Genomic DNA, 115343 nt, shown 5'->3' with positions numbered 1-115343 from the left:
TGCCCTTCTTCCGGAATTCGTCGGCGTATCCGAGGTTGAGGAAGTCCCAGTCGATGCTGATCGGGGTCTGGCCCTTCGCGATCGTGGCCGCTGAGGATTGGACCGGGATGAAGTTGCCGTTCTTGCTGAGCTCGGCGAAGAAGTCGATACCGGGCTGGATGTCGTCGAAGGAACCCCCGTTCGCCAGGGCCGCCGCATACACCCCGGCGAAGGCGGAGCCGGACTTGGTGGGGTCGCCGTTGAGCGCGACCTGGCCCTTGTACTCGGGCTTGCGCAGATCGGCGAAGGTCGATGGACAGGTCTTGACGCGGTTGGCGTCACAGCCGATCGAGATGTAGCCGCCGTAGTTGTTGTACCAGCGGGCGTGTGGGTCCTTCTGGTGCTTGGGAATCTGGTCGTACGCGGCGACCTTGTACGGTGCGAGCAGGCCCTGCCGGGCCGCCGACTGCGCGAACGAGCCCCCCACGTCGATCACGTCGGGGGCGCGGCCCTCGCCCCTGTGCTCCTTCAAGGCGTTGATCTCGCTCTGGCTGGTGCCTTCCGGGTTCTCCACCGTGACCTTGATCCCGTACTTCTTCTCGAAGCCGTCGATCAGTGCGCCGTAGTTCGCCCAGTCTCTCGGGAGCGCGATCGTGTTGAGCGCACCCTCTTTCTTCGCTGCTGTGGTCAGTGCTGCCATGCCGCCGGCGTCCGCTGCGGACGTGGCCACCGCAGGTGCCCTAGGCGCGGCGGTGGGCTTGTCTCCGCAGCCACCGAGGGGAGCCGCCGCGAGAGCCAGGCAGGCGGCGACGGAAGCTGTTCGGAGACGGGGTGTGGGCACAAAGGCTCCATAACGGGCGGTCGCGTACTGATCGAGGCCAGCGTACTTTCGGCGGCCTCGGCAGCGCAGTCCCAGACGGTAGTGTCCGCTGTCTTCCCTGCGGCTGTCGTACCGGCGCGGGCTCAGAACCCCTCGTCGTCCCACCCGGCCAGGAGTGCCTCCCCGAGATCCATCGCGGGCGCTGCGGCCCCGTCCTGGAGGGCCTGCTCACTCCAGATGATCTTGCCGCGGGCGGTGTAGCGGGTGCCCCAGCGCTCGGCGAACTGCGCGACGAGGAACAGGCCGCGCCCGCCCTCGTCGGTGGCCTCGGCCCGGCGCAGGTGCGGGGAGGTGCTGGATCCGTCGGAGACTTCGCAGATCAGGCTGCGGTCGTACAGCAGCCTCACCCGGATGGGCTCGGTGCCGTAGCGGATGGCGTTGGTGATCAGCTCGCTGAGGATGAGTTCCGTGGTGAAGGCGATGTCCTCCAGGCCCCAGTCCGCCAGTCGGCGGGCGCAGGCGCTGCGCACCACGGACACGGCCGCAGGGTCGGGGGGCACGTCCCACTCGGCGATCCGCGCGGGATCCAGTCGGCGGGTGCGGGCCACCAGCAGCGCGACGTCGTCGCCGGGCTTGGCGGGCAGCATCGCGTCGATCACCACGGTGCAGGTCTCCTCCGGGGTACGGACAGGCCCGGCCAAGGCAGCGCGCAGCGCTGCCAGGCCCGCGTCCGGATCGCGGTCGCGGCTCTCGATCAGCCCGTCCGTGAACAGCGCCAGCCGAGACCCCTCGGGCAGGGTGACCGTCATGGTCTCCATGGGCATGCCCGCGCCCAGGCCCAGCGGCGGGGAGACGGGTACCTCGGGGAAGGACACGGTTCCGTCGGGAAGGACCAGAGCGGGGCCGGGATGCCCCGCGGTGGCGGCCGTCACCTGCCCCGAGACGGGGTCGTAGACGGCACACAGGCAGGTGGCCCCGGTGATCCCCTGCCACTCCTGCTCGTCGGTGTCGATGTGGGCGACCAGCTCGTCCAGGTGGCTCAGGAGCTCGTCCGGAGGAAGGTCGAGGGTGGAGAAGTTGTACACGGCCGTGCGCAGGCGGCCCATGGTGGCGGCGGCGTGAAGACCGTGACCGACGACGTCACCGACCACTAGGGCCACTCGGGCGCCGGGCAGCGGGATGACATCGAACCAGTCGCCGCCCACCCCGGCCTGGGCGGCCAGATAGCGGTGCGCGACCTCGACGGCGGACTGCTCCGGTACGCCCCGGGGCAGCAGGCTGCGCTGCAGGGTGACGGCCATGGCGTGCTCGCGTGTGTAGCGGCGGGCATTGTCGACGGACAGTGCCGCCCGGGCCGTCAGCTCCTCGGCGAAGGACACGTCCTCCTCGTCGAACGGCGGGGAGTCCTGCCCCCGCCAGTAGCTGGCCATGCCCAGCACCACGCCCCGGGCCTGCAGGGGCACGGAGATCAGGGAGTGGATGCCGCGGTCCAGGATCCGCACGGCGTTGGCCGGGTCCTGGTCCCGCCAGCGGTGAGTGACACGCAGGTCCGCCTCCAGGACCGCATGGCCGCTGGTCAGCCCGGCGGCCATGGGACTGGTGGGAACGAACCGGATCAGCTTGCCGACGGAGTACAGGGGATGGTCGCCCTGAAGGCCGACAGCGGCGGTGCGGCGCATCTCGGTGCTTGCTTCGGGCGGCTCCTCGCCGCGCAGCACGCGGTCCAGCAGGTCGACCGTGACCACGTCGGCGAACCGCGGCGCCGCCACCTCCGCCAGCTCCTCCGCGGTGCGCTCCACGTTCAGCGTCGTTCCGACCTGCACCCCCGCGTCGTAGAGCAACTTCAGCCGTTCACGGGCCACCTCGGCCCTGCCGGAGAGTGCCCGCAGCTCCGTGGTGTCCCGCAGCGTGATGACGGTCCCGGCCTGCCCGTAGGGGGCGGTGGGACGGATGTTCACCGCCAGCAGCCGATCGGCTGCCATGTGCACCTCGTCGGTCGCGGAACGGCCCGATGCGATCGGATCGGCGATCCCCTCCGCCAGACCCAGGTCCGTGACGGGGCGCCCTTCCGCGTCCACCGGCAGATCCAGCAGCCGCCGCGCCTCGTCATTGGCCAGTAGCAGCCGTCCGCCGCCGCCGACGATCAGCACGCCCTCCCGCACCGCGTGCAGCACCGCGTCGTGGTGCTCGTACATCCTCGTCATCTCGGCCGGTCCCAGGCCATGGGTCCGGCGCAGCAGCCGACGGCTCACCAGAGCCGTGCCGCCCGCGGACAGGGCGAGCACCACGGCTGCGCTGCCGAGGACGACCGGCAGCTGCCGGTTCACCATGTTATAGACGTTCTGGACGGTGACCGGGGAGGAGACGATGGCGATGACGGCGCCGCGGGAATCCTTGACGGGGACCACCGAGACCACGGACTGGCCGAGGGACCCTTCGAACGTCTCGGTGAAGGACTTGCCGGCCGCCGCCTTGGAGAAGGGGCCGACGACGCGTTTCCCGATCTGGTCCGGGTCGCTGTGGGCGACGGTGACCCCGTCGAGCGTGTACACGTTGATGCCGTCGACCCCGGCGATCTTCCGGGCCTTCTCGGCGCTCGGCTGTAGCACCGCGCTCGGATGGGGGCTGCGCAGGGCCGCGACGATCCCCGGAGACTCCGCGAACGTTCCGGCGGCGGCGAGCGTACGGTTCCGGGCGTCCAGCATGGCCGCGCTCCTGGCCTGCACCACGAGGGCCGCCACCGCAGCGACTACGAGAAGCACCACGACGGTCAGCTGCAGGAGGAACACCTCGCCGGCCACGCTGCGCACGCTCAGCAGCGAGGACAGACGCTGCGGCTGCCGCGCCCTTCCCTTGGGGGGCTGGGAGTGCACCTGATGCTCCTGGTGGTGTCCTGAGCGAGGACGCCGAGGGGGAGACGAAGAGCTCGTGGTCGAGCCGAGCAGCCAACGCCGGAAAGGTCCCAGGAGGTTGCTCATAGTCCATTCTCTAACCTCTACGGGCCGTCGGCAGCGGGAAGCAGAGCGAGGGTGGGGCGCGACGTGTCGGCGGCGCGGGCGGGATCCGGGCCACCGTAACGCCAATGCGGCACGGATCCGGTTGTCCCGGGCCGGAGGCCGATCGCGTCCTGCCGTGGATCGCCAGGCAGATTTCAGGGCCGGGTGCTCTGCATCCATCCCCCACGCGCACCGCTCTCGGTCGCTCACGCCCAGTAGCGACGGTCGGCTGACGGAGGCTTCCGCCGCCCGTGACGTCCGTCGAGACCCCGGAGCGCCGCATCTGCAACATGCCCGCTTCGGCGTAATCGGCCCCTTGGGCCGGTTGGCGGTCTCACGCTGCGCGGGTTGATCACCGTCCTGCGAGAGCCCCGCCCCCGGCGCGGCCGGGCCGGAGGAGGTCAGGTGGTCAGCCCGCCTGCCGCAAGACGATCACTCATGTCGCTCACCAGCTCCTTGCCCGAACGGTCCACTGTGGTGAGCAGCTTTTCGAAAGCCCGGAGGCGACGGAACGTCTCGGCATACACCGCCTGCTTCTCCCGAGGAAGCTGGAGCACCTGGAGGCGTCGGATGTCGACCCTGGACGAACTGGAGGCATGGGTGCCTGCCTGGCGCCCATTGGCCGGCGCGCACAGACAGCCTGCGAGGAAGTGGGCTTCCAGCTTCTCCGCATCAACCTGCAGGATGTAGAGTTGAGGGCCCAGCGCCATCGGCGGTCCTTCGTGGACCCACGCCTTGAAGGCCCGAGCCACTCCGGCGACCACGACGTCGCCCTCCTCCGCGATGGCCGGGGCCGACCCGGTGGGTACCACTGCGCTGGGAGTGCCGTCGTGCAGAAGATCGACGATGGTGAGGAGCGGAACGGTGGCCCCGCGAGCCGTTGTGGCCGAGTCCAGTGGCTGCTGGCCGGCGCGCAGTGTCAGCGCCCCGGCTTTGACGAGGTCCCCCACCGTCGTCGTGGTCTGTGACGCCCCGGCCTCGAGGTCGAGTGCGGACAGACGCCGCGCATGATCGGCCAGATCGGCAAGCACTGACCCGAACTCGTCCCACTTGCCGGCGAGTTCCTTACTGGTCGGCTCGGCCGTCGCCTGGGTGTAGCGCCCCGGAGTGACATCCACCTCGTCGTCGAGAAGGTCAAGCAGGGGCACACGGACGGCGCCCTGCGGCAGCTCCTGGTCCGTCTGGTCGAGGGTCGCCATCGCGGTGAGCACGAACGAACCGAGGCCGTCCCAGTCCGGGCTGGGTTCGCGCGTTCCCGACCTCGCGAAACGTGTGCCGTCGACCAGGAGGGCGTCCTGGATCGGGGGAGCGGCCACAAGGCCGTCCGACGCCGCACGGAGGATCCACAACTGTAGTGACACGCTGCGCGGTTGTGCGCTGCCGGGAGGCAGGGAGACGACCGCGCGGAGCGCTCCGGTGCGCAGCAGCGAGCCGCGGATACGACGGCCCGCCTTACGTGACGCGACAGCCGGCGGAAGGACGACCACGGCAGCCCCACCCGGCTTGAGGTGGGAGAGGAGGTCCTGCACCCAGGCCAGTTCGGGCTCGGTGCGAGGGGGCAGGCCGTGCGTCCAGCGCTGGTCGGTGGCGAGGTCCTCGTAGCCCCAGTCGCGTTCGTTGAAGGGGGGGTTGCACAGCGCGATGTCGGCCTTCGCTCCGGCGAAGGGGTCGTCCCGCAGTGCGTCGGCGGTGGTGATCCGGGTCTGGATGTCGTGGTCCTCAGTAAGGAATTCGAGCCGGCCGACCGTCAACGCGGCCAGCGCCGGGTCCCTTTCGCACGCGAGAATCTTCAGCCCAGGGCCGTCGTACTCCTGCACGGCCGCTGCGGCCAGGTGTCCGGTACCGCAGGCCGGATCGAGGAGGGTCAGTCCGCCCTGTGCCCGACCGAGGCGGACGGCGAGGGCGATCCGGGCCATCAGCGCGGCGAGTTGAGGCGGCGTGGTACTGAGCTGTCGCACATGGGTTTCCAGCCATCGTTGCAGCAGGAACTCGAAGGTCTCGCGCGGTCCCTCTTCCCGTCCCACCTTCGCCGCTTGGGCCACCAGGTCGCGGGCTTGCGCGGAGAGCTCGGGATGGGCGATCCGCGCCTTGGGGGATCGCATCCGGCGAGCCGCTTCGGCGATGGCGAGCCCCGACTCGTTCCGGCTGCCGAGAGCCTCGAAACGCGGCCAGAGGAGCTCCCGGCCGCCGATGTCCCCCAGCTTGCCGTTGTCCCGCAGCCACTGCTCGACCTCTGCCAGTGAGAACTGCGGACTGACATCGGTGCCCCCGATCCGGGCGGGGAAGGAGTCGTGGCGGCGGCGCCAGTTGCTCACTGCAGCTCGCCCGACGCCGGCGATCCGGGCGATCTCGGCCAGGCTGACGGGGACGGCGTCATGGGCATTCATGGTTCAGTCTCCGAGGTACTTGGCGGCTGGGCTGGTCGGCGTTCCCAGCGGCCGTTCATGCGAGGAAGGCTACTACCCTCATTGACTTTGTTCACAGAGTGTACGTTCCATCTTGACTGTGCAGAGAATGTGGAGGTCGGCGAACATGTGGAGTCCGGTGCCGGGAATGGTGATCCACGACCGCTATCGGCTGGAGTCCGTGCTGGGTCGCGGAGTGATGGGGCACGTGTGGCAGGGACGCGACCTGCCTCTTGACCGGCCCGTCGCGGTGAAGACCGTCGCCACGGAACTGCTGGCCGTGGCGAGCAGCCGAGACGCCGCACTCACACGGTTCGGCAGGGAGACGCGGGCGGCTGCGCGCCTCGACCACGCGAACGTCGCCACGGTCTTCGACGCGTCGATCACGGACGACGCGTGCTGGCTGGTGATGGAACTGATCGACGGCACGACGCTCGAGTACCTCTTCGACCAGCAGGAGGACGGCCGGTTCGACGTCCCCACCGCTACCGCCGTTGCCGCCCAACTGTGCGCGGGTTTGTCGGCGGTCCACGCGGCCGGCCTGGTGCACCGCGACCTGAAGACGCAGAACGTCATGGTCCGCCGCGACGGTGTCGTGAAGATCCTCGACTTCGGCTTGGTCAAGCTGCTCAGCGACACCGATCCGCGCCTGACGACGACAGGCGAGGGCGTCGGCAACCTCATCTGCGCCTCTCCCGAACTCCTGGCCGGCCGCGACCGGCTCGACGGCCGCAGCGACCTGTACGCCGTGGGCTGCCTGCTGCACCACATGCTCACAGGCGAGACACCCTTCCCCACGGATCAGCCGGCGCTCCTGGCCTCCCACCATCTGGCCTCGCCTCCACCCCGCATCGCCGATGCAGGGGTGCGTGTGCCAGGGGATCTGCAGGACCTGATCACGGCACTGCTGGCCAAGCGGCCGGACGACCGTCCCGCCTCGGCCGCCGAGGTCTACGCCGGCCTGGCGCCCCACCTGCCGGTGCCGGAGCCCGGGTTGGCTGTCAGGCAGACTCCGCCCGAGGATCCGCGCCGTCCCTTCCTGGTCCCCCAGGGGCCGGTCCCCCTGTGAGCGACAGGGCCACCGGGTTCCAGGGGGTTCTGATCGTTGCGGCCCGCACTTTCTTGGTCACGTGCGGCACAGGCGTCTCGTGACCGGTGACACAATGGCCCCGTCGGCCGGGGTGTCGTGACGCTCCCGGCTGCAGGGGGCGGCGGGCGCGGCGGGTGCCGGAACTGGGGGCGGGGCGCGATGGGGCGGAGCCTTGGACGGTACGAGCTGACGCACGAGCTGGGCCGGGGCGGGATGGGCGTCGTCTGGGCGGCCCACGACCGCGACCACGACCGCGACGTCGCCGTCAAACTCCTCGCGACCCGCGGCCGTGGTGCGGAACTGAGCGCGTTAGAGCGCCGATTCCTGCGCGAGATCCGCCTGACGGGTCGCTTGCGGCACCCAGGCGTCCCAGCCGTCCACGACCACGGCAACCACGAGGGCGAGCTGTTCCTGGTCATGGATCTCGTCCCGGGCCGCACCCTGGACGCCGTACTCAAGAACGACGGCGCTCTGGGCGTCGAGCAGGCGGCGGACGTGGCCCGCCGCACGTCCGAGGTGCTGTCCTACGCCCACGGTCAGGGTGTCGTGCATCGCGACCTGAAGCCGTCGAACCTGATGCTGACTCCCGACGGGGAGATCAAGGTCCTGGACTTCGGGGTCGCCGCGGCTCTGGAACCCCAGCCCGGCGAGACCCGTTTCACCGCCTCCAACGCCACTCCCGGCACGGTCGTCTACATGGCGCCCGAACAGGCTGTCGGCCGGACCGTGCCCGCGAGCGACCTCTACTCGCTGGGCTGCGTCCTGTACGAACTACTCACCGGTGAGCCCCCCTTCACCGACGCCAGCCCGTTCATGCTGTACCACCGGCACGCCAACGACCCCGTCCCGCCGCTCGCGGAGCGATGCCCCGGCGTGCCGGACGGCCTGCGGACGCTGGTCGAGCGGCTGCTGGAGAAGCAGCCGGAGGATCGGCCGGCCTCCGCCGAGGAGGTGGCCGCCCTGCTCGCCGCCTGGGCGCCCCGGCCGGCTCACGCTACCGGCACCACGTCCGCTCACCCCCGGCTGGCCGAGCTGGCCGCCCTGCGCCGGGCGGGTCGCCCGGCCCGCGCCCTGGAGGAGTACCGCGAGCTGATGGCCGTCCGCGGCCTCGACGGCGCGGGCATGCTCGCCGCCCGAGCGGGAGCCGCCCTGTGCGCGGGAGCACTCGGCCGCACCCGTGAGGCCCTGGACGGGCTGAAGTCCGTCCTCGCCGAACAGCGCAGCCTGCTCGGGCCCGGCCACCCCGCCGTGCTGGACACCCGCTACGAGATCGCCGTCCTGCTGATCCGTACCGGGGAACGGCAGGCCGCCGAGGAACTGTTGCGCCGCCTGGCCGATGAGGAGGAGACGGTCCTGCCCGAGTCCGACGCCGGGCACGGCCGGAGCCGGAAGCTGTTGGAGCGGCTGCGCCGCATGGGATGAGGAACCCCGGTGCGCCGGTCGCGTGTGAGCTCTGCTCACAGGCAATAGATCATGCTAGCCTGCCGTCTCGTCGTTCCGGAGGGGAGACAGGACACGGGAAACTGTCTACGGGCGACGGCAGTTGAACACCGAGGGGAACAGCGCCCATGACGCCAGCAGCTCTGCGCGATACCGAGCGGACGGGGGCGCAGCCGCTCCCCGAAGAGGGGAATCTGGTCGAGGTGCGCGGCCAGTCCTGGGTGGTCGCCCGCGTCGAGCCGTCCCCGGCCGCCCTCGACAGCGAGGAGAACCGGCGCCTCGCGACCCTGGTCCACCTCCAGTCCGTGGCCGACGGCCGCTTCGGCGACACCCTCTCCGTGATCTGGGAGGTCGAGCCCGGGCGCCGCGTCCTGCCCGCCGGCTCCCTGCCCGACGCCTCCACGGGCTCCTACGACTCCCCGAACCGCCTCGCCGCGTTCCTCGACGCCGTCCGCTGGTCCGCCGTCGCCTCCGCCGACGGCAGGACCCTCCAGGCCCCGTTCCGCTCCGGCGTCGCCGTCGAGCCGTACCAGCTGGAGCCGGTCTCCCGGGCGGTCGGCGCGCCCCGCGTCAACCTCCTCCTCGCCGACGACGTCGGCCTCGGCAAGACCATCGAGGCCGGCCTCGTCGTGCAGGAACTGATGTTGCGCGGCCGGGCTCGCCGCACCATGGTCGTCTGCCCGGCCGGCCTCACCCTCAAATGGCGCGACGAGATGGTCGAGAAATTCGGCCTGGAGTTCACCATCGTCGACTCCGAGCACTGCGCCCGCCTGCGCCGCACCCACGGCACCGCCGCCAACCCCTTCCGGGTGCACCCGCTGACGATCGTCTCCCTGCCCTGGCTGCGCGGCCAGAAGGCCCAGCGCCTCCTCGACGAGGTCATCGGCGCCCCCGAGGAGAGCCCCGACGGCGAGCACAAGCGCTTCTTCGACCTGCTGGTCCTGGACGAGGCGCACCATGTCGCGCCCGCCGCGCCCAAGCAGGTGTACGCGGTCGACTCCCAGCAGACCAAGCTGATCCGGCGCCTCGTCCCGCACTTCGAGCACCGCCTTTTCCTCTCCGCCACCCCGCACAACGGCTACCCGGAGTCGTACACGGCGCTCCTCGAACTCATCGACGACCAACGCTTCGCACGCGGCGTCGACCCGGACAAGGAAGCCCTCAGGGACACCGTCGTGCGACGCCTGAAGTCGACGGTCACCAACGCCGACGGCACGCCCCGTTTCCGCACCCGCAGGACCCTCGAACTCTCCGTCGACTACACCCCGCAGGAACGCGAGATCCACCACCTGCTCGGTTCCTTCGCCGAGTTACGGCGCAGGAAGCTGACCCCGAAGGCCCGTGGCGGCCGCCGCGCCGCCGACCTGGTGACCCTGCTGCTGAAGAAGCGGCTTTTCTCCTCCCCGGCGGCCTTCCTCCACACCGTGCAGGTCTACCTCTCCCACCTGGAGGACACCGGCCCCGCGCGCGGCCGTACGGCGGCGGCCGAAGTCCCCGAGTGGCTGGAGGAGTTCGCCGACCTCGTCGCCGACCTCGACGACACGGGTCTGGTCGACGCCGAGGACGACGCCCTGACCCGCTCCACCTCGCTCACCCCGGCGGAGGACGGCCAGGAACTGGACCTGCTCCAGGAGATGGAGCGCTGGGCCCTCACCCACGAAGCCGCGCCCGATTCCAAGGCCGAGGCGCTGATCGCCGAACTCAAGGCCGTCTGCCGGCCCGACGGCAAGAAGTGGACCAACGAACGGGTCGTGGTCTTCACCGAATACCGCGACACCCAGAAGTGGCTCCACGACCTCCTCCAGCAGGAGGAACTCACCGACGGGGGCCGCGTCGAACGCCTGCACGGAGGCCTGTCCGCCGAGGAGCGCGAGCGCATCCGCCTCGGCTTCCAGACCGAGCCGTCCCGCCCGGAGGGCAAGGTCCGCATCCTCCTGGCCACCGACGCCGCCGGCGAGGGCATCGACCTCCAGAACCACTGCCACCGCCTGATCAACTACGACATACCCTTCAACCCCAACAAGCTCGAGCAGCGAATAGGCCGCATCGACCGTTGGGGTCAGAAGAGGGACCCGGAGATCTACCACTTCATAGGCTCCGGATGGCAGCAGGCCCAGGCGGGTTCCTACGAGGCCGATCTGGAGTTCCTCTCCCGCGTCGCCAAGAAGGTCGCGCGCATGGAGCACGACCTCGGCTCCGTCAACGCCGTCCTCGCCGACGCCGTACAGCGTCGTATGACCGGCGACACCGCACCGGTCGACGTCGAGAACGCCAAGCCCAAGCCGATCAAGGGCCGTCGCACGGGCGGCGAGGTCGCGCCGGAGCAGAACGTCACCGCGCAGACGAAGCGGCTCGCCGACCAGTACGACGAGACGGTGAGGGCCCTCGGCCTCACGCCGGGCAACGTCAAGCGCGTCGTGGACACCGCGCTGGCGCTGGACAACCAGCCCCCGCTGCTGCCGTCCGCGCTTCGGGCGGAGGACTTCGAGCCGGGCGACCTCTTCGACGTGCAGCCCCTGTCCGGCAGCTGGGAGCGGGCCACCCGCGGCCTCGCCCACAAGCTTCGCGAGGGCGAGCAGCGCCCGCTCACCTTCTCCCCGGCCGTCGCCGCGCAGGCCAAGGACGACGTGGTCCTCGCCCACCTCAAGCACCCCCTCGTGGCTCTCTCCACGCGCCTGCTGACCGCCGCCGTGTGGAACGCAGACTCGATCGGCCTCCACCGCGTCACCGCCGTCGTCTCCGACGACCCGGCCGTGACCACGACCCTCGTCTCCGCGTACGCCAGGTACGTCCTCGTCGGCGCCGACGGGACCCGCCTGCACGAGGAAGTGCTTTATGCGGGCGGCTGGTTCGGTGACACCGGCCGTTTCCGCCGCTGGGAGTCGGTGGGCGAACAGGGCCGGGCCCTCTCCCGGGCGCTCACCGAGGGCGTCGAGGCGGCCCCGCACCTGCGCAAGGAACTCACCGAGGCCTGGCCGAGGCTCCGCGATCCCCTCTACAAGTCCCTGGAGGCCCGCGCCGGTGAACTCGGCCGCCAGCTGGAGAGCAAGCTCGCCGACCGCCGGGCGGAGGAGGAACGCCGCATCACCGCGACCCTCGACCGCTTCGAGGCCACCCTGCGCGCCAAGCTCAAGGAGGAGGGCGACGGCGAGGGCGAACAGCTCGCGCTGCTGTCCACCCACGAGCTGACCGGACACGAGCGCCGCCAGTTCGAGGACGACCGCCGCCGCTGGGACGACCGCTTGAAGGGCCTCCCCGCCGAACGCGAACGCGAACTCGCCGCCATCGCCGCCCGCTACCGCGAGCCCGGCTCCCACCTCTTCCCCGCCGCCGTCGTCTTCGTGATCCCCGCAAAGGAAGCCCGCCGATGAGCCCCCGCCGCCCCGTGAGCTCCGGAGTAGCCGCCGCCAAGGCCCAGGCCGCCGACGGCCGCCGGCAGCACCAGGAGTGGCTCGACCTCACCGAGGTCTCCGGCCCCTTCCTGACGATGCCCGTCCTGCTGCGCGCCTGGCCCCAGCTGGACGCCCTGGAGAAGGACGAGCGCGCCCGCCTCCGCGCCCGCCACGCCGACTGGCAGACCGACACGATGGCGGGCCGCGACGAATGGGTGGCGTACGTCCTGACCCGCCTCCTGGGCTGGAACGACGCCTTGACCCTCCGCGTGGGCGAGTCGGAACACCACGGTCTGGACCGCCTCACGCTGCGCGTCGCGGAGCACAACACCGAGGTCTGCCCCGACTTCGCCCTGGTCGACCCGGGGACCGATCTGGCGACCGAGCCCAGCGCCGAGACCGCCGCCAAGCGGGTGCGGCTGCTCGGCATGACGGTTCCGGCCGGCACCGCGCCCACCGCCCGCGCGGGAGGCGGCGGCGACTGGGCGGCGGCGCCGGCCGACCGCCTCGCCCGTCTGCTGCGTCACCACGGGGTGCCGCTCGGTCTGGTGACGGACGGCCGCTGGTGGTGCCTGGTCTGGGCGCCGCTCGGTGGCGTCACGACCACGGCCCTCTTCGACTCCATCGGCTGGAACGAGGCGGCGGAGCGGAACGTCGTCCGTGCGTTCGTGTCGTTGCTGCGGCGCCGCCGCTTCTTCGAATACGACGAGCCCGAGACGCTGGTGGGGCTGCTCAGGGAAAGCCTCGCGGCGGGCGAGGACGTCACCGAGGCGCTGGGCGTCCAGGTCCGGCAGGCCGTGGAACTCCTCGTCGACGCCATAGGCCGAGCCGACGTGCGGGCCGTCGAGCACGGCGCACCGGGCCTGCACGCGTCCGGCGTCGGCGCGGACGAGGTCTATCGGGGCGCGGTCGCCGTGATGATGCGCATCGTCTTCCTCCTGTTCGCGGAGGAGCGGGGCCTGCTCCCGGCGGACAACGAGGTGTACGCGCGCTCGTACTCCGCCCGCTTCCTGCGCGACGAGCTGAAGGCGCGCGCGGACGAGGAGGGCGAGACATCACTGGAGCACACCACGTCGGCGTGGCACCGCCTCATAGCGCTGTTCCATGCCGTGTACGGGGGAGTGGACCACCCGGGCTCCGGCTTCCACCTGCCCGCGTACGACGGCTCCATCTTCGACCCCGACACGTACCCCTGGCTGGAGCGCACCACCCCGCTGCTCCCGATAGACGACCGCACGGTGCTCCACATGCTCCAGGCGGTCCAGGAGGTCCGCGTCGGCAGGGGCAAGTACCGCGAGGTCCGCACGCTCAGCTTCCGCGCGCTGGACGTCGAGCAGATCGGCTACGTGTACGAGGGCCTGCTGTCCTACGACGGCCGCCGGGCCACCGAGCACATGGTGGGCCTCATCGGCCCCGAGGGCCTGGAACACGAGGTGCCGCTGCGGGAACTGGAGGCGCTGGCGGCGAAGGCCGGCGGTTCCGTGAAGACCCTTGCGAAGTCCGTCCACGAGAAGTGGAAGGACCCCAAGCCCCCGGCGACGGCTGGCCAGTTGGAGAAGAAGCTGGCCCCGCTCGGCACGGATGCGGCGGCCGAGGCACGGCGCCGCCTGAACGCGGTGACGAAGGACCCGGCCCTGACGGACCGGCTCCTGCCCTTCGTCGGCATCCTCCGCGACGACCTGCGGGGCCTGCCGACGGTCATCCCGAACGGCGCGCTGTACGTCACCGAGTCCTCCCTGCGGAAGAACACGGGCACGCACTACACGCCCCGCTTCCTGGCGGAGGAGGTCGTGCTGCACGCACTGGAGCCGCTGGTGTACGAGCCGGGCCCGCTTCAGACGGCGGACACGGGGGAGTGGCGACTGAAGTCGGAGAAGCAGATCCTCGACCTGAAGGTCGCGGACATCGCGATGGGCTCGGCGGCGTTCCTGGTGGCCGCCTGCCGTTACCTGGGCGACCGCCTGATCGAGGCGTGGGAGTCCGAGGGCCGCGCGGACGCGATGGCGTACCGGGCCGGGCGGGCCGTGGACGCGGTGACGGCGGCGGACGCGGAGCAGGACCCGGTGGTCGTCGAGGCGCGGCGCCAGATCATCGAGCACTGCCTGTACGGGGTCGACATCAACCCCATGGCCGTGGAGATGGCGAAGCTGTCGCTGTGGCTGGTCTCGATGGACCCGGGGCGGCCGTTCACGTTCCTGGACGACCGGTTGGTGGCGGGGGACTCGCTGTTGGGCGTGCACGACATGGAGCAGATCCAGTCGGTGCACATGAAGCCGGGGCAGCAGACCGACGTCCTGGCCGAGCAGGCCCGGCAGTTAGTGGACCAGCTGACACGGGAGCGGCTGGCGATTACGGCCATCAAGGGAGTCGACCTGCCCGCGCTTCAGCAGAAGCGGGAGCGGCTGGAGGAGGTCAACCGGCACTCGCGGCGCCTGCGGCTGGTGGGCGACCTGATCGCGGGGGCGGCGATTGCCACGTGTGCTTCGGGGCGGGTGCCCTGGTACGAGCAGGAGGGCGGGGAGCGGGTCCGGGACCTGTTCCCTCGGGCCGCGTGGATCGTGCAGCGGATCATGGAGGACGGGGTCAAGGACGACTCCGAGGTGGTGCGGGCGGCTCGGGAAACGGCGGAGGAGTGGCTGGGGGCTGAGCTGCCAGAGGGGGCCTTGGAGCGGCGGCCTGTGCATTGGCCGTTGGTGTTTCCGGAGGTATTCACCAAGCGTGGCGGCTTCGATGCGATTGTGGGAAATCCGCCGTTCTTGGGTGGTCAGTCGCTGACTGGCGCACTGGGCGAGGCGTACCGGGAATATGTCGTGGATTATGTCGCCGCAAAGATGCGAGGAAGTGCTGACCTTGTCACGTATTTCGCGCTTCGTGCACACTCTATCTTGAATGGCGCAGGGCATGCCGGTCTTATTGCCACAGGGTCACTCTCTTTGGGTGTGAATCGAAAGGTTGGCCTTGATCGGATTGTTGCGTCGGGTGTCACGATTCGAAGGGCTATCCCCAGTGCCTTGTGGCCGACGAAATCGGCGGCGCTGAAATATTGCGCGGTTTGGACATCTGCTGACCGTTTGGAGAGGTCCGCCAAGCGGGCTATTAACGGATGTGCCGTGTCGAATGGGATCACGACGTCTCTAAATCCAGGTACGCGTGAGAGTTCCTGGGCTGAGCCGCTGAAGCGCAATGCTGACGTCGCGTTCCAGGGCTCCATTGTTTTGGGTCTCGGGTTCACGCTATCCAAGCGGGAGGCGGTCTCTTTGATCTCCGCGGACGAGAAGTATAGGCGCATCCTCTCCCTGTATCTAAACGGCCAAGATGTAAATAATGACCCTCGGCACGACTCGGATCGATGGATCATTAATTTCTACGACTGGTCGGAAGCACGTGCGCGCGGCTATGGCGAAGCCTTTGAAAAAGTTCGAGAAGATGTGATGCCCGAGCGCCTTACTCAAACTTTCAGTCAGTCGGCCAGAGAAAAGTGGTGGCAGTATGAGCGGCGCCGGCCTGAGCTTTACGATAGGTTGGGTTCGCTTGACACCTGCATCGTCTTGCCTAGGAACAGCGACCGCATCATCCCTGTTTCGCTTCCTGCGCGTGCCGTTTTCTCGGAGAAGCTGGTTGTTTTTGCTACTGACGACTTGGCGTTGCTGGCCATGTTGTCTAGCGCGCCGCATTTCTGGTGGGCTATTGACAGAGGGGTCACGCAGCCAAAGGTCCCCAATTATAGTCCCACTGATGTTTTCGACAACCTAGTCCTTCCTGTACTCACGGAGCGTCTCCGGCGTGCTGGTGCTCGTCTGGATTCCTACCGACATAATCTGATGATTGCCCGCAATGTTGGGCTTAATGCTACCTATAAGCTGTTGCATAGTCCTGACTGTCAGGATGAAGGCATCATCGAGCTTCGCCGTATCCACGAGGAGATCGACAGTGCCACGATCGAGGCGTATGGCTGGCACGACCTCCTAGACGATTCAGGGAAACGCCTGCCCGCCGATACGACCCATGAGACTTTCCCCCTCGGCCACGGCTTCCACGAGACCGACCAGGGCACCCGCTACACCATCGGACTCCTCGCCCGAACCGAGATCATCGACCGTCTGCGCCAGCTGAACCACCAGGCGTACGCCGACGAGGTACACCTCGGGCTACACAAGGGCATGACGGAGAAGAAGGCGCGAGAGAAGCACCCTGACCTGCCCCCGCCGTCGCCCGAAGCCATCCGGAAGCGCAAGGAGCAGCTTGCCGCGCGAGGTGGGTCGGATTTCGGTGAGGGCGCTGAGGGCGCCCTGTTCTGAGCCGTCGGCATAGCAACGGGCTCGCTCCCGTCACCCCACGTGACGGGAGCGAGCCCGTTGCTCCGCTCAGAAGCCGTACTCGGCCCTACTCCACCGCGAGCGCCACGAACGCCGCCCACTCGTCCCGGCCGACCCGCAGCACCGGCCCGCCACCCACGGCCTTCGAGTCCCGCACGTACACGGCGTCCAGGCCGGCAGCCACCTCTACGCAGTCGCCGCCGCCCGATCCGCTGTAGCTGCTCTTGAACCAGCGCAGCCCGCTCACGTTCTCGGATACCTGATCCACGCTCATGTCTCTCCCACCAGCCGTTCGATGAGCCGCGCAGACTCGACGCCGTTCAGAGCCTGTGATCGCAGCTTGCCATATCGCAACCCAAAGGCGCTGACCTCTGCGGGATCATGCACGACGCACCCGACTTCCTGAGACTCGATGTAACCGAGGTGCTGGTGTTCCTTGGTCTCCAGCACCACGAACGGCCCGTTCAGGCCGGAGTGGAACCCGCACGCGGCAGGCATGACCTGGACCTCCACGCTTCGCAACGCACCTACCTCCAATAGGTGTTGCCACTGTCCGCGCATGACCTCCGTGTCGCCCACCGGATTCCGCAGTGCGTCCTCCGCGAGGATGAAGGACAACTCGGCGAGTGGCACCCGCGTCAGCAGCTTCTGCCGACTCAGCCGCGCTTCCGTGTGCTGGTCGATGATCTCCGCGCTCAGCGGCGGGCAGTGCCCGGCGAACAGAACCCGCGCGTACGCCTCCGTCTGCAACAGCCCTGGCACCAGTAGCGGATCATAGGAGAAGCGGCTCAACGCCTCCGCCTCAAAGAGCGCGAAGTTCCTGAAGAACCTCGGCAACTTCGCCCGATCCACCTCCCCCTGGAGCGCCTCAAGAACCCCGCCCGCCTCCAGCACCCGCTCCGCCGCCACCGTGAACGCCGCCTTCGCCGGCCGCCGCCCCTGCTCGACCGAGGCCACCTGCTCCAGCGAGTAGCCGATCGCGTCGCCGAGTTGCTGTTGGTTCAGCCCGGCCCGCTTGCGCAGGTACTGCAACAGCACCCCGTACGCCGACCACACGCCCGGCACATCGGGCCCCTCATCCTTGGTCTTCGCGCCCCGCCCCGTCCGCGTGTCGCGTACGTCCCGTACCGCCCTCACAGTCCCACGCCCTTCCCATCCTGTTCCGCGCCCCGCCCACGGCCGCGCTCGCCACCGGCCCCCTGTCCAACGCGACGCGCGGGAACCGGGACACGCGCCCGTCCCGTACAACGCCCGTACAAGTCCCCGTACAACCAACCCCACAGTCGCCCGCCCCCTCCGTACGACGAGGGCGACGTACGGCCGTCGTACCTGGTCAGCGGGCCATCCAGTCCACCAAGCTGACATCGTGACCCACTATCAGCTGACCGGCGAGGCGAGGCCGGCTCTCACTCCCGCCCGCCAAATGACCCTGCGCTTCAGCGGCACCAGGCGCGGTGCTCGCCTCGCCCGCCAACTTGCCGTGCAGCAGTTCGCCGAGTGGACCGGCCTCCCGTACGACTCTGACCCCGCCCGTACCGTCGCGCTCGTCACCGCCGAGCTGGCGTCGAACGCCATCCGCCACGGCAGCCTCCCCGGCCGGGACTTCAGGCTGGCGCTCCTGGTCCTGCCCGACCACTTCCGTATCGAGGTGACGGACACCCGCCCCGAACGGCTCCCACCGCCCGTGCCCCCGCAGCCCGCCGACGAGACCTCGGGCCGCGGGCTGCTCATCGTCCAGGCCTACGCCGACCGTTGGGGACACACGGCTCGCGACGCGTACACCAAGACGGTCTGGGCGGAGGTGCGGCTCTGCCCCACGGTCTCGTGACGCCGGCCCACCCCTCGTCCCGGACAGGCCCGGCGTGAAGCCGCCGCAACGCCGACGAGGGGGAGGACCGTCAGTGATCGGCGTAGTGCTCCGCCAGCTTCTGGATCTCCCTGGTCCACAGCACCACGTCGTCGCCCGGCCGCTTGTACGGTGCGCGCCGGGCCAGTTTGAAGAAGCCGCCGGACGGCCACCTGCTGTCCTTCAGCACCACGAGTGCCGACAGCAGGGGCAGCGATCCGTCCGGGCTCTCCCGGACGGAGGCGTCCTCCAACAGGTAGGGCATGGGACCCTCGTGGGCGGGGACGTGATGACCGAGCCGTGCCAGTTCGCCGCTCAGATCACCGTACGGGATGGGCGCCGCGCCCTGGCGCGCCCGCGAACGCAGGATCTCGATCACGGCGTCCAGAGCCTGCTCGTACTCCAGCGTGCCCTTCTGCATGTGCCCTCCCGGCCTCGGATCCGACGACTGTCGAACCTATGCCACTGGCGGTGCGCGCGCTGTTCGAATGCCCGAAGTGAACAGGCGTTCCCTTGTGAACTGAGTGCATGGGTCCCATACTGATGGCGATCAACCGCCGCTCGCCCTCTCGGCGGGCAGGCGCGCATGGCCGGGGGGAGTGCGTGAACGGGTGGGCGCGGCCAGGCAGCGTGTGCGCTTCCAGTGCCGCAGCGATGGCACCGGCTGCCGGACGCCACGGCACGACAGGCCCCCAACGACGCGCCGGCTCGAACACGTCCCGAATGATGAGGAAGTGGTGTCGGCCCGGACGCCGACTCCACGTCGGCGCAGCGAAAACGCGCCCTGACCCTGTCCGGGCCGGCACCCCCGCTCTCCCGTCATCGGAGACCTCGGCCGTGCCCGGCGATCGCCGCACGCGCCCCGACTACCTACAACTGCGACAAGCGACTTCAGGAGCGGGCGATGGACAGCGAGATCCAGCTGATCAGTGACGATGACGGGCTGATGGTCATCGGGAACGCGGCTGACGTCGACCGCTTCCTTATCTCTGAGGGACTGTCGTCGTCGAAGGACCTCGGACCGCAATGGCTCACGTCCGTCTTCGGTGCCGGGGCCGCGGTCGCGCAGGCAGGTTCGGAGTTCGCCGCGGAATCCGGTCGCTGGGTGAAGCTGACTCCTAAGTCGGCGCAGCTCGTCAAGAAGTACGGACTGAGGGGAGGCTCGAAGACTGGTTTCGGAACGGGTGTGGTGAAGGGGCAGAAGGGCCAGATCAGGGGATTCGTGGAGTTCGTGAAGGGACCCCGATCGTTCCTGACCAACCCAGCGGCCCTCGCCAACGCCGCGAAGCTCATGTCGCAGGTTGCGATGCAGCAGAGCATGGACGAGATCACCGACTATCTCGCCACGATCGACGCGAAGGTCGACGACGTGTTGCGCGCCCAGAAGGACACGGTGCTGTCCCGCATGATCGGAGTGGGCCTGGTCATCGACGAGACCATGACCATCCGCGAGAGGAGGGGCAGGGTCGACGAGACCATGTGGTCGAAGGTGCAGGACGGGCCGACGGCGATCGCGGAGACCCAGGTGTACGCCTTGCGTCAACTCGACGCGATCGCAGAAAAGATGGAGCGGCAGTCCAAGATCGGTGATCTCGTCGCGACGGTCAGGGAAGCCGAGTCCCCGGTTCGGGAGTGGCTCGCCGTTCTGGCTCGCTGCTTCCAACTGCAGGACGCGATCACCGTGCTCGAACTCGACCGGGTGCTGGACGCGTCCCCGGAGGAGCTGGACGGTCATCGCCTCGGACTGAAGGCCGCCCGGCAGGACCGGCAGGAACTCATAGCGCGGAGCACCGAGCGACTGGTGGGCCGGATGGATGCGGTTGCCGGCACGGCCAACGCGAAGGTGCTGCTGCACCCGGCCAAGTCGCCGGCTGTGGTCCAGTCGAGCAACCATATGGCGATCGGCGTCCATGACTTCCACGAGCGGCTCGGGATCGAGTCCGGTCGCCGGTCGTCGGAGGCGAGACGATGGGCGGAAGCGGCCACCGAGGTGAGGGACAAGGCGCTTGAGACAGGCGCGAAGGGCGTCGATGCCGCCAGAAGACACGGCAAGGTGACCCTCGACCGGGCCGGTTCGATCAAGGACAGACTCGCCGGCGGGATCGCCGAGCGAGCGCGCCGGCGGCGCGGGGGCGGGACGGGGAATACCGAGTGAGCGCAGGTAGTCGTCCACGCTCCGCCCCGCGGGATCGACGCCAAGACGTTCGTCCGCGCGGGCTTCGAGGGTGTGGGGTGCGACCCGATCAGCCGAGAAATGTGCCCGCCCCTACCGCCGCACGGCACGTTTGGGGCTCGTCGGCATCCACTCGACTCACCGGACAGCGCGTGGTCTTCCAGTGACTTTCGCGTGAGACATGAGGGGGCGCGCAGATGGTTTCGGCCGCGACCGAAGAGGACAACCGCAAGGTACAGACCGCCGTCATGGGCGGGGCACATGGGCATCGGCCCGTCTTCCTTCCCTACGAGAAAGAAGCTGCTCAGCGTCTCCGGCAGAGGCACGGGGCTGACGCGTTCAGCTGCGGTGTCCTCCTGGGAGGGTGCGGCCAGGTACTGACCCTGCGTGCCTGCGGTGACAGGAAATCCCATTTCGCCCACCGCCCGCCCGTACGGTGCCGACGTACCGCCGTGGGGGAGAACAGCGCGGACCACCTGTACATCGGAGAGGCCCTCGTCCACTGGCTCCGGGGGCAGAGACAGCCGAACGTCACGGTCGCGTACGTCCGGCAGGCCCACGCCCGCAGCGACTCGATCGAGATCCGGTTCGGCCCGAAGGGGAGGCGCCGCCTCCTGCACGTACAGATGGTCCGCCGCTCCTTCTCCGAGTGGAAGGACGACAGAAGGAGACTCGAAGCCGCGTCCGGCAAGTACTCGACGATGCGCACGTACGGCCCGGAGAGCGAACTCTCCCCCTACGAGGTACAGGCTGCCGGATACGCACTGCGCTTCAGGTGCGAGACCCGTGAGGGCACGCGTGAGGTGTCGATCGGTACACAGTCGCCTGAACACAAGGTCGAGTGGACGACCCTTGGACGGTGCAGCCTCAGCGACCAGGGACTCGTAACGCCGTCGCTCGAAGCGGCTCCGGGGGGCGACGTCCTGCGCCTGAAGGGTGCAAAAGACCTGGCGACGCCGCGTAAACCGGTCGCGTCGGAGGCGGCGGCAGCCACAGGCCGGACAGCAGCGCCGCAGCACGGGGGAACCGGGGCGCCGGTGCCTCGGCCACGGCGACGGGCGACCGAACGTGGCGAGTTGCCCGGCTGGGAAGAGCAGCCGACGGCCACTGTTTCCCCCTCGCACGAGGCGGCCGAGGCCGCACCCGATCGGCCTGTCGATCCCCGGGTGAAGGCGGCACGGGCAGGGCTCCCGCCGGTCGTCGACGATCTCCTGCATCGATTCACGGCCGCAGGGTCGAGCCTCATGCTGGTCGGCGCCTCAGTCCGTCAGGCGTTGGTGGGCGGCGTCGGACGCGAACTCGATTTCGTCACGGACGCCGGCCTGCGGCAGGTGCGACTGATCGTCCACGGCTCGGGAGACGAGGTCCGGCTGCACCGAGCCGGCACGTCCGGTGTCGTGAGCCTCCGCAAGAAGGCGGGCGCCCACAGCTACACCATGCGCATCAGCGCACGTCCGGCGCCGTCGCAGGATCGTGCCTCCCGATGGAGGGCGGAGGAACCGGAAAAGGCGTTGAAGGCATACCTGCTGCGCAGTGACTTCACGGTCGACGCCATGGCCCTCGGGCTGTCGCGCGCGACTCTGACAGACCCCTTCGGCGGACTTGAGGACCTGGAGCGATGCGTGTTGCGCACGCCGCGCACACCTACGGTGTCGATCACCGACGATCCACGGCTGATGCTTCGAGTGGTTCGCTGCGCCGCCCAACTCGGCTTCGAACCGGTACCGGAGCTGAAGAGTGCGATGCACACGATGGCAAGACGGGTCACCGAGGTCTCCGCCGAGCACGTGCGGGAGGAGCTCACCGGCATGATGCTCGCAGCCCGCCCCAGCGCCGGTCTGCGCCTGCTGGTCGACACGCGACTTGCCCAACACATCCTTCCGGAACTGCCCGCCCTGCGGTTCGAAAGCGCCGAACACCACCGCCACAAGGACATCTACGAGCACACACTGAAGGTCCTGGACCAGGCCATCGCCCTGGAGACAGACGGGCCCGACCTGACACTGCGGTGGGCGGCGTTGCTGCACGACATCGGTACGCCACGTACACGCCGGACCGACCGGGACGGTCGTGTCTCCTTCCACCACCACGAGGTAGTGGGCAGCAAGATGGCCCGCCAACGTCTACGTGCCCTGACATATCAGGGGCAACTGAGCGATGATGTCGCCCGGTTGGTGGAACTGCATCTCCGGTTCCATGGCTATGTCGACGACAGGTGGACCGATCCGGCTGTGCGTCGATACGTTCGCGACGCCGGCCCACTGCTCGACCAGCTGCACAAACTCACCCGCGCCGACTGCACCACGCAAAACCGACGCAAGGCGCAAGCACTCGCACGCGCCTACGACTCCCTGGAAGCGCGCATCGGGCGCCTGGCGGTCGAGGACGAACGGGAGTCCGCTCGCCCGGACCTCGACGGCCACCAGATCATGGAGATTCTCGGCATCCGTCCCGGGCCCGAGCTGGGAAGAGCCTATGCATACATGCGGGATCTCCACATCGAGAACGGGCCCATGAACTTCGAGGAGGCGAGGGACGCTCTCCTGGAATGGCGAGCCCGGCGGGACCGTTGACTCGAGCCGGCGTGCCCGCCGACGCGGAGGCCCGAACTCGGCCGGACTCCGAGCCTGTGGATTTCGAGGGCGCTCGCTCTGGACATTTCTCCGGAACATGTCGCTCCGCTCTTCTCGATGCCCCTTCCGTCGACCCGGACCAGCGTGAGGTCGTTCAGCAACCGCACGGGCGATGTCTCCGTTCAGAAGTTCCGACGCGCATTCAGACCCTCCGCGCCAGATCCAGCGCCGCCACCCCGACGAACCAATCCAGCACCTCGCAGATCTCGTCACCGTGCTCCGCGAAGACCCCGAGCGGGAAGGACGGGCGCAGCTCCAGTTTCGCCTCGGGGAGGTCGATTCCGTCGATCTTGTTGAGGCGGTTCAGGAGCTCCCGGCGCTGCCCCGTGTCGTCGAAAGGGCTGCGGGTCTTCAGGTACTGGAAGACCACTTCGACCGTCCCGCTGACGGGATAGATCCCGACCGGCCACATCAGGTGCGGCCGACGGCTGGTCCCGAGGTCCAGCATGGGGAAGCAGCTCGTCTCCTCGTGCCGGCCGTAGGTCACGTGGCCGCCCTGGCGGCGCCAGAAGTCGAGGGCCGCCATGATTCCGGCGTATGCGTCGGGCCAGTTCTGCCGCAACTGCGCGCGGAAGCGCTCGGCCGCCTCCGTGTCCTCCCCTTCGGGGAGCGGGTCGTGCGCGACGGGCTGCGCCACGTCCCTGCCCAGCAGGGTGGCCAGTTCAGCGGCCGACAGGCGCTGGGAAGCGTGGGCTCGCCCGAGGGAGTCGAAGCGTACTCCCTCGCTCGCCAGCAGCTCCTGCGGCGGCGGCCGGTCACTGCCGTCCGCCCAGCGGAACGACGTGGAGATCTTGCCCTCGACGGTGAGTACCCGGTATGCGCCGATCACGCTCGTGTTGGCGCCCAGGTAGGTTCCGACGGGCACCGGGTGGCTGCCGATCAGCTCGGCGAGATCGCCGTACGTCGTCCAGGTGCCGCTCGGCATCGCCACCAGAGCGGCCCGTAGCTCGGCCCAGCCCGATGCTTCCTCACCGGTCGGCTTGACCCCGCCGATCGGACCGGGCCACAGTCCCACGGCGCGGTCGGCCAGACGGTCGGCACGTTCCAGGATCTGCGCCTTGCCCCAGCGCTGTGCCGAGGCGATCTCAAGATTCATACGCAGAGCACTGCAGTCGAGGATCTGCTGCTTGCGCTCGAAGGGGTGGTTGGAAAGCTTGGCGTTGTCACCGGTCAGCGTCAGGTTGCCGAGCGTGTGCACCAGCAGGTCGTGCAGCTCCTGCGGAGTCTGGTTCGGCTCCGTCTCCTCGGCGAGCAGGTCGAACCACGCGGGAGCGGGGCGTTGTGGCAGGACGTGCTCCACACTCAGGGACGCCTTGGCGAAGTCCACGGGCTCGGAGGCGCGGTAGCTCTCCTCCAGGCGGCGCAGGATGAAGCTGCGTTGTGGAGGGCGTCCGGACCAGTAGAACGGTTTGGCGCGGACCGCCTCGCGCAGTTCCTCGTCGCTCGGCCAACGCCGGCGCCGACCGGACAGGAACCGCCGTACCGCCTCGGCGGCCGGCCGATCGGTCTCCAGCTCCTTCGGTGCCTCCATGAAGATCCGGTTGAGGCCGCTCGTGGGCGTCTGACAGATCAGGCGCCGCACCAGATAGGACTCGACGTAGCCCAGCGCCTGAGCCGCATCGTCGGGCGTCGTCCTTCCGACCGCGAGAAGGTCCAGCAGGTGGAGCGCGAGTGGGTAATGCGTCTGGCCGCCCCAGGAGGTCAGACGCTCCAGGATCGCGCGGAGGGCGGGGGATTGCTCGCGGGCGGGTTCGACGATGCGTAGGAACCTCCCCGCGCGCTCGACAAGTTGTTCGATCTCGCGCTGCAGCGCGTCCTCGTCACCGGCCAGCGGCTGGAGGCGTTTCTGCTGTTCGCGGTAGATCTCACTCTGCTTGGTCTTGTAGTGGCCGCGTACCACCAGGTCGAGCCAGACCAGGAGTTCGAGGTTCTTGGGCCCGAGGCTCTGCTGCATGGGCAGCCACAGTTCCTGGTAGATCCGCTCGCCGCGCTTGGGCAGCAGCATGAACACGTAATTGCGCAACAGGTCGCTCTGGCTGAGCCCGACACCCGTGTTGTTGATCGACTCGAAGATCCGGTACACGTTGTCGCCAGGCTCGGCGGTGATCTCCACGATGGAGAGCAGGTCCTTGAGTACGGTCTCGACCGTGGCGGTCCACTGCTCGTCGCCTGCCTCGTGACCCTGGGTGAGCGCACCGCGGAAGAACCGGTAGGCAGCCCCGATGTTGTCGCCCCCGCCGGCCTCCGCCCGGGACTGGACACAGGCGGTGTACGCGTCCCGGTCCGCCTGCGTGGGCAGCAACCGATAGTGGTCCATGCCCTCGTGGAACTCGTTGACCAGTACTTGGCGGTGCACCCGGTCCACCCCGCGGGCGTCACCCGTCTCCTTCAGGTGGTCGCGCAGCGCGGTGAAGGCCAGCATTAGCGTGGTCAACCGCTGTTGTCCGTCCACCACCAGCCATCTCTGCACGCCGCCCGCCTGGATCTGACCGGGTGCGAGCACCACCGACCCGAGGAAGTGCGGCGCGGCCGGCTCGCCGGCCAGGTGCTGATCGACGAGTTCGCCGATGTCCTCCCACAGCCGCTGAAGCTGCTCCCTGCCCCAGCTGTACGTGCGCTGGTAGAGCGGCACCTGGAACTGCTTGTCCCCTTGGACGAGTTTCAGGAAGGTGATCTCCTGGGCGCGCATGCGCCTCCTTTGCCGACGGCGCCCTGACGGGTGCAGAGGTCAAGCCCGTCACGTCCGATGTCGCACCGGCCAGGGGCGGTTGTCGTTGAATCTATGCCTTCTCGGGCCGCGCTGTCCGGCGAAGTCGGGGACGAACGACTGGAGATGCGCTGCGTCGTCTCTTTGGGGGAAGCGGGTCGTCGTGATGCATCCATCCGAAGACCGACGTCACGGAGTCGAATCCCCCGGGCCAGGACCGAAGGGCATCTCGTCCCCACGATCACCGCCGGCCCAGCTCGACGGGGGCTGCCCGAAAATGGTACGTGCGGACTTGATCGTCAGTCGCCCGAAGACATGGTTGCCGCCGGCGCCGAGCGCGGCACCGATACCCAGTGGCACCTGTTTGCTCAGCACCAGGACCCCTTGCTTGGTACCGTATTTGGTGATGAACCGCGGGCCCAGAACGCTGTTGGCCCGGTTGATAGCGCTCATGGGGATCGCACCGACGATGCGCCGTGCCCAGTAGGGGCCAGTGCGCCCGATGACTTTGTCCAGAGTCTTCACCGCTCCGTCGCCGAGGAGGACGGTCAAGACCAGGAGCTTGCGCCGCTCGAAGTCGTCATGGTGCATGCCGTGAACCTCGGCCAGCGACAGCGTGTAGAGCACTGACGCTTCGGTGAAGAGCATGACATCAGCCAGAGCCGTCGGGATTCCGGCGCCGGGTACGAGCCCTGCCGCGCCGGATGCACCTCCGGATGCGGTGACGCCGGCAAGGTAGTAACGATCCAACCGACGGATCAACTCCTGTGGGGTGTCGCTCGGGTGGACTCGCCGCAGGCGCTCGACGTGCTTCCGCGCCAGCGGCTGCTGGGCGACCAACGCCTTGTCGAGAGCCTGTTGTAGCAGGCTCTTGGCGTCATCGACCTTGCTCATCGGGGTTCTGGTCCTCTCGGATCGCGAGCGCCTCTGGGGCGTCGATATACGGCCAGGTCTGCGGCCAACCCCGACGGTGCGGGTGGGTACGTCGGTTCTGGAATGCGCGCCCGTCATTTCCTCGACCAAGCGATCGGGGACGGACGAGGATCCACCAGCTGCTCCACCGCGCTCTTGCTGAGCGGATGGTTGCCGGTGTTGCGGGTGAGCCACTCTGCCACCAACTGAGGCAATACGTTGGCCACTTGCATGTGCATGGAACCATTGCGCTTCTCTGGCGTGGTGTCGAGAGACAGCCTGCCGCGCAGTGTGAACTTAGTCAACATCGATGTGATGGCAAGATGTCGGGCTTGAAGGTGTCGAGGGGGCGTCGGTCGGCGTCGTCGCCGGTCACTCGGCGGCGGCGGTTTGTGCGGGATGTGGTCACGGCGGAGTTGAGGTCCGGTATTGCTGATACGCTCGCAATGTGTGCTCAGTTCACACTCGAGTCCGCGCGCCGGGGGGCGCCTCGTGATCGGCTCGTGGTGGTCGGGGCGGGATGAGCGGACGGGTCACCGGATGGCCCTCAGCAGCAGTGGGGTGGGCGTGTGAGTCAGGATGAGCGCGGGCTGGGCGAAGGCCTGCGGCCGGTCGGTTCCGTCTACCAGTACGACGACGGCCTGTATGTGCGGGTGGACGACGTCGCGCCCTACGCACTTGCGGACGCCGAGAACAGTCACGGGTACCGGCAGGGTGACGACCTGGTCCGCTGCACCCTGTCCCTGAGCAACGGCACCGGGCGGCCACTCGACCTCGACGGCGTCACCCTGCTGGTGCGGGGAGGGCCGTACGGCAAGACGGGCCGTCAGGTGCAGGACTACCGCAGTGACGTGCTCGACGACGAACTCAAGGGCACCCTGCGTACGGGGCGCAGGGCCTCCGCCACCTGGGCCTTCAGTATTCCGGCCGGCACCGCCGGTGACCTGGACATCGAGGTCCGCTTCCCCGCGCGCGACCGGGGGAGCGTCACGTTCAGCACGGCGTCGGCCGCCGCTGCGGTGGTCGGCGCGCGCCCCGTACCGATGGCGTTCGATCAGTCCGTACTGTTCGGTGAGCGGCAGCAGTCGCTGTTCGCGGAGCCGGATGACGCCCCGGAGCCCGTGACCGGGGCCGGGCACGCTGTCTCGGCCGCGGGCGGGAAGCGAGCGGCCACACCGGCCGTCCTCGACGTCGTCCCGGCCCATCCGACCGGCCCCGGGCGTCAGACCGCCCGGTCACTGGTCCCGGAGGTCTCCGCCGACGATCTGGATGCGGCTCGGGTCCGGCAGATCTTCCGGTTCCTCGCCGAGGCCGAGGAGTCCAAGACGCGCCCTGTGCGCACGCTCGACGGGGCGGCCGGCACCGTGTGGTTCGACGAGCTGCCGGACGACGACGGCGTCGAGGTGATGATCGACGGCGCTCTCGCGGGGGACGACCCGGCCTGGCTGACCGTCGCCCGCCCCGAACGCGAGGACGCGCCACACCCGAAGGCTCTGCTCGCGCCCTGGGTGGACGAGACCCGTATCCGTGACTTCAAGGAGCCTCGCGCCCCGCACCTGCGCCGGCGTATCGAACCCGAGTTCCCCGACTGGTCCCGGGGCATCCCGCTCGACAAGACCTACCACGAGCTGGACGAACACCCCCAGCGGGAGAAGATCGAGAAGCTGTACGCCGCCTGGGAACAGGAATGGCTCGCCTGGGCGGAACGGCGCCGCGCGATCGACCCCCTGGTCAGGCTGTACGACCGGCTGCACAAGATGCACGAGGACGCCGCGGGCCTCGGCGAGGCGTACGAACTCGTCCTCGGGCTGGGCCGGCTCACCTGGCAGACGACCTCCGGTCAGCGAGTGGAGCGGCACCTCATCACGCACCGGGCCACCATCCGGCTCGACCCGTCCACCGGCACGCTCACCGCCGCCCCCGACCCCACCGCCGCGGGCCTGGAACTCGAAGAAGGCATGCTCGAAGGGGCCCAGCACGTGCCGGGCGCCGTGCGCGAGACGATCGTCGAGGTGCTGGAAGGCGCTTTGGACGTGACCGATCCCGAACACCTCGACGCCGTACACACCGCGCTGCGCAGCTGGGTGAACGCCGCTCACAGCGCCGGAAGTTACGCGCCGACCGTCGAGCGTGCCAAGCCGCGCAGCCTCGATGTCCCCCAGGTGGGACTCACTCCCGCACTCGTCCTGCGCGAGCGCAGCCGCCGCTCCACCATGGACGCTCTCAAGGCAATAGCCCGGCAGATCGACGCGGGCACGCCTCCCACCGAACTGCTCGGCTACATCGCGGGCCGGGACGGCGCGCTGACCGCGGCGGACCTCGCGGCGGCGGAGGACGACGGAACGCCGCAGGGTGGCGACGAGATGTACTTCGCCCTGCCTGCCAACGAGGAGCAGCGCACGATAGCCGAGCGCCTGCGCGCCAACCGGCTCGTCGTCGTCCAGGGGCCGCCCGGTACCGGCAAGACGCACACCATCGCCAACCTGGTCACCGACCTGCTCGCCCAGGGCAAGCGGGTCCTCATCACCAGCCACACCCCGCGCGCCCTGCGCGTGCTGCGGGACAAGCTGCCGGAGGCCGTCCGTGACCTGTGTGTGAGCCGCACCGAGGACGGCGCGGCCGCCCAGCGGGAGCTGGAGGCGTCCGTGCAGCGGATCCTCGGTGAGTACGCGGGCTATGACGAGAAGGCCTCCGCCAAGGGCATCCGGACCCTCCAAACACGCCTCGCCCAGGCCCGTGCCGCCCAGCAGGCCATGCTGCGCGACCTCGCCGTACTGCGCGAACAGGAGACCCACCGCTTCGAGGTGGAGATCGGCGACTACAGCGGCAGCCTGCAGGAGATCGCCGAGCGCCTCACCGCGGAGGCGGAACGATACGGCTGGCTCGGCCCTGTCCCGCAGGAACAACCCGCCTTGAGCGCCGACGAGCCCCTGCGCCTGCTGCACACCACCCGCGCGTACACCCCGCACCACCAGGCCCTCGCGGCAGAGGTGCCCGGTCCCTCCGAACTCCCCGGACCCGGCGACTTCGAGGAGGCCGTGCGCATCGTACGGTCGGCCGAGCAAGCACACACGGCCGCGCGCGAGGACGCGTTGTGCTCCGAATACGACACGGCCGTGCGGAGTCTCGGCGAGGGGGGACAGCAGAGGCTGTCCTCGGTGCTCGACGTCTTCTCCACCACCCGCGCCCGCGCCGCGGCTCTCGCCGTCTCGGCCGGTGACTGGGCCGCGACGCTCCTGGGGCAGGTGACCGAGGGACAGGACTGGCAGGCACGCAGCCAGCGGGCCGCCGTCACCGAAACCCTGGCGGCCGTCGACAACTCGCTCGCCACCCTGGGCACGGCCATGGTCAGCGGCCTGGAACAGTACGCCCCGGCCACCGCGCTCGCCCAGGCCACCGCACTACACGACGGCCTCTGCCAGGGACAGAAGCTGCGCGGACCCCTCGGCATGCGCTCCAAACTGGCCAAGACGTCCGGCGCGTTCGTGGAGCACGTACGGGTCGACGGCCGGGCGCCGGAGGACGTCCCGACCTCGGCCGTCATCCTGGCCCGCGTCCAGCTGGAACTGCGCCTGGCCCAGGTGGAGTCCGAGTGGGGCACGCCCGTCGCCGCCTGGCAGGGACACGGACCGCGCCTCGCGCGGCTGCGACAGGACGCGGAGGTGCTCGATGAGCTGCTCGCCGTCGCCGCCGCCCGCACCGACGTCCTGACCGCTGCGGCCACGTCCCCGGCACTTGCGGTCGCCACCTGGCAGGACCCGTCCGTCGAGAACGCCGTACGCACACTGCTGCGCGCGTCGACCACCCTGCGCGCGGCCGAACCGGCGCGCAAGGTCATCGCGGACACCGAGGAGCTGCTGCGCGCCTGGGGCGACCGGCCCGGTGTGTCGCCCGCCGTCGTGCGCGCACTCGGCGCGGTCCGCGACCGTGACCCCGCCGGCTACCGCGTGTTCAGCGACGAGATGACCGAGGTGCGCGAGGCAGCCCGGCTGCGCGCCGAACAGGACGCGGCCCTCGCCCGTGTCCGCGAGGCGTTCCCGGACCTCGCCGAGCGGATCACCACCACACACGAGGACAGCGCCTGGGACGCCCGGCTGCCCTCGCTCGCCGAGGCCTGGGCCTGGTCCGCATGGCGCGACCGCATGGAGCGGCTGACCGACCCCGAGGCCGAGCGAACCCTGCGCCGACGGCTGACGGAGGCCGACGACGAGGCCCGCATCATGCTCGCGCGGCTCGCCGCTGCCCGCGCCTGGCACCGCTGCCTCGGACTGCTCACCGGTGACCAGTCCCGGGCACTGAGCGCCTACCAGCAGGCAGCACGGCGCATCAAGGGCAAGTACCAGCACCGCTACCGGCGCGACGCACAGGCCGCCCTGCGCAAGGCACAGACGGCGGTGCCGGCCTGGATCATGCCCCTGCACCAGGTCGCCGAGACCGTACCCATGGACCGGCCGGGTCTCTTCGACGTCGTCATCGTCGACGAGGCCAGCCAGTCCGGCCTGGAGGCCATGCTGCTGAGCTGGCTCGCCGACCGGATGGTCGTCGTCGGCGACAGCAAGCAGGTCAGTCCGTCCAACGTGGGCCTCAAGCAGGACGAGTACTTCCACCTCAGGGACCGCCTGCTCACCGCGCTGGAACCTGACGTCCGCAGCCTGTTCGGCCCCGAGTCCAGCTTCTTCGACCTCACGGAAGCCCTTTCGGCGGGCCGCGGCACGCTCATGCTCAAGGAGCACTTCCGGTGCATGCCGGAGATCATCTCCTTCTCCAACGACCTTTGCTACAACCGTGACCTGCTGCCCCTGCGGCAGTACGGCGCTGACAGGCTGCCCCCGGTCCGCACGCAATACGTCGAGACGGGCGAAGCCGTCGGCGCCAACACGCGGCTGGCCAACATCGCCGAGGCCGAGGCCCTTGTGGACGCGATCGTGCGCTGCTGCGCCGACCCCGCCTACGACGGGAAGACCATGGGTGTCATCAGCCTCCGCGCGAGCAAGGGGCACCTGACGGAGCTGGAGAACCTGCTCGCCGAGCGCCTCGACTACGAGCAGCGCGAGGAGCGGCGCATCCGGGTCGGCGATGCCGAGGACTTCCAGGGCGACGAGCGGCACATCATGTTCGTCTCGTTCGTCAACTCCGCTACCACGGCCGCCGGATCGGTCCCGGGCGGCTTCAACGGCAAGACCTACGAGCAGCGCATCAACGTGGCGGCCTCCCGCGCCCAGGACCAGGTGTGGGTGTTCCACAGCGCGCGGACCGAACAGTTCCACGAGAACGACCTGCGCCGGCGGTGGCTCGATCACCTCACCCGTCCCGCGGAGGAGGACGTCGTCGCGGTCGAGGGCGAGGTCCTGCCCGACGTCCGACACGAAGCTTTCGACAGCCTGTTTCAGCAGCAGGTGTACCTGGAACTGACGACCCGGGGCCATCGGGTCCGTCCGGGATACAAGGTGGGCCGCCACACGATCGACCTGGTGGTGGAGGGCGGAACGCGTCGCCTCGCGGTCGCCTGCGACGGTGACGCCTTCGCCGAGGGGGAGGACGCCTCCACCGCGGCCGCCAGACAGCGCGACCTGGAACGCGTCGACTGGACGTTCGTCCGGATCCGGGGCAGTCGCTTCCACCTGGACCGCGAGCAGGCGCTGGCCCCGCTGTGGGCCGAGCTGGAACGGCTGGGCATCGAACCGGTCGGGCCGGAGCCGGAAGACCCCGGTGCCGCCGACGATGCCGCGACCGACGGGGCGGATCCGACCGCGGCGACCGGCGGTGAGGCGGCGGCCGACGGTGACATGGCCGAGTCCGGTGATGTGGCCTGGGCGGGTGCGGGTGCGGGTGCGGCTGCGGCTGCTGTGGTTAGTGGCGGCGGGCCGTCCGAGCCGCGGGGAGCATCGAGCCATGAGGCGGGGAGCCGGGACAGGGCGCGAGCGCACGCGCCGACCGAATCTGCGGCCGCTCCGGGGGCGCTGCCCGCGCCCCCGGACTCCCGCGAGTCCCTGAGTGGTCCGGCCCGACGGGCGACGCCTGCTGCGACGCTGCCGCGAGCCATGGCCGCGGACAGCGGGGCTGCTCCCACGCGGGCGGCTGGGGCGACGGCGCCCGAGGCATCGCCGGGAGCACGGCCAACCAACTCGGCAGGGAACGTCGTACAGTCCGAGAGCTCGGCGCGGTCGGCGATGCCAACACCGACCGCGCCGCGTCCCCTGCCGGTCCGGGAGATCCCCGCCGCAGCCTTCCAGCGGCTGGTGCGTGAGGTGCAGCAGCTCCAGACGGCGATCGACGCTCCCTACGAGACCTCCGAAGGAGCGGACGCGGCCCAGTTGGTCTTCCTCAGGAGGACCCAGGCCGAGCAGCGCGACCGGCGCACCAGGCGCCTGGCCTTCTTGCGGTCCTTCCTCGACTCCGTCAGCGTCGGGCGGGAAGGGGCTGCCCCCGACGTCGTGATCCCGGGCGCGCTCCTCCGCCTGGAGTTCGACGGTCAGGTGGACGAGGACACTCTGTACGTGATCGCCGAACTACCCACGGAAGAGGCGGAGATCGTGTCTCCGTCCTCTCCTCTCGGCCACGCGCTGACCTGGCAGCCGACAGGGCGCGAGATCTCGTACGACGCCTCCCAGGGCAGGTCGCGCACGGTCGTCGTGCGGGAGATCCGCGTTTGATCGCGACCACGGCACCGTGACAAGACGGGACCTGTCCTGCGAAGCCGTCTTTCGGCCGCGGGACAGGTCCCGGTGCGGCTCAGCCGGTGACCGGGTCCAGCATGTGGCTCCGCTCACCGCTCCAGGAGATCGTCAGCGCGTCGCGCGCCCTGGTGCAGGCCACGAACAGCAGACAGTGCTCGGCCAGAAGATCCGAACGGTGCTGCACGACGTCCTCGTCGGCCGGCGTCACCTGCGGAGTGAACGGCAGTACGTTGGACGTCACGCCGACGACGGCCACACAGCGGAACTCCAGCCCCTTCATGGCGTGCATCGTCGCCACGCGCACACCCGACACCGTCGGCCCCGGATCGTCCTTGACCGCGACCGCGGGGACGCCCTCCCGGCGCAGGCGGGCGATGACCGCATCGACCAGTGTGTTGAACCTGGCGCACACCGCCACTTCGGACGTCTTCACACCGTCCTCGTCGATCCAGGCGCGGATCTGTTTCACCAGCGCGCGCAGTTCGTCGTCCTGGTTGCCATGGCCGCGAGCCACCGGTACGCGGCCGTGCAGCTCGGAACGGTAGCCCCGGAGCGAGTCACGGCCGCCGTCGTCCTCGTCGTCCTCACCGAGCCGGCCCACCGGCTGACCGTCCAGGAGGGACGCGGACCAGCGCAGAATCTCCTCCGTGCTGCGGTAGTTGAGGCGCAGCCGGGACGTCCGTCCACGCACGTTGACGCCCAGTGACCGCAGCGAGACCCGGGAGTCGTAGATGCGCTGATGGGGATCGCCGACGAGGAACAGGTCATCCGCCTGCTCGGCCACGCAGGCGCGCAGCACCCGCCACTGGGCCGGGTGCAGATCCTGTGCCTCGTCCACCACGACATGGCGGTAGCGCGGCCCCTGCTCGCCCAGAATCCGGGCCGCCTGGTCGCACACCATGGTGTACGTCGCGGAGTCGCGCGAGGCCAGATCCCCCGCGAACCGTTCCATAACCCGCCACAGCCGGGCCCGTTGCACTCGTCCCACCTGTGTGCCGCGCCCCCTGCGCACACATCTCAGGTACTCCTCGGGCGTCCGCAGATCCTGAGCCAGGACGACGTTGCGGAACTCCTGGGACAGGAACCGCTCCGACCAGGGAAGATCCTCGCGCGCGGCGGCACGGGTCCACGCGCTCTTCTCCGCTGCCGCCGATATCGGTTTCGGTGAGCTGCCCCTGGCTTCCCGGATGACCCTGGCGGCCAGCGAGTCCACCGTGGTGACGTCGAGACGGTCGAGCAGATGTGCGTCCGCATCGCCGAGCAGGAGGGCAAGGCTGTCGCGCAGGGCGGCCGCCATGGCGTTGGTGAAGGTGGTGAGCAGGATCCGATCGCCCTCGCATCCGGTGCGCAGGAGGTGCCGTACCCGATGCAGGGCGACGACCGTCTTGCCGGTGCCCGGGCCGCCCGTCACCTGAGCCGGTCCGTTGAAGCCCGGGTGGTAGGCGTACCGGCGCTGGGCTGGGTGCAGGAAGACGCGCCAGCGGATGAAGTCCTCGGTGAGGATCCGCTCCAGCTCACCGGGGCCGGTGACCTCCACGATGCGGTCGGGCGTGTTGAGGAGTGCCTCGCTGAGCGTGACGGTCGGCCGGTCCTCCGCCGTGCGCACCGTCTGCCCGCGCGAGGCGATCAGTTGCTCCCAGACGTCCTGCGGCGAGTAGTCGGCCGCCAGGTATTCCAGTACCTCGTACTGGTCGGCAGGCATCATGGGGGGCGCCATGACCGTCAGGTCGTCGGTGGTGACGCACACGCGGGCCAGTCGCAGGACCTGTTCGTCGATGCCGAGGTCGCGCAGCACCGTGTCGGAGTGGTGCGCGAAGAGCCTCGTCGGGGTCTGGACCGCTTTCGTCTCGAAGTAGGTCTCCATCTGCTCAAGTGCCTCGACATTGCGAACCTCCAGGCCTCCGGTGGCGCCGTTGACCGAATAGGCGCGTTTGCAGGCCCAGTTGATCGCCTCGTCGTGGGGTGCCACCCTGAGGAGGGTGAACAACTCACTGCCGTCGTCCGGGGCGAGGAGCACGCCCCGGTAGAACCTGGTGACCCGGATCGTACGGATTCGGGGGTCGCGTGCCCGCTCGAGCTTCTCCAGATGCATTCCCTTGCTGGCGTGGAGCTGAGGCACGGTCAGGCTCCGGAACATCTGGATCGCGTCGTTGACCTCCTTCTGGACGGGTCTCTGCAGGGAGATCAGATCCGCGACGAAGTCGTCGGAGAGGGCGAGACGGGGCATGGGAGTCCTCGGGTCGCGGACAGGCGGTGGGCGGCCACCAGCCTAGAGATTGACGGGATGCAGAGCGACGCCCCTCTCGAATTCGTTGTGTGAACTGAGTCAACGAGTCTATATTTCTCGTGCTGCCACACCACCGGCGCACATCCGTGCTCCGACGGCCCTGTCCGAAAGGACCCACCGCATGCCGGCCCAGCCTGCCCAGGCCGCTGTTCCGCATCCGCTCGACGAAGTACCCCAGACGTTCCGTGCCGGGGACTCCTACGCGGTGCGGGACGCACTCGGGCACTATATTCGCCGGGATCTGCTGGGCCCCTGGGACGGTGAGACGGAAACGCTTCCGAGCGCCTCCTCCGGCCCCAGAGACCGGTACCTGGTCGGCATGCTCGGTCCACGCCCCCAGGCCGTCACCGCGGACCGGATCGCCCGTGCAGCCGCCCAAGGCGCGGACGGGGAGTCGGGTGACGAGCAGGAAGGTGACGACAGCGACCTCCAGGACCGGTTGAGTCCCCAGTCCGCTGGACACATCTGGGCGTCTTCGATGGGGCTGTCCTTCACCGCTCCAGCCTCCGTCGGCACGCTCAGCGCCACCGTTCGCTGGGGTCGCTACACCCAGTCGGACGAGGCCACCGAGCGGGGGACGACGGGCAGGGTCTGGTCACGTGAGCCCGTCGAGCGTCTGGTGGACATTGACGTGACCGACGGGGCAGACCGCACCGTTCCACTCGACGGCGACACCGTCGTCCTCGACGTGCAGGTACGCCGGCACACCGGCCGCACGGGCAACGAGGACCTGCGCATAGTCGAGCTGGCCTTGGTGAACCGGCAGCCGGACAGCGCGGACGCGCGCGACGCGCACTGGCTCTTCCAGACCGAGATCGACGTCACCGCCTTTCCCGACGACCAGGCGGCCGTCTTCCTGCCGATCGACGACCCCCTCGATCCGGCGAGCCACGACAACGCGTCCGAGGATGCCGAGGAGCGGCGACTGCGCCTCCTCTACCGGGACAGCCTCAGCCACGCCAAGGGCCGCAACGTCGCCGTTCACGCGCACGTCCGGGACGGAGAGCGCAACGCGCACCGCCTGACCACCGTCTGGCTTCCCGAGTACGACGTCAGGGCGACCACCGCGCCGGCACTTGAGGAGCAGGACCTCCTCCAGGGGCTGGAGCTGGGCATGGACGAGCTGGCGGCACTCGCCGTGCCCGACCGCCGGGCCGAACTCAGCGCGGCCCTGGCCCCGTTGGCCGACGGGTACGGCACGTGGTTGGAGCAGCAGCGTCGCAGTGCCGCCTTACTCCCCGAGAACCTGCGAGAAGCGGCCGAGACCGCGATCGAGCAGGCGCTCGAGGTCTGTGACCGCATCACCCTCGGCATCGACCGGCTCGTGGCCGACGAAACTGCCCTGCTGGCCTTCCGGTTCACCAACCGGGCCATGGCCCTGCAGCGCCGCAACACGGCCATCGCGGCCACCCGCACCGGACGCGAGAACGACTCCCGCTCCTACCGGGAGGCCTACGACGAGGTCCACGGCAAGGGCAAGTCGGCGGCCAGCTGGCGTCCGTTCCAGCTCGCCTTCGTCCTGCTGAACATCGACTCCCTCACCCAGCCCCGACACCCGCACCGTGGTACCGGCCGTGAAGCCCTCGTCGACCTACTGTTCTTCCCGACCGGCGGCGGCAAGACCGAGGCGTACCTCGGACTCGCCGCCTACACCTTCGCCCTGCGGCGCCTGCAGGGGACCATCGGCTCGGGAGCGGACGCCCGCAGCGGTGAGGCGGGCGTGGGCGTGCTCATGCGCTACACCCTGCGGCTGCTGACCGCACAGCAGTTCCAGCGGGCCGCCGCCCTGGTGAGCGCCTGCGAAGTCCTGCGCCGCGAGGAGTTAGCGCGGGACCGGCGCTGGGGACCCACCCCGTTCCGGATCGGGCTCTGGGTGGGCACCTCCGTCTCACCGAACTGGTTCGACGAGGCCAAGGAACAGATCGCCGAAGCCAAGGAGAACGCCAGCGACAAGCACGCCCGGGTCCTGCAGGTCCTCACCTGCCCTTGGTGCGGCAGCGGGCTGACCGCCCGCGCGAACATGGAGTACGACGAAGGACGCCGCAGAATCCTGCTGTACTGTCCTCGCGGCGAGGGGGAGGACCGCTGCCCCTTCTCCCGCCGCGAAGCGCTCGGCGAGGGCATCCCCGTCCTCACCGTCGACGAGGAGATCTACCGGCTGGCCCCCTCGCTGCTGATCGCCACGGTCGACAAGTTCGCCCAGCTCCCGTGGAACGGCTACTCCGGCCTGCTGTTCGGCAGGGTCACCGAACTGTGTCCCCGCCACGGATACCGCCACGACGACCTGGACGCCAAGACCGGCTGCGGTGGCCGCCACAACGCCAGGGGCGACCTGCCCGGCGTCACCGCCCAGCCCGTCACCCGCCTGCGGCCTCCGGACCTGATCATCCAGGACGAGTTGCATCTGATCTCCGGAGCCCTCGGCACCACCGTGGGCCTCTTCGAGGCGGCTGTGGACCAGTTGTGCACGTGGAGCTTCACCGACGTTCACGGAGGACGCTACGAAGTCGGCCCCAAGATCGTCGCCTCCACCGCGACCACCAAGCGGGCCGCCGACCAGGTGCGCGGCGTCTTCGGCCGCAAGGTAGCCGTCTTCCCTCCCCAGGTGTTGGACGTGGGCGACACCTTCTTCTCCCGGCAGGTGGAGCTGAGCCGGGTGAACCCCGGCCGCCGCTACCTCGGCGTCTGTGCGCACGGCACCCGCCTCAAGGCCGCCGAGATCCGCGTCGCAGAGATCCTGCTGCTCGCGGGACAGCAGCTCTTCGACGAGTACGGCAGGCCGGCGGACCCGTACATGACCCTCGTCGGCTACTTCAACGCGACTCGCGAACTCGCCGGCATGCGGCGGTATATGGACGACGACATCACCACCCGGGTGCGGTCCAACGGCAGCCGCAAGGGCCAGGACACGCTGTCGGACCGCATCGTGAGCAGAGCCGGGATGCTCAGCATCCAGGAACTGACCTCCCGAATCTCCTCGTCGGACATCGGCGCGGCCCTGAAGCGGCTGGAGATCGAGTTCGACCCCGAGCGGGACACCTCGGTGCGCAGGCGAGCCTTCCTGCGGGAGTACGCCGCCGCCATGAAGGACAAGCGCGAACCCCGCGCGTCCATGACACCGGCCGTTCGGCAGGCCGTAGACGTCGTCCTCGCCACCTCCATGCTGCAGGTCGGTGTCGACGTCTCCCGCTTCGGCCTGATGCTCGTCGTGGGCCAGCCGAAGAACACCGCCGAGTACATCCAGGCGTCCTCGCGGGTCGGCCGTGACGCGGCCCGTCCGGGCCTGGTGGTGACCCTCTACAACTGGTCGCGCCCCCGCGACCTCGCCCACTACGAGGACTTCGAGCACTATCACGCGACGTTCTACCGGCAGGTGGAAGCTCTGTCCGTTACCCCGTACACGCGCCGCGCGCTCGACCGCGGTGTCGCCGCCACCTATGTCGCCGCGCTGCGCCACGCGACCTACGACTCCTCCCGCAATCTCGACGCCCACCACGTCGACCTCGACGGACCGCTCGCCCAGGACGTCGAACGGCGGTTCCTCGAACGTGCCGAACGGGTGGGTGGCGACCGGCCCCGCCAGTACCTGAGCGAACGACTGGACCGGCTCAAGGACGAATGGCGCCGTAAACGGGACGAAAGCAGTTCGGCCCTCGCCTACCGCAAGGAGAAGCACAAGACCACCGTCGTGAACGGCCTGCTGCGACGGGCAGACGGCTCCCGGTGGACCGAACTGACCGTCGGCATGTCGATGCGTGAGACGGAGAACGAGATCAACCTGCTCCTCCCCGGCGGCGGCGTCTTCCTGGAAGAACCCTCCGGCGACGGCCCCGACTGGACGTTCGGCGCCTCCGGGACCGACTCCGACACCGACCCGGACACGGCAAGCACCGTGGACGCCGACGAATACGGGCCCGTCACGGCCGGCACGGTCAGGAAGGCACAGCGATGAGCAGCCAGGGCAGCAACCGCAGAGTCGGCGCCGTACGACCCAGCCACCTCATGTTCACCGCCGGAGTCGGCGCCCTCGTCGATCTGCCCAACTTCTCCGTCCTGATCCGGGGGATCGACTCCTGGAGTCACTCCGGTGTCACCGATTACGACATCGACGAACCCCGGCTGCGCGCCGCCGTCAACTGGTCGCTCCAGCGCTATGGACGCGGCCAGGTGGAGCAGTTGCGTGCTGCTCCCTGGCTGGAGGGCGCCGATGCGGACCCGAAGGGCTGGGCGGCACAGGGGGTCGGAGTCCCCGTCACGCCCTTCCCGCAGTGGCTGCGCTGCACCGCCTGCAATGTGCTGGCCGCGATCGACTCGGGCGAGTTCGCCTTCGTCAACGCCAACCCACGGACGCCGCACGAGGCGAAGTTCGTCCACGACTGCAAACGCGGGAAGCCGCTGGCCGTGGCGGCCCGTTTCACCCTCGTGTGCACCACCGGCCATCTCGACGAGTTTCCGTACACCCCGTACGTGCACCGTGGGCAGGCCTGCGGCAAGACGCCGCGCCCGAAGCTGCGCATGAAGGACCATGGCGGTAACCAGGCTGCCAACGTCACCATCGAATGCGTCGCCTGCGGCGTGAAGCGCAACATCCGGGAAGCCATGGGCGAACGAGGCCGGCGCAACCTGCCCCGGTGCCGTGGACGGCATCCGCATCTCGGCACCTACGAGGCGAACGGCTGCGGCGAGGAGCCGGTCTTGATGGTGGCGGGCGCGTCCAACCAGTGGTTCCCGCTCACCCTCAGCGCCCTGGCACTGCCCAAGGCGCAGGGAGGAGACATCGGCAAGCTCCTGGACGACCACTGGCCCGATCTCGAACTGATCGAGGAACGAGGGCAGTTCGACTTCATGGCGCGCATGCCCAAGTTCACCTTCCTCAAGGAGTTCGACGCCGACGGAGTGGTCGCGGCGATTACGGCCCGCAAGCAGGGAACCACCGGGTCAGCCCCCTCCGCCCCCGACGTCCAGGCCGACCTCTTTGGACCTGAATGGGACGCGCTCTCCGGTCCCGTTCCCACCCCCAGCGACGACTTCGCGCTTCGGCAGATGCCCGTGCCAGCCCGTTTGAGTGAGTTCTTCGCCGACATCAGGCAGGTCGAGCGGCTGCGCGAGGCGCGGGCGCTGATCGGGTTCACCCGGCTCGACGCGCCCGACCCCGAATCACCGGAGATCGCCACGCGCGTCGAGCTGTCCCGCGGGATCCGGAACTGGGTACCGGCCAGTGAGGTGCGCGGCGAGGGCGTGTTCCTGCGCGTAAGGGACGGTCTGATAGCCGAGTGGACCGCTCGCATGGAGAAGTCACCACAGATGGAGACGCACAGACAGGCGTACGCACGGTTTCGCGCCAACCGGAAGTCGGACCGCAAGACCAGCGACTTCGATCCCTACTACGGTTGGCCCGGAGCGAGGTACATCGCCCTGCACACCCTCTCCCACCTGCTGATTCGCACCATCGCCCTGGAATGCGGCTACAACTCCGCCTCGCTCGCCGAACGGATCTACGCGGGAGACGAACAGAACCCGAGGACCGGCATCCTCATCTACACCGCCGTACCGGACTCCGAGGGCACCTTGGGAGGTCTGGTGTCCCTGGCCGAGGAGCGGGAGTTCGATCGCATCGTACGCCGGGCCCTGACGGATGCTGGTCACTGCTCGGCCGACCCGCTGTGCGCCGAGCGCCTGCCACACGACCCGGCGGACTTCCTCCACGGAGCCGCATGCCATGTCTGCCTGTTCGTGTCGGAGACCACGTGTGAACGCGGCAACCGGTTCCTGGACCGTCGATTCCTCGTTCCGCTGACGGGGGACCAGGATCCGGTGCTGACGCCGGTCGGTCTGCTGCCGTGAGCCGACCCGCATTCGAGGGCGCTGCCGAGGTTGCCGTCGCGGCCCTCGGCCTCGTGCGCAGCAAGGACCTCGCCGGACTGCTCGCCCAGAGACGCAGCAGAGAACGCATACTCACCGAGCTGGCGACACCAGGAGTCAGCGAGGCCGTTGCGGCGCTCTGCGACGCCATGGAGTCGGAGTCGGTGCCTGCCGCCGAGGCGGCTGCGTACGTGCGCGGCTATGTCGCGGCCCGGCGGCAGGCCCGAGATACGGTCCGGGTTCGTACCGTGTGGAGTGGTCCCTCGACGCCGGCGGTACCGGTGCGCGCCACCGCCCAGGTGCTGGTCGAGGTCATCAACGAGGCGCAGCACGAACTGCTGGCGATGACGTACGCGGCTCGTCCGTATCCAGCCCTGACCAGGGCCCTGACAGAGGCTGCGGGCAGGGGCGTGCGGACACACGTCGTGGTCGAGACCCTGGCCGGCGCAGGCGGCCTGCTCTCGGGGAGCGAACCGGCTGACGCATTCGCGACTGTGCCCGGACTGCAGTTGTGGGTCTGGGCCCGGGGCCCGGCTGAACGGGGCCGCTCACGCCAGCACGCCAAGTTGGCGGTCGCCGACCGCCGCAGCCTCCTGCTCGGCAGCGCCAACCTGACCGAGTCCGCTGCACGGCGCAACATCGAGGCGGGTGTGCTGGTGACTGGTGGTGAAGCACCGCGGCGCGCGGCGGAGCACATCGTCGAACTGCAGCGTCTTGGCATACTCAGGCCTTTCCCACCACGCGAAGCTCCTGGCTGACCATGGGAACCGTGCTTGCGGTCAGATCAAAGGCTCCCAATGTAAGTCTCCGGCGGTCAGCGGCAGCGGGAAATCGGCGAGGCGGGCACGCCCGCCAGGACTGACGGTGTAGTCGGTCGGCTTGGGATGTGGACTGCCCGTGGGAGGTGTGACGGTGGTGCCGGTGGAGGGAGGCGGCACGCTGGCGGGGGCGGTGGCATTGCGTCCGTACCCGGTGAGCTCAAGGGTGTCGGGGAGGGAGTAGAGGAGTATGCCGCTTCCAAGGAGGGCGGTGGCCGAGAGGAGGGCGGTGCGGCGGGTGTGGGCGTGGCGGGCGGGGCGTTTGCGCCTGCTGGCGGCCGGCCGCTGGGGGCGGGCGGAGGTGTGCGTGGTGGGTGCGCCGGCAGGGGCTGCTGCGGAGTCCAGCGCGGTGGCAGGCGCCGCGGTGGGATCGGTGTGGCGGCTGATGTCGGCGGTGACGTGTGCGGGGAGCCATCCGTCGGTGAAGCTCAGACGTCCGCCGGCGGCGGGATGGTTTCGCACCGTTTCGATGAGCCAGTCGGTTCGGGGGCGCGCCGCGGGGTCTTTGGCGAGGCAGTGGCTGACCAGTTCGTGCAGAGCGTGGGGCAGGCCCGCGAGGTCGGGCTGCTCGTGGACGGCCCGGTAGAGGGCGGCGTGCTCGGGCCCGTCGCCGAAGGGGGGCCGTCCGGTGGCCGTGTACGCGATGAGGGCTCCGAGGGCGAACACGTCGGTGGCGGGTGTGGCGGGTCGGCCGAGGACCTGTTCGGGTGCCATGAAGCCGGGCGATCCGATGCGCAGTCCGGTGCCGGTCAGCGGGCTGGCGTCGGCTGCGCGGGCTATGCCGAAGTCGATGACTCTGGGGCCGTCGGGAGCGATGAGGACGTTGCCGGGTTTGAGGTCGCGGTGGACCACGCCGGCGGTGTGGATGGCCTGGAGTGCTTCGGCGATGCCGACCAGGAGGAGCAGGACGGTGCGTTCGGGCAGGGGGCCGTGGCGGTGGATGACCTGCTGGAGGGAGGGGCCGGAGACGAAGGCGGTGGCGAGCCAGGGGGTGGGGGCGTCTGGGCCGGCATCGATGACCTGCGCGGTGTAGAGGCCGTGGATCCGCTGGGCGCTGGCGACCTCTTGGGCGAAGCGGTGGCGGAACTCGGGGTCGGTGGCCAGTTCGGGACGGATCACCTTGAGCGCGACGGGGCGGCCGCCGGGGGTGTGAGCCAGGTAGACGAAACCCATTCCTCCGGCACCGAGTCGGGCGGAGAGCCGGTAGCTGCCGACTTGGCGGGGGTCGTCCTGGGTCAGGGGCTGGAAGGCCGGGGGCAGGGCGGTGGGCTGTTGTGCGCTCATGGTGGCTCCGTGCATGGAGGCGGGCTCGCGTCTGTTGGGGCTGGTGACCATGGGGAACGCGGGCTGCAGTGGGCATGGTGGGGTTCGGACGGACGGACGGACGGGCGTGGTGGGGCGGCTGCTGCACGGGGGGCTGCGGCCTCGCGCCTTGTTGCCGAACCGGTTGGCTGGGGGGCGTGGCTCTGTCCCCGACGCGGCGTGCGGCGGGGACGGTGGCGTGGTGTGTCGTATCAGCCGGTGATTTCCTTGGCGGCGCTGATACCCGAGAGGTAGGCGCCGTGGCCGGTGGCGGAGGATTTGCGGCTGGTCGCTTCGCCGGCGAAGTAGACGCGGTCGGCGATGTTGGCTGCGAGCTGGTCGCGCATCGCGGGGTTGGGGCCGGCCTCGTAGTAGGAGTAGGAGCCGCGGGCATAGGGGTCGGAGGCCCAGCGGGTGATCTGGCGGCCGACCGGCAGGGGGATGTCCTGCCCGAAGATGGTCTTCAGGGTCTTCAGGGTCTGCATGGCGCTGTTGCCGCCAAGCCTGGCGACGCTGTGTGTGTGGGGGGCGCTGCGAATCGCCAGCCCATGTCTGGGGGACACATCGTTTGACCTCTGCCGATGTGGGGTGGAGGCATGGGAGACCCCCCTCCGTTCAGTACAATGACGATGACACTGCAGAGCATAATTTGAAACATGAGTGTGTCAACAAAGGCGTGGAGGTTTCAGTCGGTATGCGTACGGATGCGACGGAGGTCCTCGAGTCGGCCATTCCGTTCCTGTCGAAAGATCGCGCGGCGTCCATGCAGGCTGTCGCCGCGCGAGCCGGGATCAGCCGGGCCACCCTGGTGAGGCTGTTCCCTACCCGCCAGCACCTGCTCCAGGCCGTGGCGAACAAGATCCTGGATGACTGTGAAGCGGCTCTCTCCCGCTCCGAAGGGGAAGCGCTTATCGCACCTCGCGTGCTCGATGAGCTGATCGCTGACTACAAGCCGTTCGCTCAACTGTGGAACCTGGTCTACGTGGAGCCGGAGGTGCTCGGCGCCGACCAGGCGAGCGACCGGGCGTCGATGGTGTTCCGCCGTACCGTTTCTCTTGTCGAACGGGCGCAGAAGGCCGGCCTGTTGCGTAGCGACATGCCCGCTCCGTGGCTTGCGTCCACCTTCTGTAGCATCGCCGAGACCGCCTGGGAACTGACCCTGGAGGGTCACATGGGGGCCCGGCAGGCAACCGACTTCATCCAGGGAATCCTGCGGCACGGCGCCTTTGCCTGAGGGCACCGCAGCAGCGTTGGCAAGCATCAAGCGGCCGACGGGCGGCCGTTCCGGCTCTCTCGCGACGCCCCTGGTGACGGCCGCAGCTCCACGGGGGTCCCGCGCAGCACGACGTACACCACTGCGGAGGCGACGATCGCCTCCGCCCACAGAAATGCCGCGTAGTCCCACAGGCATCCCGTCGGCGGCGCGCCCGGTGCCGTGCTGCGGAATGCCGCCAGCGCGAACAGGGTCACCGCCATCCAACCCGTCGCCGGCCGGACCAGTCCTCTGCGGGTCCCGGAAGCCTCAGTTCCGTCCCGACACCGCATTCGCGATGCGCGCCAGTGCCGGGGTGCGGCGCAATCCGCCACGTTCGAGAACGTCGGACAGATGGTAGGCGGCGTACAGGCCATGGACGCCCACCCACCGCAGCGGTTCCGGCTCCCACCTGCGTACACGATGTCCGACCCAGGGAAGCTCGGTCAGCTCCGTCTCCTGCCCGAGAACGAGGTCGCTCAGGGTACGGGCGGCCAGGTTGGCGGTGGCCACCCCGCTGCCGACGTAGCCGCCGGCCCACCCAGGCCCGAGGCGCGGTCGAGCGCCACCGTGCTGCACCAGTCCCGGGGTACGCCGAGCACGCCCGACTACGCCTGTTCCACCGCCACACCGCGGGCGCCCGGGAACATGCGGTGCAAGATCGTCGTCAGCTGTTCGACGGTCCGGCGGGGTGTCGCCCCCACGACGTCGGTACGGGAGCCGAACCGGTACGGCACCCCCCGGCCGCCCAGCGCGATGCGGTCGTCGAGGGTGCGCTGGGCGTACATGTAGGCGTGCGCGAAGTCTCCCAGCACCTCCCGCTCCACCCAGCCGACGGACCCCCAGAACGAGGCGGGCAGCGGTGTGGTGACGATCAGTGAGGAATTCATCGGCAGCCACGACCGTCGCTCGCCCGGCAGGTCGGCGGTGAAGCCCTCGGTGCAGCGCAGCGCGCAGGCCGCCGACACCGTGCCGCCGTCGGTGACGGCGCGGGCGGGCCGGCCGTCCGCAGCCGGAAGGATGTGCGTCACAGCAGTGTTCTCGTAGATGTCCACGCCCGCGCGCCTCGCTGCGGCCGCCAGGCCGTGCACCAGCAAGGCGGGCTGGATCCGGGCCCCGTCCGGGTGCCAACTCGCCCCCAGCGCACCGGGGATCGCGATCCGCTCCGCGGTGCGAGCGGCATCGAGACGTTGAACGTGCGTCTGTCCGAATGCGTGCTCGGCGGCCACGAACGCGTCCAGGCGCTCGACCTGGGCAGGAGTGCAGGCGACCTCCAGTACCCCGCCCTTGGTCTGGTGGGCATCGATGCCCTCGGCCTCGCAGACACGCAGCACCTCGTCGACCGTGTCGTTCATCGCCGCTGCATCGCGATGGCCCGCCCGGTGCCGTAGCGGTCGGCGAAGACGGACCGGCCCGTGAAACCGCTGTAGAGCCAGCCCCCGTTCCGTCCGGACGCCCCAGACCCGCACCAGCGCCGTTCCAGCACCGCGACGTGCAGCGAGGGCTGTGCCTTCTTGAGGTAATAGGCCGTCCACAGGCCGGTGTAGCCGCCGACGACGACAGCGACATCGACATCCAGAGGACCGGTCAGAGGCTCGGCGGCCCCGGCCGGCACTACGCCACCCAAGCCGGGGGCCGTCTCCCAGAAGGAATGCGGCGACGCCGTGGACGCGGAAGTGTGCATGGCAAGGACACCTGCCTCTCTCGTAAGAGCCACCGCCCCTGATACGTCGGCTCCAGCCGGGCATGGCACGAAGGGACAGGAGTCGGCAGCCCGGCGGGTCTGGCTCCGACGGGAGCGAGGCCCACCGGGCAGGGGATCAGGTCAGGATTTCCTTGGCGGCGCGGATACCGGACTGGTAGGCGCCGTGGGTGGTGGCGAAGGAGGCTCGGCTGGTCGCCTCGCCGGCGAAGTGCACCCTTCCGCCCACAGCGGCGGCGAGCTGGTCGCGCATCGCCGGTTTCGAGTCGATGCCGTTGTAGGAGTAGGAGCCCAGTGCGTACGGGTCGGATGCCCACCGGGTGATCTGGTAGTCCGCCGGCGCGGGGACCGTGCCACCGAACAGGGTCCTCAAGGTGCCCATGGCACTGTCGACGACTTGGCCGTCGCTCCAGCCTTCGATGCAGCGGCCGAAGCCGCCGGCGTTGAATCCCAGCAGGACCGGCTTCCCGTTCGTACGGGTCACGTTGACCCACTGCGCCCACTGCGCCCACTGGCCATAGCGGGCCGTAGGCGGTATGTAGCCGAGCCAGTCGGTGTTCGGCCAGAAGGCGCGGGGGAAACGCAGGTAGCACTTGTTGAGCACCCCCATGCCGAGCCTGCCGATGGCGGTGCGCTTGGCCGCGGGAAGGCCGGGGCCGAAGGTGACCGCACCGCTCTGCAGGACGCCCAGCGGCAGGGTGACCACCACATGGTCGGCGGAGAAGACCCCCTTGTCGGTGGTCACGCTCACCCCGGCGGAGTCCCAGTCGACACGTGTGACGGTCTGGCCGCGCGACGCGGGGGAGTACACCTGCCGCCGTACGCTTACCCGCACCGTCCGCCCGTCCGGTCTCGTTGCGATGGAGGCCATGGGCTGGGTCAGCGAAGTCGATCTCGGGGAATCCGGCCGTACCCCACCTGGGCGCGGGCAGGAGAGCAGGTGAACGCCCCAGAAGTCGCCGGCACAGCACTGTCGGCCGTCAAATCGACCCACAGAGCGTCCGCGGCAACCAGGCTGATCAGGCCGTCCGTGCGACCGGGCATGACACGCTCTGACATACCGACAGGCTAACGGCCTGCAACGCGGCAACGGGTCCCAAGCGCCTCGGTCGGCCCGGGCCGCCGCCCGCAACTCCATATTCCTGAGCATCTGGTTCGTCGCGCCGAGGTCAGTGCCTCCCGTGCCCGTAGCCGAACCTCCAGAACGTCAAGAACCGGGCAAGTCGCCCTCGCACATCAGCCGTCCCCGAGCCCGGACGAATGGGCAACAGAGTCCCGCGGCGAGCCAAAGCGGCAGGACAGCGTCACCGGCAGATCCTCGAAGGACACTGCAGGAGACCTACAGGACCACCACCGACACCGAGACCGCTCGGACGAGTTACAGCAATGCCCCCAACTCCCCGTCAGGCCGAACCGGTCGAGTGGGGGAACCCGGCCGACCCGGACACCGGGCGGGTCACGGCCGTCGAGGGCTTACCGCAAGCGCTTCATCTACCAGCTCACGCGGGAGGGAGAGGTCGTCGAGCCGGCTCCGGCCGCGTATGACGAAGCGTTGGGGCGGGGTGCGCTGCAGGCCGTCGCCTGCACGACACCGTCAGCGGCTGCGTGCCCTCCTCCTGCCGGCGGCCTCGCAGCACACGGCATCACGGTCCGGGTGTCGCCGTGGTCTGTTCGTCGGTCAGGCGGGCCCGCCAGCCGCTGACGTAGTCATGGGGCATGGAGGCCAAGCGGGCGATCTCCACGTCGTCGCGCCCGTCGGCCCAGGCCAGGATCCGCGTGACCGTGCGGTTCCGCGCGGCACGGAAGTCCTTGAGCATGGTTTCAAGCCGTTCGACCTCCTCGCCTTCGCGGACGAGTTGTCGGTCGACGGCGGCGCGCTCATCGGCGCGCAACTGCCGCAGGTAGGCGGACAGGCCCGTCAGGACCAGCGCCTCCTCGTGCGCGGCGTTCTGGAAACCTTCGGCCACGGCCGCCAGTACGCAGTCCGGCGCGTCGGCGAGAGTGGCTCCGAGGGGTTTGGCCGCCTCCCAGGTGCTCTTGCCGGCCTCTGTGGTCTCCAGCCAGATGCGGGCCTCCATCGGTGTACGGTCGCCGCACGCCTGCGCGCGGTAGGCGTAGAGGGCGGCGCGGTGGCCGTAGAAGGTGTAACCGTCCTCGATCTGCCGGTCGGCGGCGCGGCACATCCTCCCCGGTACACCGCCGTAGCCCGAGACGGGCCGGTAGTCGGCGTAAGCGTCCAGTTCCGCGTCGGTGGCCACGCCCCAGGACGGGTCGCACAGGTCGGGGTTCGCCGCGAGGAACGCGCTGACCTCGACGCGCCAGGCGGGGGCCGGGGTCATCCCGAGCCTGGGCCAGACGACCGCTCCGGGCGGGTCGAAGGTGGGGGTGGCGGCCTGCTCGATGTCGTTCCAGGCGGTGGCGGCCTCGGCCGACCACTCCAGTTCGCCCTCCGGCCCGGTCCGGTGCATCGAGTCCACGAGCCGCTGCACGGCGGGCAGTATGTTCAGCGCGAGCGCATACAACTCCTCGGCGGTGAAGAAGCGCCAGGAGTAGCCGCTCTGTTCGTCGTGGTCCAGGTGGGTCAGCAGCTGCACCAGAACTCCGGGGGCCGGGAGCGTCCCGTCGCCGAGCGCCCTGCGCGGGATGCCGGGGAGCCGGCTGTCGAGGTGCTCGCACGAAGCCCGCCAGTCGACGTCGCCGAACCAGACCGCGCCGCTGCCCGCGTCGACCGCCAGCCACTGGTGGTATCCCACTCCCGGGCCGTACCGCTCCTCCTGCTGCTCGGCGTCCTCGTCGTGCCAGACGTACTCGGCGGGGGGCGGATTCAGTTCAACGGCCATGAAGCCGTCCTCGGGGCGGTAGCCGGTGAGGATGTACGCCGTCCTCGGCGCGCTGTCGGCGGCGGTCATGAGGGGTTTCCTCTCGGTGGAACAGCAACCGCCGCAAACCGTAGTGCGGCCGCCGCTCATTAGTTTAACTTTCAGCCATTGCGCCTGGCAGTCGGACGCACCGGAGGCCCCGGGCCCACGTGGTCTACGCGCGTGCCGACGGACATCAGGTTGGCCGTATTTCATACGATCTCCACGATCCGTTCACCTCTGGCTGCAGCGCCTGCCGCACGCGCGGTGGGAGGACCGCCGCGTGGTGCCACACGCCGCCACACGCCCCGCCTCGTCCTCGTACCCCCGCCTCGTCCTCGTGCCCGCGCTGCGCGAGGAACCCGAAGTGCCGGTGCCCGCCGGTCGGAAACCCGGCCGCGTGAAAGCGGAGTTCCTCGCTCGCCGTCGTGCCCGCACCGCGCACCGAGCCGCCGGTGAGAATCGGTTACGCCAGGACGTCGAGGGGCCGCCAGGAGCCGGCGAGCCGGCTCAAGGCCTCGCCCTGCTCCGGGCGGAGTGCCACAAGATCACCCATGAGCGGAGAGCACGCGCATCGAGGTCCGGCCCGAGCCGGGGAAGGGGCTCGCGCCGGCCCGCGAGTTCAAGGAGGCCGCGCCCGAAACGCCGGGCCCTCGGCGAAGCCGGGCAGTCGGCCGTGGACGACGACCTGCGGCTCCGGCCCGAGCCCGTCCGCATCCGCCGGCCTGCTCAGCCCGAAGAGATCGGCCTGTGGCAACGGCTGGGCCCCGGCCCCACCCGAACACCACAGGCACCCCCGTGGATGACGTCGCGACCGTACGCGCGCAGGGGTGCGCGAAGGTGTACAAGGTTGTTGCGGTGGTCGAAGTCGGCGACGGTGAACTGCCGCAAGGGTCCGGAGTGGGCCTCGACGGGTTGGCCAGGACGCGTAGGCCGGGGTGGAGCACAGCTCGCCGCGGCTCTTCCTGGACCGGCGCCGGAGCTGCTCGCCCGTGTGGGGGAGCGGTTGCCAGGACGCCGTCCGGGACGCCGTCCGGGCGGGGCGCGTGGATCGACCCGAGCGCGGCCGGGTTGTTCGCGGCACTCTTCTCGCGGTGGTCGACGCCTGCGGTGATGGCTGGCCGAGACCGGTCGGGCGGGTGGTGGCCGTCCGGACGCCCCGGCCACGGCCGGAACTCGAAGGCTCCTGTGGCGGAAGTGCTCACGCGGGCGGCTACGGAACCGGGCATTCCCCGGTTCCGTAGCTCCCGTCAGGCGGCTCCCGTCAGGCGGCGACCAGCTCCGGTCCGGCGACGGGGGAGCCGGGGGCCGCCGGGGCGGCGGGCTTCCGCATCCCCTTCAGCACGACCACCACCGCCATGGTGACCGCCGTGCCCGCCGCGACCGCGAGCAGGTACAGCAACGGGCTGCCGATCAGCGGGAGCACCCAGATTCCGCCATGAGGGGCACGCAGGGTGGAGCCGAAGGCCATCACCAGGCCGCCGGCGGTCATGCTGCCGACGATGTTGGCCGGGATGACCCGCAGCGGGTCGGCCGCCGCGAACGGGATCGCACCTTCGGTGATGAACGACGCGCCGAGCACCCAGGCGGCCTTGCCGTTCTCCCGCTCCTCGGCGGTGAACAGCCCACGCCGGACGACGGTCGCCAAGGCCATGCCCAGCGGCGGGGTCATACCGGCGGCCATCACGGCAGCCATCACCTTGAGACTGCCGGAGTCGGGGGTGGTACCCGCGGCGGTGAGCGCACCGGCGGCGAAGGTGTAGGCGACCTTGTTGAGCGGACCGCCCATGTCGAAGGCCATCATCGCGCCGAGCAGTATGCCGAGCAGGATCGCGTTGGAGCCGGAGAGGCCGTTCAGCCAGTCGGTCAGGCCGTGCATGGCCGAGGCGATCGGTGAGCCGGCCACCACGAACATCAGGAAGCCGACCACCCCCACCGACAGCAGCGGGATCACCACCACCGGCATGATGCCCTTGATCGCCTGCGGCACGTTCCACCGGATCATCCACAGCACCAGGAAGCCCGCGATCAGACCTGACACGATGCCGCCGAGGAAGCCCGCGCCGACTGCCACCGAGACGGCACCGCCGGCTATGCCGGCGGCCAGTGCTGCCCGGTCCGCGATCGCCCAGGCGATGTATCCGGAGAGGATCGGGACCAGGAAGCCGAAGGAGGCCTTGCCGGTCTGGAACAGCATCGCCGCCCAGCTGTGCGACGAGGTCCATTCGAAGTGGCCCAGTACGGACGGGGCGGAGGCGATCTGGTAGCCGCCGATCGCGAAGGCGAGGGCGATCAGCAGACCACCGGCCGCGACGAACGGGATCATGTAACTGACGCCCGTCATCAGGTACGTGCGCAGTCGCTGGGCCCAGTGCTCGCCCGCCGGCGCGCTCGGTGCCGCGACCGGTGCGGCGGCGGCACGTGCGCCGCTGCCGGTCTCGGTGACCAGCCTGGCGGCCCGGGAGATCAGGTCGTCGGCGCGGTTGACGGCGGCCTTCACGCCCACGTCCACGGTCGGCTTGCCGGCGAAGCGGGCGCGGTCCCGGACCTCGACGTCATGGGCGAAGATCACCGCATCGGCGGCTGCGATCGTCTCGGGGGCCAGCGGCGTCGTCCCGGCCGAGCCCTGGGTCTCGACCTGGATCTGCGCACCCGCCCGGGCGGCTGCCAGTTCCAGGGCCTTGGCGGCCATGTAGGTGTGGGCGATGCCGGTCGGGCAGGAGGTCACCGCGACTAGCCGCAGCCCACCGCCGGGGGTGGCCGTCTCCGGAGCGGCGGCCGGCTCCTCCTCGCCGTTGATTCGGGCCGCGACCGCGTTCGGGCTCTCGGCGTCGCGCAGGGCGCCGGTGAAAGCGGGGTCCATCAGCCGGCGGGCCAGCGCGGCGAGGATCTGCAGATGGGTGTCGTCCGCACCGGCCGGTGCTGCGATCAGGAAGATCAGGTCGGCGGGCCGTCCGTCCGGGGCGTCGAAGTCCACCCCCCTCGCGCTGCGGCCGAAGGCCAGGCTCGGCTGCGTGACATGGGGTGATCTGCAGTGTGGAATGCCGATTCCGTCACCCATCCCGGTGGGGGCCTGGGCCTCGCGGGCGGCGACATCGGCGAGGAAGCCGTCGAGGTCGGTGACCCGGCCCTCGGCGACCAGCCGCTGGGCGAGGGCGCGGAGAGCTTCGCTCCTGTCCTCGGGGGCGAGATGCAGATCAACGAGTGCGGGTGTGATCAGTCCGCTGGTGTCGCTCATCGTGTCGATCCTTCAACTGGTGGCTGACAGTGTTCTCTTGCCCCCGGGGTCGCCCTTCCGTCCCACACGGTCGGGCGTGGTGCCTCCGGCAGGGATGCCGGACGTTCGCCTGCGAGTGCCCGCTCGGCCGCTGTGGTCGCAGCCGCGCCGGTGTCGCGCTCGGCGCTCGTCCCTCGGCGTCCCTCCCTCAGGAGGCCGTTCTCAACCGCGAAGCGGTCGTTCGAGCGGGATGTCCGCCGTCACGAGCACTGCGGCCGGGTCCAGATCGGCCGGGGTCGGCATGACGCTCCCCGGCAGTTGTACGGCGGCGGCGCCGTGCGCCAGGGCCGCCGCGAGTGCCCCGGGGCCGGTACCACCGGCTCCGAGGAAGCCTGCGAGTGAGGCGTCGCCCGCTCCCACGTCGCTGCGGACGGCTGCGACCGGTGCGCTGCCGTACCAGCTGCCCTCCTCGGCGATCAGCAGCATCCCGTCCGCACCGAGGCTGGTGAGGACCTGCTGGGCGCCACGCTTGCGCAGCTCCCCGGCCGCGTCCACGGCGTCGCCGACGGTGACGACCGGGCGGCCCACGGCCTCCGCGAGTTCCTCCCGGTTGGGTTTGACCACGTCGGGGCGGGCCGAGAGCGCGGCGAGCAGTGCGGGCCCGGAGGTGTCCAGGGCGATCCGGGCGCCACCCGAGTGCACCTGCGCGACCAACTCGGCGTACCACTCGGGTGCCAGTCCGCGCGGCAGGCTGCCGCAGCAGGCCAGCCAGCCGATGTCGGTCCCGGTGCAGTCGACGCGGACGAGCGCCAGCAGCGCGGCCGACTCGGCGGCGCTGAGCTCGGGACCCACCGCGTTGATCTTGGTGAGGCCGCCGCCGTCCTCGGCGATCGAGACGTTGATCCGGGTGTCGCCCGAGATCGCGACTGCCGCGACCTCGATGCCCTGGCGGCGCAGCAGATCGGAGAGCAGCTGCCCGGAGAAGCCGCCCAGTGGCAGGACGGCACGGGTGCGGTGGCCGGCGGCCGTGAGCGCACGGGAGACGTTGACGCCCTTGCCGCCCGGGTCTAGCCGGTCGTGCGCGGCCCGGTTCACCTCGCCCAGGGCGAGCGTTCCCAGCTCGTAGGTGCGGTCGAGGCTGGGGTTCGGGGTGATGGTGACGATCATGCGCGGATGACTTTCGGTCCGTGGTTCTCGATCTCGGCGGCCTGCGCATCGGTCAGTCCGGTGTCCGTGACCAGGACGTCGACCTGGTCCAGCGAGCCGAACCGGGCGAAATGGCGGGCGCCGAACTTGGAGGAATCGGCCACCAGGACCACCCGTCCGGCACCAGTGAGCATGGCCCGTTTGACGGCCGCCTCGGCGAGGTCCGGCGTCGAAAGACCGCCCTCCGGCGAGAAGCCGTTGGTGGCGATCACCGCGACGTCCGCGTGGATGTCGGCCAGGTCGCGCAGGGCCCAGGCGTCGACGGCGGCATGGGTGCGGTGGCGCAGTCGCCCTCCGACGAGGTGGAGGGCGAGCCCGGGATGGTCGGCCAGCCGGGCTGCGACCGGGAGAGCGTTGGTGACGACCGTGAGGGCGCAGTCGGCGGGGAGCAGGCCGGCCAACCGGGAGACGGTCGTTCCCGCGTCCAGGATCACGCTGCCCTCGCTCGGGAGCAGGGCCAGGGCCGCCCTGGCGATGCGTTCCTTCTCGGCCCCGGCCGTGGAGTCCCGTTCGGCCAGGCCGGGCTCCAGGTGCAGGGCGCCGACGGGCAGTGCGCCGCCGTGCACCCGGTGCAACAGACCGGCCCGGTCGAGGGCGCTCAGGTCACGGCGGATGGTCTCCTGCGTGACGCCGAAGTCCTCGGCCAGCGTCGGCACGTCCACCCTGCCCTGCTCTTGGGCGAGGCGGAGGATGCGTTGCTGCCGCTCGGGTGCATACATGTGGGATTGGGTCCGTTTCATGTCTGTTTACGCCTGGTGAAGCCCGACCATACGCGCTCCGGCCGAAAAAGCAAGAGGTCGTCCAGTCTGCCTCCGCAGCTCTTGAGCTTGCCCGAATGTGTTGACATCCCTCGCCGACCGGGCGTAGAACCAATCGAAACAACACGCTAACGGGCGTGAAACCACGGACTGCCCTGTCTACGCGACTGCCCCCGTACGCGAAGACCGGGCACGAACCACGAAGGCCGCGCTCCACCCTCTGCGCCGGCCGCCGTGCCCGACTCTCCCGCCGACCCGGTTCCCACCCGGGTCGGCGACCGTCTCCCCAAGGAATTCCCATGCACTCGATCCAGGTCACCGTCGGCTCCGAGAGCGGCCTGCACGCCCGCCCGGCGTCGCTGTTCGTCCAGGCCGCCGCCCGGCAGCCGGCCAAGGTCACCATCGGCCGCCCGGGCCAGCCCCCGGTCGACGCCCGCAGCCTGCTGTCCGTCCTCGCCCTGGCCGCCGGCCGAGGCGAGACCCTGGAGCTCACCGCCTCCGGCGACCTGGCCCAGGACTCACTGAAGGCGCTGGCCGCCCTTCTCGCCTCCGACCTCGACGCAGCGGCATGAGTGATCTGATACGCGGGATCGGCGTCGGCACCGGCAGTGCGGCAGGGCCTGTCGCCCGGATGGCACCCGTACCCACGCTGCCCGCCCCGAGGGCCGTCGCAGACCCGGCGGCCGAGGCGGCGGCGGTCCGCGCCGCCCTCGGTGCGGTCGTCACCGGGCTGCACGAGCGCGCCGCCCGCGTGAGCGGCACCGGCTCCGAGGTGCTCGCGGCCCAGGCCATGATGGCCGCCGACCCCGTCCTCGCCGACCGGGCCGCCGCCCTCGCAGAACAGGGCACCGACGGCGCCCACGCACTCGCCACCGCCTTCGACGGCTTCCGCGCCGCGCTGGTCGCCGCCGGCGGATACTTCGCGGAACGCGCCGCCGACCTGGACGACCTGCGCGACCGCGCGGTGGCGTACCTGCTCGGCCTGCCCGTGCCCGGCCCGCCCGACCCCGGGCACCCGTACGTCCTGGTCGCCGACGACCTGGCGCCGGCCGACACCGCGCTGCTCGACCCCGAGCGGGTGCTGGCCCTCGTCACCGTCCGCGGCGGGCCGACCAGTCACACCGCCATCCTCGCCAAGGCGCTCGGTCTGCCCGCCGTCGTCGGCTGCACCGCCGCCGCGGAGCTGGAGGACGGCCGGCAGGTCCTGGTGCACGGCGCGGACGGTGTGATCGAGCCCGACCCGAGTCCGGAAGCGGTCGAGCGGGCCGCCGAGCGGGAGCGCCGTCGCCGCGAGCTACTGGCCGGGTTCCAGGGACCGGGCCGGACCGCCGACGGCCACCCGGTCTCACTGCTGGTCAACCTCGGTGCGCCGCACGAGCTGGCCGGTGCGGCTGCCGCCGACGCCGAGGGCGTGGGCCTGTTCCGCACCGAATTCCTCTTCCTGGACCGCACCGAGGCACCGGGCCGTGCCGAACAGGCCACCGCCTACCGGCAGGTCTTCTCGGCCTTCGCCGGGCGTCGGGTGGTCGTCCGCACGCTGGACGCGGGCGCGGACAAGCCGCTGCCCTTCGCCACCTCCGCAGACGAGGAGAACCCGGCCCTGGGCGTCCGCGGACTGCGGACGGCCGCCCGGGATCCGCAGCTCCTGGAGACCCAGCTCGCCGCGATCGCCGAGGCCGCCCAGGACAGCACCGCGCAGGTCTGGGTGATGGCCCCCATGGTGTCGATACCGCGAGAGGCCGCCGAGTTCGCCGCCCGGGTCCGTGCGCACGGCCTGCCGGTGGCCGGGGCGATGATCGAGGTCCCGGCCGCAGCCCTGCGGACCGACCGGCTGGCCGAGGTCTGCGACTTCTTCAGCATCGGCACCAATGACCTGGCCCAGTACACCTTCGCGGCCGACCGGACGCTCGGCTCCCTCGCCGAGCTGCTCGACCCGTGGCAGCCCGCCCTGCTCGCGCTGGTCGCCGCCGCCGCTGGATCGGCGGCCGAGCACAGCCGTCCGATCGGCGTGTGCGGCGAGGCCGCCGCCGACCCGGCACTTGCCCTGGTGCTGGTCGGTCTCGGGATCACCAGCCTGTCCGCCGCACCGGCCTCGCTCCCCGAGGTGCGGGCCGCCCTGGCCACCCACACCCTCACCGAGTGCCGCGAACTCGCCGAGCTGGCCCTACTCGCGGACGACGCCGACGACGCCCGCCGCAAGGTCCGGTCGAGCACCGCGGGACGCTGATCCACTCCATCGGGGCGCCGGGCCGGTGCGGACCCGGCGCCCACGGACGTCCTGGGCCTAGCTCGCTCCCGTTCGTCATGACGACCGTCGAGCTCGGGAACACCCTTCGGTGGCGGACCGACCCGCACGACGCTCGGTCGTCGCGGAGGTCGGTCCCCGTTGCGCAGTGGGAGCAGCGCCGGAGTCGCACGCTGCCGCACCGGTGTCCCGGTGCGGGCCGCTCTGCCGCCGGCATGTGCGCGGTGCCGGCCCGGGAAGCGCAGCCGCCCCGTCGTCAGGCCACCGCCGCGCCGGTCCCCGCGATCACCTCGGGCCGCAGCAGCGCGGCGAGCCTCTCGGCCGGCAGCAGGCCCCTCTCCAGGACGAGCTCGGCCACGCCCCGGCCGCTGGCGAGGGCTTCCTTGGCGATGTCGGTGGCGGCGGTGTACCCGATGTGCGGGTTCAGCGCGGTCACCAGGCCGATGGAGTTCTCGACGGTGGCGCGCAGCACCTCGGTGTTGGCGCTGATACCGCCCACGCAGCGCCCGGCGAGAGTGAGGCAGGCCGCGCGCAGGTGGGTGATGGACTCCGACAGCGAGTGCAGGATGATCGGCTCGAAGGCGTTGAGCTGGAGCTGCCCCGCCTCGGCGGCCATGGTGATGGCGACGTCGTTGCCGATCACCTCGAAGGCGACCTGGTTGACGACCTCGGGGATCACCGGGTTGACCTTGCCGGGCATGATGCTCGAACCCGCCTGCACCGGCGGCAGGTTGATCTCGCCGAGGCCCGCACGCGGCCCGGAGGACAGCAGGCGCAGGTCGTTGCAGGTCTTGGACAGCTTGACGGCGATGCGCTTGAGTACGCCGGACATCTGGACGAACGCCCCGCAGTCCTGGGTGGCTTCGATCAGGTTGGCCGCGGTGACCAGGGGCAGCCCGGTGATGTGGGCAAGGTGGCGGCGGGCCGATTCGGCGTATCCGGCGGGGGCGTTGAGGCCGGTGCCGATCGCGGTCGCGCCGAGGTTGATCTCGTGGATCAGCTCGACCGCCTCCGCGAGCCGGCTGCGGTCCTCGTCGAGCATGACGGCGAAGGCGGAGAACTCCTGGCCGAGCGTCATCGGGACGGCGTCCTGCAGCTGGGTGCGGCCCATCTTCAGGACCTCGCGGAACTCGACGGCCTTGCGGGCGAACGCGTCCTGGAGGACGGCCATGGCGTCGAGTAGGCCGCCCACCGCGGAGACGGTCGCGATCCGGACTGCGGTCGGGTAGACGTCGTTGGTGGACTGGCCGAGGTTGACGTCCTCGTTGGGGTGCAGGTACCGGTACTCGCCCCTTTCGTGGCCCAGCAGCTCCAGCGCCCGGTTGGCGACGACCTCGTTGGCGTTCATGTTGGTCGACGTGCCCGCGCCGCCCTGGATGACGTCGACGACGAACTGGTCGTGCAGCTTGCCGCCGCGGATCTCCTGGCAGGCTGTGACGATCGCGGCGGCCTTGGCGGGCTCCAGCAGGCCGAGTTCCTCGTTGGCGAGGGCGGCGGCCTCCTTGACGGCGGCGAGGGCGTCGATCAGGTGCGGGTAGGCGGAGATGGGCGTGCCCGTGATGGGGAAGTTCTCGGTGGCGCGCAGGGTGTGGACGCCCCAGTAGGCGTCGGCGGGGACCTCGCGGTCTCCGAGCAGGTCGTGTTCGCTGCGGGTGGCGGCGGTCATGGGTGTGCGGGCCTCTTCCTGAGGTGAGGTGGATGGGGGCAGGGCTGTGGAGCTGGTCCGGTCAGGCGGTGGCGAAGGCGGTCGGGTCCAGCGCCGCAACCGGCCGGATCCTGCCAACGGGCCGGCCGCCGCCGGTCATCGGCTCGCCCTCGAACCTGGCGAGCAGCCGGGGGTCGACACCCGCCCGGGCCAGGGCGGCGGCGGCCACCGGGACGCGCGCCCGGTTCGCCCCGTCGGCGATCTTCACTGCGACGGCCCGGCCGTCGGGCAGTGCGGCGATCTGGACGCCCTCGAAGCCGTCCTTGGCGAGCAGCCCGGGCACCGCGCGCATCAGCTCGGCCACGTCCCGCCCGGTGCCGGAGGCCATCTCCGGGTGGCCGCGCAGCGCGTCCGCCACCCGGCGCTCGGCCGTGCCCGGCGCCGCCGCGGCGATGCGGGCAGCGGCGCGGGCGAGGCCGTGCAGGGACACCGAGAACAGCGGGGACCCGCAGCCGTCGACGGTGACGTTCGCGATGCGCCGGCCGGTGAGTTCCTCGACGACCTCGGCGATCGCCGTCTGGAGCGGGTGGGCCGGATCGAGGTAGGTCTCCAGGGGCCAGCCGTTGAGTGTGCAGAGGTACAGCATCGCGGCGTGCTTGCCGGAGCAGTTCTGGGCGAGCCGGGAGGGCGGGCGTCCCTCGCGCACCCAGGCGTCCCGGAGCGCCGGGCCGTACGGCAGGTCCGGGACGTTGCGCAGGTCGTCCTCGGTGACGCCGGCCAGTTCGAGGATCCGCCGGGTGCCGGCGAGGTGCCGTTCCTCGCCGGAGTGGCTGCCCGTCGCGAGGGAGAGGAGTTCGCCGTCGAGCGGCAGCCCGGCCCGTACCATGGCGACGGCCTGGACGGGCTTGAGGGCCGACCGCGGGTAGCAGGCCGCTTCGATGTCGCCGAGGCGGAAGCGGACCGCGCCGTCCCCGTCGAGGACGACGACGGAACCGTAGTGGATGCCCTCGACCATGCAGCCTCGGGTGACATGGGCGACGGGTGAATACAGGGGCTCACGTAGCGCGGGCGCGTCCGCGAGGAGGCTTCTGTGCATTACTGCCTCGTTCGGTGGTGGGTTGTTGCTGGCCGGTGTTCGGGGCACGCGGCGGCCTCGCCGAAGGCGTGCCCGGCCCCACGGATCGTGGCGGTGGCCGCCCCGCTCAGCCGTCGGTCGTGCCGGCAGCGCGCGCGACGCGGCCCCGGATCGCGTACCAGCCGGCGACCAGCGCTGCGGCGATCAGCGGCACGCACAGCACGGTGGTGCGGGCGGCCCCGCCGTCGGCGTACATGAGGACCAGGACGGAGGCGAGGAAGGCCAGGGTCACGAGTTCGGTCCACGGGGAGCCGGGCAAGCGGTAGCCGGGGCGGGTCAGTTCGCCGTCACGGGCCTTCCGCCAGAAGAGGAGGTGGCAGACCATGATCATGCCCCAGGTCGCGAGGATGCCGATCGCCGCGAGGTTCAGCACGATCTCGAACGCACCGGCCGGGACCACGAAGTTGAGGCCGACGCCGAGGACGCACATGCCGCTGGTGAGCAATATGCCGCCGTACGGCACCTGCGTGCGGCTCATCCGGGCGGTGAACCGCGGGGCGGAACCGTTGACGGCCATCGAGCGCAGGATGCGGCCGGTTGAGTAGAGGCCGGAGTTGAGCGAGGACATGGCCGCGGTGAGGACGACCAGGTTCATCACGTCGCCGGCTGCCGGAACGCCGATGTGGGACAGCACGGTCACGAACGGGCTCTGGTCGGTGCTGTACTTGTTCCACGGCATCAGCATCGACAGGAGGACGACCGAGCCGACGTAGAAGAGGCCCACGCGCCACATGATCGAGTTGATCGCCTTCGGCATGATCTTCTCGGGGTTCTCGGTCTCCCCGGCCGTGACGCCGACCAGTTCGACGGAGGCATAGGCGAAGACGACGCCCTGGACGACCAGCAGCATGGGCAGCAGGCCGTTGGGGAAGATCCCGCCGTTGTCGGCGATCAGGGACGGACCGGGCACGGCGCCGTCGACGGGGTGCCGGGTGACCAGCAGGAAGATCCCGATGCCCATGAAGACCACCAGCGCACTGACCTTGACGATGGCGAACCAGAACTCCAGTTCGCCGAAGATCCGCACCGAGATGAGGTTCACGGTGAGGACCACGGCCAGGGCTATGAGCGCGATCACCCACTGCGGGACGTCGGAGAACAGACGCCAGTAATGGGTGTACGTGGCGACGGCGGTGATGTCGGCGATGCCGGTGGTCGCCCAGTTGAGGAAGTACATCCAGCCTGCGGTGTAGGCGCCCTTCTCCCCGAGGAACTCCCGGGCGTACGAGACGAAGGCGCCGGAGGACGGCCGGTACAGGACGAGCTCGCCGAGCGCGCGCACGACGAGGAACGCGAAGGCCCCGCAGACGGCGTACGCGACGAACAGTGAGGGCCCGGCGTTCGCGAGGCGTCCGCCCGCGCCGAGGAAGAGCCCGGTGCCGATGGCTCCGCCGATGGCGATCATGTTGACGTGCCGGGATTTCAAGGACTTGCTGTAGCCGGTGTCCCCGGCATCGACGTGACGGGTCGTGGGGCGTTTCTCGACTCTGAGGAACTGCTCGCTCACGCCTCGGGTCCGCCTTCCATGGGGGTGTCCGTGCGCTTGGGGCGCACGATGTCGGTGAGGGTCGTCTCGACCCGGAGGAGGTGGTGGGACATGGCCTCTACCGCGTCATGCTCGGAACCGTCGATGAGCGCCTCGACGATCGCCCGGTGCTCGCAGTTGGACTGCTCGCGCCGACCGCCCAGCTCGTTGAGGAAGGTCGACTGACGCGCCAGTGCGTCACGGATCTCCTCGATGACCCGGCGGAAGACCGGGTTGCGGGAAGCCTCGGCCACCGCCAGGTGGAAGACGGTGTCCATGGCGACCCACGCGGTGGTGTCGGTCTCCTGCTCCATCCGGTCGAGCAGGTGGGCCAGGTGGTCCAGGTCCTCCGGGGTGCGGCGCAGCGCGGCGTACCCGGCGACCGGGATCTCGACGTGCTGGCGCACCTCCAGCAGGTCGCTGGCGGCGTAGTCACCGAAGGTGGGTTCCTCGACCGTGTTCGCCACGACGAAGGTGCCCTTTCCGGTCTTGGATACGGTCAGGCCCATGGCCTGAAGGGCCCGGAGCGCCTCCCGCAGCACGGGCCGGCTGACCTCAAGGGTCCGGCACAGCTCCGCTTCGGACGGAAGCTTGTCGCCCACGGCGTACTGACCGCGCTCAATGGCGCTGCGCAGGTGGCCGAAGACCGCTTCCATCGCGCTGACGCGCCGCGGGACCCCACCACCTGTCTGGCTGTCTGACAGGTTCACGTAGCGATCCTGTGGGCTGCGGCGCAGGGTGTCAAGACACCGGTACCGCTCGGCGCACCGAGTTGCGCGGGTCGCGACGGGCCGGGCTCGCAGCGCGCGTGGACGTTCTGCAACCCCGGCGGCAAGGGGACGTCGTCGCGACTCCTTGATCGCCGATGCCGGACGTCCCCAGGCTGAGGTACGGTCATGAGCTTGTGATCACATGCGGGCAGGTCAGCGCCGCAGGGGCCGGCCGACGCCATGTCCGACCTGCGCGGCCCACCCGTTCGCCGGCTGCGCCAGCGCACCCGTCCGTCAGCGTCCACTGCTGGTTGGTCCCGCCCCAGCAGTCCCAGAGCTGCAGGTTCGTGCCATCGGTCCGGCTGGCGCCCGGCACATCCAGGCACCGGCCGGAACCGGCACCGCCCAAGGCACCGCTGGTGGCTGCCTGAGCCGGGTCGGCGACGAGCGTCGCCGCCGAAGCGACCAGGGCCGCGAGCACCACAGACAGATGCCTGCGGCTGAAACCCAGTCTGCGCATGGGAGCCTCATTCCTTGAGTAAGCGTTTCCCGTCGGCCCCGTCAGAGGCTGTCCGGACCGTCGATGCGCGGCGGTGCTGCCGGAGTGGCGGCTCTGTGGCGCTATACGTCCGGCAGGTCGACGGCATCCCAGCAAAGCCGTTGGCGGCGGCCACCGTCCTGGCCGCCATGCCGGCGGGACTCATCGCTGTAAGACGGGCGGTACCGGCGCGGCGGGGGCCGGCGGCCCCCACCGCGTTGCGTATCGGTGCCGGCCCGTCGGACCGGTACGCCCTGGACAAGGCCAGGCTGGTGCGCGAGCGCAGCCCGCCCGGCCGGAGCCGGTGCGGTACGTCCTTGTCGGCGTCGGGTCAGTTCGTCACGCGGAAGGTGGCGTCGCCGCGCCCTGTCGCGGTGGTGATGGGGTCGAGGCAGAGCTGGTAGGCGTAGTGGCGGATATGGCGGTCGGGGTGGTTGTACGACTGGAACGAGGACCAGGCGGCATCGGCGAGGCCGGCGACCTGGCGGAAGGTGGCGTCCGCGGCGAACTGGGCGGTGCCGTCGTCGCGGACCAGCTGGAAGTCGTATCCGGTGTGCCGCAGGAAGTACCCGCGGTAGTTCACCGACTCGAAGGAGACGGTTCCCGTGCCCGCCAGGCCGGGCCGCAGCCGGAACTGGGCGTCCGGGCCGGTGATGTTCTGGTCGATGCGCACGTCGAAGCCGACGTGCCGCACGTACCGGTCCTGGAAGTTGTACGACTGGAGCCGCTTGGCCGGGATGTCGCTCCAGCGGGCGAGGACGCGGGACTCCTCGGCGGCCGTCAGGTTCAGGATCGAGCCGTGGCGCTTCTTGAGGGCGCCCATGTGGTAGCTGCCCGACGCCGGAACCTGGTAGGTGCCGGGGGCGGAGGGGCTGGTCGTCGTGACCGGCATGTAACCGCGTCCGGAGGAGTACTGGTCGAGGTAGAGCGCCCACTCGTTGCGGTCGCGGAACTTCATCCACATGGGGCCCTCGACCTGGGAGCCGGTGAGGCCGATGCCGGAGAGGTCGCCAAGGTTCGTCCAGGTGCCGAGGATCGAGTTGCTGCCCTCGAGGGTGATCTGGCCGTCGCCGGAGGCCCGCACGTAGCGGTGGCTGCCGACGCCGGCCGGCATCTCGACGATCTGGGTGTCGATGATTTCCTGCGGGCCGGGGCGCTCGATGTAGGTCTGCGGGGTGGTGATGGAGCGGAAGTCACTGGTGCGGGCGTAGAAGATGCGGTGCTTCTTCACGCCGTTGACGGGCTTGTTCGTCGCCCAGTAGAGGACGTAGTCGTTGGTCTCGGGGTTCCAGACCGCTTCCGGCGCCCAGGCGTTGCGCCCGTCGGGGATTGCGCCGGCGACGTTGAGCAGCCACGGCTGCGACCAGGTGACCAGGTCCGTCGACTCCCACACCACCAGGTCGCGGCTGCCGTTGTTCACGGCGGCCTCCCAGTTCTGCCCGCAGCTGATGCACAGGTCGGTGGCAATGATCCAGTACTTGTCACCGCCGGGGGATCTCACCAGTGCGGGGTCACGTACCCCCTTCGTGCCGATCGTGGAGCCCAGGATCGGTGCTCCGCCGTTGAGGCCGTTCCAGTGGAGGCCGTCCGTGCTGTGTGCGAGGTACATCTGCTGACCGGCCGCCCCCTCCCCGGTGAAGTGCAACATCAGGTAGCCCGGGTCGGCGGCGGCCGCCCGGTCCGGTGTGATCAAGGCCTGGGACGTGAAGAGCAGGCAGGCGGCGAGCAGTATCGCCGACAGCCGGGCGCGAAGCGCGGACATGTACGTCTCCTGTCGTTCTGCAAAGGCCGCCACCGGGCGAAAAGCACCCAGATCGGGATGCGGGGCCTGCTCTTCGGCTTCGTCATGACCGCGTACTACGACCGCAAGGGGCACAAGCGCCTCACCCCGCAGCTCGCCTGATCCTGCCAGCCGGCGCGGTTCACTTCCCGACGGTGTTCATCGGGGCGGTTTGCAGGTGGTCTGCCTTGAGCAGGGAGAGCGGAGAGCTACGTCGCACCATATTGTTAACGCTCACAATTTGGGGGTCAAGCCCCCGTCGTCGACCGTGTCTCCGCTTGCCCCGCGCTATATCCAAAGGTGATCTCTGGGCCCTTGACGCGGTTTCTGTGAGCGTTAACACTCATGTAGCGCCAGCTCAGAGCGGCACCCACCGGGGCCTCCAGCGGGGTTCACTCACCCCGCCGCCCGGTCGGCCGTACCGACCCCGAACGAACCCGGCCCCCTCCACCCCGGGCCGGTGCTCGACCCCGCTCGACCCGATCCGAGGCCCCTGCCGAGGTCGCGGCGATCGCGGCATACCACTGGAGGAATAGTGCGCAAGGTTTCGATGGGCCTCGCTGCTGCGGGCCTCACATTGGCCCTGACGGCCTGCGGCCAGAGCGCCAACGGTGTGGGCGACGGCGCGAGCGGCGGTAACGCCAAGGGTGGCCTCGTCGGCATCGCGATGCCCACCAAGTCGTCGGAGCGCTGGATCGGCGACGGCGACAACATGGTCAAGCAGTTCCAGGCCAAGGGCTACAAGACCGACCTGCAGTACGGCGACAACGTCGTCGAGAACCAGGTCTCGCAGATCGAAAACATGATCACGAAGGGCGCCAAGCTGCTGGTGGTGGCCGCCATCGACGGCTCCTCGCTCACGAACGTGCTCCAGAAGGCCTCCGAGGCCAAGATCCCGGTGATCTCGTACGACCGCCTGATCCGCGGCACCGGGAACGTCGACTACTACGCGACCTTCGACAACTTCAAGGTCGGTGTCCTGCAGGGCAGTTACATCGTCGACAAGCTGGGTCTCGCGAGCGGCAAGGGCCCGTTCAACATCGAGCTGTTCGCCGGCTCGCCGGACGACAACAACGCCACCTTCTTCTTCCAGGGCGCGATGAGCGTGCTCCAACCGTACATCGACCAGAAGAAACTGGTCGTCCAGAGCGGTCAGACCAGCCTCAGCCAGGTCGGCACGCTGCGCTGGGACGGCGGTGTCGCACAGTCCCGGATGGACAACCTGCTGAGCAAGTCGTACACATCGGCCGGCGTCGACGCGGTGCTCTCCCCCTACGACGGCATCTCCATCGGCATCCTGTCCTCCCTCAAGGGCGTCGGCTACGGCAGCTCGGGCAAGGCCCTGCCGATCGTCACCGGCCAGGACGCCGAGCTGGCCTCGGTGAAGTCCGTCATCGCGGGCGAGCAGACCCAGACCGTCTACAAGGACACCCGCGAGCTGGCCAAGGTCGCGGTCCAGATGGGCGACGCCCTGCTCACCGGCGGCCGGCCCGAGGTCAACGACACCAAGCAGTACGACAACGGGGCCAAGATCGTCCCGGCGTACCTGCTGCAGCCGGTCAGCGTCGACAAGGAGAACTACCAGAAGGTGCTGGTCGACGGCGGGCAGTACACCGCCGACCAGCTCAAGTAGCCGCGGGGCCTCAACGCAGGGCCGCACCAGAGCCGGGCGCGTACGGGCGGGGCAGTCGACCTGACAGGCCCCCGCCCGTAGCGCCCCTGTCGAACGGATGCACCACCATGGCCGGACCCGTCCTCGAGATGCGTTCGATCAGCAAGTCCTTCCCCGGTGTCCAAGCGCTCTCCGACGTCACCCTGAGCGTCGCCCCCGGCGAGGTCCACGCCGTCTGCGGGGAGAACGGCGCCGGGAAGTCCACCCTGATGAAGGTGCTCAGCGGGGTCCACCCGCACGGCTCCTACGAGGGCGAGATCCTTTTCCAGGGCGAGTCCTGCGCCTTCAAGGACATCCGGGCCAGCGAACAGCGCGGCATCGTGATCATCCACCAGGAACTCGCCCTGGTGCCGTACCTCTCCATCGCGGAGAACATCTTCCTCGGCAACGAGCACGCCACCCGGGGCATCATCAGCTGGAGCACAACGCTCACCCACGCCAGGTCGCTACTGCGGCGGGTCGGGCTGGACGAGAGCCCGCACACCCGGATCGCCGACATCGGCGTGGGCAAGCAGCAGCTGATCGAGATCGCCAAGGCGCTCGCCAAGGAGGTCAAGCTGCTGATCCTGGACGAGCCCACGGCCGCCCTGAACGGCGAGGACAGCCGCAAGCTGCTCGACCTCATCCTGGAACTCAAGGCCCAGGGCATCTCCTGCATCCTCATCTCGCACAAGCTGGGCGAGATCGCCCAGGTCGCCGACTCCGTCACGATCCTGCGCGACGGCCGGACCATCGAGACCATCGCGGTCGGCGCCGAGGGCATCTCCGAGGACCGGATCATCCGGGGCATGGTCGGCCGCGATCTGGAGCACCGCTACCCCGAGCGCACCCCCGAGCTGGGCGAGGTCGCCTTCGCCGTCGAGGACTGGACCGTCCACCACCCGATCGACCATCAGCGCAAGGTCGTCGACGGCGTGTCGCTCGAAGTGCGGCGCGGCGAGATCGTCGGTATCGCCGGCCTGATGGGCGCGGGCCGCACCGAGCTCGCGATGAGCGTCTTCGGCCGCTCGTACGGGCGCTGTACTGGAGGCCGGGTGCTGCTGGACGGCGAGGAGATCCGCACGCGCACCGTCCCGGAGTCGATCGGTCACGGCATCGCATACGTCACCGAGGACCGCAAGCACCTCGGGCTGAACCTGATGGACGACATCAGTCGCAACATCTCGCTGAGCGCGCTCGGCAAGGTCGCTCGGCGCGGGTGGGTGAACGAGCACGAGGAGACCCGGGTCGCGGAGTCCTTTCGCAAGGCCATGAACATCAAGGCCCCTTCGGTGTTCGCGGAGACCGGGAAGCTCAGCGGCGGCAACCAGCAGAAGGTCGTCCTCAGCAAGTGGATCTTCTCCGAGCCGGACGTACTGATCCTCGACGAACCCACCCGGGGCATCGACATCGGCGCCAAGGCCGAGATCTACACCGTCATCGCCGAACTCGCGGCCCAGGGCAAGGCGGTGCTGATCATCTCCTCCGAACTCCCCGAGCTGCTCGGCATGTGCGACCGCATCTACGCGATGGCCGAGGGCCGGCTCACCGGTGAGGTGGACCGCGCGGACGCGACCCAGGAATCACTCATGCGCCTCATGACCGTGAGCGCTGCGACCGAGAACGAGCAGGTGTAAGGCATGGCCCAGGCAGAGACCACGGACACCCCGGGCACCACGGACCTCAAGACGGCCCTGCCCGTCCAGCCCGGCGGCGGTGGCGGCATCGGCCCCCTGCTGGTGCGGGCGCTGCGCGGCAACATACGCCAGTACGGCATGCTGGTCGCGCTGGCGCTGATCGTCGTGGTGTTCCAGATCTGGACCGACGGCATCCTGCTCCAGCCCCTCAACGTCACCAATCTGATCCAGCAGAACAGCTACATCCTGATCCTGGCCATCGGCATGATGATCGTGATCATCGCCGGTCACATCGACCTCTCGGTCGGTTCGCTGGCCGCCTTCGTCGGCGCCGCCGCGGCCGTCATGATGGTCAAGCACGACGTGCCGTGGCCGCTCGCACTGACCGCCGCCCTGCTGATCGGCGCGGCCGCCGGTGCCTGGCAGGGGTTCTGGATCGCGTACGTCGGCATCCCGTCCTTCATCGTCACGCTGGCCGGCATGCTGCTGTTCCGCGGCGGGACGCAGATCCTGCTGCAGGGCCAGTCGGTGGCTCCCTTCCCCAAGGGCTTCCAGGAGATCAGCAGCGGCTTCCTGCCGGAGGTCGGCCCGCGGACCGACTACCACAACCTCACTCTGCTGCTGGGGCTCGTCGTGCTCGTGGTGGCGGTCCTCCAGGAAGTCCGGGGCCGACGGCAGGCCGCCCGCTACGGCCTCGACCTGCTCCCGCTCGGCTTCTTCCTGGCCAAGCTTGGCGCCATCGGCGCCGCGGTACTGGTGTTCACCCTGCTGCTGGCGAGCTACCACGGCTTCCCGATCGTGCTGCTGATCCTCGGCGTGCTGCTGGTCGCCTTCGGCTACCTGATGCGCAACTCCATCCTGGGCCGCCACACCTACGCGATCGGCGGCAACGAGGCCGCGGCGAAGCTGTCGGGCGTAAAGAGCAAGCGCGTCGTCTTCCTCGCCTTCGTCAACATGGGTGTGCTGGCCGCCCTGGCCGGCATGGTCTTCGCGGCGCGTCTCAACGCGGGTACGCCGCAGGCCGGTATCAACTTCGAACTGGAGGCGATCGCCGCCGCGTTCATCGGGGGCGCCTCGGCCTCCGGTGGCGTCGGCACGGTGCTCGGCGCCCTCATCGGCGGCCTGGTGCTCGGCGTGCTCAACAACGGTATGTCGCTGGTCGGTATCGGCACCGACTACCAGCAGGTCATCAAGGGCCTGGTGCTGCTGGCCGCGGTCGGTTTCGACGTCTACAACAAGCGCAAGGCCGGCTCCTGAACCCGTTCCGCCCCGGTCCGGCCGCATCCCTGCGGGGGCGTGCGGCCGGACCCGGTCGTCACTGCCGGTAGAAGGTGGCGTCGCCCTTGGCGAGGGTGGTGGCGACGGGCTGGACGTGGAGCAGGAAGTCGTAGTGCCGCAAGTACCGGCCCGCGGCGCCGTACGACTCGTAGGAGACCCCCGCCGGGTCCGCGAGGCCGGCGCGCTGGTAGAGGGCGGCGCTGTCCTTGAAACCGGTCGTGCCGTCGGTCTTCTCGAACCAGACCTCACCGTTCCTGCTGTGCAGGTAGTAGCCGGGGAAGTTGACGGACTCCAGCGAGACGGTGCCGGTGCCGGACGGCCCGGCCACGGTGCGGAACTGCGAGTCCGGCCGGCAGGTTGGTGACGTCCGCCTCCAGCTTCGCCCGGAAGTCCCAGTGGCGGACGTAGTGGTCGGGATGGTTGTACGAGGAGAGCCGCACGCGCGCGGCGCCGTCCGCGACCGGGATGCCGAAGTTCGGCGTGCCGTCGGAGTTCCGGTACAGCTTCTGGACGGCTACTGCGGCGGTTGGGGTCGTCCAGCGGATCCCCGGCGATGTCCTTGTAGTTGCGGTCGTGGTGGACGAGGACGTCGCTCTTGCCGTCTTCGGACGTGGTGAACTGGTTGTGACCCGGGCCGTACTGGCCGGTCGCCGAGTTGCTGGCGAAGACCGGCGTCGGGCTCTTCGTCCAGGAAGCCGGGTTCCCTCCTGGGCGGCGTGGCCGCGCACGGTCGGGCGCGGCCGGGCGCCGCCGGGTCAGCCGGGGTCCACCGAGAACCGGTAGACGGTGGTCGAGCGGTACTCCTCCCCCGGGCGCAGGACGGTGGAGGGGTAGCAAGGGCGGTGCGGGGAGTCGGGGAAGTGCTGGGTTTCCAGCGCGATCCCGGCGAAGGCCCGGTACGGTGCGCCGCCCGGGCCTGTCAGCGAGCCGTCGAAGAGGTTCCCGGTGTAGATCTGCAGGCCGGGCTCGGTGGTCAGGCACTCCATCCGTCTGCCGCTGGCGCGGTGCGCCAGTACCGCCACCCGCCGCGGGTCCTGGCCCTCGTGCGGACGGAGCACCCAGTTGTGGTCGTAGCCTCCGCCGGCCAGGGTCAGCTGCGGGTGGTCGGCCGTGATCCGCTCGCCGACCGGGCGCGGCCCGGTGAGGTCGAACGGGGTGCCCTCGACCGGGAAGTGCGGGCCGTACGGGATCAACTCCCCGTCCACGGGCGTGTACTGGTCCGCGTCGACCTGCAGCACGTGGTCGAGGATGGTGCCGCTGCCCTCGCCGGCCAGGTTGAAGTAGGCGTGGTTGGTCAGGTTGACCACCGTGGGCGCGTCGGTGACGGCCTCGTACGCGAGTGTGAGCGAACCCGCACGGTCCAGCAGACAGGTCACCTTGACGGTGAGCGCGCCGGGGAAGCCCTGGTCGCCGTCCGGGCTGTGCAGCGTGAAGCGGACGCCGACGCGGCTCGGCTCGCGCACCTCTGTGGCATCCCAGATGCGCGCGTCGAAGCCTTCGGGGCCGCCGTGCAGGGTGTGGCCGTTTCCCTGGGTCCGCAGCCGGTGGACGGCGCCCTCGACGGGCAGTTCGCCGCCTGCGATCCGGTTCGCGTAGCGGCCGACCGTTGCCCCGAAGTACTTCGCCTCGCCGAGCATGTCCGCCACGCTCGCGCCGCCCAGCACGATGTTGGCGCGGTGCCCGTCCCGGTCCGGTACGTACAGCGCCTGGAGCCGGGCTCCGAGGCTGAGCACTTCCGCCATGACGGCGCCCTCGGAGCCGAAGGCCCAGCGGTCGACGACCCGCCCGCCCGGGAGGGTCGCGTACGGCTCGCGGCGGATCGTCAGGGAACCGTCGTCGAGGCGGGTGGGCGCGTCGGGCATGGCTGTTCGTCACTCCGGTTCGGGGGACGGGGGCGGGTTCGGGAGGACCGAGAGGGCGGCGGCGGCCCGGGAGGACCCCCGCCCGCCGTCTGCGTCAGAAGCCCTGGGCCAGGCGGTGGTAGGCCTGGTTCCAGCGGATCTCCTTGGTGAACCGGCGGATCGTGGTGTCCGCGTCGATGACCAGCAGCTCGGTGGCGAGGATGTCGGCGAGGTCGCCCAGCTCCTCGGTCCCGATCGCGCTGGACAGCACGGTGTGGTGGGGCGCGCCGGCGGTCAGCCACGCCTCGGTCGAGGTGCGCAGGTTCGGGCGCGGCTGCCAGACGGCGCGCGCGACGGGGAGGTTCGGCAGCGGTTCGAGGGGCTCGACCACGTCGATCTCGTTGGCGACCAGGCGGAACCGGTCGCCCATGTCGGCCAGCCCGACCACGACGGCGGGACCGGTCCGGGCGTCGAAGACGAGGCGGACCGGGTCCTCGCGGCCCCCTATGCCCAAGGGGTGGATCTCGCAGGACGGCACGTCCGATGCGATGGTCGGGCAGACCTCCAGCATGTGCGCGCCGAGGATCAACTCCCGCCCCGCCTCCAAGTGGTAGGTGTAGTCCTCCATGAAGGAGGTGCCGCCCTGCAGCCCGGTGGACATCACTTTGAGCGTGCGCAGCAGGACGGAGGTCTTCCAGTCGCCCTCGCCGCCGAATCCGTATCCGTCGGCCATCAGCCGCTGCACCGCCAGGCCGGGTAGCTGGCGCAGGCCGCCGAGGTCTTCGAAGTTGGTGGTGAAGGCGTGGAAGCCGCCGTCCGTCAGGAATCCGCGCAGGCCGAGTTCGATGCGCGCGGCGTAGCGCAGTGAGTCGTGACGGTCCCCGTCCGCGCGGAGTTCGGGCGCGAGGCGGTAGGTGTCCTCGTACTCCTCGACCAGTTCGGTCACGCCGGCGTCGGCGGCCGCGTCGACGGCTGCGACCAGGTCGTTGACGCCGTACGTGTTGACCGAGACGCCGAAGCGGAGTTGGGCCTCGACCTTGTCGCCCTCGGTCACGGCGACGTCGCGCATGTTGTCGCCGAATCGCGCCAGCTTGAGGCTCTGAAGCTCGGAGCGGCCTGCCGCGGCCCGGGCCCAGGAGGCGATCCGGGCAGCGACCGAGGGGTCGCTGACGTGTCCGGCGACGGTCTTGCGTGCGACGCCGAGCCGGGACTGGATGTAGCCGAACTCGCGGTCGCCGTGGGCCGCTTGGTTCAGGTTCATGAAGTCCATGTCGATCGACGCCCAGGGCAGTGCGGCATCGGCCTGGGTGTGCAGGTGGAGCAACGGCTTGCGCAGGGCGTCCAGGCCCGCGATCCACATTTTCGCCGGGGAGAAGGTGTGCATCCAGGCGATGAGGCCGATGCAGGTGTCGTCTGCGTTGGCGTCCAGGCAGACCCGCCGGATCGCGCCGGCGTCGGTGAGTACGGGCTTCCAGACGATGTTCACCGGGATGCCGGAGTCGCCGAGTGCGTCGGCGATCCGGCGGGACTGCTCTGCGACCTGACGCAAGGTGTCGTCGCCGTACAGCCCTTGGCTGCCGGTCAGGAACCAGACTTCGCGGCCCTGGACTGCCTTCTGTGCCTTCATGGGGGCGTGGGTCTCCTTAGCGGGCAGCGGGCTGCTGGCCGTACACGTTCTGGTAGCGGTGGTTGAGGCGGTCGATGTCGTCCTGCGCTATCGGCAGGGGTTCGCCGAGCTGGCGGGAGATGTGGACGGTGCGGGCGACGTCCTCGCACATCACGGCGGCCTTGACGGCGGCCTTGGCGTCCTTGCCGATGGTGAAGACGCCGTGGCTCTTCATCAGGACGGCCGGCGAGCGGTGGCCCCGGAGGGTCTCGACGATGCCCCGGCCGATGGAGTCGTCGCCGATGAGCGCGAAGGGGCCGACGGGGATCTCGGCGCCGAACTCGTCGGCCATGGCGGTCAGTACGCAGGGCACGGCCTCTCCACGCGCGGCCCAGGCGCTCGCGTACGTCGAGTGGGTGTGCACCACTCCGCCGACCTCGGGCATGTGGCGGTACACGTAGGCGTGCGCGGCGGTGTCCGAGGACGGGGACTGGTCGCCCTCGACGACCTTGCCGTCCAGGTCGCAGAGGATCATGTTCCGGGGCGTCAGCTCGTCGTACGAGACGCCGCTCGGCTTGATGACCATCAGGTCCTCGCCGGGGACGCGGGCGGAGACGTTGCCGGCCGTCCAGACGACGAGGCCGTAGCGGACCAGCTCCTGGTGGAGGTCGCTGACCTGGCGGCGCAGCAGATCGATCGGGGAACTCATGGTCGGACCTCGCTCTTCTGGGCGGCCGGGGTGGCCTCGGGGTCGGTTCGCGGGGCGGTGAGCGCCGCGTTGCGGATGGCGCGGAGGCGGTGGAGGAGCTTGTCGGGGCCGGTGGCGAAGTGGTCGTGCAGGGCGCGGTACTCGGCGTAGAGGCGGTCGTAGGCGTCGGCGCGCGCGGTGTCCGGTTGGTGGACTCCGCGGCGTACGCGGCCCATGGCGGCGGCCGCTGTGCGTACGTCCGGGTGCGCGCCGGCGGCGACGGCGGCGTGGATGGCGGAGCCGAGGGCGGGGCCCTGGGCGGACTCGGCGAGGGAGACGGGCCGGCGCAGCACGTCGGCGTAGATCCGCATGAGCAGGGGGTTCTTCTTCAGCCCGCCGGTCACGATGAACTCCGTGACGGGGACGCCGCCCTGCTCCAGGGCGTCGATGATGGTGCGGGTGCCGAAGGCGGTGGCCTCCAGCAGGGCGCGGTAGATCTCCTCGGGGCGGGTGGTGAGGGTGAGGCCGACTATGACTCCGGAGAGGTGGTGGTCGACGAGGGTGGAGCGGTTTCCGTTCATCCAGTCGAGGGCGACCAGGCCGTGGCCGCCGACGGGCTGGTCGGCGATCTTGCGGGACAGCAGCTGGTGCAGGTCCTCGCCGGTGGCTTCGGCCTCTGCGCGGTAGTGGGTCGGCACGCCTTGGCGCAGCCACCAGGCGAAGATGTCGCCGACCGCGCTCTGCCCGGCCTCGTAGCCGTAGGCGCCCTCCACGATGCCGCCGTCGACGACTCCGCAGATTCCGGGGACGTCGGCGAGGGCGGGGCCGTTGACGACGTGGCAGGTGGAGGTGCCCATGATGGCGAGCAGCTGGCCGTTCTCGACGGCCTGGGCGGCAGGGGCCGCGACATGGGCGTCGACGTTGCCGGTGGCGACGGCGATGCCCTCGGGCAGCCCGGTCCAGGAGGCCGCCTCGGCGGTGAGGGAGCCGGCCCGCGATCCCAGCGGCGACAGCGGATGCTCCAGCCGGGTGCGCGCGAAGTCGGCGAAACCGGGGTGCAGGGCGGCGAGGTAGTCCTCGCTGGGGTAGTGGCCGTCCTGGTGGATGCCTTTGTATCCCGCCGTGCAGGTGTTGCGGGTTTCGACGCCTGCGAGCTGCCAGACGATCCAGTCCGCGGCCTCGATCCAGCGCTCGGTGGCGGCGTAGGTGTCCGAGTCCTCTTCGAGAACCTGGAGCGCCTTGGCGTACTGCCATTCGGCGGAGATCTTGCCGCCGTAGCGGGAGATCCACTTCTCGGCGCGCAGGTGGGCGAGGTGGTTGATGCGGTCGGCCTGGCCCTGGGCCGCGTGGTGCTTCCAGAGCTTGGGCCAGGCGTGCGGGCGAACGCCCAGCGCGGTCTCGGCGAGCGGGGTGCCGTCGGCCCGTACGGGGAGGACGGTGCAGGCGGTGAAGTCGGTGGCGATGCCGATGACGGCGGCCGGGTCGATGCCGCTCGCGGCCACTGCGGCGGGGACGGCGGTGCGCAGCACCTCGCGCCAGTCCTCGGGGTGCTGGAGGGCCCAGTCGGGCGGCAGGGGCTGACCGGTGGTGGGGAGTTCACGCTCGATGACGCCGTGCGGGTACACGTGGACGGCGGAGCCGACCTCCTCGCCGTCGCGGACGCGGACCACCACGGCCCGGCCGGAGAGAGTGCCGAAGTCGACACCCACGACATGGCTCTCCGCGGTCTGGGGGGGATGGGTCACGGTCACTTCACATCCTTCGTACGGAGCCCCGAGAGGGCGCAGCGATGCCGTCGGGGCATCGCCCGGGGATTGTTAGCGCTAACAATCAGCCTGTCAAGGCCGGGCTCGCCTTAAGCCGGTCAGACCTTGCGACGGCCGGCGATCAGGCGCTGGAGCAGGATGAAGACGAACAGCAGGCCGCCGACCACGATCCTGGTCCACCACGAGCTGAGCGTGCCCTGGAAGCTGATGACGGTCTGGATCAGGCCCAGCACGAGCACCCCCAGCGCGGTCCCGAGCAGGTATCCGGACCCTCCGGTCAGGAGCGTCCCGCCGATCACCACGGCCGCAATCGCGTCCAGCTCCAGGCCCACCGCGTGGAGCCCGTAGCCGGAGAGCATGTAGAAGGTCAGCAATACTCCCCCGAGCGCCGAGCAGAAGCCGCTGACGGCGTACACTGCCATCTTCGTCCGCCCGGCCGGGAGCCCCATCAGCCGGGCCGACTGCTCGCTGCCGCCCAGCGCGTACACGTTCCGGCCCAGCCGTGTGTAGTGCAGGACCGCGAACGCGATCACCAGCACACCTACCGCGATCAGAACACTCGGCGAGACGAACAGGTCGCCGGGCAGGGGGATCCGGGTCTGGGCGAAGGCCGTATAGGCCGGGTCGGTGAGGGAGATCGAGTCGATGCTGATCGTGTAGCAGAGGCCACGGGCCAGGAACATGCCGGCGAGCGTCACGATGAACGGTTGGATCTCGAAGGAGTGGATCACCCACCCCATCGCGAGCCCGGCGCCCGTCCCCACCGCCAGGACCAGCGGGATCACCAGCAACGGCGGCCAGCCGTGCTGTTCCACCAGCCAGGCGGAGATCATCGTCGACAGTGCGACCATCGCGCCGACCGACAGGTCGATCCCTCCGGTCAGCACCACGAAGGTCATCCCGATGGCGACCACCAGCAGGAAGGCGTTGTCGATGAGCAGGTTGAGCAGCACCTGCCCGGAGAAGAATCCGTCGTACTGGACGGATCCGGCACCGAACATCGATATCAGCAGGGCCGATGTGACCAGCAGCGGGATGTACGCGCGGCCACGCGCTGCCGTGATCGCGCTCATGCCCCCACCTCCGTGTTCTCTGTCGTCAGCGGACGCGGCGTCGGGCCGCGCCCGCTCCGGGCCCGTCGGCGCGCGGCCTTGGCCCGGAAGGCGGGTGACTGGATCAGGCAGACCGCGATCACCACGAAGGCTTTGAAGACCAGGGTGGTCTCCGGCGGGATGCCGATGGTGTAGACGGTGGTGGACAGGGTCTGGATGATCAGCGCACCGATCACCGTGCCGCCGAGCGAGAACCGCCCGCCGGTCAGCGCGGTGCCGCCGACCACCACGGCGAGGATGGCGTCCAGCTCGATCCAGAGCCCGGCGTTGTTGCCGTCCGCACTGGAGACGTTCGAGCTGATCATGAGCCCGGCGACCGCGGCGCACAGCGCGCTGAAGACGTACACCAGGCATATCAGGCCCATCGCCCGGATGCCGACCAGGCGACTGGCGACCGGGTTGCCGCCGACCGACTCCAGCAGCAGCCCGAGCGCCGTACGCCGGGTCAGCAGCGACGTCAGCAGCATCACCACGACCGCGAGCAGGATCGCGAACGGCATGGTGAGCCAGTAACCGCCGCCGATCAGCTTGTAGGGCTCGCTGGTGACGGTGACGATCTGGCCGTCCGTCACCAGCTGGGCGACACCGCGTCCGGCCACCATCAGGATGAGGGTGGCGATGATCGGCTGGACACCGACCCCCGCCACCAGTACGCCGTTGATCAGCCCCAGGACGAGGGCCACCGCCAGGGCGATGGCGACGGCGCCGAACACCGTGCCCGGGCTTGCCGGGTCGGCCGCGCCGCTGATGTGCAGGCAGGCCAGCGCGCCCGCGATGGCGACGGTGGAGCCGACCGAGAGGTCGATGCCGCTGGTCGCGATGACCAGCGTCATGCCCAGCGCCACCAGGATCAGGGGAGCGCCGAAGTGGAGGATGTCGATCAGGCTCCCGTACAGGTGCCCGTCCTTGACCCGGATCGCGAAGAAGTCCGGAGTGAACAGCACGTTGGCCAGCAGCAGGGCCGCGAGCACGGTGGCGGGCCAGAAGAGGCGGTGCTTGGTCATGACCGGGCTCCGCTCGCGATCGTCGCCATGATGCGCTCGGGAGTGAGCGATCCGTCGTTCGGCAGCTCGGCGACCAGCCGGCGGTCCCGCAGCACGCCCACCCGGTGGCTGAGCCGCAGAACTTCCTCCAGCTCGGCCGAGATGAACAGCACCGACATGCCGTCCCGGGCCAGCGCGGCCACCAACTTCTGGATTTCGGCCTTGGCGCCGATGTCGATGCCCCGGGTCGGCTCGTCGAGGATCAACAGCTTGGGGTCGGTGATCAGCCAGCGAGCCAGCAGTACCTTCTGCTGGTTGCCGCCGCTGAGATGGCGCACCAGCGCCTCGGGGTTGTCCGGGCGGATGTCCAGTGACCGGATCCAGCGCAGCGCGATCTCGTCCTGCTTGGAGCGGGAGAGCGGACGCGTCCAGCCGCGGGCCGCCTGCAAGGCCAGGATGATGTTCTCGCGTACCGTCAACTCCGCCACCAGACCCTCGTTCTTGCGGTCCTCCGAGCAGAAGGCGATCCCGTACGAGATCGCGGCGCGCGGCGTGCGCAGCGCGACGGTGGCGTCCTCGATCCGCACCGAGCCCTGGGAACTGCGGTCGGCACCGAACAGCAGGCGGGCTGCTTCCGTACGCCCTGACCCCAACAGTCCTGCAAGTCCTACGACTTCACCGGGCCGGATGGTGAGGTCGTACGGCTCGATCGCGCCGGTGCGACCCAGGCCGTCGGCGCTCAGGAACGGAGTGGTCCTGGCTTCGGCGGCGGGCTCGTGACGACTGGTGCCCGACAGCTCCTCCAGGCTCCTCAGTTCGCCGCCGATCATGCGGGCGACCAGTTCGACCTGGCTCAACCCACTGATCGGGTACTCGCCCTCCAGCTTGCCGTTGCGCAGGATGGTCATCCGGTCGCAGATCTCGTAGATCTGGTCCAGGAAGTGCGAGACGAACAGGATCGCCACGCCCTGATCGCGCAACCGGCGTATCACCGCGAACAGTTGTCGCACCTCGTCGCGGTCCAGGCTGGAGGTCGGCTCGTCCAGGATCAGCACCTTGGCCGAGACGTCCACCGCCCGGACGATCGCGACCAGTTGCTGGACCGCGATCGAGTAACTGCCCAGTGGGGCGGTGACGTCGATGTCCAGGTCGAGGTCGGCGACCAGCTCTGCGGCGCGGCGACGGAGGGACGACCAGTGGATGAGTCCGAGGCGGCGCGGTTCACGGCCGATGAAGATGTTCTCTGCGACCGACAGGTTCAGGCAGAGGTTGACCTCCTGGTACACCGTGCTGATCCCGGCCTGCTGCGCCTGCAGCGGGCCGGGGATGTGCACGGGCCGGCCGCTCAGCACGACCTCGCCGCCGTCCGACGCGTAGACGCCGGTGAGCACCTTGATCAGCGTGGACTTGCCGGCGCCGTTCTCACCCATCAGGGCGTGCACCTCGCCGGGGAAGAGCCGGAAGTCGACCCCGTCCAGCGCCACCACGCCCGGGAACTCCTTGCGGATCCCCTGTACTTCCAGGACCGGGTGCTGTGCACGGTGCGCAGGCATCCGCCCCCTCCTCTCGTGGTCGCGACCGGGGCCGGCCGGGTCGGATCCGGGCAGCCCCTGGTCACCGGGCCGGTCAGTACTGGCGGGTCGGCAGGGCGGCCGCGGCCTGGTCCTGGGTGAAGACGCCCTCTTCGGTCTTGATCCGGCGCGGCACCTGTTCGCCGGCCTTGACCTTCTTGATCAGGTCCATCAGCTGGTCGCCCAGGAGGGGGTTGCACTCGACGAGGACGTTGATCTTGCCCTGGCTCATCGCGGTGAAGGCGTCCTTGACACCGTCGACCGAGATGATCTTGATGTCGGTGCCGGGCTTCTTGCCGGCTTCCTCGATGGCCTGGATGGCGCCGAGTGCCATGTCGTCGTTGTGCGCGTAGAGCACGTCGATCTTCGGCTGGGACTTCAGGAAGGCCTGCATGACCTCCTTGCCCTTGGCGCGTGTGAAGTCACCGGTCTGGGAGGCCGTGATCTTGAGCTTGGGGTCCGTCTTGATGACGTCGGCGAACCCCGATTTGCGGTCGTTGGCCGGGGCGGAGCCGGTGGTGCCCTGCAGCTCCACGATGTTCACCGGGTCGCTCTTGCCCTGGTACTCCTTCACCAGCCAGTCGCCGGCCTTCTTGCCCTCCTCGACGAAGTCCGAACCGAGGAAGGTGGCATAGAGCGACTCATCCTTGGAGTCCACCGCGCGGTCCGTCAGGACGACCGGGATGTGGGCGGCCTTGGCCTCCTTGAGCACGGTGTCCCAGCCCGATTCGACCACCGGCGAGAAGGCGATGACGTCCACCTTCTGCTGGATGAACGAGCGGATGGCCTTGATCTGGTTCTCCTGCTTCTGCTGGGCGTCAGAGAACTTCAGCGTGATCCCGGCCTTCTTGGCCGCATCCTGGACGGACTTGGTGTTGGCCGTGCGCCACCCGCTCTCCGCGCCGACCTGGGAGAAGCCCACGGTGAGCGGCCCTCCGGAGTCCTTGCCGCCGGCCGAGCCGCCGCCGCCGGAACCGCAAGCGGACAGAACGGCGACCATCGTGCCGGCGACCAGGGCCGCCGCAGCTCTCTTGGACATCTTGGGATTCCTCTCGAGTGGGGAGGCCGCTCTCGGCGCGGACGGATCGACCGCGGGCAGATGGACCAGGCAGGCCGACCGGCGCGGGAGGCGGTGGAAACACCGTCGGGGGCGATGGGCGCCCGGTGCGGCGTTGGTGCAGGCGGCGGTGCGGTCCGCGCCGTCCATGTGAACGGGATGTAGCGGTGCCGTTTCGCTTGAGTGAGATTGTTAACGCTCACAATTCCATGGACAAGGGGACCGCCATGCCGTTACCCAATCTTGACCAGGCCGTCCGCGGGCGGCCTAACGCGCCACCGGGCCGGCACTGCGCCGCAGCACCATCTCCGGCGAGATCAGCACGTGGCTGCGGGCGTGGCCGACGCCGGTCAGCTCCTCCACCAGCAGCTCAAGAGCGCGGCGTCCCAGCTCACCGAAGTCCTGACGCACGGTGGTCAGCGGTGGGGCGAAGTACGCGGCTTCGGGAATGTCATCGAACCCGACCACGCTGATGTCCCCCGGAATCGCCCGTCCCGCCTCATGGAACGCGCGGAGCAGGCCGAGGGCCATGTGGTCGTTGGCGCAGAAGACCGCCGTGACCAGAGGATCCTCGGCGATCCGTAGTCCGGCCTCGTACCCGGACCTCGCGCTCCAGTCGCCGCTCTGTACCGGGGGCACCTCGGCGCCGCCGGCCTCGAGGGCCTTGCGCCAGCCGTCCTGTCGGGTCTTGGTCTCCAGCCAGCCGGGGGGGCCGGCGACGTGGTGGACCGTGGCATGCCCGAGGTCGAGCAGGTGTCGGGTGGCTGCCAGCGCCCCCGACTCGTTGTCGACGGCCACCATCGGCACTCGGGACTGGCTGCCCGATCCGACCGCGACCACCGGCACCGCGCTGGACAGCTTCGCCACCGCGCTCACCGCCGAGATCTGCGGCGCGATGACGACGATGCCCTCCACGCCCTGGTCGCGGAGCCGGTCCACCGCCTCCTGCACAGAGCGGCTGTCCAGCGAACGCAGGCTGGCGACGCTGACGAAGTACCCCGCACTGCGCGCGGCCTGCTCGATCCCGTCCAGCATCGAGGCGGGCCCGTAGAGTGCGCTGCCGAAACTGACCACCCCCAGGGTCTGGGAGCGGCGGGTGACCAGCGCGCGGGCTGCCGAGTTGGGACGGTAGTCCAGCTCCCGGATGGCGGCGAGCACCCGGTCCCGGGTGTCGGGCCGGACGTGCGGTGCACCGTTCAGCACCCGGGACACGGTCTGGTGGGACACGCCGGCGACCCGCGCCACATCCGCCATCACGGGCTGGCGGGACTCCGGCTCGGTGCTTGCAGTTCCCACTCAAGGCCCCCTCATCGGTCGTACCAGTGTGGTTCACAGCCGCTCAGTGCCTACGAGTGACGGCGCTCGGCGGTTGGATCACTGTCGGGATCCGGTCGATGGCGCAGGGCTTCGCAGACCTTACGACTGTCTCACGAGTGCTCACGAGAGTGTATTTGTTCGCGATCACATGGCCTGTCGCAGCCTGCGAGGTCCGCCCCCGGGGCGGCCCCGGCACCCCCCTGCTGCGCTCCCTGTCCGACACCTTCTTCCTGGACGGCTACCGCGGCGCTGCTTTCGACGCGGCACAACTCGTCCTTCGCCTCTCCCGCGTCCCCGGCCGGGGTCCCGTCCGCGTCATATCGTCGCCGCGCTCTCCGACCCCCGCCTTCGCCTCCCGCTGCACCTCAAGAGGTCCCGTGGTGACACCGACGAGACCTCCTGCAGCGACCAGCAGTTCGTTCTCGGCGACTCCGGCAACACCGCCCTGCTCGATCTGCGAGCCGCGACCGAGCGGCCCTCACGCAGCCTCCCCCAGGAGACCTGGCGGTCCATCCTCCGCCGCCGTTGCGCTGCGGGGTGAGATCGTGAGTCGTCAAGGCCCGGGTCTCGATCGGGGTGACGTAGCTGTATGCCGAGTGCTTGCGCAGACGGGTGCGGTTGTACTCGGTCTCGATTCGTCCCAGTACAACGTGCGCCGGTGGTCACCCCGCCGATCAGCGGAATCGCCCCCGCCGACAGGCGGAAATTCATCGCGCGGGTGTGGTCCTTTGCAGACAACGCCCACTCCAGCCCCCAGAGTAGTCATGCGATGGCATTGAGTGATTGCCGTCGTGTTTCAGGGAACCTCCTGGGTGCGGAGTGTGACGGGGCGGCCGAACGTGCCTGGGTGGGGTCTCAGTCGAGCCATACGGGGGCCTGCAGTTCGCCCAAGAAGATGGGTCAACGGAGAGTGCCTGCGCAGCAACAGCCCGGCACGGCCGCGGGGGTCCTCTCGTCGAAGAGCTTGATCCAGGTGCGAGTGCGGCGAGGGCCGTCAAGCCCGCGTCGACGGCCGCAGGCGGCAGGAGCCGCCACAGCGGCATGCCCGTGCCCACCCGGTCGCCCCCCACACACACATCCGAAGCCTTCCTCTCCGGGCGCCAAGCGCCCCAAGCTCCGGCCGTCTCCGGCCCAGCCATCGTGTTCACCGCGGCCTGGTCCCGATTCCTTCGGCGCGGGCCGCTGGAGCACCTGCTCAACGGCGCCACCACGCTGGCGAAGTCCCTCCGATGAGGTCTCAGCTCTTCGCCCAGCCTGCCGTCGGAAACCGCCGCGCACGAGGCGGGCTGCTGAACGGACGCGACAGCCCTCCCCCTCCCCGATCTGACGCTGGAACGACGCGGTCTCAGTGGCCCGGTACCGGACTTCGGCGGGCGGCAACCTTTTCCGGAGCGGCGGCAACTGACGGGCACACCAGAAGGCGATCACACCCACGGGTCGCCCGATCTCCCGCCGCATGCCGCCGCGCACCGCTGACCTGAGCGGTTGTACGGGGCAGGGCCGAAGCAAGGAGTAGCCCCCATGAACGAGACGGATCCCACGGCGGACGGCCGCAGCCGGCGCAAGGCCGCGGCTGGTGGCGAGCGGCGTACGCGGGGGCGCCACCGCCGGCGCGGGATAACGATCGGCCTGATGCTGGGCGTGCCTGGAGTCCTCGGCCCCTACCTGCTGTTCGTGCAGGCCGATTCGAACGCCGCGACGGTGGATGCCGACGCCTACTACACGCTGACCTCTGTCCGCAGCGACAAGGTGCTCGACGTGCCGGGGGCGGACACGTCGGACGGCGTCTGGATACGGCAGGCGAGCCGCGTGGCAGGTGCCGCGAGTCAGCAGTGGCGGCTGAGGCAGGCGGGGGACGGCTACTACGAGGTGGAGAACCGCAGCAGCCGCAAGGTCCTCGGAGTGCGCGGCGCTTCCAAGGAGTCCGCGGCGGCCGTCGAGCAGCAGACCGACCACGGTTCCGCCACGCAGCAGTGGAAGATGCAGGACGTGGGCGATGGGGCGGTGAAGTTCGTCTCCCGGAGCAACGGCATGGTGCTGGACGTGTGGGGCGGCTCCACCGGCGAGGGGGTGCCGCTCATCCAGTACGCCGACCGGGGCAGCACCAACCAGCAGTGGAAGCTGGTGAAGGCGGCCGGCTCGGGCAGGTACACCTGGCACAACGCGCAGATCGTCGGTGGAGGGTTCGTCACCGGGCTGGTCTTCAACCCCGCCCGCAAGGACCTGCTGTACGCCCGGACCGACATCGGCGGTGCCTACCGCTGGGACGCGACCGCCGCCCAATGGACCTCGTTGACCGACTGGATCGGTGGATCCGACTGGAACCTGCTCGGGATCGAGAGCCTGGCGACCGACCCCGTCGACCCGAACCGCCTGTACCTCGCGAGCGGCACCTACACCAATGACTGGGCGGGCAACGGTGCGATCCTCCGCTCCACCGACCAGGGCAAGACGTTCCAGCGCACCGACCTGCCGTTCAAACTGGGCGGCAACGAGGACGGCCGGTCCATGGGCGAGCGGCTGGTGGTGGACCCCGCCAACCACGGCACGCTCTACCTGGGCACCCGCAAGAACGGGCTCTGGCGCAGCACCGACTACGGCGTGACCTGGAGCCAGGTCGCAGCCTTCCCCGTCAAGGACGGTGCGAGCAGCGGCGTCGGCCTGTCCTTCGTGACCTTCGGCCCGGCCGGCAGCCGGACGATCTACGTCGGGGTGGCCGACAAGACCACCTCGCTGTACCGCTCCACCGACGGCGGCAGCAGCTGGCAGGCCGTGTCCGGCCAGCCCACAGGGCAGCTGCCGCAGCACGGTGTGCTGTCCGGTGACGGCTCGCTGTATCTGACGTACACCAATGCCCCGGGCCCGAACGGTGTGACGGCCGGTTCCGTGTGGAAGTACACGCCGTCCACCGGGGCCTGGAAGAACATTTCACCGTCCAGCGGTGGTTACGGCTTCGCCGGGCTGGCTGTCGATCCGCAGCGCCCGTCCACGGTGATGGTCACCACGCTGGACCGCTGGTGGCCCTCGGACGAGGTGTACCGGTCGACCGACGGCGGCGCCTCCTGGAAGGCGCTCGGCGCGACCTCGGTGCGGGACAACTCCGCTGCGCCGTACGTGGGCACGGGCATCGGGCACTGGATGGGCGCGCTGGCCATCAACCCCTTCGACTCCGGGCACGTGCTGTACGGCACCGGGTCGGGGATATGGGGCAGCAACGACGTGACCGCGGCGGACAAGGGGGGTGCCACGCACTGGACGGTCCCGGCCAAGGGGCTGGAGGAGACCGCGGTCCTCGGGCTGATCAAGCCCCCGGGCCTCCCGCTGATCAGTGCGCTCGGCGATGTCAGCGGATTCCGGCACGAGGACCTGACCAAGGTACCCGCCAAAGCACTCTCCGGACCGCTGTTCTCCAACACCACCGGCATCGACTTCGCCCAGGCGAAGCCGGGGTTCGTGGTCCGGGTCGGTCTCGGTGGCGAGCAGCACGGTGCCTATTCGACCGACGGCGGGGCCGGCTGGACGCCGTTCGCCGGGGAACCCGTGCGCGGAGCGGGCGGCGGGGCCGTGGCGGTCTCGGCGGACGGCGCCGCCGTCGTCTGGACGCCCGCGGGCCAGAGGCCGTTCCACTCGACGAACCGCGGTGCGACCTGGACGGCCGCCTCCGGTCTGCCCGCGGACTCGGCCGTGGTGGCCGACCGTTCGTCGGCGAACACGTTCTACGCCCTCAAGGGCGGCACCCTGTACGCCAGCGCCGATGGCGGCAAGAGCTTCACCGCCCGGGCCACCGGCCTGGGTGACGGACAGCTCAAGGCGGCCCCGGGCGTCGCCGGTGACCTGTGGATCACAGGCGGAGGCAACGGACTCCTGCACTCCACCAATGGCGGGGCGAGCTTCAACAAGCTCGCCGGCGTGCAGCAGGCGCACGGTGTCGGCTTCGGCAAGCCCGCCCCGGGCGCCACCTACCAGGCTCTCTACCTCAGCGGGACGCTGAAGGGCGTCACCGGGGTGTTCCGCTCCATCGACGGCGGTTCGACCTGGGTCCGGATCAACGACGACCAGCACCAGTTCGGCGGGAGCGTCATCTCCGTCATCATCGGCGACCCGGACGTGTACGGCCGGGTCTACCTGGGCGGCTACGGCCGTGGCGTGGTGTACGGCGACGTGTCCTGATCGCCCCGGGCCGGGCCGGGGCGGGCGGCCGTGCGCGGCGCCCGCCCCGGTCTCGGCGACATCGACATCGGCACCGGACCGGACCGGACCGGATCGGACCGGAGCGGCAACCTTTTCGCCTTCGGCGGCCACTGATAAGTGCGACGTCGACTCGATCTACCGAACGGATGGGCATGAGGACAACGAAACACGGTGCGCCGCGGCCGCGGCGCAGACGCGGGGCGGCCGTCGGCATTCCGTTGGCGGTGACGGCAGTCGGTGCGCTGGCCTGCCTGGCCCTCACGCTCCTCCCCGGGAGCCGGTCCGGTGCCGGGCTTCCCACCGGCGCATCCGTAGCGGCTGCCCCAACGAACGCACCGTCCAGTTCCGGGTCGCCGGTAGCAGAGGCCGGCGCCGCGACCGCATCGACGCAGCCGACGGTCACGAGCCCGCCCCCGCCGTCAGCCGCCGGTGTCCCGACGCCCTCGGCCTCCAGCCCGGCACGCACGGAGTCGCCAGCCTCTTCGGCGGGACGGATCAAGCCCTCGGTCAGCTACCAGGGAGTCGCGACTTCCTATGCCGCGGGTGACGGCAATGGTGCCTGCCTGTACGGACCGTCCGGTGATCTCATGATCGCGGCGATGAACCACACCGACTACGAGTCGGCCAAAGCGTGCGGGGCGTACGTGCGGGTCCGCGCCGCCAACGGGAACTCCATCACGGTGCGGATCGTCAACGAGTGCCCCCTGCCCTGCGCACCGGGGCAACTCGACCTCAGCCAACAGGCCTTCGCCAAGCTCGCGAACCCCTCACTCGGCCGGATCCCGATCACCTGGACGCTGCTGAGCCCCGCCGCGCCCGACACGCTCTCCATCCGGTACAAGACCGGGTCCAGCCGCTCTTGGTGCGGCGTCCAGGTGATCGGGCATCGGAACCCGGTGGCGGTGCTCGAACTCCGGACCGCCAGCGGCTGGCGGAAACTGCCCCGCACCGACTACAACTACTTCCTCTCCACCGGCGGCAGCGGATGCGGCGGAGCGATCAGGGTCACCGACCTTTACGGAGAACAACTGACCGTCGAGGGGATCGCACTGAAACCGGACGTCGCGCAACAGACCCGCGTCCAGTTCGCCCGGCATTGACCGTGCCGTCCACCCACCGTCACGGCTCTGCCCCCGCGGTCGGCCACTGTCCGGCCGCGGTGACGGGCACTGTTACGCTCGAGCCGATTGTTAACGCGCACATAGCAGGGAGAGGGCGACCGGGGGAGATGCTCCTTCATGACGCGTCCGCGGAGTTTCACGACTTCTTCGAACGCCACTACGCCGAACTGGCCCGTCTCGCCCATCTCCTGACCGGCGAGACGGACGCGGCCGACGACCTCGCCGCGGATGCCCTGGTCGCCCTGTGGCAGCGCTGGGACCGGCTTCGCAAGGCTGACCACCCGCTCGCCTACGCTCGCGGCGTGGTCGCCAACATGGCGCGGGAACGGATCCGCAGTGCGGTGCGCGAGCGGCGCCGGATCGCGCTGTTCTGGTCCCGCAGTCCGGAGCAGGTGGCGGGGCCGGACGTGGCGGCCGTGCTGGACGTACGTACGGCGCTCGCCCGGCTGCCGTTCCGGAAGCGGTCGTGCGTGGTGCTGCGCCACGCCTTCGACCTCTCGGAGAAGGACACCGCGGCGGCGCTGGGCATATCGGTCGGTACGGTCAAGAGCCAGACCTCGAAGGGAATGGCCGAGTTGGAACGGATACTTGGCACACGAGCGGTCGGCGACCTGGTGGCGGGGAGGAGGAACCGGTGAACGAGGACATCACCCGTCGGCTGCGCGACGCCGCCGAGGCCCACCAGCCCGATCGCGCCCGGATGCTGGCCCGCGTGGAACGCGGGGCGGCCGACGGCACCGTCCGTCACCGCACACCGTCCATCGCGAGATCCTGGCCCAAGGCCGCCCTCGCAGGCCTCGCCATCACCGCCACCCTGGCCACGGGTGGTCTCGCGGTCGCGGGCATCGTCCGCACTCCGCCACCGTCGGACAGCGCCACCACCCCCGCGACCCCGTCCCCGACGTTTCCTTCCCGTCCGACGCCCTCTGCTCCCACCACCCCCGCCGCCCCGGCCCCGACTCCGACCACCACGGCCCCGGTCGGCCCGCGCCCCACTCCGCTGCCCAGCAGCCGGGTTCAGAACGGGCCCCTGTCGTCGGACGGCTCGGTGGATCCGCACAGCACCGTCTACTGGGCCCAGAGCAACCTCACTCTCAAGACCACACAGCCGCTCACCTCGCTCACCGTGGAACTGCGCATCGCCCAAACCGGCGGCGTGCAGAACACCGGCAACTGGCGCACCCTGCCGAGTGAAGACTTCATCGTCACCGTTCAGGAGGCCGGCGGAGCGCTGGTCTACCGCTGGGTTCTCAAACCGGGCCGTACCGTGCCGACCGGGCAGCATGAATTCGCCGGCCAGTACAACCACGCCACCGGCGTGCGCAACGCCACGGACGACGGCTACCGCGTCGACACGCAGACCCCGGGCGGCTCCGTCGCGGTCTGGGGAAGGTTTACCCCGGCACGGTAAGGCCCGGCCAGGTTCCGGCCGAGGAGTCAGGGGCCTCGCGGCGAAAGCCGATCGCCTCCTCCAGGAGCCTCTCGGCGCGGTCCAAGACGGCGGCTTCCGGATACACCCGGAGCCGCACCAGCTGACGCCCTTCGCGGCGAACATCCGGCCGCGGTCGAAGGAGGTGGGAATGAGGCTCATGGATGCGGACCACGCGGGGCTGGTTGTCGCGGCGCAGGCCGGTGACGATCGGGCGCGCGAGGAGCTGATCGCCGCGTACCTGCCGTTGCTCTACAACATCGTCGGGCGAGCGCTGAGCGGACATGCCGACGTCGACGACGTCGTCCAGGAAACCCTGCTGCGCGTGGTGCGCGACCTGCCTGCCCTGCGTGCTCCGGAGAGCTTCCGGTCCTGGCTGGTCTCGATCGCGCTCCGCCAGATCAGTACCCACCGGCACCGGCAACGCGCCTTCGCCGGCCGGAGCACGGTCATCGACGAGGCACACCAGATACCGGACGCCGGCGCCGAACCTGGGGACATGACGATTCTGCGTCTGCATGTGTCGGACGAGCGCCGTCAGGTTGTCGAAGCCGGCCGGTGGCTCGACCCGGACCATCGAGTGCTGCTGTCGCTGTGGTGGCAGGAAGGCGCCGGCTCGCTGAGCCGCGACGACATCGCCGCCGCGACGGGGCTCACGGTCGCCCACGTCGGAGTGCGCCTGCAACGCATGCGCGAGCAGCTGGAACTGAGCCGGACGATCGTCGCCGCGCTGGAGGCCGACCCGCGCTGTCCGCAGTTGGACGAGGCCCTCATCGGCTGGGACGGTCTCCGTACATCGGTGTGGCGCAAGCGGATCGCGCGGCACACCCGCGGATGCCCGGTCTGCGCGGCGACGAAGACAGAACGGGTTCCGGTCGAGCGACTGCTCCTCAGCCTCGCCCCACTGGCGGTCCCGGCCGGGCTCATCGCCGCGCTGGCCGCCAAGGGCCTGCTGTCGGGTACGGCGGCCGGCGCCGCCGGGCTGGCCACGGCACCCGTCGCCGTCGGCACGGCGACGGGGGGAGGCAGTCTGCACAGCTTGCTGATCGGCAAACTCCACGCGGTGACCGCTCATCCGCTGGTGGCCCTCGCCACCGGCGCGGTCCTCGTCACCGGGACCGCCACCTACGTGACCTGGCCCGAACCGGCGCATCGGGTGCCCGGCGTCATCGCCGCTCCCACGGCCGGCAATCCCACGCCGATCCCGTCGAGCACCATCACGTCGGCCGGACCGTCCCCGGTGAGTCCGCCGGCCGTCGCGGGCACTGTTCCGCTGGGCGCACAGTCGCTGGAGTCCGTGGACGAGCCCGCCCTGTACCTCACGTATGCCGGCGACTTCGCGACGCTCGGCCGAGTCTCGGCGTCCAGCAGCGCGCAGACGCGGCAGCGGGTCACCTTCACGGTCGTCGGGGGGCTGGCCGACACTCGGTGCGTCACCTTCCTCGCCGCGGACGGCCGCTATCTGCGCCATCGTGACCTGCGGCTACGGCTGAGCACCCACGACGGCAGCGAACTGTTCCGTGAGGACGCCACCTTCTGTCCGCACCCCGGGGCGGTCGCCGGGTCGGTGACCTTGCACGCGCACAACTATCCCGGTTCCGTCCTCCGCTACCGCGACGGTGGCATCTGGCTCGATGGCTCCGACGGCACTCGGGCCTTCGCCGACCAGGCTTCCTTCATCATGCGAAGGCCCTGGGCTTGAGAACCGCTCCTTGAGCATGTGGCCCGACCCGCGCAGTGACAGCTGGTGATCCTGCACCACGATCCTGCACCACGCTGTTCTCGACCTGGCAGCGAGCCGAGTGCTGCGCCGAAACCGGCTTCGGTCCGCGTTCGTCGACGGCTGACTCGGCGTACCGGCTTGAAGGCTGATCACCGCGACCGCCACCGATGACACCTCGCTGGTGATCAGGGCGGCGCCCTTTCCACAGGACGACCGGAACGCAGGGCTTGGCATAACGCTTTTCGCCCGTGCGATGCATCACCGGGCAATCATCCGGGCGGCGCCACTTTTCTGTTACGAGGCCATCAGTTCGGAGGCCTCCATTGTGTGGGGTGCTCTTCCCGCCGCTCACCTTGACGGGCCGGCGTGGCAGGTCCCCCGACTTTCCCCGTTGACGTATCCCCTGAAGAAAGCCGCTCCAATGACGCGACACACCCACGCCTCCCGGGCGATCGGCAGGCAGGAACGGGCCCACGCCCTGCCCCGCACCCGACCCGCGACGGATCAGGCCGTACCGGCCGATGCGCGCACGATCACGGCACCCAGGGCGACTCGCGGCCCCCGAGGAGAATCATGAAGGGCCTGCACCGGCTCGGCCGGCGTCGCCGAACAGCGGTGATAGGACTGTCGGCCGCGGCGCTGGTGGCTGGTGCCCTGACGCTCCTGCCCAGCTCCGCCGGAGCCGCCGCCCTGGGTACGCAGGCGGCCCCCTCGGGCAGGTACTTCGGCACCGCTGTGGCCGCCGGCAGGCTCGGGGACTCGAAGTACGCCGCGATAGCGGACCGGGAGTTCAACATGATCACCCCGGAGAACGAGATGAAGTGGGACGCCATCGAACCGTCCCGCGGCAACTTCAAGTTCGGCCCCGCCGACCAGATCGTCAACCGCGCCATGGCACACGGCCAGCGCATGCGCGGCCACACCACGGTCTGGCACTCGCAGCTCCCGTCCTGGGTCAGCTCCATCGGCGACGCGAACACGCTGCGCAGCGTGATGAACAACCACATCACCACCGAGATGACCCACTTCAAGGGCAAGATCTACGCCTGGGACGTGGTCAACGAGGCCTTCGCCGACGGAGGCAGCGGCCAGCACCGCAGCTCGGTGTTCCAGAACGTGCTGGGCAACGGCTTCATCGAGGAGGCGTTCCGCACCGCCCGGGCGGCCGACTCCTCGGCCAAGCTCTGCTACAACGACTACAACATCGAGAACTGGTCGGACGCCAAGACCCAGGGCGTCTACAGCATGGTCAGGGACTTCAAGTCCCGCGGCGTGCCGATCGACTGCGTCGGCTTCCAGAGCCACTTCGGGACCGGCGGTCCGCCGTCCAGCTTCCAGACCACCTTGTCCGCCTTCGCCGCCCTGGGCGTTGACGTCCAGATCACCGAGCTGGACATCGCCCAGGCGTCGTCCACCAACTACGCCAACGCGGTCAACTCCTGCCTGTCCGTGACCCGGTGCACCGGCATCACGGTGTGGGGCATCCGTGACAGCGACTCCTGGCGCAGCGGCGAGAGTCCCCTGCTGTTCGACAACAACGGCAACCCCAAGGCCGCCTACACCACCGTCATGAACGCCCTCAAGGCCGCCTCCGGTACCGGCCCGGGCGGGACGCCCGGCGGAACCGGTACCGGGCAGATCAAGGGCGTCCCCTCCGGTCGTTGTATCGACATCAACGGTTCCACCACTGTCAACGGCACCCAGGCGCAGCTGTCGGACTGCAACGGACAGACAAACCAGCGCTGGACCTACACTTCCGGCAAGCAGCTGATGATCTACGGCAACAAGTGCCTGGACGCCATGGCCAAGGGCACCAGCAACGGCACAATGGTGGTCATCTGGGACTGCAACGGCGGCGCCAACCAGCAGTGGAAGATCAACACCAACGGCACGATCGCCGGCGTCCAGTCCGGGCTGTGCCTCGACGCCGTCGGCGCGGCCACCGCCAACGGCACCAAGATCCAGCTGTACTCCTGCGCGTCCGTCGACAACCAGAAGTGGACCGCCCCGTCCGGGACGGGCGGCGGCACGTGCGCTCTTCCCTCGACGTACAAGTGGAGTTCGACGGGTGCCCTCGCACAACCGTCGAACGGATGGGCCGCGGTGAAGGACTTCACCCACGTGGTGCACAACGGCAAGCACGTGGTCTACGCGTCGAGCGCAGAGGGAACCTCGTACGGCTCGATGGCGTTCAGTCCCTTCACGAACTGGTCGGACATGGCGTCGGCCGGCCAGACCAAGATGAACCAGAACGCGGTGGCGCCCACGCTGTTCTACTTCGCGCCGAAGAAGATCTGGGTGCTGGCGTACCAGTGGGGTGCGTCGCCCTTCAGCTACCGCTTGTCGAGCGACCCCACCAACCCCAACGGCTGGTCCGCGCCGCAGCCGCTGTTCACGGGGAGCCTCCCCGACTCCGGCACCGGCCCGATCGATCAGACCCTGATCGCCGACGACCAGAACATGTACCTGTTCTTCGCCGGTGACAACGGCAAGATCTACCGGGCGAGCATGCCGATCGGAAACTTCCCGGGCAGCTTCGGCTCGTCGTACACGACGGTCATGAGCGACACGGCGAAGAACCTGTTCGAGGCGCCGCAGGTCTACAAGGTCCAGGGCCAGAACCAGTACCTCATGATCGTTGAGGCTCGGGGTGCGAATGAGCAGCGCTACTTCCGCTCGTTCACGGCCTCCAGCCTGAGCGGTTCGTGGACCCCGCAGGCCGCCAGCGAGAGCAACCCCTTCGCAGGCAAGGCCAACAGCGGAGCCACCTGGACCAACGACATCAGCCACGGCGACCTGGTCCGCAACAACCCCGACCAGACCATGACCATCGACCCCTGCAACCTGCAGTTCCTCTACCAAGGCAAGTCCCCCAACGCGGGCGGCCCCTACGACCGACTGCCGTACCGGCCGGGTGTCCTCACCCTGCAGCGCTGACCTGCCTGATCCACGGTGATTTGCAAGGAGAACACCTCTCGATGAAGAACGCCACAGCCGGCGGGCGCCGCGGGCGTCACCGCCGTCGCTGGAGCGCCACCGGTCTGCCGCTCGGTGTGCCAGCCGTCCTCGTGCCGTACTTCCTGTTCGTGTAGGAGGACTCGCAGGCCGAGACCAGCCGGTAGTGCCTACTACCGGCTGGTCTCGGTGCGCAGCGGCAAGGTGCTGGACGTCAACCGCTTCTCCACCGCCGACGGCACCCGTATCCAGCAGTGGACCGACCAGAACACCGCCAACCAGCAGTGGCGGCTGAGGTCCACCAGGGACGGCTACTACGAGCTGGTGAACCGCAACAGCCGCAAGGTGCTTGGCACAGCGGGCGGCGCGACCGCCGGTCGGCCGTCGCCGAGCAGCAGACCGACGGATCCTCCCCCTCGCCGGAGTGGCGGATCGATGCGGTGAGCGGTTCCGAGGCCGTCACCTTCACCTCCCGCGTGAGCGGCCTGGTGGCCGCTGCCCAGTCGGCCGCGGCCGGCCCGGACACGTGGCGGAACGCCCAGGTGGTGGGCGGCGGTTATGTCACTGGGCTGGTGTTCAAACCCCAGGAGAAGGGTCTGCTGTACGCGCGTACCGACATGGGCGGTGCCGACCGCTGTGACGCCGCCGCCGAGCAGTGGATCCCTCACCCACACTGGCGGCCGACACCAGGGGGAGGAAACGGGTGGCAGCTCGTAAGCCGAAGCGCCGGTCGTCCCGGCGTAAGCGCAGGGACGACCGGCTCGCTGTGGGAGCCGTCGGCGGCATCGCTGTCCTCGGCGTGCTCACGTCGTCATGGGTTGTGATCTGGCCCTACCTCGTCGGGACCCTGGTCATAGCGGCGGTGACCGCAGGAGGCTGGTGACTGTGGAAGACGGACCGGCTCGTCCGCAGCGGTGATCGGACGTGGCGCCACGAGGACGCGGTCAACACTGGCCACCGGACGCTCACCCAAGTCGACGCGATGGACGGACCGGACTTCGAGGAGTTTGTGGCCGGTCTGTGCCGACGGGACGGATGCACCGACGTGCGCCGGGTCGGTCGCTCGCACGACGACGGAGCGGACGTCCGCGGACGGCTTCCCGACGGCCGGACCATGGTGATCCAGTGCAAGCGCTACAACCCGAAGCGGAAGATCTCCAACAGCGAGGTCCGCAACCTCCTTGGCTCCCAAGTGCACTTCGGCGCCGACGTCGCGATCTTCGTGACCACCACCTACTTCAGCGGCCCTGCCGAGCGCTGCGCTGTGCAGAACGGCGTCCTGGCCGTCCACCGCGACCACCTCGGCCTGTGGAACAACGGCGCCGCATTGTCCTCCCTCGCCTTTGTCAATGGATCCGGCCAGGGAGGCCGCCAACATCGCGTCCGGCGGAAGGAGACGTACGGATAGCCGCAGCCCGGATTCTGCCGTTGACGGCCTCCAGGAGTCGTCGGACTGGCTCAATGGACCCATGGAGATCGGGGAGCACTGGGCCTATCGAGCAAGGCCGAAGGAACTGGGTGGTGCACTGCGCCGAGTGGAGATCGTCCGAGTAGGCGGCGCCGGTAGATCCGGGAGCGTCCACGTGCGCTTCTTGGATGGCGATGCGGCTGGCCTCCAGGAATGGGTAAGTCCCGGCTGTCTGCTCGACCTTTGGGCTGACGTCGACTCCTTCCGGGCGGACGACGCGGCGGAGCTGACTCTGACCGAGGCATCGAGGGCAGTGCGGGGGAGCGCCGAATTCGAGGCGGCCCGGATGATCCTCGGCTTCGTCCGGCCCAAGGGGCGGCTACGTCTGCGTAAGGCCGTGGCCGACGCAGGCGTCCTGGAGCTGGGGCACGTCGATGAGACCGCGCCACTCGTCGGCATGGACGCTGCCCGACTGCGCGACGACCCCATGCTCCACGAGGACCGCAAAGGCTGCTCCCTGGCGGGCTGGCCGATCACCGAGCGGATCGCACGCCAGGCCGCCCAGCGGCTGGCCGACGAGATCCTCCCGGAGGTCGACCGGCGGCAGCGAGCCATGGAAGAGGAGCGCGACCGATCTTCCTGGTACGGCTACCAGCGTCGGGACGACCGAAGGCTGGACGCGGATCAGGAAGCCCTGCGCACGGTGCGGGAGTGGTGCGGACAGGAGAAGGCAGAGCGCCACGACGAGCTGGTGGCCCTGAGGGCGGAGGTGCTGCGACTCGGGGAACTGGTCGAGCGGGCCGTAAAGGCGCTCCGCGATCGGGGCCACGGTGTCATCGCCTCCACCATTGAGCGCGACCTGGGCGTCCATATCTCCACCCTTGGTCCGGACGTTCGTCGCTGAACGCCCGCGAGCGCTCCGGCTCCGGCCGTACCTCGGGCTGGGCCGGAGCGGGCTTCGACGGCGGCTTCTCCTTCTCGGGACGATGCGGGTGCCAGCCGTCGAGGAACGGACGAAGCTGGTCACCCGTCGGCTCCGCGTGCAAGTTCCGCCCGCGGAGCCCCCTGCGGCTCAGGACGGGATCGATCCGGTCTGCCTCTGACCGCCCCCAGGCCGACCACTCCCGAAGACTCTCCGCCTCGACGGGGTCATCCGCCTGGGCAGCGGCCTCGTCCAGCGCGTCGCAGAAGGCCCGGATCTCACCGGCGGCTCGCCACTGGTCAAGAGCCGTCCCGAACGTCTCGGCCCGCGCCGCGTCCACCGCCTTGATCGACGCCACGCTGACCGCCGCCTCCCACCTCTCCTGACGCCGCTGCCGCTTCTCCCCTTCCAGCCGTTGGCGCTCGGCTTCCTGCCTCGCCCGCTCCTCCCGCAGCCGAAGCTGCTCCGCCTCGCGTTCCTCCTGCAAGCGGCGCTGGTCCGCCTCGTACTTCAGCCTGGCCCGTTCCTGCTCCTGAGCACGTGCCTTCAGCACCTTGAAGACCTCGTCGATCTGGTCTTCCAGCCGCTTCTTGCCGGTGTCGGCCCACTCCGTTTTGATGCCGAGGCGCAACTCGAGCTCCCCGGAGGGCTCGACCCGGTGCGCTGACGTCACCCGCTGCCAGTCATACGCGCGCTGGCCCGGCTGCTTGGGCACGTACCGGACCTGCTGCTGCCGCTCACGGAAGTTGATCTCGTAGGTGACGCCATGGACGGTGAGCAGCGGCCGCGGCTGCTTGCGCTTCTTGGAGACCTTGATCTCGCCATGGAGGGCGAAGGCGCGCTCGGCGAACAGTCGGAGCAGGGACAGAACCCGGGGGAGTACCTCCTCCGAGACCTCGAAGGCGCTGTGGTCCTTCTCGACTGCGGCGATCACATCGTCGATGTCGGTCAGAGTCCTGCTGCGCGCGAGCCTGATCCGGTTCCACTCCGTGTCGTCCTCGCCACTCACCCGCAGCAGCCCGAAGCAGATGTCTCCCTTGGCCCGCCCGGTGTACTTCAGGTGGTATCCGGCAGGAGGGCGCTGTCTCGCCGCATCGAAGGCCCGCCGGTACCGGGCGCGCTCCGCCTCCCCAGGATCCGGGATGCGTAGGAAGCGCCCAGCCTCCTGCACCTCCGCGATCAAGGCTGCCCCGATCTCCGCGGAGGAGGGCTGCGGAGCCTTGGGTGCATATTGCGCACGAGGCTCCCGCTTGACTGGGGTCTCGGGCTCGGGAGGCTCAGACTCCGGGGGTGCCGTGGCGGCCGCCGTCGCACGGGTCCGTGGCGCGGGTTCGGGCCGGTCCGGATGATGCCCGTGCTGGAGGTAGAAGCGACCCGCCTCGACGATCTCCGCCTCCCACTTCCCGCCTTCCTTCGGCATGGTGATGAGGCCCCGCTCCTGCAGGACCCGTGTGGTGCGGGCGAGGTCTGGGGAGTCAGAGGTGACGGCTTCAGCGCCCTCCCCGATGCGTGTGAGGAGGGCAAGCTGGCGATCGTTGAGCGGCGTCCAACGGTGCATGTGATCGTCGTACCGTCAGCGTTCTGGTGGGCACAAGCTGTGCGGTGGGCTTTCCGCGGCGGGTTCCCGGCTGGCCTCCCCGGCAGTTCGGGCTCAGTTGCCGGCGAGGGCCTTCAAGGCGTCCACGGACACGCGCACTGTCGGATCTGCTACCCCAGCCTCGAAGCGGATGCCCTCGGTCGCCAGGACCTCGGCGGGTGTGTCTGTGCGGGTGGGGTCGGTCCAACGGAAGCCGGGGCTGACACGGCCCGCCGTATTGAGGACCCGCCAGGCGTTGGGGCACTGGCGGCAGGTGGCCAGGTGGGTGCCGACCGGGACGGCGTGGCTGCCGATCACGGTTGCCACGTCCCCGTAAGTCGTCCACCGACCCGCGGGGACGGCCGCCAGGAGTGTGTGCAGGCTCGTCCAGTCCTTGCCGGTGCCGCTGAGCTGCTTGGCCAGGGCGGCGAGGCTGGTGCCGGCCAGGGTTCCCCACTCCTCGGGGTCGACGGTGTCCGGGACGTGGGTGGTGTCGACGTCCCACCAGGTGGTGCCTTGTATGCCGTCGGCCTTGCGGCCGGTCACGCTGGTGAAGATGTGGTTGGCCAGTCCGGTTGGGGTGTACGGCTTGCCGTCAGCCCTCCACATCAGCGGCTTGGCGGTGTTGTTGTTCCACGTGACACTTGCTCGGCTGTCGTCCTCACCTACCCAGACGAGGATTTCTTCGCGGATGCCTTCGGTCACGCCGTGCCTCGGCGTCAGCGTGAGCAGGGTGTCGTCCGGGAGCAGTCCGGCGCCGACGATGACATGCACGGCGTTCCGGGCCCGCGAGCGTTCCTCCAGCTTCTGGGCCGCCGCCTTGGCCTCGATCCGGGCCGGGGCGAGAGTGAACTCCTCCACCTCCGGCGTGGGGTAGACCTTGGTGAAGCTGGCGACGAGCTGGTCCTTCACCCTCCACAGCCCCACCTGGATGAGGTCGATGTCGAGGTTCATCTCCGACAGCCAGACCACGGTGTGCGTGACCTGCTTGGGGAAGTCGGCGGCAATTATCACCTGTCTGGGACGCTGCAGGAGCTCCGGGCTCCAGTCCCCGTCCACGTGGTCCAGGAGGCGTTGCCGACACTCGGCGAGTTCGAGGACCTCGCCCCTGCCCTTCCGGAAGTCGCGGTGTGCCTGTGCCAGCGTGTCGAGGTCGAACCTGGACACCAGGGCGGCGTAGGTGATCGCCTGGAGGTGGACGTCCCGGTCGGCCGTTCCGCGCTTCAGCTCGACGACCACGAGCCGTCCGGTGGCGTCCAGTCCCAGGACGTCCAGCCGGTCCCGCGCCGGCACCCCGTCCGTGTCGGCCCACCGGTCGAACTCGGAGGTGATCACTAGCACCGACTCGCCGAGGACCTGAGGGTTGGCGATCACCCACTCTTGGAGGTGCTGTCGTTCGAGGAGGCCTTCCGCTGCCAGCGCGGTCGATGAGACGGGCGTGGCCGAGCCCCCGTCGACGGTGAAGAGATGATCCACGCTGTCCCCCTGCCCCAGTCCGTCAGCCGCGCGCTGCCACGCTGGCCGTCCTGAGCCTATGTGCAGGTCTCGCCTCGGGGCAGTTCCTTGCGGTAGATCACGGAGGGGTCGGGGAGCCGGGTTCCGGGACTTCGATGCCTTCCGCCCCTGCCCGAGGCAGTTTGCCGAAACCGGGCGTGCACCTGCACATCTGGAGCGAGAATGGCCGCCTGGTACTCCAGCTGTAGTTCGCGATCTTCATGCCTGAGGGCTTGTCGCTGGTAGTGGCTGGCCTGGGATCGGGCCTGGTGGCGGCGTCGCCAGTGCGACCAGTCGAGCTGGTGGGTCGTGTCGTGGACGAGCCGACCGATGAGTGCGTTGAACAGGTGTTGGATCTCGTTGCAGGTGAGCGGTATCAGCTCGTCCGGCCTGGGGCAGCGGGCGGCTTCGTCGGCGCGGACGACGGCGAGAAAGGCGTGGGCGAGCATGGCGAGGGTGACCCAGCGGTGCCAGGACGTCCAGCGTCTGACTTGGTGTTCGTCCAGTCCGGCCAGGCCCTTGCCGGACTGGAAGGTCTCTTCGACGGTCCATCTGCGTCCGGCGACCTGCACCAGGGTGGACAGCGGGACCTGGGTCGCTGATAGCAGCGGTAGAAGGCGAGTTCGCCGGTGCGCCGATTACGGCGGACAAGCAGCTGGTGGTGGCCGGGCCGGTCGTCGACGATGTCGGCCAGGGCCCAGTCGTAGAAGCGGTGGCCCTTGGCTCCGGCCCCGGCGGAGAGTTTCTGCCAGGCTCGTCTCGGCAGCCATTTGACCAGGGTGTCCGCGCGGAACTTGCCCGCGCGGGTGGTGATCTGGTGGTCACGGGCAACGGCGAGTACGTATCCGACCTGCCGCTTCTCCAGAGCGGTCCGCAGGTGCGGGTTGCCTCCGTAGACCTCGTCGCCGGCCACCCAGGACGCGGGGACGCCAGCGTCCAGGGCGCGGCCGATCATGCGGGCGGCGAGTGCGGGTTTCGTGGTGAAGCCGACGGTGTCAGGGATCCCGGCGGCCTGGCAGCGGGCCGTGTCTTCGGTCCAGGAGCGCGGGACATACAGTTCCCGGTCGATCGCCGCGTGGCCGAGCGGGGTGGAGTAGGCGAGGTAGACGGCGACCTGGCTGTTCTCGATGCGTCCGGCGGTGCCGGTGTACTGGCGCTGCACGCCCACCGTGGCGGCGCCCTTCTTGAGGTCGCCAGTCTCGTCGACGACCAGCACCGCCTCGGCGTCGCGCAGGTGCTCGACGACGAAGCCGCGAATGTCGTCGCGTACCGCGTCGGCATCCCACCTGGCCCGCGACAGCAGGTGCTGCAGGCCGTACGGGTTCGCGTCCCCGGCATGCTCGGCCAGCGTCCAGCAGTTCTTGCGCAGCAGCTCCGAGAGTAACCTGAGCACGAACGCCCTTGTCCGGCACCGTGGTTCTACCCGGCCGAACCGTCCCGCGATACGGCCCATCAGGACCTCGAACGTCTCCTGCCAGCGGCCGAGATCTATGCTGTGACCGGCGGCCACCGTCTGATCTTCTGTCTTCACACACCGATGATCAACGGTGGCCGCATCCGTTCCCGGACCAGTCCCGACCAGCAAGACCGCGATCTGGGCCGGAGTACCAGCTCTGGAGTTGAATCGGCCGATGGACATGTCCTCCCGAGAGATCCGCATACCCCTCAACGAGGTCGTCGCCGTCCTCCAGGACCTGAACGAGTTTGTGGTGTCCCTCGACCGACTCGGATCCCGTATGGGATCCGGAACCGCCGACGAGTACACCGTCGGCAAATTCATCTTCGACTGGGATGTCCCGCGGCGACTGTCCCGGGCCCGGTACGTCATCGATGTCGCGCTGGATGAGCAACTCAGCGAGGAAGAGAACCTTGAGATCGATGATCTGTGCGAGCAGGGACGCTTCTACACGGACAACGTCGGCTACCCCTCCCCAGACCAGTCCAGCTGATACGGCAAGCGCGTCGGACCGGACCGATCGAGACGGGAATCAGCCCGACCGCGACCCGGCATCCCACCAACAAGATCACGATCTACAGCTGGAGTGCTAGCTGCACCGATATGGCCAGACTGACTCGGATTCGCGGCAGACCGGTAGTCGGCATCGCATGTCTCAGTGCGGGAGGCACATACCGGGTCTGTGCCGAGTCCGCCTGCTTGGACGATCAGATCGCTCATATGCGAATTGCCATTCCAGGGGAAAATGAGTGGTCCTGCGCGCTCTCATGGGTCTGATGCATTGTCAGGTATCTCAGCATCTGATCAGCATCAGTCCCTGAGTGTTCCGAGGGGCTTCCGATAAGCAAACACTCAGCATGAGACCGGACCCCGTTCCGTCGATGTTGACCTCCGGGCGAGACAGCGGGGGACCGGGCCGGCGGTCGTCCGGTCGGCTCCGGAAGGCTCCCGCTCATGGTTCGACAGCTCGCCCGCGGGATGAGCGAGTTCTTCAAGCCCTCCGACTGCGCGAGGCAGGCGCGCTGCTCCCACACGTACACGATCCGATTCCGGGATGCGGTGGGGAAGTAACGCGAGGAGACCGGATTCAGTGCACAGGACGCCGCGATAGAGTGCCGCCCGGTGTTCTGCAAGGCCAAGGTGAAGGCGGCCCAAACCGTAGCCGAGGCCCGCCGTGAATTGGTGCAGAAGGCGGTTCAGGAATACGCGGAAACGTGACTACGTTGTTGATATTCACGGCGCGCTCCTCACCATTGCGGAGACTGCAGCCGACCATCATCTTTGTCGGCCACCGCAAGAGCCTTGGTGCTGTAGTCCAGCTTCTCGGGATCCGGCATATATTCACTTGATTGCCGCGGTCGACGCCATTGGATTCAAGGTCATCGAGGAACTGCGTCACCGTGCCCGGGGCGACCGATTTCAACTCAGGGCCTGGTTTCCGTCACCACTTCGCATCAAATGCCCTGGGTAAAGGAATGTCGATCACCGATGTCGCCGAGTGGATGGGCGCAAGTCCGTCGAGGAAACCTGTCGCACCTGTCGGCACCTCATGCCCGGCAGCATCACGCAGGACGCCCGAGTTCTTTACGCCGGCCTGTGGGAGGCCGCCTGAGGTAGCTCATGTCGAGTGGCACGGGTCGCCTGGCGGGCAGGTGGTGGCGGTGGACCATCAATGGTGCGGGGGATCGCCGGCTCGGCCAACCGGTCATCCCCCGCTATTTGTGCCGCTGTCTCAGCCTCCCCGAGCCGCCCCGCCCCGGTTCCCGTCGTACTGCATGTACCACGGGCGGGAGCCCGCGGTCGACGGCTTGCAACAACTCATGGAGCATGATCGCCGCCCGTGGAGCCGGTCGCCTGTTTCACGAGCGAGCACCTAGGAAAGACGGGGGCGTCCGGCATTGGCACGTGGGAAGGTCGCTGTGTTCCGTGACGCCCGGTCGGCTGGCTCAGCGGTCAGCGCGGGTGCTGGGCCTGGCCGGTGGCGTGGGGTCACCACTGGGCGACGAGCGGGGCATCCGGTTCGTGCTGCCGCCAGGCTTCGGTGAGGCGGGCGAGGCGGTTGGGGGCGGCGATGCCGTGCATGGTTGCGATCTTGCCGTTGATGATGTCGAACATCGTGGAGCCGACGACCTGGTCGCCGAGCACGAAGAGGATGGCGGGGGCGCCGTTGACGAGTGCGTAGTGGATGGCGGGCGTGCCACCGGCAAGTCGCCGCTTCGCGTCTGTGGGTTTGAAACCGGCCCGTACGACGGCGGCGATGCGCTGCGGAGTGTCGTAGCGCAGCAGCTTCTCGGCCAGGCCGCCGGCGCCGTCGGAGATCGCGGTCGCGTCGTCGGTGAGCAGCGCCACCAGCCGTTCGGTGCGGCCCGAGGCGGCGGCGGCGAGGAACTCCTCGACGATCCTGCGGGCGGATGCGGCGTCGACTTCGGCGCCGCTGCTGCGGGCGGCGGTGATGCGGCGCCGGGCCCGGTGGAGGTGCTGCTGGCTCGCGGACTCGGTGATGTCGAGGATCTCGGCGATTTCGACGTGGCTGTAGGAGAACGCTTCGCGCAGGACGTAGACGGCCCGTTCGGCGGGGGACAGGCGCTCCATGAGCGTCAGCAGGGCCAGGGAGACCGATTCGCGCTGCTCGAAGGTGTCGGCCGGGCCGAGCATCGGGTCGCCGTCGAGGAGCGGTTCGGGCAGCCAGGCGCCGGCGGTGCGTTCGCGGCGGGCTTGCGCCGAGCGGAGCCGGTCGAGGCACACGTTGGTGACGACCTTGGTCAGCCATGCTTCCGGCACCTTGATCCGCTGCCGGTCGGCGGCCTGCCAGCGCAGGAACGCGTCCTGCACGGCGTCTTCGGCGTCGGTGGCGGAGCCCAGGAGCCGGTACGCCAGCGAGGCCAGCCTGTTCCGGCTGGCCTCGAACCGACTGGTGTCGAAATGATCAGTGGCGGCGCTGTCCATGTGAACCACCTTAAGAACGCCGTTTTCTGTGCCGCTGGGCGGGGACGTCCCAGGCCGGTGGCTGCTGTGGTGTCAGACCGTCGCGTGCAGGGCCGGCTGTGCGTCCCTGTCTTCGACGGTGGCGGTAGGACGGCGGCGCAGGTTGCCGGCCAGGCACAGCACCACGCCGAGCGTGAGGCACGCCACCAGGACGGTGGCGGAGCGGGTGGCGCCGTGGCCGTCGAAGAAGGCGGTGGAGCGCAGCAGTTGGCCTCCGGCCCCGGGGGGGCAGCAGTTGGCCGAGGGCGCCGGACCAGCCGGGCAGCATCTCGGGTGCGGTCGCTGCGCCCGACAGGGGATTGCCGATGAGCATCATCGTGGCGGCGCCGAGGCCGAAGCCGACGTACCCGAGCAGTGACTCGAGGCCGAGGATGCTCAGGGAGGTGGCTGCGATGGTCAGAGCGATGGCGCCGCTGTTGGCCCAGTAGGAGCCGTCGAGTGAGCCGAGCCAGAACTGCAGGATCGCTGCCACGGCAAGTCCGCCGGTGATGGCGAAGGCGAACGCTCCGGTGACGCGGCGGAGGTTGCCTCGGACGAGCCTGGTCAAGAGCAGGGCGGCGAGTAGGCCGCCCATGACCAGCGGCAGGGCTCCGGCGGACAGTCCGGCGCCGCGCGGGTCACCGGCCGGCAGCGGGATGAGGTCGCGGGCGGTGACCGCAGTGTTGCTTCCCTGTCCCTGGCCGAGACCGGTCGCGATGCTGTTCAGGGTCTGCGCGACTGCGGTGCTTGCGGCGGATGCGGTGATGACCTGTGGGGTGCCGGAGCTCAGGTCGATCGCCCCGTACACCTTGCGGTCGCGGATCAGTTGTTCGGCGGCGGCCGTGTCGGCGACCTCGGTGACGTCGAAACCATCGGGAAGCCGTTGGTCGAGTAAGGGCGTGATCTGCTTGACGGCGGGTGCGGGCCCGGCGACGGCGATCGGCACATCATGCACCGATGAGCGTACTGACGGCCAGGCGAAGGCGGTGAGCAGCAGGCTGATGCTCACCGTGAGCAAGGCGACTGCCCTGGCCACACTCGACCAGGGTGAGGGCGACGCGTTGGCCGGGGCTGCGGCTTGAGTGGACATGCTTCCTTACCTTCCTTCTCCTTCAGAGGAGGGGTTCATCGCCGGGCGAGCTGGGTTTCGGTCTCGGCGCGGGTCAGCTCTTCCCGATTGCGGTCGCAGCAGAAGCCGCTGATGCGGGCCTTCTTGAGATGGACTGTCAGGACGTCGTCGAGTTCACCGGTCAGGCAGGGGATGAGTGCCGGGTTCACCACGGTGATTTCGCTGGATGGGCACGGCGCGTCGAGTGGCTCAAGGTCTTGGAACAAGGCCTGGGTGTATTGCCCAGTGAGCCTGGGGACGCAGCTACGCGACCGACTTCTCGGCGAAGGACACATCCGAGGCGGCAGCGGCCAGGCGGTGCTTGCGCTTGGGCAGGCCGAAGGTCGGGTGCGAGGTGGCCCACAGCGACATCTTCACGATGCCCGCCTTGATCCGGGCGGCCTTGCGGCCGCCCATGTACTTCGGCTTTGCCTGCCCTTCATGGTCGACCATCTGCAGGATTCCGTCCCGCCGCCCGAGGCTGATGTGGTTGCCCGGGTACTCCAGCCTGGTGTTCGCGATCTTGCTGCCGGTCAGGCGTCCCACGATCGCGTCCGTGGCCTGCCGGCCGGTGTAGCCGGCCGAAGCGCAGGACATCGGCAGTGGCCGGCCGTTGTCGCCGATGGCGTAGGCGCTGTCACCGGCGGCGTAGACGTTCGGGTGCGAGAGCGACCGCATGGTGCGATCGACGACGATCCGGCCGTCCTCGGTGACCTCCAGCCCGCTTACGGCGGCGATGGGGCTGACCGCGAACCCGGCCGTCCACACGGTTGCATCGGACGCCAGGACGGTACCGTCGGCGCACAGCACCCGCGTCGCTTCGACGGCTTCGACGCTCGTGTGCTCCAGGACGATGATGTCCAGCCGATCGCAGACCTGGCGCAGGTGGCTGCGGGCTCCGGCGGAGAGCGGGGCGCCCAGCTCTCCGCGGGCGACCAGCGTCACCGACAGGCCGGGCCGGGATTCGGCGATCTCGGTGGCGGTCTCGATGCCGGTCAACCCGTCGCCGACGACCAGGACACTCCGGCCTTCGTCCCGCTTGCTCAGGCTGTCCAGGCGCTCGCGCAGGCGCAGCGCGGAGGGCCGGGCGGCGACATCGAAGGCGTGCTCGGGCACACCGGGGACGCCGTGGTCGGCGCCGTGGCTGCCGAGCGCGTAGAGAAGCGTGTCGTAGCCGAGCTCGCCGCCGCCGTCGGCATCGGCCACGGCGACGACCCGGAGCTCGGGGTCAACTGCGGTGACACGGGCCCGGCGCAGCCGTATCGCCGTGCCCGCGAAGACCTCGGCGAGCTGTGGAGCCTCGATCTCCTGGCCGGCGGCGAGCTGGTGCAGCCGCAGCCGCTGGACGAAGGCCGGCTCGGCGTTGACCACGGTGATCTCGGTGTCCGCCGGGGACAGTCGGCGGGCCAGGGTCCCGGCCACGTACGCCCCGGCGTAGCCGGCACCAAGGACGACGATGCGGTGCTTCATGTCTCGCTCCTGTCGGTTCGCTTGCTTCCGGTGACTTGAGCGGAACAACGCCCCGATTCCTGACAGAACTGGATGTGATGCGGGTCACGGGTCGACAGGGCTATTGCCAGGCCGGTTCGGGGCGGGCGCACGATCGATGAAGCCCGGCAGCCATACGCACCAGGTACGGCATCACCGTCATCGGCATCAAACGCCCCGGGAACGACTTCACACACGCCACCGCCGAGACCGTCGCGGCGAAAGGCGACGTCATCATCGTCACGGGCAAGACCCGCGACGTGGAGACCTACGCCGAACTCAACTGAGCCCGGGCGCCATCACAGCTGTCCGGGGCCGGCGGCGCAACGCGCGGGACGCCCCTACCGAGGGACCGCAGACCGTGTGAGCGGGGAAGACGGCGGGTTTCGGCACCGGGCAGCCTGCCGGCCGACCGGTCTCACGGCCCGGCGTGGCTGCGAGCGGCCACATCATCAAGGGCATGCGCGGCGCCCCTGTCGGGGTCGGTCTTCTGCCGCTGGTAGGCGGGCCGGGTGAAGCCTGCGTTGGCGGTACTGGATACCGTCTCTGACGTGGACTGGATGAAGAAGACCCGATCCGCCGACAGTGACGACGACCGCGGTCTGTCGGTAGGGGCATTCGCGGCGATCATGTTCGGGGCCTTCATCGTCGTGGCGGCGTGTGCGCTGGTGGGCGGCTGGGCCGGGCTGATCGGCATCGTGGTGACCGCGGTTGTCCTCATCGGCTGGTCAGCCACTCGTCTGTAGGGCGCTGGTGCCCGGCGGGTCGCCGGTGGCCGCGTCAACCTGGTTGCCGGCTCTGGTTCGTGAGCAGAGCGCGGCGGTGGGGCTCGCGGCATCCGAGGCGTGGCATGCGTGCCACCAAGAGTTCCTTCTTGCGAAGAGCGGAGTGCGCGCACTGCACGTCGAGTACTCGCGTGGTCTGCCGCCGCTCCCACGCGACGGGCCCTTGCTCCGAGGTCGCCGTCCGTCCCCGGGCCGGACGGCGATCCGCGCGGCAGGCATCTGTTCCGAGCCTCGACTCCAGGCCTCTCCGGCATGGCTGATGTGTGATCACGGACCACCGGCCTGGCGGCGTGCTGTCGGGATCGCGCCTGGCCCTACCACCAGCAGGGCCTCAAGCGGCGGTGGTCTTCTGTTCCTGGAACTCGCGGAAGGCGGCGAAGGCGCGCGGTCCGTAGACCGTGCTGGGCCCGCCGTTCATCAAGATGGCGACCCCTATCGCCTCGGCCGCCTCCTGCTCGGTCGCGCCGTGCCGGACGGCGGCCTGGGCGTGATGGGCGATGCAGCCGTCGCACTCCTTGCTCACCGCGATGGCCAGTGCGATGAGTTCCTTGGTCTTGGCGTCCAGCGCACCGGGTTCCAGCGCGCTGTCGTGAAGCTGTTTGTAGCCCTCGTACACCTGCGGGATCGCGCGCCGCAGCTCGCGGGCGGGTGTCCGCAGTTCGTCCTGTACCTGCGTGCCGTACGACATGATGAGTCTCCCTTATGGCGGCCCGCCGACGTGTTTCCGTAACGGTTCCCGCACAGGGCCGACGGTCGGTCCGTGCCTCCATCGTTGCGCCGCACCCCGCCGGGAGCCAGTTCGACGCGGCCCCCAGGGGACAGCCCGTCGGGGCGCACCGTGCGGCGGCCTCGGGTGCGGTCGGTGGTCAGCTCTGCGCGGCATGCCGACGGCTCACGTACTGCCTTCTGCAACGGTGGCGAGTGCGGCGTCGAGGCGGCGCGCCGCCTCGTCCGCGACAGGGGTCATGGCGTCGACGCCGGTGAGAGTGACCATGGTCGCGGGGTCGATCGCCTGCACGATCACCTGGTCGCCGTCGGTGCGGACCACGACGTTGCAGGGGAGCAGGAGCCCGATCGAGCGGTCGGCGTCCAGTGCCTGACGGGCGAGTGGGGGGTTGCACGCCCCGAGGATCAGATACGGCTCCATGTCGTGGCCGAGTTTCGCCTTGAGCGTGGCCTGGACGTCGATCTCGGTCAGGATGCCGAAGCCCTGGTCGGCGAGGGCGCGCCGGACGGTCTCCACCGTCCCGTCGAAGGTTCCGGCGACCTTGATGGTGCGGTCGTAGTGCATGTCTTCACCTCATTCTTCGGACGGCGACCGCTTCGGCATGCGGCCGATCCCGTCGTCGTGCTGCCGGCAGTAGGCCCAGGGTTGGGCCGCGAACAGCATGATGGCCTGACGCACCCGTCCAGAGGCGGACGACAGGTGCTGAGGGACCGTTCGGTCTTTCGGTCCGGCCTCGTGGTGACGCTCCGGGCGTCAGTTTCGCCCGGCGGTGCGGGTGGCGGCCTGCCGGTGGGCGTCGTCCATGTCGACGGAACGGATCCTGGTGATCAGTTCCTCCAGGGCCTGTGGCGGCAGTGCGCCGGGTTGTGCGTAGAGCACGGTCCGGTCGCGGACTGCCATCAGGGTGGGGATGGAGGAGATCCGGAAGGCGCCGGCGAGTTCCGGCTGTGCCTCGGTGTCGACCTTGCCGAAGACGATGTCCGGGTGGCGCTCGGCCGCCCGTTGGTAGACGGGGCCGAACATGCGGCAGGGTCCGCACCATCCGGCCCAGAAGTCGATCAGCACGATCTCCGAGCCCGTGAGGGTCTTCTCGAAGTTTTCCTTGGTCAGCTCGACGGTGGGCATGGGTTCCACTCTCCTCCCATATACCCGGTGGGGTATATGGGAGCTTAAACGGGTGTAGGGGTGGGTTTGTTCCACGCTCCCGCGATCCATCGGCTCTCGAATACCTAGGGGGGTATTTGACAGCGCCGGTGGAAGGTGCTTACCGTCGGAGGTGTAATACCCAGGGGGGTATCTGGAGGTGGATCTCGCTCATGGCTCGTGAAGTGGACCTGGAGACGTTCGCCGCGGCCTGGAGTGCCGGTGCCGTGGTTCTCGACGTGCGGGAGCCGGAGGAGTACCGGGCGGCGCACGTGCCGGGTGCGCACCTCGCCCCGCTCTCGATGCTGGCCGCTGCACTGCCCCGCGTACCCGAGGGGCGAACGGTGTATGTGATCTGTGCGAGCGGTAACCGCAGTCAGTGGGCCGCGGACCGCCTTGCCGCCGCCGGGATGGATGCCCTTTCCGTCGCCGGTGGGACCCGGGGTTGGGCCGGCATGGGCCGCCCGGTCGTGACGGGGTCCGCCCCCGGGGTGGTCTGACCTTCCCCCGTTCACGTGCCCGCCCCTCCGGGGAGCGGGCCGCCTTTTGACCTCTCAGATACCCCCCTGGGTATCCGAGTCATCGCTTATGGAGGTTTCCGTGTTCTTCGCCCAGTACTACCTCGACTGTCTCTCGCAGGCGTCGTACATGATCGCCGACGAGACCACCGGCAAGGCGGTGGTCGTCGACCCCCGCCGGGACGTGTCGGAGTACCTGGCGGACGCCGCGGCTCGCGGCTTCACGGTGGTCGGCGTCATCAACACCCACTTCCACGCGGACTTCGTCGCCGGACACCTCGAGATAGCGGCCGAGACCGGCGCCTGGATCGGCTACGGCCGCCGGGCCGAGACGGAGTACCCGATCCGCAAGCTCGCCGACGGCGAGACGATCAGCCTCGGCGACGTCACCCTGGAGATCATGGAGACCCCCGGGCACACCCCGGAGTCGATCAGCGTGCTGGTCCACGAGCACGGCCAGGACAGAGTCCCGTACGGCGTGCTCACCGGCGACGCGCTCTTCATCGGCGACGTGGGCCGCCCCGACCTGCTCGCCTCCATCGGTGTCACCGCCGACGAACTCGGCGCCATGCTCTACGACAGCGTCCAGAACAAGCTGATGGGCCTGCCGGACGAGGTGCGGGTCTTCCCCGCGCACGGCGCCGGATCCGCCTGCGGCAAGAACCTCTCGACGGAGAAGCAGTCCACCATCGGCGAGCAGCGGGCCACCAACTACGCCTGCGCGCCCATGTCGCAGGAGGACTTCGTGGCGATCGTGACCGCCGGTCAGTCCGCTGCTCCCGGCTACTTCGTCTACGACGCGATCCTGAACCGCAGTGAGCGCCCGTTGTTCGATCCGGCCGCCGCACCGAGGCCGCTGAGCGTCGAGGACTTCACCGGCCTCCGCGCTTCCGGTGCTGTGGTCGTCGACGCCCGTGACCCGCAGGAGTTCGCCGCCGGTCACCTGCGCGGCTCGGTGAACGTGCCGGCCGACGGCCGCTTCGCCGAGCAGGCCGGCACCGTCCTGTCCACCGACGCCGACCTGCTGGTCGTCGCCCCGCAGAACCGCGAGGAGGAGATCGTCACCCGCCTCGCCAGGATCGGCTTCGACCGCGTGGCCGGCTACCTGCGCTCCCCGGACGACGCCCTGACCGCCCTGGCCGACGAGGTCACCCCGGCCAGCCGCCTCACCGCCGCCCAGGTCCGTGCCGCCCTGGCGGGCTACAACCCGCCGGTCGTCATCGACGTCCGCAACTGCGGCGAGCGCGGCGAACACGGCTTCATCGACGGCGCCCTCCACATCGCACTCGGCGAGCTGCCCCGCCGCCTCGACGAGATCCCGCGCGACCGGCCCCTGGTCCTGCACTGCGCGGGCGGCCACCGCTCCTCGATCGCCGCGAGCCTGCTGCGCCACCACGGCTTCAGCGACGTCTCGGACATCCTCGGCGGCTACGCGGCCTGGGCGCTGCTGAACACCCCCGCGACCGTCTGACCGGCTGCCGCCACCACGGACCGGCCCTTCCCGGCCGCGACGAACCGCCGGCGCCCCTGCGGCGAGGCCCTCTGCCCTGACGGGCCCTCCTCGCCCGGGCGCCGGCCCCCGACCCTGACCTCAGATATACCCCGCCCCGTATTCGCGTACGGAATCTCACCATGACGGAGCTTTCATGACGACCGACGCCTCCCGTATCGCCGGCCTCACCCCCACCGCCCTTCAGCAGCTGATCGGCAGCGGGCGCGGGCCCCGCGTGCTGGACGTGCGGACCCCGGGCGAATTCCGGACCGCGCACATCCCCGGTTCCTACAACGTCCCGCTGGACACCCTGCGCGAGCACCGCGCCGAACTCCTGACCCACCTCGACGAGGACGTCGTCCTCGTCTGTCGTTCCGGTGCCCGCGCCGCCCAGGCCGAGCAGGCCCTCGCCGAGGCCGGCCTGCCGAACCTGCGCGTCCTGGACGGCGGCATGATGGCCTGGGAGGCCGCCGGCGCTCCCGTCAACCGGGGCGAGGCGCGCTGGGACCTGGAGCGCCAGGTCCGCCTGATCGCCGGATCGATCGTGCTCGTCACCGGCGTCGTGGGTGTGTTCGTGCCCGGAGCGCACCTGATCGGCACCGCGGTCGGCGCCGGGCTGACGTTCGCCGCGCTCAGCAACACCTGTGCCATGGGCATGATGCTGGCCAAGCTGCCCTACAACCGCGGCCCGCGCACCGACATCCGCACCGTCGTCGCCTCCCTGCGGGACCGCTCGTGATCACGCTCGTCCTGGTGGCGTCCGTCCTGATCGGCGTCAGTCTGGGCATCCTGGGTGGCGGCGGTTCCATCCTGACCGTGCCGATCCTGGTCTACCTGGCCGGGCAGGACACCAAGGAGGCCATCGCCACCTCGCTGTTCGTCGTCGGTGTCACCAGCCTGGTCGGGCTCGTCCCGCACGCCCGCGCCGGCCGGGTCCGCTGGCGCACTGGCCTGATCTTCGGCTCGGTCAGCATGGTCGGCGCCTACGGCGGCGGACGCCTCGCCGAGTACATCCCCGGCACAGCCCTGCTCATCGCGTTCGCCCTGATGATGCTCGCCACCGCCGCCGCCATGCTCCGCCAGTCCCGCAAGGCGAAGCCGGCCAAGCCCGCACACACGGAACTGCCCGTCAAGCACGTGATCGTCGAGGGCCTCGTCGTCGGCGCGGTCACCGGCCTGGTCGGATCCGGAGGCGGATTCCTCGTCGTCCCCGCCCTCGCCCTGCTCGGCGGACTGCCAATGAGCGTCGCCGTCGGCACCTCGCTCCTGGTCATCGCCATGAAGTCCTTCTCCGGACTCGCCGGCCACCTCGACGGAGTCCAGATCGACTGGAACCTGGCCCTGGCCGTCACCGCCGCGGCCGTCGTCGGCAGCCTCATCGGCAGCCGCTTCGCCGGACGCATCCCCCAGGACACCCTCCGCAGGGCGTTCGGCTGGTTCGTCGTCGTCATGGGCGTCTTCGTCCTCAGCCAGCAACTGCCCCACGCGATCTGGGCCAGCCCGCTCACCTGGACCGGCATCGGCCTCGCGGCAGCGACAGCCGTGACCCGGGGCGCAGTGCGGGCGCGCCGCCCACGGCCCGCCATGGACGCGCCCCAGGTAGGCTCCCGGGAATCGGCCGCACACCCCTAGCGTTATACCCGCAGGGGTATTCTTGAGCCGATGGTCGGTGAGAAGGAGGAACCCGGTGAAGGTGGAAGAAGAGGCGGCGACCGCGGTCCTCAACCGGCTGCGGCGCGCTCAAGGGCAGCTGGCGGGCGTTATCGCCATGATTGAGGCTGGCCGCGACTGCAAGGACGTCGTCACGCAGCTCGCCGCCGTCTCCCGCGCCCTCGACCGGGCCGGATTCAAGATCGTCGCGAGCGGGATGCGCCAGTGCCTCGCCGAGAGCGAGGAAGGCGCACCCCTCATGACCGAGCAGGAACTGGAGAAGCTCTTCCTCACGCTCGCGTGACACACGACGGCGGCCGGCGGACATCCGCCGGCCGCCGTCGTCACGCCGCTGGCAGACGCGTGCGCGAGTCAGGGCAATATCTGCGGCACACGGGCAGCCCAGCTCACCCCGCTGCTACACCTGCACCAGGCGCGACGCGCACGCGGTGCCGCGGCCCCACCATGCGGTGTCGCGGGCGGCGAAGGTGGCGTTCACCAGCCTGGTGACGGTGGCCCGCAGGTTGTCGACGGTGATGAAGTTCCGGCGCACGTGTCGCAGCGCTGCCTCGCTCTCGCCGTGCTCGCCGGTCGCCACGATCGCCCGGATGCCCATGTTCGTGCCCGGAGCGAAGAGGGCCAGCAGCAGGCGCCGCTGGAGGACGTCACGCTCGATACGCCCGTACGCGGCCACCGAGGAGAACTCCTCGGTGAAACCGGTCAGGAAGTCGGCGTTCTTCAGCACATCCAGGAGGTCCAGGACGCCCCAGCGGCTCCAGCTTCGGAACGTTGATCCACGGCTCGACCTTGCGGGGAGTGACCTTCACCCCGCCCGCCAAGCCGTCCGCAAGCGCCGCGACAGCGCCGAGACGAGCCCCGATTCGCCCTCGTCCGGGGCCGCTAGGAGGGCGGACGCCGAATGCGTCACTGCGAGGCGTGCGCGATCCCGCCCAGTCGCAGCGCGGCTCGCCATCGGCGGCGATGACGCTCCCGCGTGTCTTTAGTTCTTCAGGAACGCGAGACGCGGGTCCGTCAGGTTCGGGGCGATCTCGATGACCTCGGCCGTCACGACGTCGTGGAGCACAAACGGGTCCTCGGCGACTCGCGCTTGGAGGTCTTCCAGTGTGATTCCCGTGGCGAGCACCGCGCCGCCCTGCCCCGGCTGGATGCTCCCGACCAGCAGGAAGATTCCGTCTTCCACGCCCTGGCGAATCCAATTCTGGTGCCCCGCCATGTGCTCGGCGGCTGCGGCCTTGTTGGCAGAGAAGCGAAGCAGGGTGACGTACACGAAAGTCTCCTCACAGATGGACATGCGAATGAAGTAGGGAAGCAGAGGGAATGGGAGTGGCTCAGCGTGCGCCGTCCGCAGCTGTGTGAGACGGCAGTCGCTCGGTCAGCCACGTGTTGATTCGGTAGGCCTCGCGGCTCACGAAGTCGCTGTCGTGGAACGCGTTCGACAGCGTGGCAACCCCTTGGCTGAACGCCAGGACGTGCATCGCAAGGTCATCGGCCTGCGTGTCGGCCCCGAGTTCCTCGAACTGCTCGCACAGCCACGCACGGAACAGCTCGAAGACGCCCACGGCGTGCGCACGGGCGGGGTGGTCGAGCTTGGCAAGCTCGTTCGTCAGCGTCCCGACCGGGCAGCCGTATCTCTCGATGTCGCCGCGGTTCGTGATGACGATCTCAATGAACCGCCGCACGCGGACAAGGGGGTCAGCCGAGTCGCCCGCCCACTCGGCGAGCATCTGCCGAGTGCTCGCCAACCGGGCTTCGATCACCGCTTGGAGGATCTCGTCCTTGGTCTTGAAGTGGTAGTAGAAGTTGCCCCGGGAGATCCCCACTGCCTCTGCGATCGCCGCGAACGACGTCGCCTCGAAGCCCTGCTGGTAGAACAGGCGGTTCGCCGCATCGACGATCTGCTCGCGAGTACCCAAGTACGACACCTCACACCTGACGACCGACGCTAGGACGACCGTCCTAGGTGATGGTAGGCAGGCTAGGGCGCCCGTCCTAACCTGGCAAGGCGGACTGCGTCACAGCGCTCCGTCCCGCGACGCCACTCGCATGATCACCGGCGCCATGCCTGCGCTGTTCCCCTGCCATCGGCTGCTCGATGCGGCTGTGGCATGGGCCCGTGCGGTACGGCCAAGGCGCAGCGTCGGGTGGAAGGCCCCTGCGGATTGAGGTGCGTTGGGCCGGATGGCGAGGGGTTCCAACCGCACAGGGGGGAACCCAGGCAGGGCATCCTGTGAGCGTGCAGATTCCTGAGCAGGTTCAACTTCCAGATGTGGCAGGTCGGATGGTGGTCTGCGGTGACGACGGCCTTGCCCGCCGGTTGGCTGCCGAGCTCCGCGACGTGTACCAGGAGCGGGTGACGCTCGTGGTTCCGGCCGCTCGTGAGCCGCAGTCTGTGGTGGGGCGTCAACGGGTACGTTCTTTGGGGCTGTTCGGGCGGGCGTCGGGCAGGCCGGCGGGGGAGCGGCTGTCGGCGCGGGAGCTGCGGGTGCTGGAGGCGACGGAGCCGGACGAGGAGGTGCTGGCCGCCGCGGGGGTGGCCGGGGCCGCCGCGCTGGCGCTGGTGTACGAGGACGACGACGCGAACGTACGGGGCGCACTGGTGGCGCGCCGGCTCAATCCCAGGCTCCGGCTGGTGATCCGGCTCTACAACCGCAAGCTCGGCCAGCACCTGGAGGAGCTCCTCGACCAGGCGGCGATCGTCGCCGAACCGGGCATCGACCTGCGCGAGTTGGATTCCTCCACGACCGTGCTGTCGGACTCGGACACGGCAGCCCCCGCGCTCGCGGCCAGCGCGGTCGCCGGGACCAGCAAGGTGGTGCAGGCGGACGGGCTGCTGCTGCGCGCGGTGGAGCGTACGCCTCCGGGACGGGGTGAGGTGGCTGATCCGGGGCTGTGCACGCTGGCGTTGCTCTCGGCCACGGCCGGGGATCCGGCCGGCAGTGAGGGGGCCGAGCTCAGCGGTGAGCGAGGGCCGCAGCTACTGCCCGATGACCGTGCGGTGGCGGCCGCGGCAGGGCGGGGCACGGTGGCCCTGGAGGCGGTCAGCCACGCGGGGCCGGCGCGGGCGGCGTCGCGGCTGAGCGCGGCGTCGCTGCCGGTGGCCTCCCTGTTCTCGCGGCGGCTTCGCTGGTCGTTGGCCGGCGTCGTGGCGGCCGTGGCCGCGCTCGCGGTGGCGTCCTGGCTGACGACGGGCGATCACCCGCTGCACGCCGCGTACATCACCCTGCTCGACGTCTTCGCGATCAACGACCCGGCGGTGGACGCCTCGACGCAGCAGCAGGTGCTGCAGATCCTGGCCGGGTTCATGGGCCTGCTCCTGCTCCCGGTCCTGGTGGCGGCCGCGTTGGAGGCCCTGGGCGCGTTCCGCACCGCCACGGCCTTGCGCAGGCCCCCGCGTGGGCTGTCCGGGCACGTGGTGCTCCTGGGGCTTGGCAAGATCGGTACGCGGGTCCTGGCGCGGCTGCGGGAGCTGGAGATCCCGGTGGTGTGCGTGGAATCCGACCCGGAGGCACGGGGCCTTGCGTCGGCCCGCCGCCTGCGCGTGCCCGTGGTCCTTGGCGACGTCACCGAGGAAGGGGTACTGGAGGCCGCCCGCGTCCACCGGGCGCACGCGCTGCTCGCCCTGACCAGCTCCGACACCACCAACCTGGAAGCCGCGCTGTACGCCCGCGCTGTCACACCGGACCTGCGGGTCGTACTTCGCCTGTACGAGGATGACTTCGCGACCGCCGTCTACCGCACCCTGCGTGCCGCCCACCCGGCTGCTCTCACCCGAAGCCGCAGCGTCACCCACCTCGCCGCCCCCGCCTTCGCCGGGGCCATGATGGGCCGGCAGATCCTCGGAGCCATCCCGGTGGAACGGCGTGTGCTGCTCTTCGCCGCCCTCGAGGTGGCCGGCCACCCGCAGCTGGAGGGCCGCACCATCGCCGAGTCCTTCCGCCCAGGCGCCTGGCGGGTCATCGCTATCGACACCGCCTCTCCGGAGGACCGCCGTCCCGATCTGGCGTCTGCCCTCGGGGAGGGGCCGGCAGGGCGGCCCGGGCTGGTGTGGGAGTTGCATCCCGGCTATGTGCTGAAGGCCGAGGACCGCGTGGTGCTGGCTGCCACCCGCCGGGGGCTGGCCGAACTCCTCGGACGAACCAGCACACTCACCCCGGACCTCTGACGTGCCTTGAGGCGGGTTCCCGTGTGCGGAGGAACGCTACCGCGGCTGACCGGCTCCCGGCTCGGTCTTCAAGGTCCCGATGCGGGCGCTGCCGGTGGCGTGGGCCAGGGCGTGGGAGTGCTGGAAGGCGGTGGCCAGGAGTAGGTGTGCGGCGGCGGGCTCCATGACGGAGTGGCGGGCTCTGTCTTGAAGGGGCCGGCCCGGTTGGCCATGAGGGTCATCATCGTCGCGGTGAAGACCAGGGCGATCACGATGAGGGCCAGCCCGATGGGGTTGT

The 115343-nt window shown here is 69.7% G+C and carries 79 protein-coding genes and 6 pseudogenes (2 of these 85 cut by a window edge); 36 read left to right on the top strand and 49 right to left on the bottom strand.

The genetic code is table 11. The features are described 5' to 3' along the window. From ABZZ20_RS09395 to ABZZ20_RS09385, 3 genes are all read right to left on the bottom strand, one after another. Positions 1-820: the 5' portion of an extracellular solute-binding protein gene (locus ABZZ20_RS09395; RefSeq protein WP_356868444.1), read on the bottom strand. 326 nt of this gene lie to the left of the window's left edge; only the first 820 of its 1146 coding nucleotides appear in the window; its start codon is at positions 818-820; the stop codon falls past the left edge of the window. A 122-nt stretch (positions 821-942) separates the two neighbouring features. After that, complete coding sequence (locus ABZZ20_RS09390; protein WP_356868620.1) at positions 943-3609, bottom strand: SpoIIE family protein phosphatase; 2667 nt, start codon at positions 3607-3609, stop codon at positions 943-945. A 587-nt stretch (positions 3610-4196) separates the two neighbouring features. After that, complete coding sequence (locus tag ABZZ20_RS09385; protein ID WP_356868442.1) at positions 4197-6182, bottom strand: N-6 DNA methylase; 1986 nt, start codon at positions 6180-6182, stop codon at positions 4197-4199. A 166-nt stretch (positions 6183-6348) separates the two neighbouring features. Here ABZZ20_RS09385 and ABZZ20_RS09380 point away from each other — a divergent pair, with 166 nt between their 5' ends. The 4 genes from ABZZ20_RS09380 (at position 6349) to ABZZ20_RS09365 (ending at position 16420) form a co-directional block, all read left to right on the top strand. Further along, positions 6349-7269, top strand: a complete 921-nt coding sequence (locus ABZZ20_RS09380; protein ID WP_356868440.1) for a serine/threonine-protein kinase — start codon at positions 6349-6351, stop codon at positions 7267-7269. A 180-nt stretch (positions 7270-7449) separates the two neighbouring features. Next, on the top strand, positions 7450-8712 hold the full coding sequence (locus tag ABZZ20_RS09375) for a serine/threonine-protein kinase (protein WP_356868438.1): 1263 nt from the start codon (positions 7450-7452) through the stop codon (positions 8710-8712). A gap of 146 nt (positions 8713-8858) precedes the next feature. Continuing rightward, the gene (drmD, locus tag ABZZ20_RS09370) at positions 8859-12101 is read left to right on the top strand and encodes a DISARM system SNF2-like helicase DrmD (RefSeq protein WP_356868436.1); all 3243 of its coding nucleotides are present in this window, start codon (positions 8859-8861) and stop codon (positions 12099-12101) included. Next, complete coding sequence (locus tag ABZZ20_RS09365) at positions 12098-16420, top strand: hypothetical protein (RefSeq protein WP_356868434.1); 4323 nt, start codon at positions 12098-12100, stop codon at positions 16418-16420. Before drmD ends, ABZZ20_RS09365 begins: the two co-directional genes overlap by 4 nt. Before the next feature lie 85 nt (positions 16421-16505). Here the strand turns inward: ABZZ20_RS09365 and ABZZ20_RS09360 are convergent, their stop codons facing one another. Both ABZZ20_RS09360 and ABZZ20_RS09355 read right to left on the bottom strand, forming a co-directional pair. Then, the gene (locus ABZZ20_RS09360; protein ID WP_356868432.1) at positions 16506-16712 is read right to left on the bottom strand and encodes a DUF397 domain-containing protein; all 207 of its coding nucleotides are present in this window, start codon (positions 16710-16712) and stop codon (positions 16506-16508) included. Continuing rightward, positions 16709-17503 carry a helix-turn-helix transcriptional regulator gene (locus tag ABZZ20_RS09355; protein WP_356868430.1) on the bottom strand — a complete coding sequence of 265 codons (795 nt, stop codon included), beginning with the start codon at positions 17501-17503 and terminating at the stop codon, positions 16709-16711. The genes ABZZ20_RS09360 and ABZZ20_RS09355 overlap by 4 nt, the downstream gene beginning before the upstream one ends. A gap of 301 nt (positions 17504-17804) precedes the next feature. Here ABZZ20_RS09355 and ABZZ20_RS09350 point away from each other — a divergent pair, with 301 nt between their 5' ends. Beyond that, the gene (locus tag ABZZ20_RS09350) at positions 17805-18266 is read left to right on the top strand and encodes an ATP-binding protein (protein ID WP_356868428.1); all 462 of its coding nucleotides are present in this window, start codon (positions 17805-17807) and stop codon (positions 18264-18266) included. Between the two features lie 70 nt (positions 18267-18336). On the opposite strand, the gene ABZZ20_RS09345 is transcribed toward ABZZ20_RS09350, so the two are convergent. After that, complete coding sequence (locus ABZZ20_RS09345) at positions 18337-18705, bottom strand: hypothetical protein (protein ID WP_356868426.1); 369 nt, start codon at positions 18703-18705, stop codon at positions 18337-18339. Positions 18706-19188: 483 nt separating this feature from the next. Between ABZZ20_RS09345 and ABZZ20_RS09340 the strand changes: the two genes are divergently transcribed. From ABZZ20_RS09340 to ABZZ20_RS09330, 3 genes and pseudogenes are all read left to right on the top strand, one after another. Further along, entirely contained in the window at positions 19189-20439 is a 1251-nt protein-coding gene (locus ABZZ20_RS09340) for a hypothetical protein (RefSeq protein ID WP_356868424.1), read from the top strand. Between the two features lie 215 nt (positions 20440-20654). After that, positions 20655-21017: pseudogene (locus ABZZ20_RS09335) on the top strand (competence protein CoiA family protein); the annotation flags it as partial. Between the two features lie 66 nt (positions 21018-21083). Beyond that, positions 21084-23030, top strand: coding sequence for a CCA tRNA nucleotidyltransferase (locus ABZZ20_RS09330; protein WP_356868618.1), 1947 nt, complete (start codon positions 21084-21086; stop codon positions 23028-23030). Positions 23031-23232: 202 nt separating this feature from the next. Here the strand turns inward: ABZZ20_RS09330 and ABZZ20_RS09325 are convergent, their stop codons facing one another. The 3 genes from ABZZ20_RS09325 to ABZZ20_RS09315 form a co-directional block, all read right to left on the bottom strand. Then, on the bottom strand, positions 23233-25779 hold the full coding sequence (locus ABZZ20_RS09325) for a DUF262 domain-containing protein (RefSeq protein WP_356868422.1): 2547 nt from the start codon (positions 25777-25779) through the stop codon (positions 23233-23235). A gap of 207 nt (positions 25780-25986) precedes the next feature. Further along, entirely contained in the window at positions 25987-26691 is a 705-nt protein-coding gene (locus tag ABZZ20_RS09320) for a hypothetical protein (RefSeq protein ID WP_356868420.1), read from the bottom strand. A gap of 113 nt (positions 26692-26804) precedes the next feature. After that, the gene (locus ABZZ20_RS09315; protein ID WP_356868418.1) at positions 26805-27017 is read right to left on the bottom strand and encodes a hypothetical protein; all 213 of its coding nucleotides are present in this window, start codon (positions 27015-27017) and stop codon (positions 26805-26807) included. Between the two features lie 261 nt (positions 27018-27278). Here ABZZ20_RS09315 and ABZZ20_RS09310 point away from each other — a divergent pair, with 261 nt between their 5' ends. Further along, on the top strand, positions 27279-33362 hold the full coding sequence (locus ABZZ20_RS09310; protein WP_356868416.1) for an AAA domain-containing protein: 6084 nt from the start codon (positions 27279-27281) through the stop codon (positions 33360-33362). Between the two features lie 79 nt (positions 33363-33441). On the opposite strand, the gene ABZZ20_RS09305 is transcribed toward ABZZ20_RS09310, so the two are convergent. Next, positions 33442-35613 carry a UvrD-helicase domain-containing protein gene (locus tag ABZZ20_RS09305; RefSeq protein ID WP_356868414.1) on the bottom strand — a complete coding sequence of 724 codons (2172 nt, stop codon included), beginning with the start codon at positions 35611-35613 and terminating at the stop codon, positions 33442-33444. A gap of 181 nt (positions 35614-35794) precedes the next feature. On the opposite strand from ABZZ20_RS09305, the gene drmA reads away from it, so the two are divergent. The 3 genes from drmA to drmC are packed head-to-tail and all read left to right on the top strand — an operon-like array spanning position 35795 to position 42293. Next, on the top strand, positions 35795-39625 hold the full coding sequence (drmA, locus tag ABZZ20_RS09300) for a DISARM system helicase DrmA (protein ID WP_356868412.1): 3831 nt from the start codon (positions 35795-35797) through the stop codon (positions 39623-39625). After that, positions 39622-41517 (top strand): DUF1998 domain-containing protein, encoded by a 1896-nt coding sequence (locus ABZZ20_RS09295; RefSeq protein ID WP_356868410.1) that lies wholly within the window; start codon positions 39622-39624, stop codon positions 41515-41517. Before drmA ends, ABZZ20_RS09295 begins: the two co-directional genes overlap by 4 nt. Beyond that, positions 41514-42293: a DISARM system phospholipase D-like protein DrmC gene (gene drmC / locus ABZZ20_RS09290; RefSeq protein WP_356868408.1), complete on the top strand. Its 780-nt coding sequence runs from the start codon at positions 41514-41516 to the stop codon at positions 42291-42293. The genes ABZZ20_RS09295 and drmC overlap by 4 nt, the downstream gene beginning before the upstream one ends. Before the next feature lie 21 nt (positions 42294-42314). Here drmC and ABZZ20_RS09285 read toward each other — a convergent pair whose 3' ends face one another. Together ABZZ20_RS09285 and ABZZ20_RS09280 are read right to left on the bottom strand one after the other, a co-directional pair. After that, the gene (locus ABZZ20_RS09285; protein WP_356868406.1) at positions 42315-43637 is read right to left on the bottom strand and encodes a serine/threonine-protein kinase; all 1323 of its coding nucleotides are present in this window, start codon (positions 43635-43637) and stop codon (positions 42315-42317) included. Between the two features lie 230 nt (positions 43638-43867). Then, entirely contained in the window at positions 43868-44140 is a 273-nt protein-coding gene (locus ABZZ20_RS09280) for an FAD-dependent oxidoreductase (RefSeq protein WP_356868404.1), read from the bottom strand. Positions 44141-44349: 209 nt separating this feature from the next. Between ABZZ20_RS09280 and ABZZ20_RS09275 the strand changes: the two genes are divergently transcribed. Further along, entirely contained in the window at positions 44350-44889 is a 540-nt protein-coding gene (locus ABZZ20_RS09275; RefSeq protein ID WP_356868402.1) for a TetR/AcrR family transcriptional regulator, read from the top strand. 26 nt (positions 44890-44915) lie between these two features. On the opposite strand, the gene ABZZ20_RS09270 is transcribed toward ABZZ20_RS09275, so the two are convergent. The 7 genes and pseudogenes from ABZZ20_RS09270 to ABZZ20_RS09240 all read right to left on the bottom strand — a co-directional run bounded on the left by ABZZ20_RS09270 (position 44916) and on the right by ABZZ20_RS09240 (position 54609). After that, entirely contained in the window at positions 44916-45200 is a 285-nt protein-coding gene (locus ABZZ20_RS09270) for a DUF4436 family protein (protein WP_356868400.1), read from the bottom strand. Continuing rightward, a pseudogene (locus ABZZ20_RS09265) lies at positions 45178-46591 on the bottom strand (FAD-binding oxidoreductase). The gene ABZZ20_RS09270 and the pseudogene ABZZ20_RS09265 overlap by 23 nt, the downstream one beginning before the upstream one ends. A 136-nt stretch (positions 46592-46727) precedes the next feature. Beyond that, positions 46728-47480: an NAD(P)/FAD-dependent oxidoreductase gene (locus tag ABZZ20_RS09260; protein ID WP_356868398.1), complete on the bottom strand. Its 753-nt coding sequence runs from the start codon at positions 47478-47480 to the stop codon at positions 46728-46730. 772 nt (positions 47481-48252) lie between these two features. Next, on the bottom strand, positions 48253-49518 hold the full coding sequence (locus ABZZ20_RS09255) for a hypothetical protein (RefSeq protein WP_356868396.1): 1266 nt from the start codon (positions 49516-49518) through the stop codon (positions 48253-48255). Positions 49519-50731: 1213 nt separating this feature from the next. Then, positions 50732-52705, bottom strand: coding sequence for a fructose-specific PTS transporter subunit EIIC (locus tag ABZZ20_RS09250; protein WP_356868394.1), 1974 nt, complete (start codon positions 52703-52705; stop codon positions 50732-50734). 201 nt (positions 52706-52906) lie between these two features. Further along, positions 52907-53851 carry a 1-phosphofructokinase gene (gene pfkB, locus ABZZ20_RS09245; RefSeq protein ID WP_356868392.1) on the bottom strand — a complete coding sequence of 315 codons (945 nt, stop codon included), beginning with the start codon at positions 53849-53851 and terminating at the stop codon, positions 52907-52909. Continuing rightward, positions 53848-54609, bottom strand: a complete 762-nt coding sequence (locus ABZZ20_RS09240; protein WP_356868390.1) for a DeoR/GlpR family DNA-binding transcription regulator — start codon at positions 54607-54609, stop codon at positions 53848-53850. Before ABZZ20_RS09240 ends, pfkB begins: the two co-directional genes overlap by 4 nt. A gap of 338 nt (positions 54610-54947) precedes the next feature. On the opposite strand from ABZZ20_RS09240, the gene ABZZ20_RS09235 reads away from it, so the two are divergent. Together ABZZ20_RS09235 and ptsP are read left to right on the top strand one after the other, a co-directional pair. Further along, a complete protein-coding gene (locus ABZZ20_RS09235; protein WP_356868388.1) occupies positions 54948-55220 on the top strand; it encodes an HPr family phosphocarrier protein in 273 nt (90 codons plus the stop codon). Continuing rightward, a complete protein-coding gene (ptsP, locus tag ABZZ20_RS09230) occupies positions 55217-56875 on the top strand; it encodes a phosphoenolpyruvate--protein phosphotransferase (protein WP_356868386.1) in 1659 nt (552 codons plus the stop codon). Before ABZZ20_RS09235 ends, ptsP begins: the two co-directional genes overlap by 4 nt. Positions 56876-57149: 274 nt before the next feature. Here the strand turns inward: ptsP and aspA are convergent, their stop codons facing one another. The 6 genes and pseudogenes from aspA to ABZZ20_RS09200 all read right to left on the bottom strand — a co-directional run bounded on the left by aspA (position 57150) and on the right by ABZZ20_RS09200 (position 64208). Then, entirely contained in the window at positions 57150-58559 is a 1410-nt protein-coding gene (aspA, locus tag ABZZ20_RS09225; protein ID WP_356868384.1) for an aspartate ammonia-lyase, read from the bottom strand. 61 nt (positions 58560-58620) lie between these two features. Then, complete coding sequence (locus ABZZ20_RS09220; RefSeq protein WP_356868382.1) at positions 58621-59634, bottom strand: asparaginase; 1014 nt, start codon at positions 59632-59634, stop codon at positions 58621-58623. A gap of 106 nt (positions 59635-59740) precedes the next feature. Beyond that, on the bottom strand, positions 59741-61180 hold the full coding sequence (locus ABZZ20_RS09215; RefSeq protein ID WP_356868380.1) for an amino acid permease: 1440 nt from the start codon (positions 61178-61180) through the stop codon (positions 59741-59743). Then, positions 61177-61854: a FadR/GntR family transcriptional regulator gene (locus tag ABZZ20_RS09210; RefSeq protein ID WP_356868616.1), complete on the bottom strand. Its 678-nt coding sequence runs from the start codon at positions 61852-61854 to the stop codon at positions 61177-61179. The genes ABZZ20_RS09215 and ABZZ20_RS09210 overlap by 4 nt, the downstream gene beginning before the upstream one ends. A 343-nt stretch (positions 61855-62197) precedes the next feature. After that, positions 62198-62428, bottom strand: a pseudogene (locus tag ABZZ20_RS09205) (RICIN domain-containing protein); the annotation flags it as partial. Positions 62429-62777: 349 nt separating this feature from the next. Then, positions 62778-64208: a glycoside hydrolase family 43 protein gene (locus ABZZ20_RS09200; RefSeq protein ID WP_356868378.1), complete on the bottom strand. Its 1431-nt coding sequence runs from the start codon at positions 64206-64208 to the stop codon at positions 62778-62780. Positions 64209-64776: 568 nt separating this feature from the next. On the opposite strand from ABZZ20_RS09200, the gene chvE reads away from it, so the two are divergent. From chvE to mmsB, 3 genes are all read left to right on the top strand, one after another. Continuing rightward, the gene (gene chvE, locus ABZZ20_RS09195) at positions 64777-65859 is read left to right on the top strand and encodes a multiple monosaccharide ABC transporter substrate-binding protein (protein WP_356868614.1); all 1083 of its coding nucleotides are present in this window, start codon (positions 64777-64779) and stop codon (positions 65857-65859) included. 107 nt (positions 65860-65966) lie between these two features. After that, positions 65967-67514, top strand: a complete 1548-nt coding sequence (gene mmsA / locus ABZZ20_RS09190) for a multiple monosaccharide ABC transporter ATP-binding protein (protein WP_356868376.1) — start codon at positions 65967-65969, stop codon at positions 67512-67514. Between the two features lie 3 nt (positions 67515-67517). Next, positions 67518-68771 (top strand): multiple monosaccharide ABC transporter permease, encoded by a 1254-nt coding sequence (mmsB, locus tag ABZZ20_RS09185; RefSeq protein WP_356868374.1) that lies wholly within the window; start codon positions 67518-67520, stop codon positions 68769-68771. 58 nt (positions 68772-68829) lie between these two features. Here the strand turns inward: mmsB and ABZZ20_RS09180 are convergent. The 10 genes and pseudogenes from ABZZ20_RS09180 to ABZZ20_RS09135 all read right to left on the bottom strand — a co-directional run. Beyond that, positions 68830-69494: pseudogene (locus ABZZ20_RS09180) on the bottom strand (AbfB domain-containing protein); the annotation flags it as partial. Positions 69495-69547: 53 nt separating this feature from the next. Continuing rightward, positions 69548-70654 carry an aldose epimerase family protein gene (locus ABZZ20_RS09175; protein ID WP_356868372.1) on the bottom strand — a complete coding sequence of 369 codons (1107 nt, stop codon included), beginning with the start codon at positions 70652-70654 and terminating at the stop codon, positions 69548-69550. 94 nt (positions 70655-70748) lie between these two features. Then, positions 70749-72260, bottom strand: coding sequence for an L-arabinose isomerase (araA, locus tag ABZZ20_RS09170; protein ID WP_356868370.1), 1512 nt, complete (start codon positions 72258-72260; stop codon positions 70749-70751). A 16-nt stretch (positions 72261-72276) separates the two neighbouring features. Continuing rightward, positions 72277-72948: an L-ribulose-5-phosphate 4-epimerase gene (locus ABZZ20_RS09165; protein ID WP_356868368.1), complete on the bottom strand. Its 672-nt coding sequence runs from the start codon at positions 72946-72948 to the stop codon at positions 72277-72279. Beyond that, positions 72945-74672: a ribulokinase gene (locus ABZZ20_RS09160; RefSeq protein ID WP_356868366.1), complete on the bottom strand. Its 1728-nt coding sequence runs from the start codon at positions 74670-74672 to the stop codon at positions 72945-72947. Before ABZZ20_RS09160 ends, ABZZ20_RS09165 begins: the two co-directional genes overlap by 4 nt. 119 nt (positions 74673-74791) lie before the next feature. Further along, the gene (gene yjfF, locus ABZZ20_RS09155; RefSeq protein WP_356868364.1) at positions 74792-75766 is read right to left on the bottom strand and encodes a galactofuranose ABC transporter, permease protein YjfF; all 975 of its coding nucleotides are present in this window, start codon (positions 75764-75766) and stop codon (positions 74792-74794) included. Further along, the gene (locus tag ABZZ20_RS09150; protein ID WP_356868362.1) at positions 75763-76809 is read right to left on the bottom strand and encodes an ABC transporter permease; all 1047 of its coding nucleotides are present in this window, start codon (positions 76807-76809) and stop codon (positions 75763-75765) included. The genes yjfF and ABZZ20_RS09150 overlap by 4 nt, the downstream gene beginning before the upstream one ends. Further along, a complete protein-coding gene (locus ABZZ20_RS09145) occupies positions 76806-78341 on the bottom strand; it encodes a sugar ABC transporter ATP-binding protein (protein WP_356868360.1) in 1536 nt (511 codons plus the stop codon). Before ABZZ20_RS09145 ends, ABZZ20_RS09150 begins: the two co-directional genes overlap by 4 nt. A 73-nt stretch (positions 78342-78414) precedes the next feature. After that, positions 78415-79398: an ABC transporter substrate-binding protein gene (locus ABZZ20_RS09140; RefSeq protein WP_356868358.1), complete on the bottom strand. Its 984-nt coding sequence runs from the start codon at positions 79396-79398 to the stop codon at positions 78415-78417. Between the two features lie 285 nt (positions 79399-79683). Beyond that, positions 79684-80670: a LacI family DNA-binding transcriptional regulator gene (locus ABZZ20_RS09135; RefSeq protein WP_079423903.1), complete on the bottom strand. Its 987-nt coding sequence runs from the start codon at positions 80668-80670 to the stop codon at positions 79684-79686. A 1584-nt stretch (positions 80671-82254) separates the two neighbouring features. Between ABZZ20_RS09135 and ABZZ20_RS09130 the strand changes: the two genes are divergently transcribed. The 9 genes and pseudogenes from ABZZ20_RS09130 (at position 82255) to ABZZ20_RS09090 (ending at position 94464) form a co-directional block, all read left to right on the top strand. Beyond that, positions 82255-84903, top strand: coding sequence for an RICIN domain-containing protein (locus ABZZ20_RS09130; RefSeq protein ID WP_356868356.1), 2649 nt, complete (start codon positions 82255-82257; stop codon positions 84901-84903). Positions 84904-85070: 167 nt separating this feature from the next. Next, positions 85071-86024 (top strand): expansin EXLX1 family cellulose-binding protein, encoded by a 954-nt coding sequence (locus ABZZ20_RS09125; RefSeq protein ID WP_356868354.1) that lies wholly within the window; start codon positions 85071-85073, stop codon positions 86022-86024. Positions 86025-86152: 128 nt separating this feature from the next. After that, the gene (locus tag ABZZ20_RS09120; protein ID WP_257553333.1) at positions 86153-86683 is read left to right on the top strand and encodes a SigE family RNA polymerase sigma factor; all 531 of its coding nucleotides are present in this window, start codon (positions 86153-86155) and stop codon (positions 86681-86683) included. Further along, positions 86680-87456: a hypothetical protein gene (locus tag ABZZ20_RS09115; RefSeq protein WP_257553332.1), complete on the top strand. Its 777-nt coding sequence runs from the start codon at positions 86680-86682 to the stop codon at positions 87454-87456. The genes ABZZ20_RS09120 and ABZZ20_RS09115 overlap by 4 nt, the downstream gene beginning before the upstream one ends. A 169-nt stretch (positions 87457-87625) precedes the next feature. After that, the gene (locus tag ABZZ20_RS09110) at positions 87626-89176 is read left to right on the top strand and encodes a sigma-70 family RNA polymerase sigma factor (protein WP_356868351.1); all 1551 of its coding nucleotides are present in this window, start codon (positions 87626-87628) and stop codon (positions 89174-89176) included. 594 nt (positions 89177-89770) lie between these two features. After that, positions 89771-92134, top strand: a complete 2364-nt coding sequence (locus ABZZ20_RS09105; RefSeq protein WP_356868349.1) for a non-reducing end alpha-L-arabinofuranosidase family hydrolase — start codon at positions 89771-89773, stop codon at positions 92132-92134. A gap of 41 nt (positions 92135-92175) precedes the next feature. Then, positions 92176-92817, top strand: a pseudogene (locus tag ABZZ20_RS09100) (RICIN domain-containing protein); the annotation flags it as partial. A gap of 317 nt (positions 92818-93134) precedes the next feature. Next, a complete protein-coding gene (locus ABZZ20_RS09095; protein WP_356868347.1) occupies positions 93135-93560 on the top strand; it encodes a restriction endonuclease in 426 nt (141 codons plus the stop codon). A 61-nt stretch (positions 93561-93621) separates the two neighbouring features. Further along, positions 93622-94464 carry a PE-PGRS family protein gene (locus ABZZ20_RS09090; protein ID WP_356868345.1) on the top strand — a complete coding sequence of 281 codons (843 nt, stop codon included), beginning with the start codon at positions 93622-93624 and terminating at the stop codon, positions 94462-94464. On the opposite strand, the gene ABZZ20_RS09085 is transcribed toward ABZZ20_RS09090, so the two are convergent. From ABZZ20_RS09085 to ABZZ20_RS09075, 3 genes and pseudogenes are all read right to left on the bottom strand, one after another. Then, positions 94394-96040: a PE-PGRS family protein gene (locus tag ABZZ20_RS09085; protein WP_356868344.1), complete on the bottom strand. Its 1647-nt coding sequence runs from the start codon at positions 96038-96040 to the stop codon at positions 94394-94396. The genes ABZZ20_RS09090 and ABZZ20_RS09085 overlap by 71 nt on opposite strands. A gap of 93 nt (positions 96041-96133) precedes the next feature. Further along, positions 96134-97534 carry a DNA-binding protein gene (locus ABZZ20_RS09080; RefSeq protein WP_356868342.1) on the bottom strand — a complete coding sequence of 467 codons (1401 nt, stop codon included), beginning with the start codon at positions 97532-97534 and terminating at the stop codon, positions 96134-96136. A 242-nt stretch (positions 97535-97776) separates the two neighbouring features. Then, positions 97777-99005: pseudogene (locus tag ABZZ20_RS09075) on the bottom strand (IS701 family transposase); the annotation flags it as partial. A gap of 178 nt (positions 99006-99183) precedes the next feature. On the opposite strand from ABZZ20_RS09075, the gene ABZZ20_RS09070 reads away from it, so the two are divergent. After that, positions 99184-99501: a hypothetical protein gene (locus tag ABZZ20_RS09070; protein WP_356868340.1), complete on the top strand. Its 318-nt coding sequence runs from the start codon at positions 99184-99186 to the stop codon at positions 99499-99501. A gap of 1496 nt (positions 99502-100997) precedes the next feature. Here the strand turns inward: ABZZ20_RS09070 and ABZZ20_RS09065 are convergent. From ABZZ20_RS09065 to ABZZ20_RS09050, 4 genes are all read right to left on the bottom strand, one after another. Continuing rightward, positions 100998-101954 (bottom strand): sigma-70 family RNA polymerase sigma factor, encoded by a 957-nt coding sequence (locus ABZZ20_RS09065; RefSeq protein ID WP_356868338.1) that lies wholly within the window; start codon positions 101952-101954, stop codon positions 100998-101000. Positions 101955-101964: 10 nt separating this feature from the next. Continuing rightward, positions 101965-103062: a hypothetical protein gene (locus tag ABZZ20_RS09060; protein ID WP_356868337.1), complete on the bottom strand. Its 1098-nt coding sequence runs from the start codon at positions 103060-103062 to the stop codon at positions 101965-101967. A gap of 35 nt (positions 103063-103097) precedes the next feature. Beyond that, positions 103098-103250, bottom strand: coding sequence for a hypothetical protein (locus ABZZ20_RS09055; protein ID WP_356868335.1), 153 nt, complete (start codon positions 103248-103250; stop codon positions 103098-103100). Between the two features lie 94 nt (positions 103251-103344). Further along, complete coding sequence (locus ABZZ20_RS09050; protein WP_356868333.1) at positions 103345-104550, bottom strand: FAD-dependent oxidoreductase; 1206 nt, start codon at positions 104548-104550, stop codon at positions 103345-103347. Between the two features lie 152 nt (positions 104551-104702). On the opposite strand from ABZZ20_RS09050, the gene ABZZ20_RS09045 reads away from it, so the two are divergent. Next, entirely contained in the window at positions 104703-104855 is a 153-nt protein-coding gene (locus tag ABZZ20_RS09045) for a TrkA C-terminal domain-containing protein (protein WP_356868612.1), read from the top strand. 273 nt (positions 104856-105128) lie between these two features. Next, positions 105129-105314, top strand: a complete 186-nt coding sequence (locus ABZZ20_RS09040; RefSeq protein WP_356868610.1) for a hypothetical protein — start codon at positions 105129-105131, stop codon at positions 105312-105314. 370 nt (positions 105315-105684) lie between these two features. Here the strand turns inward: ABZZ20_RS09040 and ABZZ20_RS09035 are convergent, their stop codons facing one another. The 3 genes from ABZZ20_RS09035 to ABZZ20_RS09025 form a co-directional block, all read right to left on the bottom strand. Then, positions 105685-106041 (bottom strand): carboxymuconolactone decarboxylase family protein, encoded by a 357-nt coding sequence (locus ABZZ20_RS09035; RefSeq protein ID WP_356868331.1) that lies wholly within the window; start codon positions 106039-106041, stop codon positions 105685-105687. 204 nt (positions 106042-106245) lie between these two features. After that, positions 106246-106644 (bottom strand): DUF302 domain-containing protein, encoded by a 399-nt coding sequence (locus tag ABZZ20_RS09030; RefSeq protein WP_356868329.1) that lies wholly within the window; start codon positions 106642-106644, stop codon positions 106246-106248. Between the two features lie 189 nt (positions 106645-106833). Continuing rightward, on the bottom strand, positions 106834-107205 hold the full coding sequence (locus ABZZ20_RS09025; RefSeq protein WP_356868327.1) for a thioredoxin domain-containing protein: 372 nt from the start codon (positions 107203-107205) through the stop codon (positions 106834-106836). A gap of 191 nt (positions 107206-107396) precedes the next feature. On the opposite strand from ABZZ20_RS09025, the gene ABZZ20_RS09020 reads away from it, so the two are divergent. From ABZZ20_RS09020 to ABZZ20_RS09000, 5 genes are all read left to right on the top strand, one after another. Further along, positions 107397-107723, top strand: coding sequence for a rhodanese-like domain-containing protein (locus ABZZ20_RS09020; protein ID WP_356868325.1), 327 nt, complete (start codon positions 107397-107399; stop codon positions 107721-107723). Positions 107724-107823: 100 nt separating this feature from the next. Next, complete coding sequence (locus tag ABZZ20_RS09015; RefSeq protein ID WP_356868323.1) at positions 107824-109212, top strand: MBL fold metallo-hydrolase; 1389 nt, start codon at positions 107824-107826, stop codon at positions 109210-109212. Positions 109213-109387: 175 nt separating this feature from the next. After that, the gene (locus tag ABZZ20_RS09010) at positions 109388-109972 is read left to right on the top strand and encodes a rhodanese-like domain-containing protein (protein ID WP_356868321.1); all 585 of its coding nucleotides are present in this window, start codon (positions 109388-109390) and stop codon (positions 109970-109972) included. Further along, positions 109969-110865: a sulfite exporter TauE/SafE family protein gene (locus tag ABZZ20_RS09005; protein ID WP_356868319.1), complete on the top strand. Its 897-nt coding sequence runs from the start codon at positions 109969-109971 to the stop codon at positions 110863-110865. The genes ABZZ20_RS09010 and ABZZ20_RS09005 overlap by 4 nt, the downstream gene beginning before the upstream one ends. Positions 110866-110920: 55 nt before the next feature. Next, the gene (locus ABZZ20_RS09000) at positions 110921-111187 is read left to right on the top strand and encodes a metal-sensitive transcriptional regulator (RefSeq protein ID WP_356868317.1); all 267 of its coding nucleotides are present in this window, start codon (positions 110921-110923) and stop codon (positions 111185-111187) included. 114 nt (positions 111188-111301) lie between these two features. Here ABZZ20_RS09000 and ABZZ20_RS08995 read toward each other — a convergent pair whose 3' ends face one another. The 3 genes from ABZZ20_RS08995 to ABZZ20_RS08985 form a co-directional block, all read right to left on the bottom strand. Then, a complete protein-coding gene (locus tag ABZZ20_RS08995) occupies positions 111302-111628 on the bottom strand; it encodes a Tn3 family transposase (RefSeq protein ID WP_356868315.1) in 327 nt (108 codons plus the stop codon). A gap of 255 nt (positions 111629-111883) precedes the next feature. Next, a complete protein-coding gene (locus ABZZ20_RS08990; protein WP_356868313.1) occupies positions 111884-112171 on the bottom strand; it encodes a hypothetical protein in 288 nt (95 codons plus the stop codon). A gap of 61 nt (positions 112172-112232) precedes the next feature. Beyond that, positions 112233-112817, bottom strand: a complete 585-nt coding sequence (locus tag ABZZ20_RS08985; RefSeq protein WP_356868311.1) for a TetR/AcrR family transcriptional regulator — start codon at positions 112815-112817, stop codon at positions 112233-112235. Between the two features lie 365 nt (positions 112818-113182). Between ABZZ20_RS08985 and ABZZ20_RS08980 the strand changes: the two genes are divergently transcribed. Beyond that, entirely contained in the window at positions 113183-115066 is a 1884-nt protein-coding gene (locus tag ABZZ20_RS08980) for an NAD-binding protein (protein ID WP_356868608.1), read from the top strand. 68 nt (positions 115067-115134) lie between these two features. Here the strand turns inward: ABZZ20_RS08980 and ABZZ20_RS08975 are convergent, their stop codons facing one another. Beyond that, positions 115135-115343 carry the 3' portion of a hypothetical protein gene (locus tag ABZZ20_RS08975; protein WP_356868310.1) on the bottom strand. 70 nt of this gene lie beyond the right edge of the window, so only the last 209 of its 279 coding nucleotides appear in the window; the start codon falls outside the window, past its right edge; the stop codon is at positions 115135-115137.

It is taken from the genome of Streptomyces sp. NPDC006430 (assembly GCF_040612395.1).
Lineage (GTDB): Bacteria > Actinomycetota > Actinomycetes > Streptomycetales > Streptomycetaceae > Streptomyces.
The sequence above is the reverse complement of the archived record's forward strand: the minus strand, read 5'-3'. Positions and strand labels throughout refer to the sequence as shown.

Excerpts from the sequence above, each read along its gene's own strand:
- ABZZ20_RS09145 (WP_356868360.1), bottom strand. The coding sequence starts at position 78,341 with ATGCCTGCGCACCGTGCACAGCACCCGGTCCTGGAAGTACAGGGGATC.
- ABZZ20_RS09380 (WP_356868440.1), top strand. The coding sequence starts at position 6,349 with ATGGTGATCCACGACCGCTATCGGCTGGAGTCCGTGCTGGGTCGCGGA.
- ABZZ20_RS09285 (WP_356868406.1), bottom strand. The coding sequence starts at position 43,637 with ATGAGCGCACAACAGCCCACCGCCCTGCCCCCGGCCTTCCAGCCCCTG.
- ABZZ20_RS09320 (WP_356868420.1), bottom strand. The coding sequence starts at position 26,691 with ATGAGCAAGGTCGATGACGCCAAGAGCCTGCTACAACAGGCTCTCGAC.
- ABZZ20_RS09040 (WP_356868610.1), top strand. The coding sequence starts at position 105,129 with ATGAAGAAGACCCGATCCGCCGACAGTGACGACGACCGCGGTCTGTCG.
- chvE (WP_356868614.1), top strand. The coding sequence starts at position 64,777 with ATGGGCCTCGCTGCTGCGGGCCTCACATTGGCCCTGACGGCCTGCGGC.
- ABZZ20_RS09105 (WP_356868349.1), top strand. The coding sequence starts at position 89,771 with ATGAAGGGCCTGCACCGGCTCGGCCGGCGTCGCCGAACAGCGGTGATA.
- mmsA (WP_356868376.1), top strand. The coding sequence starts at position 65,967 with ATGGCCGGACCCGTCCTCGAGATGCGTTCGATCAGCAAGTCCTTCCCC.
- ABZZ20_RS09060 (WP_356868337.1), bottom strand. The coding sequence starts at position 103,062 with ATGTCCACTCAAGCCGCAGCCCCGGCCAACGCGTCGCCCTCACCCTGG.
- pfkB (WP_356868392.1), bottom strand. The coding sequence starts at position 53,851 with ATGATCGTCACCATCACCCCGAACCCCAGCCTCGACCGCACCTACGAG.
- ABZZ20_RS09125 (WP_356868354.1), top strand. The coding sequence starts at position 85,071 with ATGGGCATGAGGACAACGAAACACGGTGCGCCGCGGCCGCGGCGCAGA.
- ABZZ20_RS09340 (WP_356868424.1), top strand. The coding sequence starts at position 19,189 with ATGGACAGCGAGATCCAGCTGATCAGTGACGATGACGGGCTGATGGTC.
- ABZZ20_RS09120 (WP_257553333.1), top strand. The coding sequence starts at position 86,153 with ATGCTCCTTCATGACGCGTCCGCGGAGTTTCACGACTTCTTCGAACGC.
- ABZZ20_RS09260 (WP_356868398.1), bottom strand. The coding sequence starts at position 47,480 with ATGGCCTCCATCGCAACGAGACCGGACGGGCGGACGGTGCGGGTAAGC.
- ABZZ20_RS09220 (WP_356868382.1), bottom strand. The coding sequence starts at position 59,634 with ATGCACAGAAGCCTCCTCGCGGACGCGCCCGCGCTACGTGAGCCCCTG.
- ABZZ20_RS09210 (WP_356868616.1), bottom strand. The coding sequence starts at position 61,854 with ATGGAAGCGGTCTTCGGCCACCTGCGCAGCGCCATTGAGCGCGGTCAG.
- ABZZ20_RS09020 (WP_356868325.1), top strand. The coding sequence starts at position 107,397 with ATGGCTCGTGAAGTGGACCTGGAGACGTTCGCCGCGGCCTGGAGTGCC.
- ABZZ20_RS09140 (WP_356868358.1), bottom strand. The coding sequence starts at position 79,398 with ATGTCCAAGAGAGCTGCGGCGGCCCTGGTCGCCGGCACGATGGTCGCC.
- ptsP (WP_356868386.1), top strand. The coding sequence starts at position 55,217 with ATGAGTGATCTGATACGCGGGATCGGCGTCGGCACCGGCAGTGCGGCA.
- ABZZ20_RS09070 (WP_356868340.1), top strand. The coding sequence starts at position 99,184 with ATGGACATGTCCTCCCGAGAGATCCGCATACCCCTCAACGAGGTCGTC.
- ABZZ20_RS09085 (WP_356868344.1), bottom strand. The coding sequence starts at position 96,040 with ATGCACCGTTGGACGCCGCTCAACGATCGCCAGCTTGCCCTCCTCACA.
- ABZZ20_RS09200 (WP_356868378.1), bottom strand. The coding sequence starts at position 64,208 with ATGTCCGCGCTTCGCGCCCGGCTGTCGGCGATACTGCTCGCCGCCTGC.
- drmD (WP_356868436.1), top strand. The coding sequence starts at position 8,859 with ATGACGCCAGCAGCTCTGCGCGATACCGAGCGGACGGGGGCGCAGCCG.
- ABZZ20_RS09165 (WP_356868368.1), bottom strand. The coding sequence starts at position 72,948 with ATGAGTTCCCCGATCGATCTGCTGCGCCGCCAGGTCAGCGACCTCCAC.
- ABZZ20_RS09305 (WP_356868414.1), bottom strand. The coding sequence starts at position 35,613 with ATGCCCCGTCTCGCCCTCTCCGACGACTTCGTCGCGGATCTGATCTCC.
- ABZZ20_RS09255 (WP_356868396.1), bottom strand. The coding sequence starts at position 49,518 with ATGACCGCCGCCGACAGCGCGCCGAGGACGGCGTACATCCTCACCGGC.
- ABZZ20_RS08980 (WP_356868608.1), top strand. The coding sequence starts at position 113,183 with ATGGTGGTCTGCGGTGACGACGGCCTTGCCCGCCGGTTGGCTGCCGAG.
- ABZZ20_RS09345 (WP_356868426.1), bottom strand. The coding sequence starts at position 18,705 with ATGCAGAAGGGCACGCTGGAGTACGAGCAGGCTCTGGACGCCGTGATC.
- ABZZ20_RS09240 (WP_356868390.1), bottom strand. The coding sequence starts at position 54,609 with ATGTATGCACCCGAGCGGCAGCAACGCATCCTCCGCCTCGCCCAAGAG.
- ABZZ20_RS09010 (WP_356868321.1), top strand. The coding sequence starts at position 109,388 with ATGACGACCGACGCCTCCCGTATCGCCGGCCTCACCCCCACCGCCCTT.
- ABZZ20_RS09295 (WP_356868410.1), top strand. The coding sequence starts at position 39,622 with ATGAGCAGCCAGGGCAGCAACCGCAGAGTCGGCGCCGTACGACCCAGC.
- ABZZ20_RS09025 (WP_356868327.1), bottom strand. The coding sequence starts at position 107,205 with ATGCCCACCGTCGAGCTGACCAAGGAAAACTTCGAGAAGACCCTCACG.
- ABZZ20_RS09095 (WP_356868347.1), top strand. The coding sequence starts at position 93,135 with ATGGACGGACCGGACTTCGAGGAGTTTGTGGCCGGTCTGTGCCGACGG.
- aspA (WP_356868384.1), bottom strand. The coding sequence starts at position 58,559 with ATGACCGCCGCCACCCGCAGCGAACACGACCTGCTCGGAGACCGCGAG.
- ABZZ20_RS09360 (WP_356868432.1), bottom strand. The coding sequence starts at position 16,712 with ATGAGCGTGGATCAGGTATCCGAGAACGTGAGCGGGCTGCGCTGGTTC.
- yjfF (WP_356868364.1), bottom strand. The coding sequence starts at position 75,766 with ATGAGCGCGATCACGGCAGCGCGTGGCCGCGCGTACATCCCGCTGCTG.
- ABZZ20_RS09130 (WP_356868356.1), top strand. The coding sequence starts at position 82,255 with ATGAACGAGACGGATCCCACGGCGGACGGCCGCAGCCGGCGCAAGGCC.
- ABZZ20_RS09315 (WP_356868418.1), bottom strand. The coding sequence starts at position 27,017 with ATGTTGACTAAGTTCACACTGCGCGGCAGGCTGTCTCTCGACACCACG.
- ABZZ20_RS09270 (WP_356868400.1), bottom strand. The coding sequence starts at position 45,200 with ATGCGGTGTCGGGACGGAACTGAGGCTTCCGGGACCCGCAGAGGACTG.
- ABZZ20_RS09175 (WP_356868372.1), bottom strand. The coding sequence starts at position 70,654 with ATGCCCGACGCGCCCACCCGCCTCGACGACGGTTCCCTGACGATCCGC.
- ABZZ20_RS09135 (WP_079423903.1), bottom strand. The coding sequence starts at position 80,670 with ATGGCGGATGTGGCGCGGGTCGCCGGCGTGTCCCACCAGACCGTGTCC.
- ABZZ20_RS09110 (WP_356868351.1), top strand. The coding sequence starts at position 87,626 with ATGAGGCTCATGGATGCGGACCACGCGGGGCTGGTTGTCGCGGCGCAG.
- ABZZ20_RS09090 (WP_356868345.1), top strand. The coding sequence starts at position 93,622 with ATGGAGATCGGGGAGCACTGGGCCTATCGAGCAAGGCCGAAGGAACTG.
- ABZZ20_RS09150 (WP_356868362.1), bottom strand. The coding sequence starts at position 76,809 with ATGACCAAGCACCGCCTCTTCTGGCCCGCCACCGTGCTCGCGGCCCTG.
- ABZZ20_RS09385 (WP_356868442.1), bottom strand. The coding sequence starts at position 6,182 with ATGAATGCCCATGACGCCGTCCCCGTCAGCCTGGCCGAGATCGCCCGG.
- ABZZ20_RS09280 (WP_356868404.1), bottom strand. The coding sequence starts at position 44,140 with ATGCAGACCCTGAAGACCCTGAAGACCATCTTCGGGCAGGACATCCCC.
- ABZZ20_RS09250 (WP_356868394.1), bottom strand. The coding sequence starts at position 52,705 with ATGAGCGACACCAGCGGACTGATCACACCCGCACTCGTTGATCTGCAT.
- ABZZ20_RS09375 (WP_356868438.1), top strand. The coding sequence starts at position 7,450 with ATGGGGCGGAGCCTTGGACGGTACGAGCTGACGCACGAGCTGGGCCGG.
- ABZZ20_RS09030 (WP_356868329.1), bottom strand. The coding sequence starts at position 106,644 with ATGCACTACGACCGCACCATCAAGGTCGCCGGAACCTTCGACGGGACG.
- ABZZ20_RS09275 (WP_356868402.1), top strand. The coding sequence starts at position 44,350 with ATGCGTACGGATGCGACGGAGGTCCTCGAGTCGGCCATTCCGTTCCTG.
- araA (WP_356868370.1), bottom strand. The coding sequence starts at position 72,260 with ATGAAGGCACAGAAGGCAGTCCAGGGCCGCGAAGTCTGGTTCCTGACC.
- ABZZ20_RS09365 (WP_356868434.1), top strand. The coding sequence starts at position 12,098 with ATGAGCCCCCGCCGCCCCGTGAGCTCCGGAGTAGCCGCCGCCAAGGCC.
- drmA (WP_356868412.1), top strand. The coding sequence starts at position 35,795 with ATGCCGGCCCAGCCTGCCCAGGCCGCTGTTCCGCATCCGCTCGACGAA.
- ABZZ20_RS09330 (WP_356868618.1), top strand. The coding sequence starts at position 21,084 with ATGGTCCGCCGCTCCTTCTCCGAGTGGAAGGACGACAGAAGGAGACTC.
- ABZZ20_RS09065 (WP_356868338.1), bottom strand. The coding sequence starts at position 101,954 with ATGGACAGCGCCGCCACTGATCATTTCGACACCAGTCGGTTCGAGGCC.
- ABZZ20_RS09050 (WP_356868333.1), bottom strand. The coding sequence starts at position 104,550 with ATGAAGCACCGCATCGTCGTCCTTGGTGCCGGCTACGCCGGGGCGTAC.
- ABZZ20_RS09035 (WP_356868331.1), bottom strand. The coding sequence starts at position 106,041 with ATGTCGTACGGCACGCAGGTACAGGACGAACTGCGGACACCCGCCCGC.
- ABZZ20_RS09325 (WP_356868422.1), bottom strand. The coding sequence starts at position 25,779 with ATGCGCGCCCAGGAGATCACCTTCCTGAAACTCGTCCAAGGGGACAAG.
- mmsB (WP_356868374.1), top strand. The coding sequence starts at position 67,518 with ATGGCCCAGGCAGAGACCACGGACACCCCGGGCACCACGGACCTCAAG.
- ABZZ20_RS09235 (WP_356868388.1), top strand. The coding sequence starts at position 54,948 with ATGCACTCGATCCAGGTCACCGTCGGCTCCGAGAGCGGCCTGCACGCC.